Below are 112144 nucleotides of genomic sequence, written 5' to 3'. Positions count from 1 at the left end.
TCGCCCTCCAGGCGCTCCTCGTAAAGGTCGCTGGCCAGCACCACCTGGATCTTCTGGCTCATGTAGCCCGGCGACAGCGACAGCTCGGTCAGGTGCTCCAGCTGGCGCGCGCCAAAACCGGCCTCTTCCTTGAGCTCCCGGTCGGCTGCCGCCAGCACGTCCTCGCCCGGCTCGATCAGGCCCTTGGGCAACGACAGCTCATATTCGTCGGTGCCGCCGCAGTATTCCTCCACCAGCACCGCGTGCTCGGCATCGAGCATGGCCACGATCATCACCGCGCCGTAGCCATTACCCCGGCCCACCAGGCGCTCGTAGGTACGCTCGTTGCCATTGCTGAAGCGCAATTGCACGGCTTCGACGCGAAACAGGCGGCTGCTGGCGACGATTTCGCGGCTGAGGACGGTGGGTTTCTGGCGCATGGGGCGGCTCCTTGGCGTGAACGGGTTACTATACCGTGGCTTGCCGACTGATCGAGAGTTTCCCATGCCTGTTCTTCCCTGGTCTGCCATCGATACCGTCCTGCTGGACATGGATGGCACCCTGCTTGACCTGCATTACGACAACCGCTTCTGGCTGGACCACCTGCCCCAGCGCTATGCCGAGCTGCACGGGGTGAGCCGGGCCATGGCGGAAATGGAGCTGCAGCCGCTGTTCGAACGCAATGCCGGCACGCTGAACTGGTATTGCCTGGACTTCTGGAGCCGCGAACTGCGGCTGCCGATCCGCGAGCTGAAACAGGAAATCGCCGACCTGATCGCCCTGCGCCCGGATGCCGATACTTTCCTTGCCGCGATCCGCGACGCGGGCAAGCGCGTGGTGATGATCACCAATGCGCACCGGGATTCGCTGTCGCTGAAGCTGGAGCGGGTGGAGCTGGCGCCGTATTTCGAACGGCTGATCAGCTCACATGACTATGGCTACCCGAAGGAAAGCCCGCAGTTCTGGGACGCATTGCAGGCGGACATCGGCTTTGAACCGGAGCGCAGCCTGTTCATCGATGACACCCTGGCGATTCTGCGCAGTGCGCGACGGTTTGGCGTGGGGCATCTGCTGGCGGTGCGCCAGCCGGATAGCCAGGCAGGGCCGCGGGATACCGAGGAGTTTGCGGCGGTCGAGGATTACCGGGAATTGTTGGCAGGCTTGTGAGGGCCCTATCGCCGGCAAGCCAGCTCCCACATGTACCTCGCAGGCCCTCAGGCCTGTGATAATCCTGTGGGAGCTGGCTTGCCGGCGATAGGGCCGGTACAGGCTGCAGAGATCATTCAGGAATACGCAACACCTGCCCCGGATAGATCTTGTCCGGGTGCTTGAGCATCGGTTTGTTGGCCTCGAATATCTTCTGATACTTGTTGGGGTCGCCATACACCTTCTTCGAAATGGCGCTCAACGTATCACCCTTCTCCACCGTCACGAACCGCGCGGCCTGGGCCACCGGTCCGGTCACGGTGATCTGGTCATTGACACTGGCCACGCCAGCGACGTTGCCCGCCGCCAGGATGATCTTCTCCTTCTCCTCCTGGCTGGCCACCTCACCCTTGAGGATGATCGTGTCTCCCTCTACAGTGGCCGTGATATTCGGGTTGCCCAGGCCGACACTTTCCACGTGTTTCTTCAGCTGCTCTTCGGCATTGGCATTGCCGGGGGTCAGCAGGTCGATCAACTTCTCGCCCGCTTCCTTGACGAAACTGAACAAGCTCATAGCGCTCTCCTTGTTGACGAAACCTCGGACACAGCAGTCTAGGCCAGCTTTTCCCCTGGCGCCCCCATGCGACCAATCGACGCGGTCTATCAAGGCATAGACCCTAGCGATTAGACGCCGCCGGCCCGCACGCCTAGGCTTGTGCTATCTGAAAGCTGCCGATAGCCCCGATGAAAAGTCAGCCCCGATGAACAGCAAACCTCCGGTCTGCGCGGCCTCATCGCCCTTGACCATGCCCGCCGCCAGCAATACCTACGATTACGTCCAGCTCAATGACGCCAGACGCGACAGCACGCCCCTGGCCGAAGAAGTGGCCCTGGCCATTGTCTACAACGGCCTGAACCAGGCGGTGATGCTGGTCAGCCCCACCGACCTGGAAGACTTCGCCGTCGGCTTCAGTGTCGGCAGCGGCATAGTGGAAGGCACCACGGAAATCTACGACCTGAAACTCTCCGGCAGCGGCTCGGCAATGTATGCCGACCTGGAGATTTCCAGCCGTGCGTTCTGGAACCTGAAAAACCAGCGCCGCCAGCTGGCCGGCACCAGTGGTTGCGGCCTGTGCGGGGTCGAAGCGCTGGAGCAGGCACTGCCAGAGCTGGCCAAGTTGCCTGGCGCAGCCTTGCCACCGGCGCAATGGCTGGTCGGCCTGCGTGAGCGCATCGATGCCTTCCAGCCCCTCGGCCAGCACTGCGGCGCGGTGCATGCGGCGCTGTTCATGGACCGCCACGGCGAACTGCTGCTCGGCCGCGAAGACATCGGCCGGCACAACGCCCTCGACAAGCTGATCGGCGCCTTGCTGCGCCAAGGCATCGACAGCCAGGGTGGCCTGGCCATCGTCACCAGCCGCTGCAGCCTGGAGCTGATCCAGAAGGTGCTGCGGGCCGGTATCCAGACCCTGGTCAGCCTGTCGGCGCCCACCGGCCTTGCCCTGCAATGGGCGCGCAAGCACAACCTCAACCTTATCCATCTGCCCAAGCACAGCGCACCGCGGGTCTACAGCCCAGCGGCGGAGTCGTAACAGTCGTGACCTCGTACCAACACCTCCCGGACAACGCCCCAGCCTCCTCCCCTCGCTACAAGCCCTACCACGGCCCCGCCGGTGGCTGGGGCGCGCTGCGCAGCGTGGCCAAGGCCTGGGTTGGCAGCGATAACGCGCTGAAGAACATTCGCGCACTGCTCAAGACCAACCAGAACGGCGGCTTCGATTGCCCCGGCTGCGCCTGGGGCGACTCGCCGGAAAGCGGCATGGTCAAGTTCTGCGAGAACGGTGCCAAGGCAGTGAACTGGGAGGCGACCAAGCGCCGCGTCGATGCCGCCTTTTTCGCCCGCTACAGCGTCACGTCGCTACTGCAGCAGAGCGACTACTGGCTGGAGTACCAGGGGCGCCTGACCGAGCCGATGGTCTATGACGCGTCCAGCGACCGCTACCAGCCGATCAGCTGGGACGCCGCCTTCACCCTGATCGCCCGCGAGCTGAACAAGCTGGCCAGCCCTGACCAGGCCGAGTTCTACACTTCGGGGCGCGCCAGCAACGAAGCGGCGTACCTGTACCAGTTGTTCGTGCGTGCCTACGGCACCAACAACTTCCCCGACTGCTCGAACATGTGCCACGAGGCCAGCGGCGTGGCCCTGGGGCAAAGCGTCGGGGTCGGCAAGGGCACCGTCACCTTCGACGACTTCGAGCACGCCGACGCGATTTTCGTCTGGGGCCAGAACCCTGGTACCAACCACCCGCGCATGCTCGACCCGCTGCGCGATGCGGTAAAGCGCGGCGCCCAGGTGGTGTGCATCAACCCGCTCAAGGAGCGTGGCCTGGAGCGCTTCCAGCACCCGCAGAACCCGCTGGAAATGCTGACCAACAGCGACCGGCCGACCAACACCGCATTCTTCCGCCCGGCCCTGGGCGGCGACATGGCGCTGCTGCGCGGCATGGCCAAGTTCGTCCTGCAATGGGAACGCGAAGCCCAGGCCAACGGCGAACCGGCAGTCTTCGACCACGCCTTCATCGCCGAACATGGCCATGGCGTCGACGACTACCTGGCGGTAGTGGATGCCACCTCGTGGGAGCACATCCAGGCCCAGTCCGGCTTGGCGCTGGCCGACATCGAACTGGCCGCGCGCATGTACTGCCGTGGCAAGCGGGTGATCATGTGCTGGGCGATGGGCATTACCCAGCACCGCCACTCGGTGCCGACCATCCAGGAAATCGTCAACCTGCAGATGCTGCGCGGCAATATCGGCGTGCCAGGCGCAGGCCTGTGCCCGGTGCGTGGTCACAGCAACGTGCAGGGTGACCGAACCATGGGCATCAACGAGCGCCCGCCGGTGGCCCTGCTGGACGCCATCGAGCAGCGCTTCGGCTTCCCCGTGCCCCGGCACAACGGCCACAACACTGTCGAGGCGATCCACGCCATGCTCGACGGCCGGGCCAAGGTATTCATCGGCCTGGGCGGCAACTTCGCCCAAGCAACGCCGGACACCGAGCGCACCGCCCAGGCACTGCGCAACTGCGAGCTGACCGTGCACATCAGCACCAAGCTCAACCGCAGCCACCTGGTGCACGGCAAGCAGGCACTGATCCTGCCGTGCCTGGGGCGCACCGACATCGACCTGCAGGCAGAAGGGCCACAGGCGGTAACGGTAGAGGACTCGTTCAGCATGGTCCACGCCTCCAATGGCCAGCTCAAGCCGCTGTCGACGCAGATGCGCTCGGAGCCAGCGGTCATCGCCGGTATCGCCGCCGCCACCCTGGGCAAGAAGCCCGTGGACTGGCACTGGCTGGTGGCTGACTACGACCGTATCCGCGAGCTGATCGGCGACACCATCGCTGGCTTCAGCGGCTTCAACCAGCGTCTGCGCGAGCCGGGCGGTTTCTACCTGGGCAACAGCGCTACCAGCCGCGAATGGAATACCAGCACCGGCCGCGCCAACTTCAAGGCCAACCTGCTGCCCGACACGCTGCTCGACGAGCGTGTACGCGCCAGCGGCCAGGTGCCTGACCTGATCATGCAGTCAATGCGCTCGCACGATCAGTACAACACCACCATCTACGGCCTGGACGACCGCTACCGCGGCGTGCGTGGCCAGCGCGAGGTGCTGTTCGCCAACGAAGCCGACATCATCCGCCTGGGCTTCCAGCCGGGGCAGCAGGTCGACATCGTGTCGTTGTGGGGGGATGAGCATGTGCGCCGTGTGCATGGCTTCACCCTGCTGGCCTTCGACATCCCGGCCGGGCAGGCGGCGGCGTACTACCCGGAGGTGAACCCGCTGGTGCCGCTGGAAAGCATTGGCGATGGCAGCCATACGCCGACGTCGAAATTCATTGCCATCAAGCTGGAGCGGGCGCGGGACGACGGGCGCATCCTGTAGGAACGGTGTTGGCCTCTTCGCGGGCATGCCCGCTCCCACAGGAGTTCCACATGTTTCGATTCCTGTGCTGTACCTGTGGGAGCGGGCGTGCCCGCGAAGAGGCCGGAAGCCGTGCCGCCAAAAACGAAAAAAGCCCTGTTCCATAGCGGTTCAGGGCTTCGTCATAAAGGTCTCAGACAGCGAAAAAACGATAAAGTTTCACAGTAAATACAGTAAGTTAGAGAATTGTGTACAACTCGTGTTACTCGTCGGATTTCCGTTGCCAGGCGTGCCTGCAAGGCTCAAAAATCGCCTCGTCATCCTTATGAGGCTCTCTTGATGAAGAAGTACTCCTCGATACTGTTGTTGTCTTTCAGCTTGCTCAGCGGCGTTGCCATGGCAGGCGGCACCACCGAGGCCGGCATTGGCGGCGCATTGGGTGGGGTACTGGGCTCCGTGGTGGGCAACTCCATCGGTGGTAGCACCGGCGGCGCCATTGGTGCCGGCCTGGGCGGCGCGGCTGGCGGTGCCCTGGGTGCCGACAAGCGTCAACGTGGGGAAGCCGCTATCGGCGGCGCGCTGGGCGCAGCAGGCGGTAACGTGGTCGGTCGCTCCGTGGGCGGCACTACCGGTAGCTACATTGGCGCAGCAGCCGGCGGTGGTGCCGGTGGCGCACTGGGTAACTACATGGGTAAAGAGGCCGACAGAGACGATTACCACGAAGGCCGCCGCTACCGTCGTGGTTATGACGACGACCGCCGCCACTGGGACCGTGGCCACCACTACGGCCATCGCAAGCACAAGCGCCACTGGCGCGACTAACGCCTGAGGGCCTTGCCCCGGCAACAAAAGCCCCGCCCCTGCCAGCGGGGCTTTTTTATGCCTGCTGTTCCAGCAGCAAACCAGACAGGATCACCTGCAGCGCTTCTGGCAATGCCGCTGGCCGGCCACTGGCGCGTTCGATGAACACCTGCACCACCGTGCCTGCCGCACACGCCTCCGGCTCGCCTGGGCGGAACAGGGCCAGGCGGTACTCCACCGTACTGCCCGCCAGGCGTGCCACCCCCAGCCCCACTTCCAGCACGTCCGGGAAGCCTGGCAGCGCGTAGAAATCCGCCGCCGCACTGACCACGAATGCCGCCAGCTCGCCGTCACGCAGGTCCAGCTCGGCCTGCTCGACGAGAAACGCCTGGATGGCGGTTTCGAAGAAGCCATGCACGGTGGCACCGGCGATGTGGCCGTTCAGGTCATTGTCCTGGGGGCGGGTGAGGATGGGGTGGAAGTGGGAGAAGGCAGTGCGCTGAGGGGATTCGGTCATCTGGCTGGCTCTTGTCTTCGCAATGGATGCTGACAGTGAAACAGAAAAACCGGATTTCTGCTGCCCGCTATCCCCTGTGGGAGCGGCCTTGTGTCGCGAAAGGGGTGCGAAGCGCCCCCGGGGAATTGGGCATCACGCTGATATTGCCGGGGCCGCTTTGCGACCCTTTCGCGACACAAGGCCGCTCCCTCAATGACCGCGCTAACTCACAGGAACAAAAAAGCCGCCCCAAGGGGCGGCTTTCTCGTTGCAGGCGGGTGCAGCTTACAGCTGCGGGCCAGCGGCCTTGATGGCGTCGGAAACTTCGAACTTCTTGAAGTTTTCGATGAACAGCTTGGCCAGGCCTTTGGCGGCCTCGTCGTAGGCAGCCTTGTCAGCCCAGTTGGTGCGCGGGTTGAGCAGCTCGGTATCAACGCCCGGAACGGCCTTCGGCACGTTCAGGTTGATGATGTCCAGGTGCTCGGTTTCGGCACCGATCAGCGCGCCGCTCTGGATCGCAGCGATCACGGCACGGGTGGTCGGGATGCTGAAGCGCTTGCCAACGCCGTAGCCACCGCCGGTCCAGCCGGTGTTGACCAGGTAGACCTTCGAGTCGAAGCCCTTGATACGCTTGATCAGCAGCTCGGCGTACTCGCCAGCCGGGCGCGGGAAGAACGGTGCGCCGAAGCAGGTGGAGAAGGTCGACTTGATGCCGCTGCCCGAACCCATTTCGGTGGAACCGACCAGCGCGGTGTAGCCGGACAGGAAGTGGTAGGCCGCCTGCTCGTTGTTCAGGATCGAAACCGGAGGCAGAACACCAGTCAGGTCGCAGGTCAGGAAGATGACTGCGTTCGGCTCGCCGCCCAGGTTCGCTTCGGAACGCTTGGCAACGTGCTCCAGCGGGTAGGCCGCACGGCTGTTCTGGGTCAGGCTGACATCGGTGTAGTCGGCGTGCTTGTTGGCGTCGAGTACGACGTTTTCCAGCACGGCGCCATGCTTGATGGCTTTCCAGATGACCGGCTCGTTCTTCTCGGACAAGTCGATGCACTTGGCGTAGCAACCGCCTTCGATGTTGAAGACCACGCCCTCGCCCCAGCCGTGCTCGTCGTCACCGATCAGGTAACGGCTTTCGTCGGCCGACAGGGTGGTCTTGCCGGTGCCGGACAGGCCGAAGAACAGGGTCACATCGCCCGCTTCGCCGATGTTGGCGGCGCAGTGCATTGGCAGCACGTCGGCAGCCGGCAGCAGGAAGTTCTGCACCGAGAACATGGCTTTCTTCATTTCGCCGGCGTAGCGCATGCCAGCGATCAGCACCTTCTTCTGGGCGAAGTTGATGATCACGCAACCATCGGAGTTGGTGCCGTCACGCTCAGGCTCGCACACGAAGTTGGCGACGTTGAGGACCTGCCACTCGCCACGGCCAGCCGGGTTGTACTGCTCCGGGTTGATGAACAGGCAACGACCGAACAGGTTCTGCCAGGCAGTCTGGGTGGTCATCTTCACCGGCAGGTAGTGCTCGGCGGCCGCCCCTACGTGAACGTAGGAAACGAAGTGATCCTGGGCGTTGTTGAACGCCTCGACGCGGTCCCACAGGGCATCGAACTTGTCGGCCGGGAACTTGCGGTTGATCGGGCCCCAGGAAATGGCGTCCTGGGTGGAAGGCTCTTCGACGATGAAACGGTCAGCCGGCGAACGGCCAGTACGGTGACCGGTCTCCACGACCAGTGCGCCAGTATCGGCTAGTACGCCTTCACCGCGTTGCAGCGCTTCTTTTACCAGCTCATCGACGCTCAGGTCGGTGTACACGGTGTTGTTGGCTTGCGTCATGAGATACCCCATCCGGCCCGAGGCCGAGTGCTCCAAACGTTTTGTAGTTGTCTTGAAAAAACTACTACAGCGAAAAAAGTGGCCGGATTATGCCAGAAACGCCCAAAAAAAGTAGGCCCCTCCTGTCAGAACTGCGCTTTTGCGCAATTCGACAGGAGATTGTCCTGTAGTTAAACGTTTCAGTGACGAGTTTCTGAGGCTACGTCAGTGCCGCCACCGGCAAACAGTTGCGCCACATCGCTGGCGTCGAAGAAATAGCGCTCGTTGCAGAACTGGCAATCGATCTCCACCTGCCCGCCGCATTCTTCCACCAGCGCCTTGGCATCGTGCTCGCCCAAACTGACCAGCGCATTGCCGGAACGTTCGCGCGAGCAACTGCAATTGAAGCGCAGCGGCTGGATATCGAACAGGCGCACGGCATCTTCGTGGTACAGGCGGTGCAGCAGGGTTTCGTTGTCCAGCGCCCACTCATCAGCCTTGAGCGTGGTGGCCAATGCCACAACGTGCTGCCAGCTTTCTTCACGCTCTTCATCGTCCGGCTGGCGATCGCGCGGCAGTTGCTGCAGCAGCAGGCCACGGGCCTTGCCGCCTTCGGCGTTGAGCCAGAAGCGCGTGTTGAGCTGTTGCGACTGGACGAAGTAGTTGGTGAAGCACTCCGACAGGGTGGCGCCGTCGAGGTCGACGGTGCCCTGGTAGCGCTGGCCCTTGACCGGATCGATGGTCAGGGTCAGGTGGCCGTCGGGCATCAGCTGCGACAGGGTCGCATCCGCCGGGATCTGGTCCGCTTCGTAGCGGGCCATGCCACGGATGTCCCGGTCACCGGAACATTCGACCATCAACAGCGGGATCGGCCCTGCGGAACGCGCCTGCAGAATCAGCAGGCCGTCGAACTTCAGCGCCCCCACCAGCAAGGCGGTGGCGGCCATCAGCTCGCCCAGCAGTGCCTGCACCGGCTGCGGGTACTCATGACGCGCCAGCACCGCGGCGTAGCTGTCATCGAGAGACACCCACTCGCCGCGCACATCGCGCTCGTCGAAGATGAAACGTTGGGTGAAATCGGTATCAGGCAAGTCGCTCATAGGTTTTGGCTATCTGAAAATGATGACAAAATGGTTACAAGGGTTGTCGGAAAACATCCGAGAACCCCGTGACAGAGCGCTCACAAGGCGCTCCGATTCCTGTTTGCAATAGAGGTATTTTATGGACAATCGACCACTGTTCCAAGCAAGGTGGTCCTGGGGGCCATTGGCAGCCTGTACGCTGCTTCCTATCGCTCTACTGTGTTTCTGGTTATGGCCCATTGGCCAGATCTTGTGCCTGACTTTCGACGAGTGGCTGTTCCACAGCCTGAATGCGCCGCTGGCCGACAACACCACCTGGCGCTACATCTGGACCGTCGGTAGCCTGCGCCCATTCGACATCGTCGTCGGCCTGATCCTTCTGGCAGTGCTTATCCGTGGCGACTGGGTGTTCAAGGCAACCCAGGTGCGCCAGGCCTTTTTCGGCTTCCTGGTCACGCTAATCCTCTTAGTGGTGATTCGCGCGCTGTTTTCCAAGTGGGTGGATGCAGCCGGCTGGCAGCACAAGAGCCCGTCGATGATGTTCGACGAGGTGGTGCACCTCAGCGACTACTATCCGAACCTGGAGGCGGCCTGGGAGCTCAAGGACCGTTCCAGCAAGAGTTTCCCGGGGGATCATGCCTCGGTGCTGCTGGTCTGGGCGCTGTTCATGAGCGTGTTCAGCCGCCGCCTGGTGCAGTACCTGGTGGTCTGGGGGTTGGCGGTATTGTTCATGTTGCCGCGCCTGGTGGCCGGTGCCCACTGGGGGCAGGATGACTACATCGGCGGGCTGCTGATGGCGGTGCTGGCGTTGGGCTGGAGCTGTTTCACGCCGCTGGCGGCCAAGGGGAGTGCGGTGCTGATGCGCTGGACGGCGCCGTTGTTCGCGATCGCGGCCAAGTTACCGTTGGTCGGGCGCTTGGCGGTGACCCGCTAGATCCTTGGGGCTACTGCGTAGCCCATCGCGACACAAGGCCGCTCCTACAGGGATTGCACAAGTTTCAGGGCTTGCGCAGTACCTGTGGGAGCTGGCTTGCCGGCGATGGGCCGCAAAGCGGCCCCGGCTATTCGAAGCTCCCATGCAACTGGTGAATCTGCCGCCGCTGCTTCTTGGTCGGCCGCCCATCGGTGGTCACGCCCATCGCCCCGGCCTTGCGCAGTTCCGCCGCCTGCTCACGCCGGCGCACGCTGTCCTCGGTCTCCTCGTACAACGTCTGCGCCTCTGGCGCCCCACGCCGCACCACCGACAGAGCCTTCACCACCACGGTGCGCTCGTCGAACCCGGTGCGCAGCACGAACTCGTCACCCACCCGCGGCTCCTTGCCCGGCTTGCAGCGCTCACCCCGGCAATGCACCTTGCCGCTCTCGATCGCCGCCTTGGCCAGCGCGCGGGTCTTGTAGAAGCGTGCCGCCCACAGCCATTTGTCCAGGCGGACCTTGTCGTCGTCTTCGGCTTTTTGTGCCATCCCGTTACCTCGAACGCTGTGTTTCATCGAACTGTACTACCGTAACGATCGGATGCAAAAAATCCCCGCCGTGCTTACAGTTCACCACCTCATCCGCAGGGTGCGTTCCGTGAAGACATTTGACCATTTGACTGTGATCGGCCTGCGCGAGTGGGTCGCCCTGCCCGACCTTGGCGTGGCCGGGCTGCGCGCCAAGATCGACACTGGCGCCAGCACCTCCAGCCTGCACGCCACCGAGGTGGAACCGTTCGAGCGCGACGGCCGGCCCTGGGTCCGCTTCACCGCACACCTGGGCTCGGTGGTGCAGTTGCGCCACCGCCGCTGCGAAGCACCGCTGGTGACCATGAAAACCATCAAGAGCTCCAACGGCCAGGCCCAGACCCGCTATGTCATCCGCACGTCACTGGCCCTGGGCGATGGTGTGTGGGAGGTGGAGTTCACCCTGGCCTGCCGCAAGAACATGCGTTATCGCCTGTTGCTGGGTTCCAAGGCCCTGATCCATGGCCAGCTGGTGGTCAACCCTGGCCTCAAATACGTACAAGACAAACCGGCCTTCCCGGCCACCCTTTCTCCTGTCACAGGTGCTGCATGAAGATCGCTGTGCTGTCGCGCAATCCGCGTCTGTATTCCACCCGCCGCCTGGTCGAAGCCGGTACCCAGCGGGGCCACGAAATGGTGGTGATCGATACCCTGCGGGCCTACATGAACATTGCCAGCCACAAGCCGCAGATCCACTACCGCGGCAAGCCGCTGGAAGGCTTCGACGCGGTGATCCCGCGCATCGGTGCCTCGGTGACCTTCTATGGCTGCGCGGTGCTGCGCCAGTTCGAGATGATGGGCGTGTATCCGCTCAACGAGTCGGTAGCGATAGCCCGCTCCCGCGACAAGCTGCGCTCGCTGCAACTGCTGTCGCGGCGCGGCATCGGCCTGCCGATTACCGGCTTCGCCCACTCGCCGGACGACATCCCCGACCTGATCCAGATGGTCAACGGCGCCCCGCTGGTGATCAAGGTGCTGGAAGGTACACAGGGCATCGGCGTGGTGCTGTGCGAAACCACCAAGGCCGCCGAATCGGTGATCGAGGCGTTCATGGGGTTGAAGCAGAACATCATGGTGCAGGAATACATCAAGGAAGCGGGTGGCGCGGATATCCGCTGCTTCGTGGTCGGCGACAAGGTCATCGCGTCGATGAAGCGCCAGGCCAAGCCGGGGGAATTCCGCTCCAACCTGCACCGCGGTGGGGTGGCCAGCCTGATCAAGATCACCCCGGAAGAACGCATGACCGCCATTCGCGCGGCCAAGGTGATGGGCTTGAGTGTGGCGGGTGTGGATATCCTGCGCTCCAACCATGGGCCGCTGGTGATGGAGGTGAACTCGTCGCCGGGGCTGGAGGGGATTGAAGTGACCACCGGCAAGAACGTGGCCGGCATGATTATCGAGCATCTCGAGAAGAATGGTGGGCCTAATCAGACTCGGACCAAGGGTAAGGGCTGATTCAAGCCTGTACCGGCCCTATCGCCGGCAAGCCAGCTCCCACAGGATTACCACGACCTTCAGGCTTGTGGATTACCTGTGGGAGCTGGCTTGCCGGCGATAGGGCCGATGCAGCCAACCAGATTCATACAGCATTACGCGGCAGCAACAGCCCCAAAGGCAACCGTACCCGCGCCTCGATCCCGCCACCAGAGCGGTTGCGCAGTTCCACATTCCCACCATGCTGCGCCGCAATCCGCTTGACGATCGCCAGCCCCAGCCCGGTGCCCTTGCCACCCCGGGCCCGGTCACCACGAATGAACGGGTTGAAGATGGTCTCCAGCTCCGACTCGTCGATCCCCGCCCCGCGGTCCAGCACGCTCAGCACCACATACGGCGCACTCTCGTCGCCCGACACATAGGCGGCCACCTCTACCCCCTTGCCGGCGTGGTGCAGGGCATTGCCGATCAGGTTGCCCAGCATGCGCTTGAGCGAAACCCGGCGCAGCGGGAACGGTGGGATCGGCTCCAGGCACAGCCGCACCCGTTCTTCCGGCTGGTTGTACGGCGCCACCACTTCGCGCACCAGGTCGGCCAGGTCGACCTCCTCAACCGGCTCGTCACGGCCATCGCGGATAAAGGCCAGGAACTGGTCGAGGATCGCGTCCATGTCCTCGATATCGCGGACCATGTCGTCACTCAGTTCGCTGTCGCTGTCCAGCAACGACAACGACAGGCGCAGGCGCGTCAGCGGTGTGCGCAGGTCGTGGGAAACCCCGGCCAGCATCAGCTCGCGCTCGCGCCCGGCTTGCTCGACATCCTCGGCCATCTGGTTGAAGGCCTTGTACACCTCGGTCATCTCGCTGGGCGTATCGCTGATCGGCAGGCGCACGCTGCGCCCCTGGCCCAACTGCCGGGCGGCGAACACCAGGCGTTTGAGCGGCTGGTTCAGCTGGCGCACGAAGATCCAGGCCGAAGCTGTGGACAACAGGCCGATGGCCAGGAACCAACCCAGCACGTTCCAGATCTTCTGCCCACGCAGCGGGTGCGGGTACAGCGGAACCTTCAACCAGCCCGGGCCCAGGCTCGGCGCATTGACCCACAACGCCGGCGGCGCATGAATGCGCAGCCGTACCTCGGTGTCTTCGCCCAACTCGGCCTGCATCTGCCGTTGGTAGATTTCGCTGTAGGGCCAGTGCTGCTCACCCTCGGGCACGCCCGAGCCGGTGACCCGGATAAGGCCTGCCGCTTCGGCGATCTTGTCGCGGTTTTCTTCGTCGGCCGCCCAATAGGCGCGCAGGGTCAGCGCAACACCGTGGCTGTACTGACGGTCGACCAGCACGTCCTCGTTCATCAACAGGTAGACTAGGGTCAAGGCCTTGGAGAACAGGACGACGATCAACACCAGCCACAGGGTGCGGGCGAAGAAACTTTGCGGAAACCAGAGCGGTGTTTTCATCGACGGCGCGGCATCATTTACCGGCGTTTCCGTCCGGCACGAACACGTAGCCCACGCCCCACACGGTCTGGATATAACGCGGCTTGGACGGGTCCGGCTCGATCATGCGGCGCAGACGCGAAATCTGCACGTCGATGGAGCGTTCCAGCGCATCCCATTCGCGGCCACGCGCCAGGTTCATCAGCTTGTCGCGGGTCAGCGGCTCGCGTGCGTGCATCACCAGCGCCTTGAGCACGGCGAACTCGCCGGTGGTGAGCATGTGCACTTCGTCGCCACGCTTGAGTTCGCGGGTGGCCAGCGACAGCTCGTAGTCGCCGAAGGTGACCGACTCGTCTTCGCTACCAGGCGCACCCGGCACGCTCGGCGCCTGGCGGCGCAGCACGGCCTTGACCCGGGCCATCAGCTCGTCCGGGTTGAACGGCTTGCCCAGGTAGTCGTCGGCGCCCAGCTCCAGGCCCTTGATACGGCTGAGCTCGTCGCCCTTGGCGGTGAGCATGATGATCGGGATCTGGTTGTTCTGCTGGCGCAGGCGCTTGCACGCCGACAGGCCATCCTCGCCGGGCAGCATCAGGTCGAGCACCACCAGGTTGAACACCTCACGCTGCAGCAGGCGGTCCATCTGCTCGGTGTTGGGCACCGCACGGGCACGGTAGCCCTTGCTGGTGAAGAAACGTTCCAGCAGGCTGCTCAGCCCCGGGTCGTCGTCGACGATGAGAATCTTGTCACCTTCAGCGGTGTTTGGCGTGCCGGTCATGAATAACTCCTCTGATATCGCCGCGCATTATGGCGTAGCCATTGCTGCACGTTGCGTGAGCATTGTTAGCAGATTTTTCCCCCGGCGCCAGTTTCGGCTGGCCGGGCGCCATCACCGCAAGCCGTTTGCGATGGGTATAATGCGCGGCTTTCATCCAGCGCCGCCGGGCGAAAGGCCCACAGGCGACCCCCGTATTCACAAATGTCAGGTGGTTTACATGGACAGCATCAACAGCCGTATCGCCGAGGAACTGGGCGTACGCCCCCAGCAGGTCGAGGCGGCCGTGGGCCTGTTGGACGAAGGCTCGACCGTGCCCTTCATCGCCCGCTACCGCAAGGAAGTGACCGGTAGCCTGGACGACACCCAGCTGCGCCATCTGGAAGAGCGCCTGCGCTACCTGCGCGAACTCGACGAGCGCCGCGCCAGCATCCTGGCCAGCATCGAGGAGCAGGGCAAGCTGACCCCGGAACTGGCCCGCGAGATCAAGCTGGCCGATACCAAGACCCGCCTCGAAGACCTGTACCTGCCGTACAAGCAAAAGCGCCGCACCAAGGGCCAGATCGCCCTGGAAGCCGGCCTCGGCGAGCTGGCCGACGGCCTGTTCAACAACCCAGACCTGGCCCCGGAAAGCGAAGCCGCACGCTTCGTCAACGCCGACAAGGGCGTGGCCGACGTCAAGGCCGCGCTGGAAGGCGCCAAGTACATCCTCATGGAGCGCTTCGCCGAAGACGCCGCCCTGCTCGACAAGCTGCGCAGCTTCCTCAAGCAGGAGTCGGTGCTCAGCGCCCGCGTCGTGCCTGGCAAGGAAGAAGAAGGCGCCAAGTTCCGCGACTACTTCGCCCATGACGAACTGCTGCGCAACGCTCCGTCGCACCGCGCCCTGGCAATTTTCCGCGGGCGTAACGAAGGCGTGCTGAGCGCCTCGCTGAAAGTCGGCGAAGAACTGCCCGGCACTCTGCACCCGTGCGAACTGATGATCGGCAACCACGTCGGCATCGAGAACCGCAACCGCCCGGCCGACAAGTGGCTGGGCGAAGTGGTGCGCTGGACCTGGAAGGTCAAGCTCTACACCCACCTGGAAACCGACCTGTTCGGCGAGCTGCGCGACAACGCCGAAGGCGAGGCGATCAATGTGTTCGCCCACAACCTGCACGACCTGCTGCTGGCCGCCCCGGCCGGCCCGCGTGCCACCCTGGGCTTCGACCCGGGCCTGCGCACCGGCTGCAAGATCGCCGTGGTCGATGCCACCGGCAAGCTGCTGGACCACACCACGGTCTACCCGCACGCGCCGAAGAACGACTGGGACCGCACCATTTCGATCATGGCTGCACTGTGCGCCAAGCACTCGGTGGAGCTGATCGCCATCGGCAACGGCACCGCCAGCCGCGAAAGCGACAAGCTGGTGGCGGAGCTGGTCAAGAAGTACCCGGCGCTGAAGATCACCAAGATCATGGTCTCCGAGGCTGGCGCTTCGGTGTATTCCGCATCGGAACTGGCCGCCCGCGAATTCCCGGACCTGGACGTGTCGATCCGTGGCGCCGTGTCGATTGCCCGCCGCCTGCAGGACCCGCTGGCCGAACTGGTGAAGATCGACCCGAAATCCATCGGTGTCGGCCAATATCAGCACGATGTGTCCCAGCTGAAACTGGCGCGCGGCCTGGACGCCGTGGTCGAGGACTGCGTGAACGCCGTGGGCGTGGACGTCAACACCGCCTCGGTGGCGCTGCTGACGCGCATCTCCGGCCTCAACGCCACCCTGGCGCAGAACATCGTCGCCCATCGCGATGCCAACGGCCCGTTCGCCACTCGTGCTGCGCTGAAAAAGGTCAGCCGCCTGGGTGAGAAAACCTTCGAACAGGCCGCCGGCTTCCTGCGCGTGATGAACGGCGACAACCCGCTGGACGCCTCCGCGGTTCACCCCGAGGCCTACCCGCTGGTGCAGCGCATTGCCGCCGACACCGACCGCGACATCCGCTCGCTGATCGGTGATAGCAGCTTCCTCAAGCGCCTGGACCCGAAGAAATTCACCGATGAAACCTTCGGTCTGCCGACCGTCACCGACATCCTGCAGGAACTGGACAAGCCTGGCCGCGACCCACGCCCCGAGTTCAAGACCGCCACCTTCCAGGACGGCGTCGAGGACCTCAAGGACCTGGAACCGGGCATGATCCTCGAAGGCGTGGTGACCAACGTCACCAACTTCGGTGCCTTCGTCGACATCGGCGTGCACCAGGACGGCCTGGTGCACATCTCGGCGCTGTCGGAGAAGTTCATCAAGGACCCACGTGAAGCGGTCAAGGCCGGCGACGTGGTCAAGGTCAAGGTCATGGAAGTGGACATCCCGCGCAAACGCGTCGGCCTGTCCATGCGCATGAGCGACACCCCGGGCGAGAAGGTAGACGGCAACCGCGGTGGTAACCGTGGCAATGGCGGCAACCGCCAGCAGCAGGCGCCGCGCCAGCGCGAAACCGCCACTGCGGCACCGGCCAACAACGCCATGGCCGCCCTGTTCGCCAACGCCAAGCAGCTGAAGAAGAAGTGATGGACGTTCCACGCGAATACGTCGAAAGCGCCTTCAGCCAGCTCCTCGGCTGCCGCCTGCAACGCCTGGAAACAGGTGTTGCCGAGGTAGCCCTGGCGCTCGAGCCACACTTGCGCAACCGTGGCCAGAAGCTGCACGGCGGGGCGATCTTCAGCCTGGTGGACATCGCCATGGGCCTGGCCTGCTCGGCCAGCCATGGCTTCGACCAGCAAAGCGTCACCATCGAGTGCAAGATCAACTACATGCGCGCCGTCAGTGACGGCGAGGTGCTGTGCACCGCCCGTGTGCTGCACGCCGGGCGGCGCACCCTGGTGGTCGACGCCGACGTAGTTCAGGGCGACAAGCTGGTGGCGAAAGCGCAAGGAACCTTCGCGGTTCTCTAGCTCACCAAGCGGTATCTGCGGTATTTTCGGCAACAGCCGGGGGCCGCTTCGCGCCCCATCGCCGGCAAGCCGGGCTCCCACAGGTAATCCACAAGCCTGAATATCGTGGTTTACCTGTGGAGCCCGGCTTGCCGGCGATGGGCTGCGAAGCGGCCCCCGAAGTCGGCGCTGCGCAATGCCGGAACCGCGTAAACCAGGCGACAACGCCAGTTCCTTTTCCCACTACCCTTGTAGACCGTCTTTTCTACCCCCATATTGGGGCGACTGACGCGTGAAGGAATACATCTTGAGCGACCTCCTCAACCGCCGCCTGAGCCTGCTCGGCGCCAATCTCCCCCTGCTCAAGCAGTGCCTGCACGGTATTGAGCGCGAATGCCTGCGCGTGACCGACGAAGGTCGCCTGGCCCAGACCCCGCATCCGCAAGCACTGGGATCGGCGCTGACCAACGAGCAGATCACCACCGATTATTCCGAGTCGCTGCTGGAGTTCATCACCCCGGCCCTTCCCGACCCGGCCAAGGTGCTGGAAAGCCTCGAAGAGACCCACCGTTTCGTCTACAGCAAGCTGAGCGACGAATACCTGTGGAGCCCGTCGATGCCCTGCACGCTGCCGGCCGAGGAGGACATCCCGATCGCCGAGTACGGCAGCTCGAACATCGGCAAGCTCAAGCACGTCTACCGCAAGGGCCTGGCCCTGCGCTACGGCCGCACCATGCAGTGCATCGCCGGTATCCATTACAACTTCTCGCTGCCCGAAGCGCTGTGGCCGTTGCTGCGCGCCGCAGAAGGCGGCAGCGAGAGCGACCGCGACTACCAGTCGTCGGCCTATATCGCGCTGATCCGCAATTTCCGCCGCTACAGCTGGCTGCTGATGTACCTGTTCGGCGCCTCGCCGGCCCTGGACAAAGGCTTCCTGCGTGGCCGCCCGCACCAGCTCGAAGAGCTGGACGCCGAAACCCTGTACCTGCCCTACGCCACCAGCCTGCGCATGAGCGACCTGGGCTACCAGAGCAACGCCCAGGCCGGCCTCACGCCGTGCTACAACAACCTGGCCAGCTACACCGACAGCCTGCGCAGGGCGGTGGGCACGCCCTACCCGCCTTACGTCGAAGTCGGCACGCACGTGGATGGCGAGTGGGTACAGCTGAACACCAACATCCTGCAGATCGAAAACGAGTACTACTCGAACATTCGCCCCAAGCGCGTCACCTACACCGGCGAGCGGCCGATCCAGGCCCTGACCTCGCGCGGCGTGCAGTACGTGGAAGTGCGTTGCCTGGACATCAACCCGTTCCTGCCGGTGGGCATCGACCTGACCGAGGCGCGCTTCCTCGACGCGTTCCTGCTGTTCTGCGCGCTGGAAGACAGCCCGCAACTGGACAACGGTGAATGCGGCCAGTGCACCAACAACTTCCTGACCGTGGTCAAGGAAGGCCGGCGCCCGGGCCTGGAACTGCGCCGCAATGGCCAGCCGATCGGCCTGAAGGCCTGGGCCAGCGAGCTGATCGAGCGTATTCGGCCACTGGCCGATCTGCTCGACCAGGCGCAAGGCGGTGCAGAACACGGCAAGGCCCTGGATGCCCAGCAGGCCAAGGTCGACGACGCCTCGCTGACCCCGTCGGCCCAGGTACTGGCGCGCATGACCGAGCATGACGAGAGCTTCGTCAAGTTCTCCCTGCGCCAGAGCCGCATCCACGCCGAAACCTTCCGCGAGCAGCCACTGCCAGTCGAGCGCCAGCAGGCCTTCGAAACCCTCGCCCGCGACTCGCTGGCCGAGCAGTCGCGCCTGGAACAGCAGGAAGTCGGCGACTTCGACCTGTTCGTCGGCGCCTACCAGGCCAGCATCCTGGCGATCAGCAACTGATGACCCGCACTGCCACCCCGCGCAAGCCGCGCGCCAGCAGCCAGGCCAGGATCGAGGCGATCCTGGCGGCTGCACGCGAGTTGCTGGCCGAGCTGGGGGTGGCGAGCCTGTCGATCTACAGCGTGGCCGAGCGTGCGCAGATTCCACCGTCGTCGGTGTACCACTTTTTCGCCAGCGTGCCGGCGCTGCTGGAGGCGTTGACGGCCGATGTACACCGGGCCTTCCGTGAAGCGCTGAGCGCGCCGATCGACAGCAGTGCGTTCAACACCTGGCACGAACTGTCACGGCTGATCGAGCAGCGCATGCTGGATATCTACAACGAGGACGCGGCGGCGCGGCAACTGATCCTGGCCCAGCATGGCCTGAGCGAAGTGGTGCAGGCCGACCGGCAGCACGACATGGAACTGGGCGACTTGATGCACAAGTTGTTCGACCAGCACTTTCATCTGCCAGTGATGCCGGCGGATGTGGACGTGTTTGCCCTGGCCATGGAATTGAGCGACCGGGTGTATGCGCGGTCGGTGCAGCTGCATGAGGCGATCACCCCGCGCATGGCCGAGGAAGGCAAGCGAGTGTTCGAGGCGTATCTGGGGTTGTATCTGCCGCCATTTCTGGCCAAGCGTTAAATTTGATGGCCTCATCGCCGGCAAGCCAGCTCCCACAGGTACAGCACAAGGCCTGAAGCTTGTGGGCACCTGTGGGAGCTGGCTTGCCGGCGATTGGGCTGCAAAGCAGCCCCATGGCCCACACCCATCACAGCTTGGCGATGGACACTTCAGTCGACTTCACGAAGGCAATCACTTCACTGCCCACCTGCAGCTCCAGCTCACGCACGGAGCGGGTGGTGATGACCGAAGTGACGATGCCCGAGGCGGTCTGCACGTCGATTTCCGACAGTACCGGGCCTTCCAGGATTTCCTTCACGGTGCCTTTGAACTGGTTGCGAACGTTGATGGCTTTGATGGTCATGATTTGATTCCTTCTCTATGGCTTCAGTCTGGTAAGTGAGTCAGTGCGCCCAACGCAGTTGCGTGGGCAAAGGGGCTACAGGATCCGGCTCGGGCGCAGCGCCCGGGGCCGACAGAACACGGTTGAGCACTTCGCTTTCCAGCGCGGCCAGGCGGTGCGAACCACGCGCCCGAGGCCGTGCCAGGTCGACAGTGAGGTCGAGCCCGACCTCGCCGTCCTCGATCAGGATCACCCGGTCAGCCACGGCGACTGCCTCGCTGACATCGTGGGTAACCAGCAACACGGTGAAGCCGTGCTGACGCCACAGGCGTTCGATCAGTTGCTGCATCTCGATACGGGTCAATGCATCCAGCGCACCGAGCGGTTCGTCCAGCAGCAGCAGGCGCGGCTGGTGAATCAGCGCCCGGGCCAGGGCCACGCGCTGCTTCTGGCCGCCCGACAGAGCCGCCGGCCATTCATTGGCGCGGTCGGCCAGGCCAACCGACTCCAACGCTTCCAGCGCACGCGGGCGCCAGTCGCCAGACAGGCCGAGGCCAACGTTGTCGATCACCTTCTTCCATGGCAGCAGGCGCGCGTCCTGGAACATCAGGCGGGTTTCTTCGCGGGCCTGTTCCAGCGGCGCGGCACCGGCCAGCAATTGGCCTGCAGTGGGCTGGTCGAGACCGGCCAGCAGGCGCAGCAAGGTGCTCTTGCCGCAGCCACTACGGCCAACGATGGCGACGAACTGGCCGGCAGGAATATGCAGCTCGATACCCTTCAGTACCTCGCGCTGACCAAAGGTCTTGCGCAGGCCGCTGGAAGCCAGCGGTATGCCACGCAGCAGGCGTGGCGGCTGTTCCTTGAGTACGGTCATGCGCCCTCCTTCTTCGCCACTTGATAGGCCGGGTGCCAGCGCAGCCACACACGCTCCAGGCCGCGGGCGGCGAGGTCGGCAAGCTTGCCGAGCACGGCATACAGGACGATGGCAAGCACTACCACGTCGGTCTGCAGGAACTCACGGGCGTTCATCGCCAGGTAACCGATGCCGGCATTGGCCGAAATGGTTTCGGCAACGATCAGGGTCAGCCACATGAAGCCCAGGGCAAAGCGCACGCCTACCAGGATCGAAGGCAATGCCCCGGGCAGGATCACCTGGCGGAACAGGCTGAAGCCGGACAAGCCATAGCTGCGCGCCATCTCCACCAGCGCCGGGTCGACGTTGCGGATGCCGTGGTAGGTGTTCAGGTAGATCGGGAACAGCGTGCCCAGCGCGACCAGGAAGATCTTTGCCGACTCGTCGATACCGAACCACAGGATCACCAGCGGGATCAGCGCCAGGTGCGGCACGTTGCGGATCATCTGCACCGAGCTGTCGAGCAGGCGTTCGCCCCAGTTCGACAGGCCGGTGATGAAGCCCAGCACCAGGCCGATGCTGCCACCGATGACGAAGCCCAGCCCGGCACGCCAGCCACTGATGGCCAGGTGGGTCCAGATCTCGCCGCTGCGCACCAGCTCGACGCCGGCGCTGACCACGGCGCTGGGCGCGGGCAAGATGCGCGTCGACAGCCAGCCGGCGCTGACCGCCAGCTGCCAGGCAGCCAGCAGCAGTACCGGCAGCGCCCATGGCGCCAGGCGCTGGCCAAGGTTGTTGGAAGTTGCACGACTCATGGCCTGGCCCTCAGCTCTGCGCAACGGACTTGGGCAGGATGTCGTTGGCCACCATTTCGCCAAACGGGCTCACATAACCACCGGTCTTGGCTTGCTCCGGGCGTTGCACATCCAGGTGCGGGAACAGCAGCTCGGCCACCCGGTACGACTCTTCCAGGTGCGGGTAGCCGGAGAAGATGAAGGTATCGATGCCCAGCTCGGCATATTCCTTGACCCGCGCCGCCACGGTCGGGCCATCCCCCACCAGCGCGGTACCGGCACCGCCACGCACCAGGCCGACACCGGCCCACAGGTTGGGGCTGACCTCCAGCTTGTCACGGTTGCCGTTGTGCAGGGCGGCCATGCGTTGCTGGCCGACCGAGTCGAAGCGCGCCAGCGAGGCCTGGGCGCGAGCGATGGTGTCGTCGTCCAGGTGCGAGATCAGCTTGTCGGCAGCGGCCCAGGCTTCTTCGTTGGTTTCCCGCACGATCACGTGCAGGCGGATGCCGAAGCGCACTTCGCGGCCCTGGGCGGCGGCTTTCTCACGCACCTGGGCAATTTTTTCAGCGACCGCACTCGGCGGCTCGCCCCAGGTCAGGTACAGCTCGACCTGCTCGGCGGCCAGGTCCTGTGCGGCTTCGGAGGAACCGCCGAAATACAGTGGCGGGCGTGGTTGCTGGATCGGCGGGTAGAGCAGCTTGGCGCCCTTCACCTGGATGTGCTTGCCGTCGTAGTCGACCACTTCGCCTTCCAGCACCTTGCGCCAGATACGGGTGAACTCTACAGAAGCTTCATAACGTTCCTGATGGTTCAGGTGCAGGCCGTCACCGGCCAACTCGTCCGGGTCGCCACCGGTCACCAGGTTGAACAGCGCGCGGCCGTTGGACAGGCGATCAAGGGTTGCTGCCTGGCGTGCCGCCACTGTCGGCGAAATGATCCCTGGGCGCAGGGCAACCAGGAACTTCAGGCGCTGGGTCACCGGGATCAGCGATGCCGCGACCAGCCAGGAGTCCTCGCAGGAGCGCCCGGTAGGTATCAGCACGCCACCAAAGCCGAGCCGGTCGGCCGCCTGGGCGATCTGCTGCAGGTAGCCATGGTCGACGGCGCGCGCGCCATCGGAGGTGCCCAGGTACTTGCCGTCACCGTGGGTAGGAAGGAACCAGAAGATGTTAAGGCTCATTGGAGTTGTCTCCTCAAGGGGGGCTCAGCCAGGGCGGCGCCCCGGCGCAGGCAAATCAATCAAGGCGCACTGGCGACCTTGGCCGGGGGTGTCCAGATCACGTCCTTGATGCTCAGCGGCTTGGGAATCAGCTTCAGTGCCTGGAACGTGTCGGCGATCTTCTGTTGCGCGGCCACCACTTCCGGGGTGAGCGGCGCGGCACCGTACCCTTGGCGCTTGACCGAGGTCAGGGTGATGTCGGCAGGCAGGCCGAGCAGCGGCGCGACCTGGTCGGTCACTTCCTGCGGGTTGGCCTGGGACCATTCACCCACGGCACGCACTTCTTCGATCAGGGTGTTGATCACCGCTGGGTGCTGGGTCGCGTAGTTGCGGGTGGCCAGGTAGAACTGATGGTTGTCGACCAGGCCCTTGCCGTCGCGCAGGGTATGAGCCTGCAGCTGTTTCTCGGCGGCAGCCTGGTACGGATCCCAGATCACCCAGGCGTCCACGCTGCCGCGCTCGAAGGCGGCGCGGGCGTCGGCCGGGGGCAGGTACACCGGCTGGATGTCGCTGTATTTCAGGCCTGCGTCTTCCAGGGCGCGAACCAGCAGGTAGTGAACGTTGGAGCCTTTGTTGAGGGCGACTTTCTTGCCCTTGAGGTCTTTGACCGACTGGATCGGCGAGCCCTTCGGCACCAGGATCGCCTCGCTGTGCGGCGCTGGCGGCTCGTAGGCGACGTACAGCAGGTCGGCACCGGCGGCCTGGGCGAACACCGGCGGGGTTTCACCGGTGACGCCAAAGTCGATGGAGCCGACGTTCAGCCCCTCAAGCAGCTGCGGGCCGCCGGGGAACTCGGTCCATTGCACCTGCACGCCCTGCTCGGCCAGGCGCTTTTCCAGCGTGCCCTTGGCCTTGAGCAGCACCAGGGTGCCGTATTTCTGGTAACCGATACGCAGGCTCTCGGCCTGGGCTTGGGTGATGGCGCCGAAGGACACAGCCGCCGCAAACAGGGCGACCAGACCGCGACGCAAGAAGACTGTGCGCATGGCGCTCTCCTGTGCGAGTGGGTTCGGGTTGCACCTGCTTGCCTCGTTGTCGGGCGAGTAAGGTGGTAAAGCGGGTTGGGCCGGTCAGATGCTCCAGCGAGCGCTGATCAGGCGTTCGTTCAATACGCCGGGGGCCACGGGGCGCGGCCGACGGGCCAGTGCAACGTGGAAGGTTTCCAGCGCGTCCTGCAGGCGCTCTTCCAGCGCCGCTACCAGCTGCGCGGGCCTGGAGCCTTCTGCGTAGGCGACCTGGCTGTCGTCGGCGAAGATCCCTTGCAGGGTCTCTTGCGCCTTGAGTGCCGACAGCACGGGTTTCAGTGCGTAATCCACCGCCAGCATGTGGGCGATGCTGCCGCCGGTGGCGATCGGCAACACGATCTTGTGTACCAGGGCGCGTTCGGGCAGCAGGTCGAGCAAGGTTTTCAGGGCACCGGCGAACGAGGCCTTGTACACCGGCGTGGCGACGATCAGGCCATCGGCCTGGGCCACCAGCTGCTGGAAGTGCTGCACCTGCGGGCTGTCGAATCGGGCGTGCAGCAGGTCTTCGGCGGGAAAGTCACGCACCTGGAACGTCACCACCTCGACGCCACGGTCCTGCAGCCACTGGCGAGAACGCTCCAGCAGCACGCCGGAGCGTGAACGGGTACTGGGGCTACCACCGATTGAGACGACCAGCATTGCAGCGCTTCCTTGTGTTCTGTTGGAGGTGACATTAACAGTCGCCGCATATATCTAGAAATCATATTTTTTCATTTGTTTATTCCATTTTTGTTTTTATCTTCAAGGGCCTATTCGCGGGCACGCCCGCTCCCACAGGTTTTGTGGCAAAGCCAAGTCCTGCACTGTTCCTGTGGGAGCGGGCATGCCCGCGAAGAAGCCAACGCAGTTTCAGCAGGCATAAAAAAGGGCCGTCGAAACGGCCCGAATATCCCTGCTTTGGCTAAGAGCAATGCAACGAGGAATCCTTTAACGATTGGGCTGCGGGGTCAGCCGCAGATAGGGTTTGACCGCCCGGTAACCTTTGGGGAAGCGCTGCTTGATCTCTTCCTCGTCCTTCAGCGAGGGCACGATTACCACGTCGTCACCGTCCTGCCAGTTACCTGGTGTGGCGACCTTGTGGTTGTCGGTCAGCTGCAGCGAGTCGATCACCCGCAAGATTTCGTTGAAGTTGCGCCCGGTACTGGCCGGGTAGGTGATGGTCAGGCGCACCTTCTTGTTCGGGTCGATGACGAACAGCGAGCGCACGGTCAGGGTGTCGCTGGCGTTCGGGTGGATCAGGTCGTACAGGTCGGACACCTTGCGGTCGGCGTCGGCAATGATCGGGAAGTTGACCACGGTGTTCTGGGTTTCGTTGATGTCATCGATCCAGCGGTGGTGCGAATCGACCGGGTCCACCGACAGGGCGATGGCCTTGACCCCGCGTTTGGCGAAATCGTCCTTAAGCTTGGCGGTCAGGCCCAGCTCTGTGGTGCACACCGGGGTGAAGTCGGCCGGGTGAGAGAACAACACCCCCCAGCTGTTGCCCAGCCACTCGTGGAAGCGGATCTTGCCTTCGCTGGAATCCTGTTCGAAATCGGGGGCGATATCGCCGAGTTTTAGGCTCATGGGCTGCGGCTCCTGTGCTGGGTTCTGTACCGTGTGGGTTCAATGTGCCTGCATTCGATTAAAAACAAAAAGAATAAATACTGATTTGTTTATAACCATAATGCATACGAAATTGCAGACACAAAAAAGCCTCGCACTAGGCGAGGCTTCTTGTTCAGCTACGACTTACAGGAAGTTGTAAGTGTAGTTCACGATGAAGCGAGTCTGGTCTTTGTCACCGATGCTTTCGCCGCTACCACGGTAAACACCCTGACGCAGGCTGAAGCCCAGGCCTTTGAGGGAGCCTTGCTGAATGGTGTAGTCGACGCGTGCGTCACGTTCCCATTCGTTGTAGCTGCCGTCGCCCGACTTGTTGCGGATGTCGTCACCACGCAGGTAGGCCACCGAAGCCTTCAGGCCTGGAACGCCCAGGGACGCGAAGTCATAGGAGTACTGACCGAAGGTGGTGTTCTCACCGGCACGAGCGAACTGGTTGATCATGCTGTCGGTGAACAGGTAGAAGCTCGCGCCGCCATTGCCTTCCAGCGAGGAAGTGGCGCCGTCCTTGCGGACGCTACCTTGGTTCAGCCAGACGAAACCACCATCGTCACCCACTTGCTGGTGACCGAGCATCAGCGCGTGGCCACCCAGGGTGTAGGTGAACATGGCGCTCCAGGTCTTGTTGTCGACCTCGCCCGCGTTCTTCGCGTAGCCACCGTTGTTGTCGAAGGCGTAACCGGTCTCGCCATTCTTGCCGTCGCTGCGGCTATCGAAGTAGCGCAGGTCGGTCTTGAACGACTGGTTGTCGGCGATCTTGAAGACGTGGGTAGCACCCAGGAAGTGCTGCTTGTAGAAGTCTTCCAGGTTCGAGTAGTAGTACTGCAGGGTCAGGTCTGGAGTGAGCTTGTAGTCACCACCGGCGAACTGGAACTTGTTGCTGTCGCGGAAGGCGCCAGAAACGGAAAGACCGGTACGGTTGCTCGAAGCACGACCCATGGCGTGGGTCAGTTGACCTGCGTTGAAGGTCAGGTTGTCGATTTCCTTCGACTGCAGGGTGCCGCCCTCGAAGGTCTGCGGCAGCAGACGGCCATCGTTGGAGACCAGGATCGGCAGCATAGGCGCCAGGGCGCTACCGTAGTGGACCTCGGTCTTGGAGAAGCGAGCCTTGGCGTTACCACCAATGCGTGCCCAGTTGTGGACTGCCGAACCATCGGAGTCGCTTGGGAAGAAGGTGTTGTTGGCATCTGGGCGGCTACCACGGCCACCATCCAGGTGAATGCCCCACAGTGCCTGAACGTCGACACCAAAACCTACGGTGCCTTCGGTGAAGCCAGACAGGTAGTCGAGCTTGAAGCCCTGACCGCTTTCTTTCTGGTCGATACCGCTTTCGCGGTTGTCGTCGTTGAAGTACATGGTGCGCGAGCTGAGCGACAGTTTGCTGTCTTCAACGAAACCGGCAGCGCCTGCTTGTTGGGCGAGAACCCCCAGTGCCACGGCCAGGGCCAGGCTGGACTTGTACATGTTTTGCTCCTCTACGTTCTAATTCTTGTGTATCTCTGGCGGTGGGATCTGCTGCCCCGCTCACCGTGGATTGGCGATTTAGTCCCAAAGCGTGACCGTTTAGTCAATCGTTTCTAAACGTTTCGCGACTTTGGTCTAAGACGCCACCTGCGCTACAGGATAATGACAATCCTATAAATCCAAAATGACCGTTTTATGAATTGGTAAGATTTTTAAGGAATATGTTAGGAACTGTTACTGCGATTCGTTAGCAGCAGCTCAGTTTTCATAACCCATGGTTATTTGCAAACGTTTGCTCATAACCTAATTCCGTATCGTTCTATCGGGACGAAAAAGCCTAGCAGCCGTCTGTGATTTCGCCATTGCGCAGGATTACCGATGTTGCAGCCTTCGTGCGCTCGATGTAGGAGCGGGCATGCCCGCGAACACCGGCTACGCCGGTGCCATCCACGGCGTCGCTTGCTTCGCGGGCACGCCCGCTCCCACAGAGGATCGCGTAAGACAGCGTGGTTAAAGCAATTGGCTCCTAAGCTAATGCAAAAAAGTTATTTATTTTACTTTTCTTAGATCATTTAGCCTTCTCGTCATCCATCACATCGATTGCCTGACGAGAGGTTCACCATGATCCCGCACGCTCCGCTGCGCCTGTTCGCCGCCTTGACCCTCGCCAGCGCCAGCTGGTTCGCCCAGGCTGCCGACCTGACCGTGGCCTACCAGACCACCGTCGACCCGGCCAAGGTGGCGCAGGTCGATGGCAACTACGAAAAAGCCAGCAAGGCCAGCATCGACTGGCGCAAATTCGACAACGGTGCCGACGTGATCACCGCCGTAGCCAGCGGCGATGTGCAAATCGGCTACCTGGGCTCCAGCCCACTGGCCGCCGCAGCCACCCGCAAGCTGCCGGTCGAGACCTTCCTGATCGCCACGCAGATTGGCGCCGGTGAAGCACTGGTCGCCCGCGACAGCATCAAGACGCCGCAAGACCTGGTCGGCAAGAAAGTCGCCGTGCCGTTCGTCTCCACCGGCCACTACAGCCTGCTGGCTGCGCTGAAGAGCTGGAACATCGACCCGTCCAAGGTGCAGATCCTCAACCTGGCGCCGCCGGCGATCATTGCCGCCTGGAAGCGCGGCGACATCGACGCCACCTACGTCTGGGACCCGGCCCTGGGCGTGGCCAAGGAAAACGGCAAGGTGCTGATCACCTCCGGCGAGCTGGCCGAGAAAGGCGCACCGACCTTCGACGCATGGATCGTGCGCAAGGACTTCGCCGCCAAGCACCCCGATGTGGTCAAGGCCTTTGCCAAGGTCACCCTCGACGCCTACGCCGACTACCGCAAGAACCCGCAAGCCTGGCTGGCCAACCCCGACAACGTGAGCAAGCTGGCCAAACTGTCTGGCGCCAAGCCTGCTGACATCCCGGTGCTGCTGCAGGGCAACGTCTACCCGCTGGCCGCCGACCAGGCCAACGCACTGGGCGCGCCGACCACCCAGGCGCTGACCGACACGGCCACCTTCCTCAAGCAGCAAGGCAAGGTCGACGCGGTGCTGCCGGACTACTCGCCGTACGTTAGCGCCCAGTACCTCCCCAACTAAGCCTGTAGAAAACCGACCGGAGCCTGCCATGGCCTTGCTCGAACTGGAGCGCATCAGCGCACAGTACCCCGGTGCCGAAACCCCGGTACTGGCCGACATCAACCTGAGTCTGGGGCCACGCCAACTGCTGGTGGCCCTGGGGCCTTCCGGCAGCGGCAAGACCTCGCTGCTCAACCTGATCGCCGGCTTCGTCGCCCCCAGCGGCGGGCGCATCACCCTGGACGGCGTGCCCGTCCAGGGCCCCGGCGCCGAGCGCGGCGTGGTGTTCCAGGACGATGCGCTGCTGCCCTGGCAGAACGTGCTGGGCAACGTCGCCTTCGGCCTGGAACTGGCCGGCGTGCCCCGCGCCGAGCGTGAAGCCAAGGCCCGCGAGATGCTGGCCCTGGTCGACCTCGACGGCTTTGGCGAGCGGCGTATCTGGCAATTATCCGGTGGCCAGAAGCAGCGCGTGGGCCTGGCCCGGGCGTTGGCAGCCGACCCACGGGTGTTGCTGATGGACGAGCCGTTCGGCGCACTGGATGCCTTCACCCGCGAGCAGATGCAGGAGTTGTTGCTGCAGGTATGGCAACGCACCGCCAAGCCGGTGTTCCTGATTACCCACGACATCGAAGAAGCAGTGTTCCTCGCCAGCGAGCTGGTACTGCTGGCGCCCAACCCGGGGCGCGTGGTGGAACGCCTGCAACTGGACTTCGGCCAGCGCCATGCAGCCGGTGAACCGGCGCGGGCGATCAAGTCCGACCCGGCCTTCATCGAAACCCGCGAGCACGTACTGGCGCGGGTGTTCTCCCAACGTCAAAGCCTGCAGGAGCGCGCATGAGCAGCCTGGACCTGCCGGTTGCCGGCAAACGCAACACCCAACCCCGGCCAGCCACCAAGCTGCGCCGCCCCCTGCCCACCCGCTGGATCAGCACCCTGACCCTGGCCAGCCTGCTGTTGGCCTGGTGGCTGGTGACCGCGGCCGGCTGGATCGAGCCGCTGTTCCTGCCCTCGCCCGCCGACATCCTGGCCAAGGCCGGGACCTTGCTGACCCAAGGCTACATGGATGCCAGCCTGTGGCAGCACCTGGGTGCCAGCCTGGGGCGCATTGGCGTGGCCCTGCTTGCCGCCACCCTCACTGCCATCCCGGTGGGTATCGCCATCGGCTACAACCGCGTGGCCCGCGGCATTCTCGACCCGCTGATCGAGTTCTACCGGCCGATCCCGCCGCTGGCCTACCTGCCGCTGATCGTCATCTGGTGCGGCATCGGCGAGCTGTCCAAGGTGCTGCTGATCTACCTGGCAATCTTCGCCCCCATCGCCATTGCCACCGCCACCGGTGTGCGCACGGTCGACCCGGCCAAGCTGCGTGCCGCGCAGTCGCTGGGTGCGACCAAGGCCCAGCTGATCCGCCACGTGATCCTGCCCAGCGCCCTGCCCGACATCCTCACCGGCATCCGCATTGGCCTGGGGGTCGGCTGGTCGACCCTGGTGGCCGCCGAGCTGATCGCCGCCACCAGCGGCCTGGGCTTCATGGTGCAGTCGGCGGCGCAGTTCCTGGTTACCGATGTGGTGGTGCTGGGGATCCTGCTGATCGCGCTGATCGCCTTCGCCCTGGAAATGAGCCTGCGTGCCCTGCAACGCAAACTGGTGCCTTGGCACGGGCAGAGCCACTGAATCCTGTTGACCACGCCAGCAGCCTGGCGCCTGATTGAAGAGACCGACATGAGCCTGACCATCACCCCCCTCAGCCCGGCGCTTGGCGCCCAGATCAGCGGCGTGGACATCAGCCGCGATATCACCGTCGAAGAACGTGACGCCATCGAGCAGGCGCTGCTGCAACACCAGGTGCTGTTCTTCCGCGACCAGCCGATCAACCCGCAGCAGCAGGCACGTTTTGCCGCCCGCTTCGGCGACCTGCACATCCACCCGATCTACCCCAACGTGCCGGAAACCCCGCAGGTGCTGATCCTCGACACGGCGGTTACCGATGTGCGCGACAACGCCGTGTGGCACACCGACGTGACCTTCCTGCCGACCCCGGCCCTGGGCGCGGTGCTCAGCGCCAAGCAGTTGCCGGCCTACGGCGGCGACACCCTGTGGGCCAGCGGCATCGCTGCCTTCGAAGCCTTGTCGGCGCCGCTGCGCGAGCTGCTCGACGGGCTGACCGCTACCCATGACTTCACCAAGTCGTTCCCGCTGGAGCGCTTTGGTACCACGCCGGAAGACCTGGCGCGCTGGGAAGCAACCCGGCGCAACAACCCGCCGCTGTCGCACCCGGTGGTGCGCACGCATCCGGTGAGCGGGCGCAAGGCGTTGTTCGTCAATGAGGGGTTCACCACGCGCATCAATGAGCTGAGCGAACTGGAAAGCGAGGCACTGCTGAAGCTGCTGTTTGCCCATGCGACGCGGCCGGAGTTCAGCATTCGCTGGCGGTGGCAGGAGAATGACGTGGCGTTCTGGGACAACCGCGTGACCCAGCATTTTGCCGTGGATGACTACCGGCCGAACCGGCGGGTGATGCATCGGGCGACCATCCTCGGGGATGCGCCCTTCTGATAGAGATGCATCAGCAGTGCCGGCCTCTTCGCGGGTAAACCCGCTCCCACAGGTACCGCACCGGTATTGAAGCCAGTGTTATACCTGTGGGAGCGGGTTTACCCGCGAAGAGGCCGGTACAGGTTATTACCTGACCAAATGCAGGTACTGCATGTGCCGTTCGTACTGGTCGAGGATGTCGTTGATGATCTGCTCCTTGCTGTAGCCCACCAGGTCATAGTTCTGGCTGCCTTCGCTGAGGTGCACCTCCGCCCGGTAGTAACGGCGGTTCTTCAACTCTTGCGTACCCAGCCCACCCAGGGCGAACGATGGCGTGAAGTAGCCACGCATCTGCACCTGGTAAATGAACGGCTGTTCCTCGCCATGGCCAATCTTCAGGCTGACGTTGTCGTGGCTCGGGTCGTCCTGGGTAATCAGCACCAGGCCCTTCTGCTCGAACACTTCACGCACATCGGCAATTGCCGGGCGCACCACGTCGTCCATGAAGCGGTACACCTCATCACGCGACGGGAAGTGCACCGCCTGGCTCAGGCGCTGGCGCCAGCCACCACGGCCGCGGCGTGACTGGGCGAACGGGGCCAGCGAATGCATCTGCGCGATCTGCCGTTGCGACTCCAGGTAGAACGCCTTGTGCAGCCCCCACATCATGCACAGCAGGATCAGCGAGAACGGCAGCGAGGTCAGCACCACCGCCGATTTAAGCGAATCGATGCTGCCGGCGAACAACAGCGCACTGGTGATCAGCGCCGTCATCGCGCCCCAGAAGATGCGCAGCCAGTTCGGCCCATCCTCGTCGGCATCACCACCCTTGGCCGACAAGGTCGACAGCACCACGGTGCCCGAGTCGGCCGAGGTGACGAAGAACACGAAACTGATGAACACCGTCATGGCGATCACCGTCTTGCTCCAGGGGTAGGTCTCCAGCAGCAGGTACAGGCTCATCGACGGGTTATCCAGCGCCGACTGGCCCAGAGCGGTCATGCCGTGGTTGATGACCTGGTCCAGGGCGCTGTTGCCGAAGATCGACATCCACGCCAGGGTGAAGCCCAGCGGAATCAACAGCACACCAAAGACGAACTCGCGGATGGTGCGGCCACGGGAGATGCGGGCGATGAACAGGCCCACGAACGGCGCCCAGGCAATCCACCAGGCCCAGTAGAACACCGTCCAGCCGCCCAGCCAGTCACGGTTCTCGCCGTAGGCATAAACGTCGAAACTCTTGCGCGGCAAGGCCCCCAGGTAGTCGCCGAGGTTCTGGATCAGCGTGTTGAACAGGTGCTGGGTAGGCCCGGCGAACAACACGAACAGCAACAGCGCGCAGGCCAGGAACAGGTTGATGTCGCTCATCACCCGCACGCCCTTCTCCACCCCGGCCACGGCCACGGCCACCGCCGCGCCCATCATCAGGGTGATGAGCAGCACCTGCACCCACTGGCTGTGGTCGATGCCGAACAGGTAGTCGAGGCCGGCGTTCAGGTGCAGCACGCCAAAGCCCATGTCGGCGCCCAGGCCGAACACCGTGGCGATGATGCCGAAGCCGTCCACTGCATAACCGATCGGCCCGTTGATGCGCTTGCCGATCAGCGGGTACAGCGCCGAACGCAAGGCCAGCGGCAGGTTGTGCCGGTAGGCGAAGTAGGCCAGGGCCATGCCGACGAAGGCGAACACGCCCCAGCCATGCAGGCCCCAGTGCAGGAACAGGATCTGCATTGCCTGGCGCCCGGCCTCGGCCGTGCCCGCTTCGCCCTGGGGCGGCTGCAGCATGTGGGTCAGGGGTTCGGACACGCAGAAGAAGAACAAGGTGATGCTGATGCCGGCGGCAAACAGCATGCCGGCCCACGACAGGTAACTGAACTCGGGCTCGTCGTGGTCGGCACCGAGCTTGATCTTGCCGTAGCCGGACAAGGCGGTGACCACCACGAAGACCAGGTACAGCGTCATCGCCAGCATGTAGTACCAGCCGACCGTGTTGGCCGCCCAGTTCTGCGCCGCCAGCAACCAGTCGCCTGCTGCTTGCGGATAGGAAATGACCACCAGGCCGAAGATGAGGATGAAACTTGCCGCGAAATAGAACACCGGGGGGTTCATGCGGATCTTGCCATTGGCAAGGGAAGGGGTCGGTGCACTCATTGGGGGCGCACCTCGTCGAATGACGTAAGGCTCGGAATGAACGGGTTCAGCAAAGGAATCCTCCTGTTGAACACCGGCAGCGGACCAGCGTTTTTTCATTGAACAAGCGTTCAAGTTAAACATGGATCGGATTTCAATGCGAATTGGGGCGCTGATTGGTGCCCTCCTGTTCCGGCCCTTTCGCGGGTAAACCCGCTCCCACAGGTACTGCACAGGATTCAAAATCTGTGGGGGCCCTGTGGGAGCGGGTTTACCCGCGAAGAGGCCGGTACAGGCCAAGGAAATGCCAGATCAGTTCTTGTCCTGGCAATCCAGCTGCAGGTTGGCCTGGGTAATGTTGCTCTCGGCCGGCACACTGCGGGTCAGCCACACATTGCCGCCAATGGTCGAGCCTTTGCCGATGGTGATCCGCCCCAGCACAGTGGCCCCGGCATAGATCACCACATCGTCCTCGACGATCGGGTGGCGTGGCAGGCCCTTGTGCAGGGTGCCCGACTCATCGCTGGGGAAGCGCTTGGCGCCCAGGGTCACTGCCTGGTAGATCCGCACGCGCTCGCCGATGATCGCGGTTTCGCCGATCACCACGCCGGTACCGTGGTCGATGAAGAAGCTCGGGCCGATCTGCGCCCCGGGGTGAATGTCGATCCCCGTGGCCGAATGCGCCAGCTCCGAGCTGATCCGCGCCAGCAGCGGCAGGCCGGCCTGGTACAGATGGTGCGCCAGGCGGTGGTGGATGATCGCCAGGATGCCTGGGTAGCACAGCAGCACTTCATCGACACTGCGCGCCGCCGGGTCGCCGTGGTAGGCGGCCAGCACGTCGGTGTCGAGCAGCACGCGCAGGCCCGGCAGGGCGGCGGCGAAGCCCTGCACCAGGCTCAGCGCATGGGCATCGACGCCGGCCAGCTCGCCCTTGCTTTGCCGTGCGGCGTAGCGCAACTCCAGGCGGGCCTGGGCCAGCAAGGCGGTCAGCGCGGCATCCAGGGTATGCCCGACGTAGAAGTCTTCGCTTTCTTCGCGCAGGTCGACCGGGCCAAGGCGCATGGGGAACAGTGCGCCGCACAGTTGCTCCAGGATGTGCCGCATCGCTTCGCGCGAAGGCAGCTCACGCCCGCCCTGCTCGCCGCTGCTGCGGCCATTGCGGGTACGCCATTGTTCACGGGCACCGCGCAGGCCGTTGACGATGCTCTGCAACTGCCAGTGCCCGGATGAAGGTTGTTCGCTCACGGTTTTCTCCTGCCTGAGTAGGCCAAACTCATTTTTATTTGCAGGTCCGGCCTCTTCGCGGGCTCGCCCGCTCCCACAGGGACTGCACAGGTTTCGATGCCTGTGCGGTCTCTGTGGGAGCGGGTTTACCCGCGAAAGGGCCGAACCTGCCTACATGCAATCCACTCTACGGCAAATCCATCCCTTGGAAAAAACAACGCTTTATTCCATCCTGCGCTAAGTCAGGCATAAGCCGCGATGACGGAGCAGGCAACCTCGCCTACCCTCAAAGCAGCCAGCACCTGGCAAAAACTAAAAAGGAAATAACAAAATAATTTTTTAGTATTTCCTGGCCTAAGCAGCCGACCCTATAGTCGCCACCCACCACTTACACAACAAGCGCGGGGCTCTGAAATGTCGAAATTCGCCAAACCGCTACTCAACGCCAGCCTGGCACTCCTGCTGGGTGCCGGCCTGCTCGGCCAGTCCTTCGCCGGCGAGCAGCTGAAGACCATCCAGGAAAAAGGCGTGATCAACGTCGGCCTCGAAGGCACCTATCCACCGTTCAGCTTCCAGGACGAAAACGGCAAGCTGACCGGCTTCGAAGTGGAACTGTCCGAACTGCTGGCCAAGGAGCTGGGGGTAAAGGCCAAGGTGCAGCCGACCAAGTGGGACGGCATCCTCGCCGCACTGGAGTCCAAGCGCCTGGACGTGGTGATCAACCAGGTGACCATTTCCGAAGAGCGCAAGAAGAAGTATGACTTCTCCGAGCCTTACACCATCTCCGGCATCCAGGCGCTGATCCTGAAGAAGAAGGCCGAGCAGCTGAACATCCACAAGGCCGCAGACCTGGCCGGCAAGAAGGTCGGCGTGGGCCTGGGCACCAACTACGAGCAATGGGTCAAGAAGGACGTGCCGCAAGCCGATGTGCGCACCTATGAAGACGACCCGAGCAAGTTCGCCGACCTGCGCAACGGCCGCATCGACGCCATCCTGATCGACCGCCTGGCCGCGCTGGAATACGCGCAAAAAGCCAAGGACACCGAACTGGCCGGCGATGCCTTCTCGCGCCTGGAAAGCGGCGTGGCCCTGCGCAAGGGTGAGCCGGAACTGCTGGCAGCGATCAACAAGGCGCTGGACAAGCTCAAGGCTGACGGCACGCTGGCCAAGCTGTCCGAGAAATACTTCGGTGCCGATGTCACCAAATGATTGCTGAAAGCCTGCAACTCGTTGTCGACTCCGCGCCCTTCCTGCTGAAGGGCGCGGGTTATACAGTGCTGCTCAGTGTTGGCGGCATGTTCTTCGGCCTGCTGCTGGGCTTTGCCCTGGCACTGATGCGGTTGTCGAAGATCTTGCCGCTGAACTGGCTGGCGCGGGTCTACGTGTCGTTCTTCCGCGGCACGCCGCTGCTGGTGCAGCTGTTCGTCATCTACTTCGGCATGCCGCAGATCGGCATCGAGCTCGACCCGATCCCGGCCTCGCTGATCGGCCTGTCGCTGAACATGGCCGCCTACATCTGCGAAATCCTGCGCGCGGCGATTTCCTCGATCGACCGTGGCCAGTGGGAAGCCGCCGCCAGTATCGGCATGACCCGCGTCCAGGCCATGCGCCGGGCGATCCTGCCCCAGGCCTTGCGCACCGCACTGCCGCCGTTGGGCAACAGCTTCATCTCGCTGGTCAAGGACACCGCCCTGGCGGCGACCATCCAGGTGCCCGAGCTGTTCCGCCAGGCCCAGCTGATTACCGCGCGCACCTTCGAAGTGTTCACCATGTACGTGGCGGTGGCGGTCATCTACTGGGTGCTGTGCAGCATCCTCGCGCACTTCCAGAACCGCATGGAAGCGCGAGTCAACCAGCATGACCAGGAGCATTGAGCATGATTGAAGTCAAAGGCCTGACCAAGCGGTTCAAGGGCCAGACCGTGCTCAACGGTATCGACCTGACCGTGCAGCCCGGCGAAGTGGTGGCCATCATCGGCCCCAGCGGCTCGGGCAAGACCACCTTCCTGCGTTGCCTCAACCTGCTGGAAACACCCGATGCCGGGCAGATCCAGATTGGCGACATCAGCATCGACGCCAACCGCCCGCTGGGTGGGCAGCAAAGTGCGATTCGCCGCTTGCGCCAGCAGGCCGGGTTCGTGTTCCAGAACTTCAACCTGTTCCCTCATCGCACCGCCCTGGAAAACGTGATCGAGGGGCCGGTGATCGTCAAGAAGACGCCCCGCGAGCAGGCCATCGAACTGGGCCGGCGCCTGCTGGCCAAGGTTGGCCTGGCGGGCAAGGAAGATGCCTACCCGCGGCGCCTTTCCGGTGGCCAGCAGCAACGGGTGGCCATCGCCCGCGCCCTGGCCATGGAGCCGGAGGTGATCCTGTTCGACGAGCCGACCTCGGCGCTGGACCCCGAACTGGTGGGTGAAGTGCTGGCGACCATCCGCGGCCTGGCCGAGGAGAAGCGCACCATGATCATCGTTACCCACGAGATGAGCTTTGCCCGCGATGTGGCGAACCGGGTGATCTTCTTCGACAAGGGCGTGATCGTGGAACAGGGCGAGGCCAAGGCGCTGTTTGCGGCGCCGAAGGAAGAGCGTACCCGGCAGTTCTTGCGCAAGTTCCTGGGGACTGCTGCCTCCGAGTAAACCTGCACTGGCCCTATCGCCGGCAAGCCAGCTCCCACAGATACCCCACAGTAATCAAGACCTGTGGCGTCCTGTGGGAGCTGGCTTGCCGGCGATAGGGCCAGTACATCCACAGCAAATCCCTCCTTCTATACATATTCCAAAGAGTTAGTTCATAAACTTTTTATAAAGCATTAGGGTATATAAACCGGACCACCGGACCAGCACACATCTGTCGCGATCAGCTGTAGCGGCATTACTTTTTTGTGAGGTCAGGAATGGTCAGGATCACAATCACCCCAGTGCGTAACGCCAGGGCATTGAGTGCAGCCAAGGAGCGGTACTGATGTCCAGCCAACCCAATACCCAATTCCACAGCGATCTCGACAGCTCGCCCCTGCTGCTGCCGGCCAAGGTACTGCGCAACGACGCCGAAGCCCTGCAAGCGGCCCGCGAACTGGCCGAGGTCGCCCGCGAGCAGGCCGCCCGCCGCGACCAGCAACGCAAACTGCCATGGGCCGAGATCGAACTGTTCACCCGCAGCGGCCTGGGCAGCATCAGCGTACCCAAGGCCCATGGCGGCCCCGATGTGTCATTCGAGACCGTGGCCGAAGTGTTTCGCCTGATCAGCGCCGCCGACCCGGCCCTGGGGCAGATCCCGCAGAACCAGTTCGGCATGCTGCAACTGCTGCGCCTGACTGCCACCGAGGCGCAACAGGCGGTGATCTTCCGCAGCGTGCTCGATGGCTGGCGCATCGGCAATGCCGGCCCCGAACGCAGCACCAAGGACACCCTGACCCTCAAGGCCAGGATCACCCGCGTCGGCGACAGCTATCACATCAGCGGTGAGAAGTTCTATTCCACCGGCGCCCTGTTCGCCCACTGGGTGGCGGTCAAGGCACTGGACGACGAAGGCCGCCAGCGCCTGGCATTCGTGCGCCGAGGCAGCCCGGGGCTGCGCATCGTCGATGACTGGTCCGGGTTCGGCCAGCGCACCACTGCCAGCGGCACCGTGCTGCTCGACCAGGTACCGCTGGATGCCGACCTGGTGATCGACAACTGGCGCCAGCGCGACATTCCCAACATCCAGGGCGCTGCCTCGCAGCTGATCCAGGCGGCGATCGATGCCGGCATTGCCGAAGCGGCGATCGAAGACGCCATCAGCTTCGTGCGCGAAAAGGCCCGGCCATGGATCGAGGCCAAGGTCGACCGCGCCAGCGACGACCCTTATGTAATCGCCGACATCGGCCGCCTGAAGCTCGAGCTGCACGCCGCCGAAGCGCTGCTGCGCAAGGCCGCGCGGGTCCTCGACGAGGTCAACGCCGCGCCGATCGATGCAGCAAGCGCGGCGCGGGCCTCAATCGCGGTGGCCGAGGCCAAGGTGCTGACTACCGAGATTGCCCTGCAGGCCAGCGAAAAACTGTTCGAGCTGGCCGGCAGCCGCGCCACCCTCGCCGAGTTCAACCTCGACCGCCACTGGCGCAATGCCCGGGTGCACACCCTGCATGACCCGGTGCGCTGGAAGTACCACGCGGTTGGCGCTTACCACCTCAACGGCACCTTGCCCGCGCGGCATTCCTGGATCTGACTTGCTGCCTTTGGGGCTGCTACGCAGCCCTTCGCGGGCTCGCCCGCTCCCACAGGATTACCAGCGCCTGAACAGGCATCACTTTACCTGTGGGAGCGGGCGAGCCCGCGAAGGGCCGCGCAGCGGCCCCCGGAGAAACACCATGACTACAAACATCATCACCAGCGACACCCAAGCCCTGAACGTCGCCGAAGAAGTCGCCCGACACCTGCGCCGCGACAGCGCCCTACGCGACCGCGAGCGCCGCCTGCCGCACGCCGAACTGGAACTGTTCACCCGCTCCGGCCTGTGGGCCATCAGCGTGCCCAAGGCCTTCGGCGGCGCCGGCGTGTCCAACGTCATCCTGGCCAAGGTCATCGCCCGCATCGCCCAGGCTGACGGCTCGCTCGGGCAAATCCCGCAAAACCATTTCTACGGCCTGGAAGTGCTGCGGGTAAACGGCACACCCGAACAGCAACAGCGCCTGTACGCCGAAGTACTGGCCGGCAGCCGCTTCGGCAACGCCCTGGCCGAACTGGGCACCAAGACCGCCAACGAGCGCACCACTCGCCTGACCCGCGACGGCGATGGCTTTCGCATCAACGGCCGCAAGTTCTACTCCACCGGCGCCATCTACGCCCAGCGCATTCCCACCTCGGTGGTCGATGAGCAGGGCGTACAGCACCTGGCCTTCGTCCCGGCCGACAGCCAGGGCCTGCAGGTGATCGACGACTGGAGCGGCTTCGGCCAGCGCACCACCGGCAGCGGCTCGGTGGTGTTCGACAACGTGTACGTCAGCGCCGCCGACGTGGTGCCGTTCCAGAGCGCCTTCGAACGCCCCACCCCGGTCGGCCCGCTGGCGCAGATCCTTCATGCCGCCATCGACACCGGCATCGCCCGCGCCGCATACGAAGATGCCCTGCACTTCGTGCGTACCCGCAGCCGCCCCTGGGTCGACTCCGGCCTGGACAAGGCCAGCGATGACCCGCTGACGCTGAAAAGCTTCGGCCACCTGGCGATCCGCCTGCACGCCGCAGAAGCCTTGCTGGAGCGCGCCGGCGAATACCTGGACCGCGCCCGCGACGACAGCACTGCCGACAACGTGGCCGCCGCTTCCATCGCGGTGGCCGAGGCCCGTGCCATCAGCACCGAGATTTCCCTCGCGGCCGGCACCACTCTGTTCGAACTGGGCGGTAGCCAGGCCACCCTGGCCGAACACAACCTCGACCGCCACTGGCGCAACGCCCGCGTGCACACCCTGCACGACCCGGTGCGCTGGAAGTACCACGCCATCGGCAACTACTACCTCAACGATGCCAACCCACCACGCCGGGGGACCATCTGATGGCCAAGCAGATCCTGCTCAATGCCTTCAACATGAACTGCATCGGGCACATCAACCACGGCCTGTGGACCCACCCACGGGATACCTCGACCCAGTACAAGACCCTGGATTACTGGACCAGCCTGGCGCGCCTGCTGGAGCGCGGCTTGTTCGACGGGCTGTTCATCGCCGACATCGTCGGCACCTACGACATCTACGGCCAGTCGCTGGACGTCACCCTCAAGGAGTCGATCCAGCTGCCGGTCAACGACCCGCTGCTGCTGGTCTCGGCCATGGCCGCCGTCACCCGTCACCTGGGCTTCGGCCTTACCGCCAACCTCACCTACGAAGCGCCGTACCTGTTCGCCCGGCGCCTTTCCACCCTGGACCACCTGAGCAATGGCCGGGTGGGCTGGAACATCGTCACCGGCTACCTCGACAGCGCCGCCCGGGCCATGGGCCTGACGCAGCAACCCGAGCATGACCGCCGCTACGACCAGGCCGACGAGTACCTGCAGGTGCTGTACAAGCTGCTGGAAGGCAGCTGGGCCGACGATGCCGTGGTCGCCGACCGCCAGCAGCGCGTCTATGCCAGGCCCGACAAGGTGCGCAAGGTCAACCACCAGGGCGAGTTCTACAAGGTCGACGGCTACCACCTGTGCGAGCCCTCGCCGCAACGTACACCGGTACTGTTCCAGGCCGGCAGCTCGCAGCGTGGCCTGGCCTTCGCCGGCAACCATGCCGAATGCGTGTTCATCAGTGGCCAGGACAAGGCCGCCACCCGCGCCCAGGTCGACAAGGTGCGCGCCGCCGCCCAGGCCGCTGGCCGCGACCCGCAAGCGGTCAAGGTGTTCATGGGCATCACGGTGATCGTCGCCGCCACCGAGCAGCAGGCCCAGGCCAAGCATGCCGAGTACCTGCGCCATGCAAGCGCCGAGGCCGGGGTCGCGCACTTCGCAGCGTCCACCGGCATCGACTTCGCCGCCTACGCCCTGGACGAGCCGATTGCCTTCAGCCAGGGCAACGCCATCCAGTCGGCCACGCGCCAGTTGCAGGACAACGCCTGGACCCGCCGGCGCCTGCTGCAGCAGCACGCCCTGGGTGGCCGTTACGTGACCCTGGTCGGCGCGCCCGAGCAGGTGGCCGAACAGCTGATCGCCTGGATCGATGAAACCGGCCTGGACGGTTTCAACCTGACCCGCACCGTAACCCCGGAAAGCTTCGAGGACTTCATCGACCTGGTCATCCCGCAGTTGCAACAGCGTGGCCGCTACAAGACCGCCTACGCCGAAGGCACCCTGCGCGAAAAACTGTTCCAGGCCGACCACCCGCACCTGCCCACCGACCACCCTGGCGCGGCTTACCGCTTTACCTCTACCCCTGCCCCGACTGGAGCCCTGCACCATGCTTGATAAACTGTTCCGGCCCGTCGCGGCCATTGCCCTCACCCTCGGCCTGTCCGCCAGCACGCTGGCTGCCGAACCGCTGAAAATCGGCACCACCTCGGCCTTTGCCATCCCGCTGGAAGCCGCAGTGGAAGAAGCGCACAAGCAAGGCCTGGAAGTGAAGCTGGTCGAGTTCAGCGACTGGATCGCACCCAATGTCAGCCTCAACAGCGGCGACATCGACGTGAACTACTTCCAGCACATCCCGTTCCTGGAAAACGCCAAGGCGGCCGCGGGCTTCAACCTGGTGCCCTACGCCCCGGGCATCATCAACAACGTCGGCCTGTACTCGAAAAAGTACAAGAGCTTCGCCGACCTGCCCGAAGGTGCCAGCGTGGCCATCGCCAACGACCCGATCAACAGCGGCCGTGGCCTGCAGCTGCTGGCCAAGGCCGGGCTGATCACCCTCAAGCCGGGGGTCGGCTACAAGGCCACCGAGGACGACATCGTCGCCAACCCGAAGAAACTGAAGATCCTTCAGGTCGAGGCCGTGCAGCTGGTTCGCGCCTATGACGACGCCGACCTGGTGCAGGGCTACCCGGCCTACATCCGCCTGGCCAACAGCTTCGACGCTGGCTCCGCTCTGCTGTTCGACGGCCTGGAGAACAAGGAGTACGTGATCCAGTTCGTCATTCGCCCGCAAAGCAAGGACGACCCACGCCTGGCCAAGTTCGTCGACATCTACCAGCACTCGCCAGTGGTGCGCGCAGCCTTGGACAAAGCCCACGGCAAGCTCTACCAGGCCGGTTGGGAGGGCTGACATGAGCCAGGCCAGCGCGCTCCGGGCGCCCACCGCACAACCACTGCCGCCAACGGCCAGGGAGCAGGCCTTGCGCCCGGAGGTCAATGAAGCCCATGTGCGCTTCATCGGCCTGGGCAAGACCTACCCGGGCCAGGCGCAACCGGCCTTGCAAGGCATCGACCTGAATATCCGCCATGGCGAGATCTTCGGCATCATCGGCCGCAGCGGCGCCGGCAAGTCATCGCTGCTGCGTACCATCAACCGCCTGGAGCAACCCAGCCAGGGCCGGGTGCTGATCGACCAGGTAGACATCGCGCCCTTCGACGAGGACCACCTGGTAGCCCTGCGCCGGCGTATCGGCATGATCTTCCAGCACTTCAACCTGATGTCAGCCAAGACCGTGTGGCAGAACGTCGAGCTGCCCCTGAAGGTGGCCGGCGTGGCCAAGGCCGAACGACAGCGCAAGGTGCGCGAACTGCTGGAGCTGGTCGGCCTGCAGGAAAAGCACCACGTGTACCCGGCGCAGCTGTCCGGCGGGCAGAAACAGCGCGTGGGCATTGCCCGGGCGCTGGTGCATGACCCCGAGATCCTGCTGTGCGACGAGGCCACCTCGGCGCTGGACCCGGAGACCACCGCTTCCATTCTCGAACTGTTGCGCGACATCAACCAGCGCCTGGGCCTGACCATCGTGCTGATCACCCACGAGATGGCGGTAATCCGCGATATCTGCCACCGGGTGGTGGTGCTGGAACGTGGAGAAGTGGTCGAGCAGGGTGAGGTCTGGCGGGTGTTTGGCTCACCTCGCCACGAGGTCACCCGTACCCTGCTGGCGCCGTTGCAAGCCCGGTTGCCAGCCGCGCTGCAAGCCAGCCTGCGGGCCAGCCCGGCAAGCCGCGACAGTGCCGTGGTGCTGAGGCTGACCCTGCTCGGCGAGCCCGAACTGTCTGCCCTGTTCAACGAACTTGGCGGCCGCGTGCGCCTGCTGCAAGGCGGTGTGGAAACCATTGGCGAGCATGCCCTGGGGCAGCTGATCCTGTCGGTGCAGCACTCGCCGCACGACACCCATCAATTGCTGGAACGCGCCCGCCGCTGGGTCGAGGACGTGGAGGTACTGGGCCATGTGGTTTGATCGCCTGCTGGAAGGCTTGCTCGATACCCTGCTGATGGTTGGCGTGTCGTCGCTGATCGCCCTGCTGGTGGGGGTACCGATGGCGGTGCTGCTGGTCACCAGCGACAAGGGCGGGATCTTCGAGGCGCCGCTGCTGAACCGGGTGCTGGGTGCCTTCGTCAACCTGTTCCGCTCGATCCCGTTCCTGATCCTGATGGTCGCGCTGATCCCCTTCACCCGCCTGGTGGTGGGTACCACCTATGGCGTGTGGGCGGCGGTGGTGCCGCTGACCATTGCCGCCACGCCGTTCTTCGCGCGGATTGCCGAGGTCAGCCTGCGCGAAGTCGACCACGGCCTGGTGGAGGCTGCGCAGGCCATGGGCTGCCGACGCTGGCACATTGTCTGGCACGTGCTGCTGCCAGAGGCGCTGCCGGGGATTGTCGGGGGCTTCACCATTACCCTGGTGACCCTGATCAACTCCTCGGCCATGGCCGGAGCGATCGGTGCCGGGGGACTGGGGGACATCGCCTACCGCTATGGCTACCAGCGCTTCGACAGCCAGATCATGCTGACCGTGATTGCCATGCTGGTGGCGTTGGTGGCGTTGATCCAGCTGGGTGGAGACCGGTTGGCGAAAGGCTTGAACAAACGATAGTTCGGGGGCCGCTGCGCGCCCCATCGCCGGCAAGCCAGCTCCCACAGGGCCAGCGCTGCCCTCCAGCCTTGTGAGTACTTGTGGGAGCTGGCTTGCCGGCGAAAGGGCCGCAAAGCGGCCCCGGCGATCTCAACCCCAGCGCAAATCCCCGGCAGGCACCGGCCGCCCGAACCAGTACCCCTGCCCCAGCTGACACAGCTCATGCAGCAGGAAACTGGCCTGTTCTGCCTGCTCGATGCCCTCGGCATGCACCTGCATGCCCATGCTGCGGGCCAGGGCGATGATCACCCGGACGATCGCGATGTCGTCCTCATCCAGCGGCAACCCGGCAACGAAGCCCTGGTCGATCTTCAGCTTCTGCACCGGCAAGCGCTTTAGCCGCAGCAGCGATGAATAACCGGTGCCGAAGTCGTCGATGGCCAGGGTCACCCCCAGCTCGCGCAGGCGATGCAACTGCTCCAGGGCCACCTCCGGGTCCTCCATCACCGCGCTCTCGGTCACCTCCAGCTCCAGCAAGGCCGGGTCCAGACCGGTGTCGTGCAGCACCTCGGCCACCTGCTGGTACAGCTCGTGCTGGCCAAACAGGCGGCTGGAGATGTTCACCGCCACGAACGCCAGCTGCCGCCCTTCACCCTGCCATCGCACCATCTGCCGACACGCCTGGCGCAGTACCCAGGCGTCGATCTCGGCAATCAGCCCGGTACGCTCGGCAATCGGGATGAACTCGCCCGGCGGCACCAGGCCGCGCTGGGGGTGCTGCCAGCGCACCAGGGCCTCGACGCCGACCTGGCGGCCGCTCGCCAGGTCGTGCACCGGCTGGTAGAACACTCGCAGCTCGTCCTGCTCCAGGGCCCGGCGCAGCTCGCCGGCGGTTTCGACCCGCTGCTGGGCGTGGGCGGTCAGCTCTTCGGTGTACAGCGCATAGCAGGCCCGCCCGTTGCTCTTGGCCTTGTACAACGCCGAGTCGGCATTGCGCAGCAACTGCTCGGCACTCAAGGCATCGCTGGGGAACAGGCTGATGCCCACGCTGACACTGATGAACAGGCGGTGACCGTCGAACAGGAACGGCTCGCGCATGCGCTCGATGATGCCCTGCGCCAGCTTGCCCGCCTGGCCGACCTCATGGCAGTTTTCCGCCAGCACGCCAAATTCGTCGCCCCCAAGGCGCGCCAGGGTCACGCCGCTGCCCAGCACCTCACCCAGGCGCTCGCCCACCAGTTTCAGCAACTGATCGCCAATGGTGTGACCAAGGCCGTCGTTGATGCTCTGGAAGTGGTCCAGGTCCAGCAACAGCAGGGCACAACCACGCTTGTTGGCCTGGGCTGCCGCCAGGGCCTGCTCGACCCGGTCGTTGAACAGCAGGCGGTTGGGCAGGTCGGTCAGCGGGTCGTGGTGGGCCAGGTAGGCCAGTTCCTGTTCCGAATGCTTGATCGCGCTGATGTCGCTGAACACCGCCACGTAATGGCTGAGCTCGCCTTCATCGTCGCGGATGGCGCAAATGGTCTGCCACTGCGGGTAGATTTCACCGCTCTTGCGCCGGTTCCAGATTTCGCCGCTCCACTCGCCCTTTTCCGCCAGGGTGGCGAATATCTGCTGGTAGAACGCCAGGCCATGGCGGCCCGACTTGAACTTGTTCGGGCGCTGGCCGATGACCTCGCCCTGCTGGTAGCCGGTGATGCGCATGAAGGCACGGTTGACGTGCACGATCAGGCCATGGCGGTCGGTCACCAGCACGCCTTCGAGGGTGCTGTCGAACACTGCCGCAGCCATGCGCAGGCGTTCACGGTCTTCACCACGCATACGCGCGCCAACACCGATGAAGTCGAGCAGCCGCACCCGCGACACATAGATCAGCAAGGCGCTCAGCAGCACCCAGACCACCACGTTGATCTGCCGGCCCACGGTCAGTGCCAGGGGATCCTCGGTCATGCTGTGCAACACCACCTCGGCCAGCGTCAGCCAGAGGATCGAGAGCACCACATACAGCGCAGCCATGCGCAAGGCGTCGCGAACGGAAACAGACATGTCGGGTGCAATTGCCCATAAAAAATGATGGGGCATTATAAAGGCTGAAACATGTCGTGACTTCCTATCTGAACGGGTGACTGTATTTATTTCCTGCCCAAGGGATAATCAGCCCCTCCTCCTGCATTCCGAGGGTATTTACACCTATGTGGTACAACGGCCTGCTCGACTTGTCGGCCTGGCAACTGGTCGGCATCACCCTGCTGATGACCCACGTGACCATCGTCAGCGTCACGGTCTACCTGCACCGCTATTCCGCGCACCGGGCCCTGGAGCTCAATGGCGCGCTCAAGCACTTCTTCCGTTTCTGGCTGTGGCTGACCACGGCGCAGAACACCCGCGAATGGACTGCCGTCCACCGCAAGCACCACGCAAAATGCGAAACCCCCGACGACCCGCACAGCCCGCTGTACAAGGGCCTGGGCACGGTGCTGCGCAAGGGTGCCGAGCTTTACCGGGAAGAGGCGCGCAACCCCGAAACCCTGCGCATCTACGGCAAGAACTGCCCGGACGACTGGATCGAGCGCAACCTCTACTCGCGCTACAAGCTGGGCGGCATCGCGCTGATGGCGGTAATCGACCTGCTGCTGTTCGGCACCATCGGCATCACCATCTGGGCAGTGCAGATGATGTGGATTCCGTTCTGGGCCGCCGGCGTGGTCAACGGCCTGGGCCACGCTCTCGGCTACCGCAACTTCGAGTGCCGCGACGCCGCCACCAACCTGGTGCCGTGGGGCATCGTCATCGGTGGCGAAGAGCTGCACAACAACCACCACACCTACCCCAACTCGGCCAAGCTGTCGGTCAAGCGCTGGGAGTTCGACATGGGTTGGGCGTGGATCCGCCTGTTCTGCCTGCTGCGCCTGGCCAAGGTACAGCGCGTGGCGCCCATCGCCCACCGGGTGGCCGGCAAGGCCAGCCTGGACATGGACACCGCCATGGCCATCCTCAACAACCGTTTCCAGATCATGGCCCAGTACCGCAAGCTGGTGATCGGCCCGCTGGTCAAGCAGGAACTGGCCCGCGTCGATGCCTCGCTGCGCCACCACTTCCGCCGCGCCAAGCGCCTGCTGTCGCGCGAGACCAGCCTGCTGGAAGACCGCCACCATGTGCGCATCGAGTCGATGCTCGCCCACAGCCAGGCGCTGAAGACCATCTACGAAAAACGCCTGGCCCTGCAGCAGATCTGGGCGCGCACCAGCGCCAACGGCCACGACATGCTGGCCGCCATGAAAGACTGGGTACACGAGGCGGAAACCAGCGGCATCCATGCCCTGCGCGACTTCGCGGCACAGCTCAAGACCTACTCCCTGCGCCCGACCGGCGCCTGACCGGCGCCTGACCGCCGTTGATCGGCACGCCCCTTTGGCGGGGCGTGCCGCCCGGAACTTCGCCCTCTCGTTTACACTCATATCTGGCACATCGCCCGCGTGGCGGGCCAGATGCTGGCCGCACGCTTTCACGCCGAGATCTGCTCCGTGCACATGGCCAAGAACATTCCAACGACACTGCCCGGCACCCCGCCTCCCGAAGCCGCCCAGACCTTGCTTGCGCTGCTCCACGCCCAGGGCGAGGTTGCCCGCCTGAGCGAGCGCGAGCAGCTGTTCAGCTCGCTGCTCGACAGCGTCAACGCGGTGCTATGGGCCTTCGACTGGGAAACCCGTCAGGTGCTGTACGTCAGCCCCGCCTACGAGCGCATCTTCGGCCGCCCGGCCAGCCTGGTGCTGGCCGACTACAACGAGTGGCGCGACAGCATCTACCCCGACGACCTGGAGTTCGCCGAGCGCAGCCTGGCCCAGGTACTGCTCAAGGGCTCGGTGGAAGACCGCGAGTACCGCATCCTCAATGCCGACGGCCAGCTACGCTGGCTGAGCGACAAGTGCTACATCAACCAGCAACGCGATGGCGACCGGGTGATCATCGTCGGCATCGCCGAAGACATCACCGAGAAGAAGCAGCTCGAAGGTGAACTGCAGCGCCTGGCCACCACCGACGTGCTGACCCAGAGCAGCAACCGCCGGCACTTTTTCGAATGCGCCCAGCAAGCCTTCGACAGCGCCCGCGAAGACGGTACGCCACTGGCCTTCCTGCTGCTGGACATCGACGACTTCAAGCGCATCAACGACAGCTACGGTCACCAGGAAGGCGACCAGGTATTGCAGCAGATCGCCGATAGCGGCAAGGCCGTGCTACGCCGAGGTGACCTGTTCGGGCGCATTGGTGGCGAGGAGTTCGCGGCAGTGTTCCCCGGCTGTAGTGCCCAGGTCGCGGAGCAGATTGCCGAGCGCTTGCAGCGGCAGATCCAGCGGCTGAGCTTCAGCCATGGTGAGCAGACCTACGGGGTGACGGTGAGCCAGGGGGTGACCGGGCTGACTGACGAGGATGTGGCGCTGGACAGCCTGTATGCCCGTGCCGATGCGGCGATGTACCAGGCCAAGCGCCAGGGCAAGAACCAGATCGTCCGCGGCTGAGCCCTGGGGGTGCTCTGCACCCCAATCGCCGGCAAGCCAGCTCCCACAGGTACGGCGCAATCCTCCAGCCTTGTGCAGTACCTGTGGGAGCTGGCTTGCCGGCGATGGGCCGCAAAGCGGCCCCAAAATCTCAGCTGGAAACCTCGGCCTCAGCCACCGGCGGCTCTTCCTGCGGCTTCACCTCCGGGTTCTCCACCTTACGCAACCGCCTCAGTTCCAGCAGGCCAAGCTTGAGCAGGCGCGCAGTCTTGCTGCTGGCCACCTTCTCCAGCCCCTGCTCGGCCGGCAGCCGCGACAACTGCCCGGCCAGGTTCATGGCCAGGATCTCCCGCGAATACACACCGCCGCCCAGCTGGTAGATCGCCGCGATCAATTCGCGCAACCCCAGCGGCAACCGCCAGCGCGTACGCAGTGCCGAGCCGAACGCCGCCCCGAACTCATTGAGCGACAACTGCACCTGGTCCTCATCCAGCTCGCCCCCGGCCAGCCGCCATTCCTGCAGGCAGCGCAGCACCGCCAGGTCGCCCAGGCAATGCAGCAACCCCGCGCAATAACAACGCCCTTCGTCCAGCTCGAGCATGCGTGCCAAGGTGCGGCCATATTCGGCAGCGTGCAGCGACAACTCCCAGTAACGGGCCGCATGCTCCGCCAGCAGCGGGTCACTGAGGCGTGCACTGCGCTTGAGGGTCATGCCCAGGATCAGGTTCATGCTCTGGGTGCTGCCAAGCTTGTTCAAGGCCTGCAGCAACGTCTGCACCGGTGCTTCGCGGTGCAGCGCTGCGCTGTTGGCCGCAGCGATCAGCACGGCGGTGATCTGCGGGTCGCCCTGCACTTCCTCTTCGAGCACTCTCAGGTTCAGGCCCTGGGGGTTGAGCGCGCGCTTGATCGCCACCTGCACATCGGCCAGCAGCGGCCCGCCATCGGCGGTAGCGCGACGCTGTTCGAGGTAGGCCGGCAGGCTGGCACCTGCCTGCAAGGCCGGCACCGGGCAGGCGATCTCTTCGCCAACCGCCAGCAGCAACTCTTCCAGGCGCTTGCGCAGGGTGTCCAGGTTCAGCGGCTTGCTCAGGTAGGCCGTGGGGTGCAAGGGCAGTGCTTCGCGCACACTGGCACTGTCGCTGCGGTTGCTCATGAGAATGAACGGCAACCCCGGACCTTTGGCGCGCACCTTGCGCAACAGGTCGAGGCCATCGACACCGGCCAGTTCGCGCGCGGCGATGATCAGGTCGGGTTTGCTGGACAGCGCACTCAAGGCCTGCGAGCCGTCGGCGCAGACCTGCAGCCGGGCATCACAGCGCACGCTCAACAGCATTTCGCTGAGCATGTCGCGTACCCAGGGGTCGCCCTCGACAATCAGTACGCTTGGTGGGGTGGGGTCTGCAGCGTTCATCGCCAACTCCTGAATAGCCCTGACACACAGTCCGTCGCAGCTTCCTGAGCAAATCCTCCGACAACGATAGCGCCCCACGGCTTTCCTGGGCACAAAAAAAACCCGCCGAAGCGGGTTTTTTCTGAAGCACGTCACATCAGGCGATTTCAGCGAAGCACTCTTCGATGATAGCCAGGCCTTTGTCCAGCAGAGCGTCTTCGGCGGTCAGCGGAACCAGGATACGCAGGACGTTGCCGTAGGTGCCGCAGGACAGCAGGATCAGGCCCTTCTCGCGCGCCTTGGCGACAACCTGGCCAACGGCAGCAGCGTTCGGGGTGTGAGTGCCTTTCTCGAAGACTTCGACAGCGATCATCGAGCCCAGACCACGGACGTCACCGATGATCGGGTACTTCTTCTGGATTTCGCGCAGGCCAGCGGTCAGGCGCTCACCCACAGCTTTGCTGCGATCCAGCAGTTTCTCTTCTTCGAACACTTCGATCACGGCCAGGGCCGCGGCGCAAGCGATCGGCGAACCGGCGTAGGTGCCGCCCAGGCCGCCAGGAGCGATGGCGTCCATGTACTCGGCCTTGCCGCACACACCGGCCAGCGGGAAGCCGCCAGCGATGGATTTGGCGAAGGTGGTCAGGTCAGGCGCAACGCCCATCTGTTCCATGGCGAAGAAGGTGCCGGTACGGCCAGCGCCGGTCTGTACTTCGTCGGCGATCAGCAGGATGCCGTGCTGGTCGCACAGGGCGCGCAGGCGCTTCATCAGCTCTTTCGGCGCTGGCAGGAAGCCGCCTTCGCCTTGTACCGGCTCGAGGATGATCGCGGCGATGTCGCGCGGCTCGGCGTCGTTCTTGAAGATGCGCTCGACCGAGGCGATGGCGTCGTCAACGCTGATGCCGTGCAGTTCGCTCGGGAACAGGGCGCGGAAGATGCCACCTGGCATCAGGCCCATGCCAGCGGAGTACGGCACGACCTTGCCGGTCAGGCCCAGGGTCATCATGGTACGGCCGTGGTAGCCGCCGGTGAAGGCGATGACGCCAGCCCGGCCAGTGGCGGCACGGGCGATCTTGACGGCGTTTTCAACGGCTTCGGAGCCGGTGGTGACCAGCAGGGTCTTCTTGTCGAAGTCGCCTGGGACCAGCTTGTTGATCTTTTCGCACAGCTCTACATAAGGTTCGTAGGCCAGCACCTGGAAGCAGGTGTGGCTGACCTTGGTCAGCTGCTCTTGCACGGCCGCAACCACTTTCGGGTGCAGGTGGCCGGTGTTCAGTACTGCGATGCCGCCGGCGAAGTCGATCAGTTCGCGGCCTTCAACGTCGATCACGGTCGAGTTCTTCGCGGTATCGACGAAGATCGGGTGGATCTGGCCAACGCCACGTGGGACGGCGGCGACACGACGTTGCATCAAGGATTCGTTGGTCTTGCTCATAATGCCCTCATTGCGCCGGTCTGGAGTGGCGCTTTTATTCGGGGGTGGCTGGGAGTGCTCGCGAACAGTATTCGTTGATCGACTGCCGTGAACGCCCTGGCCACCAGGTACTGCGATGTAAAAAAGGCCAGCGAGACGTCGCTCTCGCGCCCCGCTGGCAGAGGTAAAGCCGTTACCGTGCTATCAGACGCTGATGCACAGGTATTTGATTTCGAGGTAGTCCTCGATACCGTACTTGGAACCTTCGCGGCCCAGGCCCGAAGCCTTGATGCCACCGAACGGTGCCACTTCGTTGGAGATCAGGCCGGTGTTGATACCTACCATGCCGTATTCCAGGGCTTCGGCAACACGGAACACACGGCTCATGTCGCGGGCGTAGAAGTACGAGGCCAGGCCGAACTCGGTGTCGTTGGACATGGCGATGACTTCGGCCTCGTCCTTGAAGCGGAACAGCGGCGCCAGCGGGCCGAAGGTCTCTTCCTTGGCGACGGCAGCGGTCTTCGGTACGTCGACCAGAATGGTCGGCTCGAAGAAGTTGCCTTCGATGATCTTGCCACCGGACAGCACCTTGGCGCCTTTGCCAACGGCGTCTTCGATGTGTTCCTGGACCTTGGCGACAGCCTTGCCGTCGATCAGCGGGCCAGTGGTGGTGCCTTCTTCCAGGCCGTTACCGATCTTCAGCTTGGCAACCGCGGCGGCCAGCTTCTGGGCGAACGCGTCGTAGACGCCGTCCTGCACGTAGATACGGTTGGCGCAGACGCAGGTCTGGCCGTTGTTGCGGTACTTGGAGATGATCGCGCCCTCGACCGCCTTGTCCAGGTCGGCGTCGTCGAACACGATGAACGGGGCGTTGCCACCCAGCTCCAGGGAAACCTTCTTGATGTCCTTGGCGCATTCTTCCATCAGCTGGCGACCGATTTCGGTCGAGCCGGTGAAGGACAGCTTGCGGACCAGGGAGTTGCCGGTCAGTTCACCGCCAACTTCGCCAGCGCTGCCGGTAACCACGCTCAGCACGCCAGCCGGGATGCCAGCACGGTGGGCCAGCTCGACCAGGGCCAGGGCGGAGTACGGGGTCTGCGAGGCAGGCTTGAGCACCATGGTGCAGCCAGCGGCCAGGGCCGGGCCGGCTTTGCGGGTGATCATGGCGGCCGGGAAGTTCCACGGGGTGATGGCCGCGGTAACGCCGATTGGCTGCTTGATGACGATCAGGCGCTTGTCTGGCTGGTGGCCCGGGATGGTGTCACCGTAGACGCGCTTGGCTTCTTCGGCGAACCACTCGATGAACGAGGCAGCGTAGGCGATTTCGCCCTTGGCTTCGGCCAGCGGCTTGCCTTGTTCGGTGGTCATCAGGCGAGCCAGGTCGTCCTGGTTCTCGATCATCAGTTCGAACCAGCGACGCAGCTTGGCCGAACGCTCCTTGGCGGTCAGGGCACGCCAGGCCGGCAGAGCCTTGTCGGCGGCTTCGATGGCGCGGCGGGTTTCCGCGGTGCCCATCTTCGGCACGGTACCGATGACTTCACCAGTGGCCGGGTTGGTGACCTTGATGGTCTGGCCGTTGTCCGCATCCAGCCACTCACCATTGATGTAGGCTTGCTGGCGGAACAACTGAGCGTCTTTGAGCTGCATGTCGGCTTCCCGAATTGTTGATTGTTGAAAAGCGCCCAAGGCAGGGCATCGAGCGTTTGAAATCTCAAACGAATGCTAAGCGGCTGCTGGGGTGTTGGACAATAGGCTGTTCGAAAAAAAGAACGAATGGTTGAACACCCTGGCGGAAATTTCATCATTTGCATAATGGCAATGGGCCTCTTCGCGGGCACGCCCGCTCCCACAGGTACCCCACCGGTTTCGAACTCGGTGCAGTACCTGTGGGAGCGGGCGTGCCCGCGAAGGGGCCAGTACAGGTTAGACGAACGAGCTGACGGAAATGTGATGGGAGGACCGACGGCCCTCCCGGAAGGGATGGGTCAGAAGGCCTTGGCCAGGTCGATCACCAGGGCCCGGTAACCCACGCTGCCCGGCTGCCGGCTGTGCACCTTCAGCTCCACCAGCACCTCCTGGGTCCCGCGCCGCACCTCGTTGAGCACGGTGGTGGTCAGTTTCTCCGCGGTCAGGAAGTTCACCGACGCCGAGTAGATGAACTGGGTGTCGGTCTCCGGCCGGTAGGCCACCACCGAGGTCACCGGGCTGTACCACTCGTCACCGCGCTCCTTGCCATATTCCCACACCTGTTCGACCGTGCCCTTGGCCTCGTCGATGCGGTACTCCACCGCCCGGCTGTAGTTGCCGGTCAGCCTGGTCGGCGCAAAGTCGCGGCCCCAGCCGTTGTCGAACACGGTCAGTGTGCCTTTGCCGGTCAGCCAGGCGGTGTGCTGGGTCCAGGACCAGTCGAAGCCTTCGCTCGCCACTGGCTTCAACACTTTCTCGCGCAGACGCTCAGGCCAGCCTTGGGGCGAGGCGAGAATCCACTTCACCTGCTTGTCGCGGCCGATCTTCACCACGCCCTGGTGCCGTGCTGAAACGATGATGCTGTCGTCATCTGCGTCGTAGTCGATGGCATTGACGTGCGCCCAGTTACGCCCGGTGCCCACCCCCGGGGTGTCACCAAAGGGCAGGTCACCCTCGGCCAGTTCGTTGGCCAGCCGCTCGTCCTGTTTCTGCACCCCGGCCGGCAACTGGATGGCTGCCTTGCCCAGGGTTTCCAGCAGGTCGCCACGGTACGGGTCGAGGATCTGGTTGAGGTCCCAGAAGTCCAGCACATCACCGGCCTCGTTGACCTCGATGATGTGGTCGCGGATCGAGCGCACGCGCTTGCCGTCAGGCCGGCGATAGTCGCTGGTACCCACCCGCAGCAGGTAGGTGCCATTGGCGGTCTCGCGGATTTCATGGGAGAAGTCGGCGAACTTGTCGGGCAGGCTGCGCTGCCAGATGCGCCGGCCCAGCAGGTCGTACTTGGAGTAGGTCTGGCCCTGGCCCCAGATCAGCTTGCCGTCGCGGGTCTGCTGGAAGCCCATGGTGCCGCCCAGGCCATCGCGGCGGTTGGAGTCGTGGATCTGCTCGATGTCCAGGTACCAGCGCACGTCGCCATTGCTGTCGGCGATCCAGTTGTTGCCCACCTGGTCCCATTCCGCCGCGCCGCCCAGGGCATTCCACTTGAAGGCACGCCCGCCCGGGATGTCCCCCTGCAGATGGTTGAACAGGTACAGGCGCTGTTCAAAACCTGGCGCTACCTTGACAGGCTGCACTTCAGGCAAGGCAGCGGTCTGCCTGGCCACCACCGGCAGGCGCACGGCCGGGGCGTAGATCTGGTACTGCTCGCGGATGCGCTCGCCGTCGAGCTTGTAGGTCACTTCCACCTGGTTGACGTGATCCGGGTACAGGCCGAATACCGGGATGCCGCCATAGGTCCACAACGAACGGTCGGATACCTCGTAGGCGATGTCCACACCGCGCTCGCCCCGCCCCAGCACGCGCACGTGCGCGGCACTCAGGCTGCGCCCACCGTCGCGAATGATCGCGGTCAGCGGCGCCAGGCGATACGGGTTGACCACCACGTCGCCGAGCAGCGCCTCGTCACGTTCGGGAACCTTGGCGGTCAGGCAGGCGCCTTCAGGCAATGCAGGGGTTTCGGTCTTGGCATTCATGGCATAGCTCCTTGTGCTCAGAAGTCGTAACGGGCGGTGGCGCCGAAAGTGCGCGGGGTGCCGAGCACGCCGGCATAGCCACCGTTGGCGGAGTTCCACAGGCTGGTGAAGTAGGTCTTGTCACCGGCGTTCTTCACCCACAGCGACAGGTCGACCACGCCATCGCTCTGGTCCAGGCGCACACCGGCGGAAAGGTTGACCAGCGCGTAGCTGGGGATCTGGCCGAAATCGGAGTCGTCGATGGTGCCCACCGCCTTGGAGCGGAAGGCGTAGCTGGCGGTGACGTAGGGTTCGATGTGCTCGCTGGCCTGCCACTTGTACTGGGTGTTGAGGTTGGCGATGTACTTGGAGGCGCCGACCACCTGGTGGCCGGACAAATCGCAGGTGGCAGTGGCATTGGCCAGGCTCACCTCCGGCGGGCATGGGGCGTCCTTGTACTCGGTGTAGCGCACGTCGTTCCACGAGCCGTTGAAGTTGACCGTGAGGCCGCGCAGCGGCAGCGCCGTGGCTTCGAACTCCAGGCCACGCGAGCGCACGCGGCCGGCGTTGGCCAGGTACTGCACGCGGTTGATCTGGTCGTAGACGTTGGCCTGATAGCCATGCACTTCGGCCCAGAACAGGTTGGTATTGAGTTGCAGGCGGTCGTCGAACAGCGAGCTTTTCAAGCCGAGTTCGGCGTTGTTGACCCGCTCGGTGCCGACCAGCAGCGAGTCGGTGCCCAGCCGTGGCGCAGCGCCAACGGTAAGGTTGATGCCGCCAGACTTCTCGCCGTGGGTCAGGGTGGCGTAGCCCAGCAATTGCTCGTTGAAGCGGTAGCTCAGGCCCAGCAGGCCAGAGGGGCTGAAGCTGTACTGGTTGAGGTCGCCTGAATCGTAGGCGCCTACCCGGCCCTGGCGTGCTGCTGCGGCGGCCCCGGTTACTGCCGCACCGCCGGTTGGTGCATCGCGGGTCACCCAGGCGCTCTTTTCTTCATAGGTGCCGCGAACGCCGGCGGTGAAGTCCAGGCGGTCGGTGATGTGCCAGGTGCCCTGGGCGAACAGCGCGTAGCTGTCCGTGTCGATGTGCCCGTTGCCAATGGTGTCGACGTTGGCCAGGGCGCCGGCCGGGGTGAGGTTCCAGATGTCCGCCTGCGGCCCGTAGAAAGTGAAGGATTTGTTGTCCAGGTCCTGCTTGAAGTAGTACGCACCCAGCACGTAGTCGAAGGCACCACCGGTGGGCGAAGCCAGGCGGATTTCCTGCGAGTACTGCTTGTCGCGCACCGACACCCCGGCGCTGTAGAACACCGGCACGTTGAGGCCGTCGTCGTTGCGCGGGGTGAAGTCCCACCAGCGGTAGGCGGTGATCGAGGTCAGGGTGAAGTCGTTGGGCAGGGTCCAGTTGGCCTCCACCGAGGTACCGCCCTGGAACACCGTCACCTGCTGGTCGGCGTCGAAGTTGACCTTGCGGTGCTTGCCCGACACCAACGTCGCGCCGGCCTGGGCGGCCAGGCTTTCGTAGCGGTTGACGCCATTGATGGTAGGGCCGGTGCTGTACAGGCTGAGGATGCCGTTGTCTGAGTCTTCTTCGTTGTATTCGCCGATCCAGCGCAGGTTGAAGGTTTCGCTCGGTTTGAACAGCAGCTGGGTACGAAAACCTTGGCGCTTGCCGCCGTTGAGGTCGTCGCCGTTGTGGATGTTCTTCACATAGCCGTCGTCTTCGGTGCGATAGGCGCTGATGCGCCCGGCCAGTGTGTCGCTGATCGGCCCCGAGAAGCTGCCTTGGGTTTGCAGGTAGCCGTCTTCACCAATCGACTGCTGGATGCTGCCCTCGCGGTGGAAGGTGGGCTTGCGCGTGGTGATGTTGAGCACGCCGGCGGTGGTGTTCTTGCCGAACAGCGTACCTTGCGGGCCGCGCAACACCTCCAGCTGCTCCACGTCCAGCAGGTCGAACACCGCCATGCCGGGGCGGCCGAGGTAGACGTTGTCCAGGTAGATGCCGACGCTGCCTTCCAGGCCATCGCTGGCGGGGTTGTTGCCCAGGCCACGGATCGAAATGCTCGACTGACGGGCATGAACGTAGGCGACGTTGGTGCTGGGTACCAGTTGCTGCAGGTCCTGCACACGGTAGATGCGTTGGCTTTCCAAGGTTTCGCTGTCGAGCACGCTGATCGGCGTGGGCACGCTTTGCGCGGTTTCTTCGCGGCGGCGGGCATTGACCGTGACGGTGCCGAGCTTGGCTTCCTGCTCCACCGCCGGGGTGGCGCTGACCGGCTCTTCGGCGAAGCTGGCAGAGGATGCCGCCAGCAGCACGCCGGCAGCCAAGGGTTGCAAGGTGAAACGCGACGCGCGCGCAGGCCAACGGGAAACTCCGGACATGCAAATGCTCCTTGAGGCATGGGCCCTGGCGAGCATTTCCGTTGGCGGAACCGAATCGCGGTCAGTCGGGCTTATATTCTTTTAGGCGATATAAATATTTGTAATTCATATTTTGTGGAATAAGTGACTCCCTTTATAAGGGGGCTAACCCTTGTCAGCAATTGCATTCGACCGAAAGTTTCAATGTAAAAAATGCATATCGATCTCCGTCAGCTGCGCCACTACATTGCCCTTGTCGAGCACCGCAGCTTCGTTGCTGCGGCGGCTGCGGTGAACCTGTCGCAATCAGCGTTCAGCCGCAGCATCCAGACCCTCGAGCACAACATCGGCTGCCGCCTGGTGGACCGCGCCAGCAAGGAGCTGGCGCCGACTCGCCAGGGCCTGCTGGTGCTGGAGCATTCGCGGCGGCTGGTGCATGGGGCGCACAACCTGGTCAACGAGATCCACCAGTTCAACGGTGCCACTACCGGCGTGGTGCGCTTCGGCTCCGGCCCGGCGCCGGCAGGGGGTTTGGTACCGCGGGCGGTGGCACGCTTCGTCGCCGAATACCCCGCGGCACGTACCTGCTTCCAGGTGGATAACTGGCAGGCGCTGAACCGCAAACTGGTTGCCGAGGAGATCGAGTTCTTCGTCGCCGACACCCGCCAGTTCGAGTCCGACCCGGACTACCAGGTGCACAAGCTGACGCCGCAGCGCTGGCATTTCTGCTGCCGCGTCGGGCACCCGTTGACCGAGCGCGAGAGCGTGCGGGCGCGCGACCTGTTCGACTACCCACTGGCTACCACCTTCCGCCCGCCGAACATCCGCAAGATCCTCAGCGACCTCAGCGGGCGGCAGGATTTTCTGCCGACGGTGGAGTGCGAGCATGGCTATGCACTGCTGAATGTGGTGATGCATTCGGACACCATCGGCATTGCCTGCAATGCCAACTTGCGGCCGTATCAGCGTGACGGGGGATTGGTTGCATTGCAACTGGCCGACCTGACGGTGGAGCAGGAAGAAGCGTTCTATACCCGTTATGGGGTGGTGAGCCGGGTGGGGTATGGGCTATCGCCGTTGGCTCAGGGGCTGGTCAGGCAGTTGATTGCCTGCGATACCGAGTTGTAGCTGGCAGGGGCTTCGCCCCCGAATCGCCGGCAAGCCAGCTCCCACAAGATCACCGCAGCCTTCTGGCCTGTGATGTACCTGTAGGAGCTGGCTTGCCGGCGATAGGGCCGCAAAGCGGCCCCGGCAATATCAGCCTTTACGCGTAGTGCGGCTGAGTTGCCCATCCACCCCGACCGGCACCTCACCCGCCAGGGTCACCCGCCGCACCACCCGCGGCTGGGTCCCGTAATCATCCACCGCATAATGCTGCGTCGCGCGGTTATCCCAGATCGCCACGTCCCCCGCCTGCCAGCGCCAGCGAACGGTGTTCTCCAGGCGCGTCACATGCCCTTGCAGCACCGCGAACAGGTGTTGCGAATCCGCCAGCGAATAACCTTTGATGCGCTTCACGAAATGCCCCAGCTGCAGCACCCGCTCGCCACTGATCGGGTGCACGCGCACCACCGGGTGCTCGGTCTCGTACACCGTGGAGGTGAACACTTTGCGATAGCGCTCCAGCTTGGCCGGGTCCACATCGGGCTTCACGCTGGCGTAGTCGTATTCGTTGCTGTGCACCGCCCACAGTTTGTCGGCCAGCTCGCGCAGCGGCTCGGGCAGCTCCTGGTAGGCCGTGGCGGTGTTGGCCCACACGGTGTCGCCACCGGATGCCGGCGCCACCACGCTGCGCAGGATCGAGGCCTTGGGGTAGGCGTCGACGAAGGTCACGTCGGTGTGCCAGGAGTTGGCCCGCTGGCCTTCGGCACCATCGAGCTGCAACAGGTAGCTTGTGCCATCCACCACCGGCACGGTGGGGTGGGCGACCGGCTCACCGAGCAACTTGGCGAAGGCTTCCTGGCTTTGGTCATCCAGGTGGGTCTGGCCACGGAAGAAGATCACCTTGTGCTTCACCAGCGCGGCCTGGATGGCGTCGAGGGTGGCGGCATCAAGGTCGGCGGACAATTGCACCCCGCGAATTTCGGCACCGATGCGGCCGGCAACCGGGTGGATGTCGAGTTCGAGGGTTTGTGGCGCGGTGGCCAGGGCGGCGTTGCTCATGGTCGTGTCCTTGCGGTCATTGTCGGGTTATCGGGGTTCAGCGGGCGGCCTGCACGGCCTGCTTCTGTTGCAGGGCGGCATCGAGGAAGCGTGGTTCGATCCAGTCGGCCACCTGGAAGCCACGACGGATCAGGCGCTCCTTGGCGGCCAGGTCCACGCCCTGTTGCAGCTGGCCGACGAATTCGGCGTCCAGCCGTGGATCGAAGTAATGGGCCAGGTCTTCCTTGGCCAGGTCGTCGCTGAGGATGCTGCGCGGCCAGTTGGCATTGCTGGCCACCAGCTCGACATAGGCCTCGCGGTTGTGTTCGTCGCGCAGCCAGGCGCTGGCCTGTTGCTGGGCATTGACCAGGCGCTGCACCAGCTCGGGGTATTTGCGGATGAAATCGCCAGTGCCCAGCAGCACCGCCTGGGTACTGCCGGCACCTTCCAGGTCACGCGAGTTGACCGGTAGCTCTACCAGCCCGCGCTCGCGCAGCGACAGCAGGTTGGACAGGCCCCAGGTGGCGTCGATCTGCTTGGCGGCCAGTGCGGCATTGGCGGCGTTGAAGTCCAGGTTGATCACCTTCAGGTCGCGCTCGCTAAGCCCCTGGCTGGCCAGGGCGCTGGCGAACGACAGCTGGTTGGCGGTGCCACGGAACACCGCCACGCGCTTGCCTTTGAGGTCGTGCAGGGTCTTGATGCCGGAACCGGGCACCACGCCCAGGTAGCTCTTCACCCCACGTACCCCCGCCGACAGCACGCGGGTGTCCAGGCCATTGGCCTTGCCGACGATGGCGGCCAGGTCGCCGAGGTAGGCGAAATCGGCCTGGCCGTTGGCCAGCGCTTCGTTCACCACCGGCCCGGCGCCCTTGAAGAAGTGCCAGTCGATGCGAATGCCGTCCTTGGCGAATTCCTTCTCCAGCAGTTGCTGGTCACGCAGCACGTCGACCACGCCACCGGCGCTGGGCTTGCTGCCCGCGCTGAGGTCGGGCACGGCGATGCGGATGCTTGCTGGCTTGGCCGGTTCAGCTGCGTGGGCGCTGAGGGTGAGGGCCAGCCCAAGGGCGGTGATCAGATGGCGCAGCGGGGTTTTCATGGCAAGGCTCCTTGGCAGGCTGCCACCGGCGATGGCCGGCGCTTTGGCCAGAAGCTAGGCAGGTCTGGTTAGAACCTACAAAGATCAAAACTTCATTCTTCAGTAACTGGAAGGCATAAATCAGGCGGCACGCGGGCCTGCGGCTGGCTTGCGGAAAACGCATGGAAAATATGAGGAAAACGCAACGGCGAGGGGCTTCCGTATGCATGAAGCGCATGCTCTTATCTCTTGAAAGTCATTTTTTAGAATTTTTAATTCCATAAATGAATAATCTAACAACGCTTCGAGAGATGGCCGATGAATGGAATTCTGAGCAGAGGTCGGGGATTGTTCCGGGGGTCGCTGCGCGACCCTTTCGCGACGCAAGGCCGCTCCCACAAGGATCGCGCCCGCTTGTTGCCCTGGGTCTTGCCTGTGCTGGTTGCACTGCTGTGGGTGGTGGCCAGCCGGGAGCACTGGATGAGCGAGCAGATTCTGCCGGCGCCAGCATTGGTGTGGCAGAGCGCGGTGGAGTTTGGCTCCGGCGAGCTGTGGGGGCACCTGTGGATAAGCTTGCAGCGGTTGTTCTGGGGGCTGGCGGTCGGCATCGGCAGCGGGTTGCTGCTGGGGGTCTGGCTGGGTGCTTCGCAGCGGGCGCAGGCGCTGGTGCTGCCGACCTTCGTGGCGCTGGCACAGATTCCTACCCTGGCCTGGATCCCGTTGTTCATGCTGTTCTTCGGGATCGGCGAGTTGCTCAAGCTGGTGGTGCTGGTGAAAGCCGTGGTGGTCCCCGTTACCTTGCACACGCTGGTCGGTGTACGCGATGCCCAGCCCAAGCTGCGAGAGGCCGCTGCGGTGCTGCGCCTGCCTCGCCATCTACTGTTCCTGCGCCTGCTGCTACCGGCTGCCCTGCCCGCCTTCCTCACCGGCGTACGCCTGGCCCTGGCCACCGGCTGGACCTCGCTGCTGGCGGTCGAACTGCTGGCCTCCAGCGAAGGGATTGGCTACCTGATGGTGTGGGGACGGCAGCTGTTCATGCTCGACCTGGTGCTGCTGTGCATCCTGGTGATCGGCCTGGTCGGCGCACTGCTGGAGCGCGGCTTCTCGGCCCTGGAAAAGCGCCTGCTGTACTGGCCGCAAGCGGCCACAGGGGAGCAGCACCGTGGCCCCGTGCCGCGGGGTTGGCAAAGCCTGCTGCTGCCACTGGCACTGTTGGCACTGTGGCAGGCCAGCAGCAGCTTTGGCTGGGTCGACAGCAACATCCTGACCTCGCCACTTGAAGTGTTGCGCACCCTGCTGACCGGCCTGGCCGATGGTTCGCTGCCGCAAGCCTTGCTGCTGAGCCTGCAGCGCGCTTTGGCCGGCTTGCTGCTGGGCGGTAGCGCTGGCCTGCTGGTCGGTTTGCTGTTGGGGCTTTCGGCCAATGCCGAACGTATCTTCGGGCCCAGCCTGTCGGCCTTGCGTCAGGTGGCGCTGTTTGCCTGGGTGCCGCTGCTCACAGCCTGGTTCGGCCTGGGTGAAGGGGCCAAGCAGGTATTCGTCGGCATGGCTGCGTTCTTCCCGTTGCTGATCGCCACCCAGCGCGGTATCGCCAGCCTCTCGCCGCAGCTGGGTGAAGCCGCGCGCACCCTGCGCCTGAACCTGTGGCAACGCCTGCGCCTGCTGGTGCTGCCCGGCGCAGCCCCGGCCATTTTTGCCGGCCTGCGCCTGTCGCTGATCTACGCCTGGCTGGGCACCATCGGTGCCGAATACTTCATGCCCTCGGACGGTGGCATCGCCAGCCTGATGATCGGCGCCCAGCAACTGTTCCGCATGGACCAGGTAATGGCCGCCATGCTGCTGATCGGCTTGGTCGGCGCCCTGCTCGGCACCCTTGGACAACGCCTCGAATCGCGCGCCACGCGCTGGAGAACCGCATGAACGCCTTCAATACCTCGCACCTGCACGCGGCCAACCAGCCCGACGTCACCCCGCCCCTGGTCAGCTTCGAGGGGGTCGGCAAAGTGTTCAGCGTCGATGGCCAGCCGCTGGAAGCCATCCGCAACTTCAACCTGTCGATCAACCAGGGTGAGTTCATCGCCATCGTTGGTGCTTCCGGCTGTGGCAAATCCACCCTGCTGCGCCTGCTGGTAGGGCTGGATACCGACTACAGCGGCAACATCCGTGTGGACGGCCACACTGTCAGCGGCATTGGTAGCGAACGCGGCATCGTGTTTCAGGAACACCGGCTGTTCCCCTGGCTGAGCGTGGAACAGAACATTGCCCTGGGCCTGGTCAACGAACCGCTCACCCAGGGTGAGCGCGCGCGGCGGGTACATGAGTTCGTGCAACTGGTGGGGCTGGTCGGCTTCGAGTCGGCCTACCCTCACCAGCTGTCCGGCGGTATGGCCCAGCGCGTGGCGATCGCCCGAGGCCTGGTAGCCAGCCCGCGTATCCTGCTGCTCGACGAGCCGTTCGGCGCGCTGGATGCGCTGACCCGCCAGCAACTGCAGGACGAGCTGCTGGCCATTCGCGAACGTGCCGGCATCACCACGCTGCTGGTCACCCATGACGCCGAGGAGGCCACCTACCTGGCCGACCGGGTGGTGGTTCTGGAGCCGCGCCCGGGGCGGATCAAGTCGGTGGTGGAGATCGACCTGCCACACCCACGGTTGCGTACGGGCGTGGCACTTCACGAGCTGCGGGAGAAGGTGCTGCACCAGATCACCGGGGATGGCGGCTACCTGACGCCGCCGGTGCGACGGGTCGAAGGGCTGAGGCCGGAGCTGATTGCGCTCTGAGCCTGTGGGAACGGGCCCGTACTCATAGAACTGCCCATGACTCACTGAATTAGCAGGGCCCCTGCGGGAGCGGCTTTAGCCGCGAACACCGGCGCAGCCGGTGCCATGCACCGAGTTGGATTCTTCGCGGCTAAAGCCGCTCCCACAGGGTACGCGGACCACTTGCGAATTCAGGTCTAACCGGGCACTGAGGTCACGCAGGTAAGCCCAAGGGTAGATACCCCGCTCATGCCCATCGCTGAACACCAGCTGCACGCCATATCCTTGCGGCTCGATTTGCACCACGCGCACATCATCGCGAACCAGGCTGATGCTCCCCTGCAGCCGTGCCGCTCGGCATTGTGAACAGGGGCAAGCACCGCGCAGGCGGGCATGGCTGAGGCTGTGTTCGCCGTCTTGCCATTGCAGCACCAATTGCCCGGGCCCGCGCATGTTGCGAATAGCTTGCGGGGCGTTCATCAGGAGGCCCCGCGCAGTTGCGCCATGGCGATCCGCACAGCCTTGCGCACCTCGGGGTCGCTATCGGCCTCGGCGGCCTGCAGCACCGGCAAGGCACGCGCCTGGCCCAGCTCACCCAGGGCCAGAGCCGCCTCCTTGCGCAGGTTGGCAATGCCGTGGCCGAGCAACTCGCCAAGCGCGTCCAGGGCCGCAGCATGACGCAGCCGTCCCAGGGACCGCGCCGCACGCAGACGTACTTGCCAGAAGTCATCGGCAAGAGCATTTACCAGTGCCGGGCCTGCTGGGGCCAGGCCCACCTTGCCTAGCGTGGTGGCGGCTTCTTCGCGCACTTGCCAGGCCTTGTCAGCCAATGCAGCCACCAATGCTGGCACCACCGCGCTGTCGCGGGCGAGGCCCAGCGCACCAATGGCCGCGCGGCGCACCTCGGTGTCCGGCTCGTCTGCGGCAAGCTTTGCCAATGCTGGCAATGCCGGCTGGTGCTTGAGCCAGCCAAGAATACCCACTGCCTCACGCCGGACCGCGGCGTCGCCATCGGCCAGGGCCAGCAGTGCAGGCTCTGCAGCATCTTCCAGGCGCAGCTCGCGCAAGGCACGCAGGGCGCTGGCACGGACGAAGGCATCTGCATGCTTGACCCATGGCAGGATCAGCTGACCGGTTTCAAGGCTCTTGAGTTCGCTGAGGCTCTGGGCGGCAGCCAGCCGTACCGGCTCGCCAGCATCGGCCAGCGCAGCGCACAGGGCCTGCACAACTTCGGGTTCTTCCCAGGCCTCGAGCAGGCGCGCGGCCTCGGCACGCACCTCGTCGGCGGCATCCACCAGCAGTGCATCGGTGAGCCATGGCAAGCCATCCGGGTCTTCCAGGTCGGCCAGTTCGATCAGGGCGATACGGCGCACACCTGCATCAGCGGCACCAAGGCGAGGCAGAAGAGCAAGGATGTCGGGGTTGTCAGTCGTTCGTTCAGTCATAGCGCGATCCGTAGCGGTGGGTGCTCAGTGTCCGGCAGGCCCAGCGGGGTCAGGCGCGGGAGTTCGCGGCCTTCCTCGTGACGGAGCAAGGCCAGACAGTGACGCTTGAGGTGAGTGAATTCAGGGCTGGTCAGCAGGCTGGCGCGGCGTGGGCGCGGAAACTCCAGGTGCAGGTCTTCGATAAAGCGGCCAGGTCGCGGGCTCATCACCAGGATACGGTCGGCCAGGAACAGCGCCTCGTCGATATCGTGGGTGACGAACACCACGGTGGTGCGGATGCTTGCCCAGATATCCAGCAACAGCTCTTGCATGCGTGCACGGGTTTGCGCATCCAGGGCACCGAAGGGTTCGTCCATCAGCAAAAGGCGCGGCCGGTTGATCAGCACCCGGGCAATCTCGGCCCGTTGCTGCATGCCGCCGGACAACTGACTGGGCCAGCGCCCGGCAAAGTCGGCCAGCCCCACCAGTTGCAGCATTTCACGAGCCTGCCGGCGACGTTCGGCGCGGCTCTGGCCCTGCATCTTCAGACCAAAGGCCACGTTGTCGAGCACGCTACACCAAGGCAGCAAGGTGTGGTGCTGAAACACCATGCCACGCTGCGGTGACGGCCCGGCAACGGTCTGGCCATCCACGCTCAACTGGCCGCTGCTGGGCACCAGGTGCCCGGCCAGGGCGCCAAGCAACGTCGACTTGCCACAACCGGAGGGGCCAAGGATGCAGACGAACTCGCCAGGCTCTACGGCAAAGTCCAGACGCTGCACCGCCTCGAATGCTTCGCTGCCGTGCCCCAGTCGAATCGACAGGCCACGCCCGTCGATACGCCCTGGCGCTGGTTGATAACTGTTCATCAGCTGGCCCTCCGCGTGCGGTACCAAGGCGTGGCCAATTCCCCAAGGCGCTTGACCAAGGCGCTGCTGCCCATGCCCAGCACGCCGATCAGCAGCATGCCGACGATGATGTCCGGGTAGTTTTGCAAGGTGTACGACTCCCAGGTGTAGTAGCCGATACCGAACTGTCCGGAAATCATCTCGGCGGTGACCAGGCAGAACCATGAAGTCCCCATGCCGATGGCCAGGCCAGTGACGATGCTTGGCAGCGCTCCAGGCAACACCACTTCGCGCAGGATTGACCAACGCTCTGCACCGAGGCTGCGCGCCGACGCCACCAGGCGCGGGTCGATGGCCTCGACGCCGTGCACGGTGTTCAGCAGGATCGGGAACAGCGCGCCAGTGAAGGTTATGAACACCATCGACAGTTCCGACGACGGGAACATCAGGATCGCCAGCGGGATCCACGCCACCGCCGGAATCGGCCGCAGCACTTCGAGTGGTGGCAGCAGGGTGTCCTCGGCCCATTTCGAGCGGCCGATCAACAACCCCAGGGCCACGCCAATCAGCGCCGCGGCGCCATAACCGGCAAACACCCGTGACAGGCTGCTGCCCAGGTGCGCCAGCAGGGTGCTGGAAGTCAGCAACTGCCAGGCAGCTTCCAGCACCGCCTTCGGTGTGGGGACATAGGTGAACGTCAGCAGCCCGAGGTCCAGCTTCACGCTCGCCGCGACCTGCCAGAACAGCAGGCAGGCCAGCAGCGAAGCCAGGCGCACCGGCCAGCGCTTGAGGTTGCAGGTCATGTCGGTGCCTCCCGGTCAGCGCTGGGCGACCAGCTTCTGGTTGGCGCTGACGAAGTCCAGCGCTTCACCGCCATGGGCCTTGGCATACTGCTCGGCCTGGTCCTTGAGCAGGAACGCCGCCAGTTCACCCTTGGCGTTACGCACGAACCAGGCCTGGTTCGCCAGCAACTTGATTCCGCTGTCGGCGGCCTGGGCGTAGATGGCGCGGATGTCCTTGCCCTCCTGCTCCAGCTGGGCCAAGGCGCCAAGCGCGGCCTCCGGCGAAGCGTAGTGGCGGACCTTGCCTTCACCGCGCACCCAGATCTGTGCCAGGCGGCTGAAGTCAGTAATCGGTTTGCCTGTCAGCGCGTCATTGGCCTTGAGTGGCTGCGGATCGTAGTCTTTCAGCGCCTTGTCGTAGTCCAGGCCAGCCTCCTTGAAGGCCGCACGGATGTACTGGTCGTCGATGAACTTGTCAGTGTCGAGGCCGCGGTCGGTCTTTTTAAGCAGCTTGAGCGTATCGATGGAGGTTGCGACTGCCTGACGGTATTCAGGCTTCCATGTCAGGTCGCGGGTCTGCAGGCCGAGCGGGCCGTGGAACAGGTAATTGACCTCGGCCTCGATGCCGGTGACTTTCTCGATCAACTCGCTGTACTTCTCAGGTTCCGCAGCGATCAGCCGATCGGCTTCGAGGCTGGCGCGCAGGTAGGCGGTGACCACTTCGGGGTACTTCTTCGCATAATCGGCATCGACCAAAGCGCCATGGAAGGTCGGTGCGTTGGCCTGGGCGCCGTCATAGATCTTGCGGGCGAAGCCGCGGTTGGGGAACAGTTCGGCGAACGGCACGAAGTCGGCATGGGCCTCGATGCGGTTGCTACGCAGGGCGGAACCGGCGATTTCCGGCGCCTGGGCGATGATTCGCACATCCTTCTGCGGGTCCCAGCCCTGGGCTGCTAGGGCACGCAGCAGCATGCCGTGGGCGGTGGAGGCGAACGGCACGGAAATGGTCCTGCCCTTGAGTTCAGCCAGCGACTGCACGCTGGACGCCGCCGGTACGACGATGCCATTGCCGCTGCCGTGCACGCTGCCCGACAGCACGCTTATGAACAGGCTGCGCTTGCCGGCATCCAGGTGAGCAACACCGTTGAACGACCCGGGGAAGTCGGCCATTGCACCGAAGTCGAGTTTGCCAGCGACCATTTCATTGGTCAGTGGCGCACCGCTGGTGAAGTTCTTCCACTCCACCTGATACTTGGCATCTTTGTATTTGCCGTCATGCGGCAGGTACTTGTCCAGCAGGCCAAGCTCGCGTATCAGCAGGCCACCAGTGGCGCAGTTGATGGTGGTGTCCTGGGTGCCAATGGCGATGCGGACGGTTTCGGCGCTGGCATTCAGGCCAGTGAGCGCCAGCGCGAGGCCGGCCACGGTTGCAACAAGGCGCATGGGTGTTTCCCCTCGAGTCGTTATAAGAGTTGGGCCGTCTCCGCCGCCCGGCTTGGGTGGTGGGAAACGAGGGGCACAGCAGGAGGGCGTCCGGTGGTGCGCCGGATGGCGGGATGAATCAGCGCAGCAGGTACGGGATGTCGACCTTCACCGCACCCGTGGGGCAGTCCTTTTCGCAGGGCATGCAGTACCAGCATTCGTCGAAGGCCATGTAGGCCTTCTGCGTGGCCGGGTTGATCGCCAGCAGGTCCATGGGGCAAACCTCCACGCAGACGGTGCAGCCTTTTTCGGCGATGCACTTGTCTTCGTCGATGGTGACGGGGGCGCTGCTGCGGAAGAAGATTTCTTGCGGCTGGTAGGCCATTTCACGGAGTCCTCGGGGCCTGCGGCCCTCGTTCTTCGAAGTGTTCACAGGACACAGCGTCGCCTAGGCTGCATCGGCCTTTACCCGCAGCTGGTCGTAGGCGGTCTGCTCTTCTGCGTCCAACGCAATCAGATAAGGCTCGACCGCTTTCCTGAAACTGGTCATTTCACCGTTCTCGCCCTTTTTCAGATGGCAATGGCAGAACCACTCGCCATCATTGCGCTCAGGGAAGTCCACCCGGTGGTGGTACAGCCCCCAGCGGCTTTCCTCGCGGAACAGCGAGGCCCGCGCCGCCATCTCGGCGCAATCGCGAATCACCGAAACCTCCATCGCACGCATCAGTTCATGGGGGTTGCTGGCCTTCATCTGGTCCAGGTCACGTTCGATCTCGGCAAAGCGCGCCAGGCCGATTTCCATCTTTTTGGTCACCTTCGGCGGCTGCAGGTAATCGTTGACCATGCGTCGGAGCTTGTACTCGACCTGCGCTGGCGGCAGGCCATGCTGACGCTGCAGCGGGGCAAACACCCGCGCGCGCTCGCGCTCGACCTGTTCGGCATCGACCTCGGCGAATTCGCGCCCGGTCACGTAATGCGCAGCGTTCACACCGGCAAACCAGCCATAGGTGAAGGCCCCGAGCATGTAGTTGTGCGGCACCGCTGCCATATCGCCCGCGGCATACAGCCCTTTGACGCTGGTCTCGGCCTTTTCATTGACCCACACCCCCGACGCCGAATGCCCCGAGCAGAAACCGATCTCCGAGATATGCATCTCGACCATGTGCTGGCGATAATCGGTGCCACGCCCGGCGTGGAACTGGCCACGACTGGGGCGCTCGTTGCTGTGCAAGATCTCTTCGATGTTCTGGATGGTTTCCTCGGCCAAATGATCGAGCTTGAGGAACACCGGGCCATTGCCGCCCTCGAGTTCCTGATGGAACTCCCACATCATCTGGCCGCTCCAGTAGTCGCACTCGATAAAGCGCTCACCCTTGCTGTTGGCGGTATATCCACCCAGTGGGCCGGTGACGTAGGCACAGGCCGGGCCGTTGTAGTCCTTGATCAGCGGGTTGATCTGGAAGCACTCGAGGTTGGCCAGTTCGGCACCTGCATGGTAGGCCATGGCGTAGCCATCACCGGCATTGGTCGGGTTCTCGTAGGTGCCCATCAGATAGCCCGACGACGGCAGGCCCAGGCGCCCGGCCGCGCCGCAGGCAAGGATCACCGCCTTGGCCCGCACCACGCGAAACTCACCGCTACGGCAATCGAAACCCAGCACGCCAGCGGCCGCGCCTTCACCATCGAGCAGCACACGGGTGCAGACCATACGATTGCTGATTTCGACCCGGGCACGCTTGAGCTGACGGTACAGCACCTTCTTGATGTCGTGGCCTTCGGGCATGGGCAGCACGTAGGCGCCCATGTGGTGAACCTTTTTCACCGCGTAGTCGCCGGTCTCGTCCTTCTCGAACTTCACCCCCCAGCGGTCGAGTTGCTCGATGGTTTCAAAGCTGTGGGTAGCGTAGGCATGCACCGTGGCCTGGTTGACGATACCGTCATTGGCCACGGTGATTTCCTTGGTGTACTGCTCGGGGGTGGCATGGCCTGGGATGATCGCGTTGTTCAGGCCATCCATGCCCATGCTGATGGCACCGCTGCGCTTGACGTTGGCCTTGTCCAGCAGCAGCACGCGCAGGCTTTTGTCCTGCTCCTTGGCCTTGATCGCCGCCATCGGCCCGGCGGTACCGCCACCGATGACGATGATGTCGTAGTCCTGGGTCTGGATGCTCATGCCTTGCTCCCCTTCTGGCGGTCGATGCGCAGGCGGTACTGGAAAGCATCGCCGCGGTAGTAAAGGTGTTCGAAGTCCAGTGGCGTACCGTCGGCGGCATGGGTCAGGCGCTCGATGCGCATGATTGGCGAGCCTTCTTCAACATCCAGGGCCTGGGTCAGGTCGCTGTCGGCCAGCACGGCATCGATGGCCAGGTCGGCGTGGCCAAGGGCAATGCCGCAGTCGTTTTCCAGGAGCAGGAAAATGTCGCGGGTGACAAGGTCGGCCTTTTCCAGCTTTTCGCCGACGGCCTTGGGCAACCAGGTCAGCTCCAGCGACACCGGCTCGCGGTTGATCAACCGCACCCGGCGGATCTCGGTGACCAGGCTGCCCTCCTCGACCTGCAGCCGCGCGGCCACCAATGCATTGGCTGGCACATGGCGGAAGCTGCGCAGGCGGTTGATCACCTCGTAACCCATTTGCGTCATCGACTCGCCCAACCCCTGCAGGGTACTGACGTTCTGGAAAGCCTTGGGCTTGGCTACGAAGGTACCCTTGCCATGAATCTTGAAAATCAGCCCTTCCTTCTGCAAGTCGCCCAGTGCCTGGCGCACAGTGATGCGGCTGACGTCGAAAGCCTTGCCCAGTTCGCTTTCCGAGGGCATGCGGCTATGCGATGGATAAGTGCCGTCGAGGATGCGCTCGCGCAGCAATTCCTTGAGCTGGGTGTAAAGCGGTACCGGGGACAGGGGGAGCAGTTCGGCCATGGGGTCTCTTCGCTGATCGAATACTTGTTATAACAAGTTGTGACCAGAGAATAGAGGGCATAATAACTGCTGTGGAAATATCGATATCGCATATGGATAGATGCGTTTGTGATTGCTGCTGTCGGCAGCTCTCGGCGAAAGGTAAAAACGGCTACAGATCAAGGCGATGGACGCCATCGGATCAGATGGGTATCATGCGTGCGCGTTGCACTCGTAGCTCAGCTGGATAGAGTACTGCCCTCCGAAGGCAGGGGTCGTGGGTTCGAATCCCGCCGAGTGCGCCATATCAAAAAGCCCTGGGCCTGTGCCCGGGGCTTTTTCGTTTGTGCGACATGTCGCGTTTCTGGCACTCCCGTGCCACGGGTCATTGGTGTTAGCGTGGGCGTCTTCCCGTTTCCCGACGGGCAACCCACAACAATGATTGGCGAAGGAATGCGCACAACCATGCACCTGAAAAAACTTACCGCCACCACCCTGCTGCTGGCCAGCATCGGCCTGTTCACCCAACCGGCACAGGCCAACCTTACCCAGCAGCAGTCCGCGGCCATCGTCAAAGCCTTCGACGGCAGCGACCCAAGCGACTTCAAGCAGTTCCTCGGCAAGCTCAAAGGCAGCGACCTGGCCAAGGCCGACAACCTCGCGGCAACCCTGGATGCCTACCTGGCCGGCAAGCCACTGGCCGCCGAGCAGCAGAACGAGATCAACCGCCTGCTCGGCCTGTATACCCGCATCAAGTACGGCAAGGCTGCCAGCGAAACCCTGCGTGAACTGGTGGCCATCCCCACCTTCAACGTCGAAGGCACGCCGCAGCACGAGAACCCCGAGTTCCTCAGGATCGCCGACAAGATCAAGGCCCTGGCCGATAGCTTCGGCCTGGCTTTCCGCAATATCGACAACCGGGTGTACGAGATTTCGCTGGGCAGCGGCAAGGAAGTGGTCGGCATCCATGCCCACGCCGACGTAGTGCCGGTCAACCCGGACAACTGGAAGCTGGCCGATGGCACGCGCCTGGACCCGTTCAAGGTCACCCTGGTCGGTGACCGCATGTACGGCCGCGGCACCGAAGACGACAAGAACGGCATTGTCGTGGCGATGTACGCGCTTAAAGTGGCCAAGGACGAGAACCTGCCGCTGGCTCGCCAGTTCAAGCTGCTGATCGACACCACTGAAGAAACCAGCGGTGATGCCATCCCCTACTACTTCGAGCGCAACCCCACGCCCGACTACAACCTGGCACTCGATGGCGGCTACCCTGTGGTCATCGCCGAGAAAGGCTACGGCACGATCATGGCCAGCTTCAGCAAGCGCCAGGCCAGTGGCAAGGGTGCCGAGATCGTCAACCTGACCGGCGGCCTGGCCACCAACCAGATCCCGACAACCTCCGTCGCGACCCTGGTCACCGACAACCCGGCGAAGCTGGCCAGCCAGCTGGAAAAAGCCGGCGCCGATTACGTGAAGCGCAATGGCGGCGACTTCAGCATCGCTGCCAAGGCCGATGGCAAGCAGGTATTGCTCACCGTGACCGGCGTTTCCGCCCACTCTTCGGAGCCGGAGTCCGGGGTCAACCCGGTGGCGCGCATGCTTGGGTTCATCAACGGCTTGGGCAAGGATGTGCCGCTCAAGCACAACCACTTCACCGATGCCGCCCGCTACGCCGCCGACAACTGGGGCCTGGACTACCTGGGCAACAAGCTCGGCGTGGCCTTCAAGGATTCGTTCATGGGCCCGCTGACCGCCTCGCTGACCTTTGTCGGGGTGGATGAAAAAGGCCTGAAACTGGCGGTGAACCTGCGCATTCCGAAAGGCAAGCCAATTGCCACGATCAAGGACGAACTGGCTGACAAGCTGGGCAAATGGACCCGGCAGAGCCATACCTCGGTGGCCTTCGACTACAGCCTGGACGAGCCGATGTACCGCAACCCCGAGGGCGAATGGGTCAAGGCCTTGCTTGATGTGGCCACCGAGAACCTGGGCATGAAGCACGAGTTCGGTACCTCGGCGGGTGCCACCTCGGTACACGACTTGCCTAACGGCGTGCAGTTCGGCCTGGCCATGCCGGATGTGAAGTACACCGGGCACAACGACAACGAGTTCAAGACCGTTGAGCAGTTCATGCTGGACTTGCAGGTGGTGAGCGAGATGGTGGCGCGGATCGGGCAGATGCCGAAGCTCTGAGCCAACTTTACCGGCCTCTTCGCGGCTAAAGCCGCTCCCACCTCGACCGCATCGGCCTCGAGCCAGGCGCTATCCCTGTGGGAGCTGGCTTGCCGGCGATGAGGCCAGTACAGGCAACACAAGACAGTTGCTCCCACCCTGTGGGAGCGGCTTTAGCCGCGAAGAGGCCGGCACAGGCGACCGCTCATGACGTTTTTCAATCGACTCGATGCCGTTTCCTGCATTGCCGTGCAGAGCGCCGTGCCGGATGCTTTATTTACTCCGAGACATCGCTTTTTTCACCCGCAGAGGCCCGTATGAAGACCGTCGAACAAATCCTCAAGACCAAGTCCCAGCACCAGACCGTGTACACCATCGGCCCGGATGACTCGGTACTCGACGCCCTGAAGCTGCTGGCGGAGAAAAACGTCGGTGCGCTACCGGTGGTCGAGGCCAACCAGGTAGTGGGTATCGTCAGTGAACGGGACTATGCGCGCAAACTGGTGCTAAAGGGCCGCTCGTCCGCCGCTACCCCCGTGCGCGAGATCATGAGTGCGCCGGTGGTCACCGTGGAACCGAAGCAGAACCTCGAGTACTGCATGAACCTGATGACCAACCGCCACCTGCGCCACCTGCCGGTGGTCAGCAATGGCGAGCTGCTCGGCCTGCTGTCGATCGGTGACCTGGTCAAGGAAACCATCGCCGAACAGGCAAACCTGATCCTCAAACTGGAGCAATACATCCGCGGCGAATGAAGCACCTCAGTGGTAGGCGCGCTCCAGCTCGTCCAGCTGATGGTCGAAACTGCGCAGGCGCGCCGACCAGGTGTACACCAGCACTTCCAAGTCCCGGTTGAGCACGGCGGTGTTGCCATGGCCGCTGCGGGTCGGCTCGCCCACATCCAGCTGGTAGCGTTCACGGGCCATGGCCTGGGCCACGCTGGACAGGTCGCGGGCATTGGCCAGCCAGTGGTGATGGTGGTCATGAATTTCGCGATCGAGCAAGCGGCACTGGCGTTTCAGGGCATCCAGGCTCTGCTCCAGCGGCGTGCCCTTGAGCTCGCCCATGACCTCTTCGAAAGTGCGCCCCGAATGCCAGTAGCTGCCCCAGAAGTAGCGGTCGAACACCGTCTCGACGCGGCGTAGCGCGACCTTGGTGTTCCAGATGGTCAGCAACGTTCGCCCCTGCACCACCTCACGCTTGTTCAGGTGCAATTGCTGCCAGGCGATCCAGGTCAGCGCCACCAGTGCAACCGCCACGGTGACGGCGGCAGCGGCATACAGAAAGTGCACTGCCTGGTTCATCTGTTGCGTTTGCCGTATGCCGTAGAAATAACTGGCCGTCAATGTGCCCAGGATCGTCACGGAGCACCAGAAGCCCGGTGCGTAGGGATCTTTCATCGCGCTATCCCCTTGTTGTTTTCCTGAGCATAGCAACGGCCAATCACTCGTCAGGCACCACTCGGCGCTTTATTTTTTGCGCAGGTGCAGCGCCTCGTTCAGTTGGTCGATCATCGGAATCCAGTCGTCATCAGCGATGTACTTCTCTTTCAGGAAATCGCGCTGGGAATCGCTCCAGAAAGGCGCATCAACCAGCTTTATATCGTCGTCGAGCGGCGAATGGGTGGTGATGAAACGGTCGATATCGACCGGATCGTCAGACAGCCCCAGCTGTTTGAAAATCTCGGACAAAGGATGAATCGGCTTATCCATGGTTCCTCCTCGTCGCCAGACCGGTCGTCGACGATGCCGGCCCGGCATGGGTTGAGAGCATCAGCTGAGCTCACGCACTTCGGCGCGCGGCACCAGCTTCAGATATTGCTCCATGCTCATGTGGATCAGGTGATCGTGATCACCCGCCTCCAGATAGACATCGCCTTGGCGGGTAAGACTCGAATCAAGCAGCATCTTTATCTGGTAGGCATCGCCAAGCGCCGGTACGGCACCGCGCTCGCAGTCGCCGAACAGGCTCGGCAGGCCGCTTTCACGGGTCAGTTGCCAGGCCCCGGACATGCGCACCTTGGTCATGTCCAGATGCCGGTTGGCCGGTAGCACGGCCATGATGTAGTTGCCATGACGGTCATCGAGCATCACCGACTTGGCGACCCGCTCGGCGGGCACGCCGGCCGTACGGGCCGACTCCAGGCTGGTGGCCGAATGTGGATGGGGAATGATGTCGTAATCGCAGTTGGCCTTGTCCAGGCGATCCTGCAGGGTCTTTGCCATACGCATGATGCACCTCCGGTTTCGCCCCCCAATTTCCAATTTTAGGTCGGGTACCAGCAGGCAGGGCTAAACTTGTGCAATAGAGGCAAACGAGGTGACGACAGGTGATCACCCGCTGCTGGCGCTGGCTGTTGCTGCTGTTGCTGCTTGGTATCACGCCAGGCAGCTTGGCAGCGCCCGGTGCAGTCTGGGTGCTGGGCATCGATGACGCCATCGGCCCGGCCAGCGCCGACTACCTGGTGCGCAGCCTCGACCAGGCCAAGGCGCAGGGTGCGCAACTGGTGGTTATCCGCATGGACACCCCGGGCGGGCTCGACAGCGCCATGCGCCAGATGATCAAGGCGATTCTCGCCAGCCCCGTGCCGGTCGCAACCTTCGTCGCCCCCAGTGGTGCCCGCGCCGCCAGCGCTGGCACTTATATCCTCTATGCCAGCCATGTCGCGGCCATGGCGCCCGGTACCAACCTGGGCGCCGCAACCCCCGTGCAGATAGGCGCCCCGCCAGGCACGCCCAAGGACGACAAGGCCAAAGGCAGCGATGACGAAACCCTCGCGCGCAAGCAGGTCAACGATGCGGCAGCCTACATTCGTGGCCTGGCGCAGCTGCGCGGGCGCAATGCCGACTGGGCGGAGAAGGCTGTGCGCGAGGCGGTCAGCCTGTCCGCCAGCGAGGCCTTGCGGCTCGACGTGATCGACCTGGTGGCCGATGACCTGCCCGACCTGCTGCGCAAGCTCGATGGCAAAACGCTCACTGTCGCTGGCCAGCCCCAGCAACTGCAGACTGCCGGCGCCAGCCTGGTCGAGCACCTGCCGGACTGGCGCACACGGGTGCTCGCAGTCATCACCAACCCCAGCGTGGCGCTGATCCTGATCATGATCGGTGTGTACGGCCTGCTGTTCGAGTTCATGAACCCCGGCTCGACGGTAGGCGGCGTGGTCGGCGGCATCTGCCTGCTGCTGGCGCTGTATGCCCTGCAGCTGTTGCCCGTGAGCTTCGCCGGGGTGGCGCTGATATTGCTCGGTATCGCCTTCATGATCGCCGAAGCCTTCCTGCCCAGTTTCGGCGTGGTCGGCTTTGGCGGCATCGTCGCCTTCGTGGTCGGCGCGCTGATCCTGATCGACACCGATGCCCCTGGTTTCGGTATCCCGCTGGCCCTGATCGGCACCCTGGCGGGGCTCTCGGCGCTGCTGATCGGCGGTGTGCTGGGCATGGCGCTCAAGGCCCGCCGACGGGCGCTGGTCAGCGGTGACGCCGGCCTGGTCGGCAGCCTGGTCACCGTCACCCAAGTGATGGCGGGCAACCCGTTCTGTGGCTTTGTGCTGGCCCAGGGCGAGCAATGGCAGGCGCAGTGTGCAACGCCACTGCAAGCGGGCCAGAACGTGCGGGTGACCGCGCGCCATGGCGTCATGCTGGAAGTGAGCGCCGCCGCGCCCGCGGCGCAAGGAGAATGACCATGTTCATGCAATTGGGCTTCGGCGCGGTGCTGATCGTGCTGGCGATGCTGTTGCTGTCGGCATTCCGCATCTTGCGCGAGTACGAGCGCGGCGTGGTGTTCCAGCTGGGGCGCTTCTGGCAGGTGAAGGGGCCGGGGCTGATCCTGTTGATCCCGGTGATCCAGCAAATGGTGCGGGTCGACCTGCGCACCGTGGTGCTGGATGTACCACCGCAAGATGTGATCACCCGTGACAACGTCTCGGTCAAGGTCAACGCCGTGGTCTACTTCCGCGTGCTCGATCCGCAGAAGGCGATCATCCAGGTCGAGGATTTCCTCGTGGCGACCAGCCAGCTGGCCCAGACCACGCTGCGCGCGGTGCTCGGCAAGCACGAACTGGATGAACTGTTGGCCGAACGCGAGCAGCTGAACTCGGACATTCGCCAGGTGCTGGATGCACAGACCGATGCCTGGGGCATCAAGGTGGCCAACGTCGAGATCAAGCACGTCGACCTCAACGAATCGATGGTGCGTGCCATTGCCCGCCAGGCCGAGGCCGAGCGTGAACGACGGGCCAAGGTGATCCATGCCGAGGGTGAGTTGCAGGCGTCGGAGAAATTGATGCAGGCGGCGCAGATGCTGAGCAAGGAGCCTGGGGCGATGCAGTTGCGTTACATGCAGACGCTGGGGACGATTGCGGGGGACAAGAGCTCGACCATCGTCTTTCCGCTGCCGGTGGATTTGCTCAAGGGGTTGGTGGACAAGCAGAAATAGAGGTGGCCCATTCGCGGGCTTGCCCGCTCCCACCGGTACTGCGCTGCCCTCAGGGCTGCAGTAATACCTGTGGGAGCGGGCAAGCCCGCGAATGGCCTACATACGGTCTGTCAGACTGGCGCGCGACGCAAAGTCGCCAGGAAGGTGGCCGCGCCAATGAACAACCCGGCGAACGTCCGGTTCAAACGCTTCTGCTGCTTGGGCGTACGCAGCAAGCGCAAAACCCGCGCAGCCAACCCGGTGTACCCCGCCATCACCAGCATATCCACGGTGACCATGGTCACCGTGATCGCCACATACTGCGGCAACAGCGGCTCATGCGGGTTGATGAACTGCGGCAGCACCGCCAGCATGAACACCAGTGCCTTGGGGTTGCTGACGTTGACCAGGAAGCCACGGAACACCAGGCTCAGCGGTTTACCGATAGGGCGCACGGCGGATTCATCGCTCATGTCCATCGGCAAGGCTCGCCATTGCTTGTAGGCCAGGTAGACAAGGTAGGCGACGCCGAACCATTTGATGATCTGGAAGGCCGTGGCCGAGGCGGCCAGGATGGCGCCGACGCCGGCGGCGATGATGGCGATCTGCACGATCAGGCCCAGTTGCAGGCCCAGGGCGTTCCAGTAACCGCGCCAGAAGCCGTATTGCAGGCCGCTGGACATCGAGGCAATCGCCCCGGCACCGGGTGAAAGGCTGATCACCCAACAGGCGGCAAAGAAGCCCAACCACACTTCCATCGACATCACACACCTCGCTCGAACATATGTTGCAAAACGTTAAGCTAAGGTGTTGGTGAAAAAATAACCAGCGATTTCTGAAGGATTTGTATTGTCTGTGCTGGCCTCTTCGCGGGTGAACCCGCTCCCACAGGTATCGCGCTGTCCCCAAGGGCTGCGGAATTCCTGTGGGAGCGGGTTTACCCGCGAAGAGGCCGGTGCAGGTTCAGTCAGCCTCGACAGGCGACTCTTTGTGCATAACCTGCACCTCAGCCCCGCGCCAGCGCCGTACCGACTTCTGGAAGAACTGGCTATTGGGCACCTGCACCAGCGCCCCGCCCGCCTCGGGCATTTCCATCAGGGTGGTGAACAGCAGGTTGATGGCAATCACCCGGCCCTTGACGCCCGGCTTGTCCAGGGTGTCGACCAGTTCGACCACGTCACCAATACGAAACGGCCCGACGGTGAAGATCAGCACCGCGCACAGCAGGTTGGAAAGCACGCTCCACATGGCGAAGAAGGCCACTGCCGCCACCGCGACGAAGCCGGACAGTGCTGTCCACAGCACAGTCGCCGATACACCCAGGCGCTCCAGCACAAACAGCAACGCGCTGCCCATGATCAGCCAGCGCAGGCCGCCACGCACCGGCACCAGCAGTTCCGGCGGCAACGGGTAACGCTGGCTCAGGCGGCTCAGCCCGCGTGCAACGATGCGCTGCAGGACGAAGGCCGCTACCAGGATCAACAGGATCTGCAAGCCCAGCCAGAAGGTGTCCATCCATTGCCCTGGCAGCAGCGAACGCAGTTCCTCCATCAGGACAGCGCCTCGAGCTCGGCCTGCATGCTTTCGAGGGTTTCCAGCGCTTCCATCCAGGCCTCTTCCAGTTCGCCTTCGCGCTGCTTCAGCTTGGTCTGGCGCGCCAGCAGGTCACGCAACTCGTCCTTGCGCGACGCGTCGTAGAGGCCACCATCACCCAGCGCGGTCTCGATCTCGGCCAGTTGCGCGTGCACCTGGTTGAGCTCGGCTTCCAGCTTGTCGGCAGCCTTCTTGTGCGGGGCCAGTTGCTGGCGCAAGGCTGCGGCAGCCTGGCGTTGGGCCTTCTTGTCGGTCTTGTCCGGGTTGACCGGGGCGGTACTGGCCGGCGCGCTGCGCTGGCGGTACTCGACCAGCCAGCGGCTGTAGTCGTCCAGGTCACCATCGAAGATGTCGACCTTGCCGTCAGCCACCAACAGGAAGTCGTCGGTAGTGCTCTTGAGCAGATGACGGTCGTGCGACACCACCACCACGGCACCGGCAAACTCCTGCAGGGCCATGGTCAGCGCCAGGCGCATTTCCAGGTCGAGGTGGTTGGTCGGTTCGTCGAGCAGCAGCAGGTTCGGTCGCTCCCAGGCGATCAGGGCCAACGCCAGGCGGGCCTTCTCACCACCGGAGAAGTTCACCACCGGCTCGTCGACGCGATCGCCATGGAAGTCGAAGCCACCCAGGAAGTCGCGCAGGGTCTGCTCACGCTCGGTGGGGGCAATGCGTTGCAGGTGCAGCAGCGGGCTGGCCTTGTCGTCCAGCGAATCCAGCTGGTGCTGGGCAAAGTAGCCCACAGCCAGGTTCTCACCCCGCACCAGGCGGCCCGACAATGGCTCGAGCTCGCCTGCGAGGTTTTTGATCAGGGTCGACTTGCCAGCGCCGTTGGGGCCGAGCAGGCCAATGCGCGCACCGGGGGTGAGCTGCAGCTTGACCTTGTCGAGGATCGCCTTGTCACCGTAGCCCAGACGGCCTTCGGACAGGCTGAGCAGCGGGCTGGAGATTTTATGTGACTCGCGGAAAACGAAGTCGAACGGCGAATCGACATGCGCCGCCGACAGCTCCTCCATGCGCTCCAGGGCCTTGATCCGGCTCTGTGCCTGGCGGGCCTTGGTGGCCTGGGCCTTGAAGCGGGCAATGTACTTTTCCATGTGCGCACGCTGGGCCTGCTGTTTCTCGTAGGCCTGCTGCTGTTGCGCCAGGCGCTCGGCCCGGGTGCGCTCGAAGGCGGTGTAGCCGCCTTTGTACAGGTTCAGCTTGCGCTGCTCGACGTGCAGCACATGGTCGACCACGGCATCGAGGAAGTCGCGGTCGTGGGAGATCAGCAACAACGTGCCGGGGTAGCCCTTGAGCCAGTCCTCCAGCCACAGGATAGCGTCCAGGTCCAGGTGGTTGGTGGGCTCGTCGAGCAGCAGCAGGTCGGACGGGCACATCAGGGCCTGGGCCAGGTTCAGGCGCATCCGCCAGCCACCGGAGAAGTCGCCGACGCGGCGGTCCATCTGTTCGTTGGTGAAACCAAGGCCGGCCAGCAACTTGCGTGCGCGGGCGTCGGCGGTATAGCCGTCGGCGCTATCCAGCTCAATGTGCAGGCGCGCCAGGGCGGTACCGTCGTGGGCCTGCTCGGCCGCGGCCAGTTCGGCCTGGACCTTGCGCAGGCGCACGTCACCGTCGAGCACATAGTCCACGGCTAGGCGGTCGAGGGTATCGACTTCCTGGCGCATGTGGGCGATGCGCCAGTCACCGGGCAGCTGGCAATCGCCGGCATCAGGCGACAGCTCACCGCGCAGCAAGGCGAACAGGCTGGATTTTCCGGCGCCGTTGGCGCCGATCAGGCCGGCCTTGTGACCGGTGTGCAGGGTCATCTCGGCGCCTTCTAGCAAGCGCTGCGGACCACGCTGTAAAGTGAGGTTGGATAGTCTGATCATGATGGTCGCGGAGTCTACCAGCTTCCTCGGCCCATAGCGCGAGTGGAACCATGCACACCGACCTGTGGAATCACGCCCTGGCCCTGTACGCCAGGCCCGGCGTGGAAGCCGCCTGCCTAGACCTGCAGGCGCTGGGTGGCGATGTCTGTCTGCTGCTGTGCGCAACCTGGTTGCAGGCACGTGGCGTGGCCGTGCGGGACGATCGCGTACAGGCATTGCGCGAGGTTACCGAGCCCTGGCAGCGCGAAGTGGTCAACCCGTTACGTAGCTTGCGCCAACAGTGGCGAGCAGCGGCGCAAGGTGATGCGCAGCTGGCGGCGTTGCGGGAGCAGGTGAAAGGATTGGAGTTACAAGCCGAGAAAGCCTTGCTGGAACGCTTGCAGGACCGTTCGCGACAGTGGCCGGTGGGTGCCCATGAGCCCATGGAAAACTGGCTGGACCAGCTGGCGCCGGCCCAGGCCCGCCACCACGACGCGCTGGTTCGGTTGCGCGTCGCGGCGGCAGCGCTTCAGGACGCCGAAGACGGTGCCTGAGCCGGGGTGCTGGCAGGTGCCGATGGCGCTACCGAAGCTGCCGGGGTGGCCGAGTTGGTCGCGGCGGCCGGAGTGCTGGCGGCTGGCGTAGCCGGTTTGGCTTCGGCTGGCTTGCTGGCAACAGGCTTGGCAGCTGCTGGCTTGGCGGCGGGTTTGGCGGCCGTACGTGCTGGGGCCTTGGCGGCAGCTGGTTTCGCGGCCGGCTTGGCAGCAGCGGCTTTGGCTGGCGTTTTGGCTGCCGCTGGCTTGGCTGCAGGTTTAGCGGCTGCGGTGGCTTTGGCTGCTGGCTTGGCTGCAGGTTTGGCAGCAGCAGTGGCCTTGGCAGCCGGCTTGGCTGCAGGTTTGGCAGCAGCAGTGGCCTTGGCGGCTGGCTTGGCCGCAGGTTTGGCCGCAGCAGTGGCCTTGGCGGCTGGCTTGGCCGCAGGTTTGGCAGCAGCAGTGGCCTTGGCGGCTGGCTTGGCTGCAGGTTTGACAGCAGCAGTGGCCTTGGCGGCTGGTTTGGCTGCAGGTTTGGCAGCAGCAGTCGCCTTGGCTGCCGGCTTGGCCGCAGGTTTGGCAGCAGCGACGGCCTTGGCGGCTGGCTTGGCCGCAGGTTTGCCAGCAGTGGCCTTGGCGGCAGGCTTGGCGGCAGGCTTGGCTGCAGGCTTGGCTGCAGGTTTGGCCGCAGCAGCCTTGGTGACGGGTTTGGCGGCTGCGGGTTTGGAGGTCTTGGCAGCACGCTGGTCAAGCGCCTTGGCTGCAGCTTCGCGAACCTTGCCTACACCTTGGGCCAGCTTGAGGCTGTCCTGGGCATCGCGCTTGAGTTGCTGGATATAAGAACGGGTCTGGGTTTGACGCTCCTTGAGGGAGTCGAGCAGTTCTTCAAGTTCGCCAATGGCTTTTTGTGCCTTGGTCTGCGCCTTGGCTTTACCTGCCTTGGCCGCGTCTTGCAGTTTCAGGCGACCGTTGTGCAGTTTTTCCTGGGCCTTGCCACGCTGCTTTTCCAACTTGGCCAGCAGTTTTTCCGCATCAGCCAGCGCTTGCGAGCAGGCATCTTCCAAGTGTTCGAGCAAGCTGCCCGAAAGTTGCTGGAGCAGGTGTAACGGCGTGCTTACTGGCTTCTTTTTAGCCGACATGGTTTACCTCCTGGCTGACGAGATTGCGGCTCATACTATGCTTCTGCTGCTACCGCCGCTAGGGCATGTTGACAGTATTATTTACGCCGCGTTGCATGCCTGGGCAAAGTTGTTATCTTGCAGCTCCGAGCAAGTGTAGTTGCTGAATAAATCATTGCTGATATTTGGCAATTATCTGTACTGCACAGCCCCCTGTAGGAGCGGCCTTGTGTCGCGATGGGGCGCAGAGCGGCCCCCGGTGTCAGCGCCAGGGCAAATATCGCCGGGGCTGCTCCGCAGCCCTTTCGCGACACAAGGCCGCTCCTACAGCGGGCGTAAAAAGGCAAATACAAATAACGAACACTGGCATACTTCCCCGCTCATTGGCGCAGGAACTCACCATGCCTCGATATCTTGTTTTAGGTTTATGCCTGCTGGCACCCATCGCCTTGGCCGACAGCGAAGAACATGACCTCGCCTACAGCATCGGCGCCAGCCTGGGTGAGCGGCTGCGCCAGGATATGCCGGGCCTGCAACTGGATGCGCTGGTAGAAGGCCTGCGCCAGTCCTACCAGGGGCAACCGCTGAAACTCGACAAGGCACGCATGCAGGCCTTGCTCCAGCAGCAGGAAGCCCAGGAAGGCGATGCCGCCATGCAGAAACTTCAAGCTGCCGAAACACGCTTCATGGCCAACGAGCGTGGTCGTTATGGCGTGCACGAACTACCGGAGGGCTTGCTCTACAGCGAACTGCAAGCAGGTACGGGCGCGCAGCCCAAAGCCGGTGGCAAGGTGCAGGTGCGCTACGTGGGCAGGCTGCCAGACGGCTCGGTGTTCGACCAGAACCAGACGCCCCAGTGGTTCAGCCTGGACTCGGTAATCGAAGGGTGGCAGGTGGCCTTGCCAAAGATGCACACCGGCGCCAAATGGCGCCTGGTGATTCCCTCAGCGCAAGCTTATGGCGCCGAGGGCGCGGGCGACCTGATCGCCCCCTATACACCCCTGGTGTTCGAGATCGAACTGCTGGCGGTTGGCGACTGACGCCAACCCTCAAGCCTGGACCGCGCCTTCTTCCTTGTGCGCGTTGTGCAACACTTCGATCAGGCAGTCTTCCAGTTCGAAGCGCTCGTGCAGCAGGCCACCCAGCTTGCCCAGCTTTTCGGCAAAGCGTTCGGTGTCCTTGCATTCACCCTTGGCGCAATGGTCATTGAAGGCCAGTGCGATCTGAGTACTGTCGTTGATCCGTGGGTTGATATCTTCGGCCAACTTCAGCGCCTTCTCGTCGCCGAAGGCCTTGGCCTCACTGACCAGCTGCTCGCAGACTTCGAAATGCCACGCCGAAACGTAGTCGACAAGGAGCGCGCAAAACTCCCCGTTCGTGTCCTTGTCGGCGAAGGCCGGCTTGGCATCGCGCAGCGCGCGGAAAGCCTGCACCAGTTCCTGGCGCTCCTCCAGCCAGCGGTCGATCAGTTTGTGAACCCCACCCCAGCGTTCCTGAGCGTTCTGACAACTATCGAGCATGGCGATCTCTTCCCTTCTGGGTAGATGCCGCTGCACCTCGCACCACGACCGTGCAGCACAAAGGTGACATCAGCAGGCGGCATCGAGCAGTTGTGTTTTCGGTATGCGTGCTGGGAGATTATTCCCGCGCGTGCTGCCCTTCAAGGTACGCAGCGGACAAAGTTCATACAAGTGTTTAATACCCTGTTACACGGCCATTGGTCGTGCCAATGGCGCAACCTTGCGCCAGGTCATGTTCTCGCCAGGGTGCGGAAACGATACGCCAGCAGGCAACTCAAGGGCAGCACCGCCAGCAGCAGGAAGGCCAGCAGGCTCCACTCGGGCAGGGTCAGGTCGAGAAAGCTCCAGGTCAGCGAGTTGCAATCCGGGCCGCCGAACAACAATTGCCGTGCCGCCTCGCCCCAGGATTGCTCGAACAGCCGCCCGAGCGGCACCGGGCAGACCGGGATGGCCCCGTCATCCCCTTGCAACCAGACATGTCGCGCTGCCAGCAACGCCCCGGCCAGCGAACAGCCCAGCGTCGCCCGCGCGTAACAGCGAATGCCCGCCGTACCCGGTGCCTGCAGCACTGCCGCCAGGCACAGCAGCGCGTACACGCCAAGCAGCAGCCGCTGGCTGAAACACAACGGGCAGGGCACCAGCCCGAGGACGCTTTCCAGGTGGAAGGACGCGGCCAGTACCGCCAGTGCAGCAAGGCAGGCAGGTAGGAAAAAGGTGCGCAAACGGGCCGGCAGCATGGGCGGTGAAGGTCCCGGGATAATGAAGTGGCCTGAAACGGTAGAGGAAAGACGCGCTTTGTTTCAAGGCGCGACAGCAACGACAAGTCGCTGAATCGCGAAGGAAATTTCCAACTATGCAGTAGGAAACGTCTGAAGAAATGGATTGCAGATCTAACTTACATCGAGAGAAAGGTTACCCGCCCCCAAGGCCCGCACCTTTGCGCGGGCCCTGGGGTAGGTCAGGCGCGTACGCCTTCGGGCAAAGGCAGGGCCAGCAGGCGCTCGTCCAGCAGGCCGAGGCCCTCCTGGAACAGCTGGTTGCTGCGCTCGGTCTCGCCCAGGCCAGCGAGCAGGCGCGCCAGCTCGGCACAGGCCTCGGGGTTGCGCTCCATGCGCAGGCTGCTTTCCAGGTAGTCGCGCGCCTTGCCCCACAGGCGGTTCTGCAGGCTCAGACGGCCCAGGGTAAGCAGCAGGCTGGCATCTTGCGGGTGGGCCTTGAGCCAACCTTCGGCTGTTTGCAGCTGGCGCGCCGGGTCATCGCCGCGCACCAGGCCGTACAGGCGGGCCAGGTGGCTTTCGTATTCACGCTTGAGGGCGGTACGCAGCACTTGTTCGGCTTCGCTCTGGGCACCCACCTGGCGCAATTGCTCGGCATAGGCCAGCACCAGCTGTGGCTCCTGGCGCTGGGCTGCGGTCAGTTGCTGCCAGGCGCGCTCCAAGGCCTGACGGGCACTTTGCGCGTCCTCGCCACGGGTGGTGGCCAGGCTCAGGTTCTGGCCCCAGGCACGTTGTTCCAGGGCTGCCAGCTCGGCGGCCGGCAGCACCTTGCCCTTGCGCAGGTCGGGCAGCAGGCGGATCAGTGCCGACCAGTCGCCGCGCTCCAGGTGCAGGCGCTGCAGCAGGCGCAGCACCTGGCCGTTGTGCGGGTGGCGCTCCTGCATGGCCAGCAGGGTTTCGAGGGCGCCGTCGCTTTCGCCACGGTCCATCTGCAACTGTGCATGGGTCAGGGCGATAGCCAGTTCCGCTTGCGGCTGGCGCTCCAGGGCGCGTTCCAGCAGGTTGTCGCTGTCTTCGGTTCGGCCTTGCTCGTTGGCGGCACGCGCGGCACCGAGGTAGTACAGCAACGGCTGGCGCTCGGCCTCGGCGGCACGGTGCAGGTGGCGCTGGGCACTGGCCCAACGGCCCTCCGCGAGGTCCAACTGGCCCTGCTCGATGGCCAGACGAACGCGCCGGCTGCGATTACGCCGCGACCACGGGTTGACCACGCCGCTGGAAGTCAGCACCAGGCCGACCAGGTAGCGCACCAACCACAGCAGCAGCACTACAGCCAGCAAGCCGGCCAGGGCCGCCCACAGCCCCGACTGGTAGCGGAAGCTGCCATAGGAGATCAGCACGTAGCCGCTGTGCTTGGCGACCGCAATACCCAGCGCCGCGGCGACCACGATCGCCAGCACGGCCAGCAGGTAGACACGCTTCATGGCTTGCCCCCTTCAGCCTCGGCCGGCAGGTGGCGGCGCTGTATATAGGCCTGCACTGCGGCCAGGCTTTCGCTGAGGTCGGGGGTAACCACCGATACCGGCTGTTCGGCCAGGGCGTTGAGGCTGTCAAGCATGGCCTTGCTTTGCGGGTTGTCGGCGTTGAAGTTGGCCAGCAGCACGCTGCGGGCGTCGTCCAGCGCCTGGGTGTACACCTTGCTATCGCCATTGAGCGCTGCCCACTGGGCCTGCTCGATGGTCAGGCTCAGGGCCAGGCGCAGCTGGTTCAGTTGCTGCCCGGCCAGCAGCGGACGCACGTTGTCATCGGCGTTGAAGTCGATCTGGAAGTACTTGGAGATCTCGGCCCACCACTGGGACAGGCGACTGGCGCCGTCACCATCGGCGGTGAGCGCGCCCAAGGCATCGGCATTGGTGTCGAACTCCGGCGACTGGGCGCTGAGTTGCTGCACCAGCTCACGCTGAGCGGCCAGTTTCAGGAACAGGCCGGTACGGTCCGGTTGCTGAGTGCTGTTGAGCGTGGCCAGGCTGCGCGCCAGTTGCTCACGGGCGGCGAAGGCACCCGGATCGCTCTGCTCGCGCAGGATCTCGTCCGCCCCCTCGACCAAGGCCTTGGCACTGGTGATGTCCTGCAGCGCAGACAGGCGCAGGGTGGCCAGGCGCAGCAGGTGCTCGGCCTCGGCCAGGCGCCATTCCTTGCGGCTTTCGCCCAGTACGGTTTCCAGGCGCTGGCTGAGGCGTTGCTGGTCGCCTTGCAACTGTGCGACCAGGCGGCGGCGGTCTTCCAGCTCGCTGGCCGCTGGCAGGCTGGCCAGTTGCGCGCTGATCTGCTGCTCACGCTGCTGCAGGGCCTCGGCGCGCTGGTTCAGCGCCTCGATGTGCTGGCCCTGGTTGAATTCGCTGCCTTGCAGTTGACGCACCTGCCAGACACCCCAGCCACCTACCGCCACCCCGGCCGCGCCCAACAGCAGGGCCAGCGTTGCCAGGCCACTGCCGGAGCGCTTGGCAGGTGGGGTGGTGACGGGTTCCGCCGGCGCTTGTGCCGACGGCTGATCGTTATTGGACAAGACAGTCTCGCTCACGTATCCATCCTTTGCATGGGGGCGCATCGCGTTCAGCTTAGCGCCTTAAGAGGCAGGTGCAGCGCTGCGCTGCACGGCTGCCAGCAAGGCCGTGGCACTGGCGCCACGGCAATCCACAACCTGTTGGGCCCCGGCGGCCCTGGCCTGCTCGGCAACCCGAGGGCTGGGCACGAACAGCGGCAGACGCGCCAGCTGCGGCCAATCGGCGCCGGCCATCTGCTGCAAGTGTTCAAAACCCTGCCCACTGCTGACCACCAGCCCATTGAGGCGTTCCGCTTCGATGCGGCGCATCAGGGTACCTGGTGGGTAAGCCGGCAGGCAGCGACGATACAGTTCCAGATAATCGACACTAGCACCTTGCTCTGCAAGACGCTCTGCCAGCAGTTCGCGACCTCCGACGCCACGAACGATCAAGATCCGCGGTGCCGGCACGGCAACTGCCTGGCGCAGGGCTGGCAGCGCCAGCAACGCTTCGCTGTCATCGCCACGTGGGGGGAAGCTCACCGCCAGGCCCGCGCCCTGCAGCACGGCGGCGGTTGCCTCGCCCACAGTGAACCAGCCTTGCACGGGTGGCTGCAGGCCGGCATCGGCCAGTTGCTCAAGCAACAACCGGGCTGCCGGCTTGCTGACCACGATGATCGCCTGAAAGCCCTGCAGGCCTTCCAGCAACAGGCGTTGCTGGTTATCCATAGCGACGGGCTCGATTGCCAGCAGCGGCAGGCAGCTGCTGGCTACCCCCGCCGCTGCCAGGCTTTGCGCCAGTGCCGCACAGTCCTCGGCAGGCCGGGTCAGCAACAGGCGCCACGAACTCACGGGTGGCCGGCCTCGCCGTAGACTTCCTTGAGAATGGCCTCGGCGCCCTGCCCCAGCAGGTCCTCGGCCACCTGCACGCCCAGGGTTTCGGCGGCAGTACGTGGTGCGCGGGCATCGGCCACCAGCAGGGTACCGCCGCTGGGCTGGCCGACCAGGCCACGCAGCCACAGCTGGTCACCTTCCAGTACCGCATAGCAGGCAATCGGTACCTGGCAGCCGCCATTCAGGCGTTTGTTCAGGGCGCGCTCGGCCACCACCCGGTCGGCGGTATCGGCATGATGTAGCGGCGCCAGCAGCGCGTGGATTTGCTGGTCGGCGCTGCGGCATTCGATGCCCACCGCGCCCTGGCCGCCAGCCGGCAGGCTGTCATCGACGCTGATGGTGGAGGTGATGCGGTTTTCGAAGCCCAGGCGGATCAAGCCGGCGGCGGCGAGGATGATGGCGTCGTACTCACCGGCATCCAGCTTGGCCAGGCGGGTGTTGACGTTGCCGCGCAGGAAGCGGATCTGCAGGTCCGGGCGCCGCGCCAGCAACTGGGCCTGACGACGCAGGCTGGAGGTACCGACGATGCTGCCGGCAGGCAGCGCGTCAAGGCTGTCAAAGGTATTGGAAACGAAAGCATCGCGCGGGTCTTCGCGCTCGCAGATGCAATACAGGCCCAGGCCTTCGGGGAAGTCCATGGGCACGTCCTTCATCGAATGCACGGCGATGTCGGCTTCGTTGTCCAGCAGGGCGGTTTCCAGTTCCTTGACGAACAGGCCCTTGCCACCGATCTTTGCCAGCGGCGCGTCGAGCAGCTTGTCGCCACGGCTGACCATGGGCACCAGGGTCACCAGCAGACCGGGGTGGGCCTGCTCGAGGCGGGCCTTGACGTATTCGGCCTGCCACAGGGCCAAGGCACTTTTACGGGTGGCAATGCGGATTTCGCGAGTGGACATGGAACGCCCCGATCCAGAGAAATGCTGTCGATGATAACAGCATCGCCGGTATCGCTAGCAGATGTGGATCAGGATCCTGTGCTTACCTGTACCGCCCAATCGCCGGCAAGCCAGCTCCCACAGAAGCCCTGCAAGGCTCAAGGCTGACGCTATACCTGTGGGAGCTGGCTTGCCGGCGATTGGGCCGGTACAGGCTCAGAGGGTTTGCATCATCTTGCGCACACCGGCCACATGGCGCCGGCTGACGGTCAGGGCGTCACCGTCCAGGCCTTTCAGGTATAGCTGGAAATGCCCCAGCGGCGTGCGCTGCAGGCGTTCGATACGCTCACGGGCGACCAGCGCATTGCGGTGGATACGCACGAAGCGTTCGCCAAACTCGTCTTCCAGGGCCTTGAGCGGCTCGTCGAGCAGTACTTCCCCGGCCTCGTGGCGCAAGGTCACGTACTTGTGATCGGCAATGAAATAGATCACCTGGGGCAAAGGGATCAGCTCGATGCCTTTGCGCGTGCGGGCACTGATGTGGCTACGCGGGCCGCCGCCTTCATTGGCCGGCCTGGTGAGCGCTGCCAATTGGGCGCGGTTGGGCTTTTCAGCCTTGCGCAAGGCATCACGCAAGGCCTGGGCCTGGAAAGGTTTGGTCACATGGCTGAGGGTACTGTCCTTGAAAGCCTCGGCACCGTATTCATCGTCCCCGGTGCAAAACACCACCGCCGGCGGCGCCTCGCGCTCGCACAGGCGAGCAGCAACCTGCAGGCCGTCCAGGCCTGGCATGCCGATGTCCAGCAGGACCACATCGGGCTTGAGGCTTTCGATCAGCGCCAAGGCCTCCTCGCCGTTGGTGGCGCTAGGCTCCAGCACGGTGTAACCCTCCAGTTCGCCGAGCAGCCGGCTAAGGCGCTCACGGCCTTGGGGTTCGTCATCAACGATCAGGACATTCATAATTGCGCTGGATTCCTGAATGAGTCTCGCACAGGTATAGCGTAGACAGGTATGGTTCGAGCGACACTAAGGTCACGCTCTAGACCGGTGCGATGGCCAAAGATTCACTCGGCCGGCAGATTCACTGCCAGTCCTCTGTCCAACTGTAGACGGTCCGTGGAACACTGCCGTTCATTCCTGCAAATCCTTCTCTATCGTTTTCCGCGCATTTCTGTCGACCAGCGCCCTGCGGCGGCCAGCCCAAACCCTGCTATCATCGGCGCCACTTTTTCGTTCACGCCTGCAATGAGTGAATCCATGAGCACCGACAAGACCAATCAGTCCTGGGGCGGCCGCTTCAGTGAGCCCGTCGACGCCTTCGTCGCCCGTTTCACCGCCTCGGTCGATTTCGACAAGCGCCTGTACCGCCACGACATCATGGGTTCGATCGCCCATGCCACCATGCTGGCGCAGGTCGGCGTGCTCAGCGATGCCGAGCGCGACACCATCATCGATGGCCTGAAGACCATCCAGGGCGAGATCGAGGCTGGCACCTTCGACTGGCGTGTCGACCTCGAAGACGTGCACATGAACATCGAGGCACGCCTGACCGACCGTATCGGCATCACTGGCAAGAAGCTGCACACCGGCCGTAGCCGCAACGACCAGGTGGCCACCGACATTCGCCTTTGGCTGCGCGACGAAATCGACCTGATCCTGGCCGAAATCACCCGCCTGCAGCAGGGCCTGCTGGAGCAGGCCGAGCGTGAAGCCGAAACCATCATGCCCGGCTTCACCCACCTGCAGACGGCCCAGCCGGTCACCTTCGGCCACCACCTGCTGGCCTGGTTCGAAATGCTCAGCCGCGACTACGAGCGCCTGGTCGACTGCCGCAAGCGTGCCAACCGCATGCCCCTGGGCAGCGCCGCGCTGGCAGGCACCACCTACCCGATCGACCGTGAACTCACCTGCAAGCTGCTGGGCTTCGAAGCCGTGGCCGGCAATTCGCTGGACGGCGTGTCGGACCGCGACTTCGCCATCGAATTCTGCGCCGCCGCCAGCGTGGCGATGATGCACCTGTCGCGCTTTTCCGAAGAGCTGGTGCTGTGGACCAGCGCGCAGTTCCAGTTCATCGACCTGCCAGACCGCTTCTGCACCGGCAGCTCCATCATGCCGCAGAAAAAGAACCCGGACGTGCCGGAACTGGTACGTGGCAAGAGCGGCCGTGTGTTCGGCGCCCTGACCGGCCTGCTGACCCTGATGAAAGGCCAGCCGCTGGCCTACAACAAGGACAACCAGGAAGACAAGGAACCGCTGTTCGACGCCGCCGACACCCTGCGCGACTCGCTGCGTGCCTTTGCCGACATGATCCCGGCAATCAAGCCCAAGCACGCCATCATGCGTGAAGCGGCCCTGCGCGGTTTCTCCACTGCCACCGACCTGGCCGACTACCTGGTACGCCGTGGCCTGCCGTTCCGTGACTGCCACGAGATCGTGGGTCACGCGGTGAAGTATGGCGTGGACACCGGCAAGGACCTGGCCGAAATGAGCCTGGACGAACTGCGCCAGTTCAGCGACCAGATCGAGCAGGACGTGTTTGCCGTGCTGACCCTGGAAGGCTCGGTGAATGCCCGTAACCACATTGGTGGTACCGCACCGGCGCAGGTGCGTGCGGCCGTCGCCCGCGGCAAGGCGCTGCTGGCTTCGCGTTAAGGCCCATTGCGAGGGCTTCGCCCTCGTTCGCGGGCACGCCCGCTCCCACAGGTATAGCGTGGCTGTAACTGTGGGAGCTGGCTTGCCGGCGATGGGCTGCGAAGCAGCCCCAGCTTTTAGCGCTTGCCGCTGCGAATCATCTCCATGAAGGCCGGCATCGCCGCCTCCTTGTCCGCCACGATCCGCGCCATGTGCGGGTTGTCGCCCATCAGCTGCAGCAACGCCTTGGCCTGCGGGAAGTCCGCCAGGAAGTCGATGTTCAGCACCTTCTTGCCCACCGCGCAGGCCAGGTCGACCGAGAAGCAGAACATCAGGTCTGCCAGGGTCAGTTGCTCACCCGCCACATAGGGTGCGAAGCGGCCGTTGCGCTTGAGCGTGGCAAAACCGGCCAGCAGGTCGGCGCGGGCTTTTTCCTTTATCAGCGGCTCGACCTGCATACCAAAGAAAGACTCGGCATAGCAGGTACGCGCCGGCAGTTCGATGTACAGCTCGATTTCCTTGAGCAGCTCACGCACCTTGGCCTGCCCGAACGGGTCGGCCGGCAGCAGCGCCTTGCCGCCCTGGGTCTGCTCGATATAGTCGAGGATCACGCTGGTTTCGCTGAGGAAGCCGTGTTCGGTCTGCAGCACCGGCACCTTGCCTCGCGGGCTCACTTCCAGCGCCTGTGGCGCCTGGCCGCCATAGAAGGTGACTTCCTCGAAGGGCAGGCCTTTTTCCAGCAGGGCCAGCTTGACCATGTTGTAGTAGTTGCTGACCGAAAATCCATGAAGCTTGAGCATGAGGTAACAGCCTCCAGGCCGTAAGGGGTTGGCCCGGCTTTTATAGACCGTACGCCCGCCCCTGACCAGCGTCATGCGCCCCGTCAATGCCCGGGCATTGCCGCCACAGGCGTGGCACACTGTGCATCCCATCCTAGGAGTACCGCCATGAGCGAGCCCACCGACATCGACAATGACGACGACGAAGCCTTCGCCGAGGCAACGCTGACCCAGGCTATCGAGAACCAGATCGAAAGCGGCGACCCGGCGGCGGCGAAAGCCACGTTCAACAAGCTGACCCTGGTCGGTTACGAGCGCGAAGACATTCTCAACCTGATGGCCCATGTACTGGCCTTCGAAATTGACAACATGCTGGTGGAAGACCGCGAGTTCGACCGCGAGTGGTACGAGAATGCCCTGCGCGCGCTGCCGGAACTGCCGCCTGAGATGGATCAAGGCGAGGACGAATAACCCGGCTACACTCGAAGATCAGGCACCGTAGAACGGTGCCGTCATCCTTGTCTGGAAGTCAGGAGTCGCCATGCCTTTTACCCCCGATCTGATCGCTGAACTGGAAGTCCTTTCGCTGTTCAAGCACGACAGCAGCCAGGAAGGCATCAAGATTCACAAGAACGCTTCCCCCGCCCTGGTAGCCGCCGCGCAACGCCTGCATGAAAAGGGGCTGACCGATCAACCTGATGGCGGCTACCTGACCAGCCTGGGTCATGACGCTGTCGAAAGTGTCCAGTTGCTGCAGAACATTCTCAAGGCGCCACAGCCGGCCTGAACTGATAATGCCAGGGGCTGCCTTGCAGCCCATCGCCGGCAAGCCGGCTCCCACAGGTACTGCAAATGGCTTGAAGCCGATGCGGTCGGGGTGGGAGCTGGCTTGCCGGCGATGGGCCGCAGCGCGGCCCCAATCAGTTGGCCGCTGCCCTGCGCTTCTCCGCCAGGCGCGAGCGCCCGTACAGGAACACGATGGCCAGCAAGGCCAGCGCCTGCGCCGAAAGCGAGTAGGCGTCAGCGTGAATCCCCAGCCAGTCGAACTCGAAGAACGCCACCGGCCGTGTTCCAAGTACCCCGGCCTCTTGCAACGCCTTCACGCCATGCCCGGCGAACACCACCGACAAGGCACATAGCAGCGCGGCGTTGATGCTGAAGAACAGCGACAGCGGCAGCTTGGCCGAGCCACGCAGGATCACCCAGGCCAACCCCACCAGCAGCACCAGCGCCGTGGCACCACCCGCCAGCACCGCCTGGTGCCCGGCTGGGCCGGCCTGCAGCCACAGGGTTTCGTAGAACAGGATCACTTCGAACAGTTCGCGGTAAACCGAGAAGAACGCCAGCACGGCAAAACCGAAACGTCCACCACCACTGACCAGGCTGCTCTTGATGTAGTCCTGCCAGGCGGCGGCATGGCGGCGGTCGTGCATCCACACGCCAAGCCACAGCACCATCACCGCGGCGAAAAGCGCCGTGCAGCCTTCCAGCAGTTCGCGCTGGGCGCCACCGACGTCGATCACGTAGGCTGCCAACGCCCAGGTTGCGAAACCAGCCACCAGCGCCAGGCCCCAGCCGATGTTGACGCTGCGCACCGCCGACTGCTGGCCGGTATTGCGCAGGAAGGCCAGGATCGCCGCCAGCACCAGAATCGCCTCCAGGCCTTCGCGCAGCAGGATCAGCAAGCCGGATACAAAGCTCAGCGACCAGCTCAGGCCATCGCTGCCCAGCAGTTTGGAAGCCTGCTCGAGCTTGGCCTTGGCTTCGCTCAGGCGTTGCTCGGCCTGGGCCACGGGCAAGCCGTCCTGCAGCGACTGACGGTACGCCATCAGCGATTTTTCGGTGTCCTTGCGCGCCTGGGTGTCGATGTTGTCCAGCGAGCTTTCCACCAGCTCGAAGCCTTCCAGGTAGGCCGCCACTGACAGGTCATAGGCCTGGTCGTGATCACCTGCGCGGTAGGCCGCCAGGCTCTTGTCCAAGGTGCTCGCGGTGTATTCGAGCAATTGCGCAGGGCCACGCTTGACCTGCGGCGGCTGGGCGCGCTGGGCGCGGAACGCCTCCACGGCCGTGGCACCTTCGCTGGCGGCGACTTCGGCCGGGGTCTGGCGGGCCAGGTCGGCGATGTTCCAGGTCTTGTCGCCTTTGCCGGCTTCTGGCTTGGCGGTGAAGCTGGCGATGTAGGCAGCCACATCCCAACGCTGGCGGTCGTCCAGCTGGTCGGCAAACGAAGGCATCTCGGTGCCATCGATGCCCAGGGCCAGGGTGTTGTAGAGGTCGAACAGGCTCAACTGGTCGAGGCGCGAAACATCGCGCAGGTTGGCGGGTGCAGGCTCCAGGCCCACGCCGGCCGGGCCGTCGCCAGCGCCAGTGTCGCCGTGGCAGATCGAGCAGTTTTGCGCATACAGCGAAGCGCCGCGGGCTGGGTCCGGGGTAATCACTGGAGCCTGGCTGACCTCGTAGGCCACCGCCAGGCGTGCGCCCAGCTGGCGGGCCTGCCTGGCAACAGCCGGGCCGTCCTGGCGCTGGTCGATGGCCTGGCGCAGCGCCTGGACGCCCTGCTCCAGGGCTGCTTGTTCAGCATGCGCAGGCAGGCCTTTGACCAAGTCGGCCAATACCGCGCTGAACTCCTGCTGCTCGCGGTATTCACCATCGTCGATCACCTTGCCGCCTTGCACGGTGGGCGGGTAGTCGGCGCCAATGTAGTCCAGCAGGTGCAGGGCCTTGGTGGCCTCGGCGGGGGCTTCGGCCAACGCCAGGGTGCTGCACAGCGCCAGCACCGGGCCGAGCAATATAACCGGCAGCCAGGCAAGCAGACGGGAACGGGTTTTCATGGCCAGTCTCGAAGGGAATGCGAAAGAGAACATTGTTCACTTCCACTTTGCTTCGCTCAAGGGTGCCGGGCGGATTTCATGAAAAATCTTGCTACAAATCAGATGAAGAGGGGGGGATGCGCTGAACCTGTGGGAGATCCTGTCTTGTGTTGCCTGCCCACAGGTATTGCACATGGCTTGAGGGAGATGCGGTCGAGGTGGGAGCTGGCTTGCCGGCGATAAAGGTTGCGCCGATGTCACTGGAAACACCGGGTACCAATTGATTGGTTATTCGCAGATCCATAGCCACTAGCCTGAGGAGCAAACCATCAGGAGACAGGGAACATGGATCGTCCCCACTCAGACCAGTTACGGCTTGGCCGTTTTTCGGAAACCAGTCGATTGTATCTGCTTACCAGCACAACCCTCGACAGGGCCCCAATATTCAATGACTTTCACTCGGCCCGCTTGCTGGTTGCCGAGTTGCGCCAGGCTGAAGAGGAAGGTGCCGTCAGATCGCTGGCCTGGGTGGTGATGCCAGATCATTTTCATTGGCTGGTCGAGCTTGGACCGGGCAGCCTGAAGCGCTTGATGCGCAGGGTGAAATCTCGCAGCACCATGATGATCAACAGGTATCAAGGGCGAAGCGGCCAGCTCTGGCAGAAGGGATTTCATGACCGGGCATTGCGCCGGGAGGAGGATGTGCAGGCAATGGCGCGGTACATCGTCATGAATCCGAAGCGGGCAGGATTGGTCGCGAGGGTTGGGGATTATCCGCATTGGGATGCAATTTGGCTTTGATGGGGCTTTGCCTGTCAGGGCCCTATCGCCGGCAAGCCAGCTCCCACAGGGTACTCATCAGGCCTGTGGCAGGCGCTGACCTGCCTGGGCCTCATCGCCGGCAAGCCAGCTCCCACATGGTCCGGACCAACTTCAAGGCATGCACAAGCCGGCTATCACAGGTGAACCACAGGTCTCAAAGGCGGTGGAGTACCTGTGGGAGCTGGCTTGCCGGCGATTGGGCCTCAAGGCTTGGCGGTGTCCTTCCACCCCCCACCCAACGCCAGGAACACTCCAATCTGCCCCTGAGCCACTTGGCTATTGGCCGCTGCCAGCTGCGCGCGCATGTCGGTATAGGTGCGCGTCGCCTGCAGGTCGGCCAGGAACGACTCACGCCCAGCCTGGTAATAGCGGTGCGTCTGGTCCGCCGCTTCCTTGGCCGACTTCTCCGCCTCGGCCAGCGCGTCACGCCGGTCCAGCAGGGCGCTGTACTGCGCCAGGCGGGTCTGGGTCTCGCGAATGGCGTTCAGCACTACCCCATCAAAATTCGCCAGGGCTGCCTGGGTCGAGGCTTCGGCCATGCGAATGCGGGCGCGGGTGCCATTGGTGGGGATGGTCCAGCTGATCTGCGGGCCGAAGCCCCAGCGGTTGGTCGCCGGCTCGCCAAGGTTCTCGAGGATACCGATGGTGCCAACCTGGGCGCCGATGCTGATGTCGGGGTACAGGGCGCCGGTGGCCACGCCGATGTAGGCAGTGGCAGCGGCCAGCTGCCGTTCGGCCTGGCGCACGTCTGGACGGCGCTTGAGCAACGCCGCGCCATCGCCCACCGGGACCAGCTGGTTAAGGTGCGGCAGCTCGGCACAATCGGCAGTGCCGGCAGGCAGCTGGTCGACCGGTTTTGCCAACAAGGCAGCCAGGGTATAGATGCCCGTCTCGCGCTCCGCCTTGAAGCGTGGCAGTTCGGCGCGCAAGGATTTGAACTGGGTCTGCGAGCGGGTGACCTGGGTTTCGTCGCCACGCCCGGCATCACGCAGGCGCTGGTTGAGCTTCACGCTCTGCTCCTGCAGATCGAGCGACTCGCGGGCAATGTGGTATTCCTCGTTGGCCGAGCACACTTGGGTGTAGGCCTTGACCACATCCGCCACCAAGGTGATGCGGGCGGTATCGGCGGCGGCCTGCACTGCGTCGGCATTGGCCTTGGCCGCCTCGGTGCCACGCTTGAAAGTACCCCACAGGTCGAACTGGTACGAAGCACTGATGATGGCTTCGCCGATGTTGGCCACCGGCACTTTCTCTGGCAGCAGGAAGGCCTCGCCCGATTCCTGCAGGCGCTGGGCGCCAAGTTTGACGCCGCCGTTGAAGCCACCTTGCGACTCAGCCACTTCGACCTGGGCGCGCGCCTTGGCAATGTTGGCGGCAGCCACGCGCAGGTCGGTGTTGGCACTCAGGGCCTGGCGCACCAGCTCGTTCAGCCGTTGATCCTGATACAGCTGCCACCAGTCCTCAGGCACCGGTGCCGATACCACGCTGTCGGCATCCTGGCGCAGCGGGCCGTTGAGGTCGCTGCGTTGCACCGCCGCGTCCTTCGGCACCTCATAGTCGGGGCCGACCATCATGCAGGCCCCCAACGACAGGCACAGCCCCGCCAGGATCAGCTGTTTCATGGGCGCTGGCCCTCGATGATCGACACCGTGGCGGTTCGCCCGGCAATCATGCGGAAGTCTTGCGGCACTTCATCAAAGGCGATGCGCACCGGAATACGCTGGGCCAGGCGCACCCAGCTGAATGCGGGGTTGACGTTGGGCAACAGGTTGGCGCCACTGCTGCGGTCACGGTCTTCGATGCCGGCGGCGAAGCTTTGCACATGGCCACGCAGGCGGGTGTTGTCGCCCATGACGCGAATGTCCACGGCATCGCCGATGTGGATACCGCCAAGCTTGGTTTCCTCGAAGTAGCCATCGACGTGGTACGAGGCGCTGTCGACCACCGACAGCACCGGGCGGCCGGCGGTGACGAATTCGTGATTACGCGGTGCTCGGTCGTTCAGGTAACCGTCCACCGGGCTGCGCACCACCGAGCGGTCGAGGTTGAGCTGGGCGGTATCGACGGCCACCTGCGCTTCGCTGACGGCGGAACGGGCACGGGCCTCGCGGGACTGGCTTTCTTCCAGCTGTTCGGCGGCCACCAGGTTGCCCAGCTTGCGGTTGCGCTGCGCTTCGCGGGAGGCCTGGGCCAGGGTTTCCTGGCGCTCACCCAAGGTCGCCTTGGCCTGGCGCAGGGCCAGGGTGAAGCGGTCCTGGTCGATGGTAAACAGCACATCGCCGCGCTTGACGGTCTGGTTGTCACGCACCTCGACCTTCTGGATCAACCCGGACACGTCCGGGGCAATCTGGATCACGTCGGCGCGGATGTGGCCGTCGCGGGTCCAGGGGGCGAACATGTAGTACACCACCATCTGCCACACGAGCACGGCGGCGAAGGTCACTACCAGCAAGGTCAGGACCACACGGCCCAGGGTCAGCAAAGGTTTTTTCATGGCAGCATCAGGTTTCGGCAAAAGTGGTCCACCGCACCAAGCAGCACGGCATACAGAGCAACGTTGAACAACGCCCGGTGCCAGACCAGGCGGTAGAAATGCAGGCGCACCAGCACCGCGTGCACCCCGAGGAACAGCAGGTAGGTGCCAAACATCATCACCAGCAGCGTGGGCAGGAATACCCCGCTGATATCCAGTTCACCAATCACAGGGGCGCTCCGTCGAGGCCGGGGGGCAGTTGCGGTTGTTCGGCTGGCTCGAGCATCACCTCCACGCCCGGCAGCAGCGCCAGGCGCAGGCCGCTCAGCGCGTGCAGCAGGTGGGTACGGGCATCGCCGCGCTCGTACAGTTCATCCAGGTTCAGCGCCAGGCGCGCGCGCTCCATGTTGCGCAGCAGCGCGGCCGGGGCGTGCAGGCGCTCGCCGGCGCGCAGGCAGGCGGCGTAGTGCGCGCCGACTTCCTCGACTACCGTGTTCAGGCGCTCGCGAGCCTGCTGCCCGGCACGCGGCATATAGGCCAGCAGGTCGAGCAGGTTCAACCCCACGCGCAGGTCGCGCAGTGCCACGCCGCTGTCCTGCCCGGTTTGCGACAAGCGCGGCAGGTGCTGCATCAGGCGGTCGAGCATCTGCACACCGACCTGGCGGTGCTCGGCCAGGGTGGCCGGCTCGGTCATTTCGACGATGTCGCGCCAGGCGAAGCGGGTCATGCGCTTGGCTGCCAGCTCCACGCCGAACGGGCGCATCACCAAGGTCCAGATGAAGGCGAACAGCAGCCCCACGGGACCGGCCAGGTTGGAATTGAGGAAGGTGAAGAAGTCAGCATCGTAGGCACCCTGGATGCTGATGAAGGTCGAGGTGTTGACGATGGTCAGCAAGGTACCCAGGTAGAAGCGCGGCTGCACGGTCAGGGTGCCAACGCAGATGAATGGCACGGCGAAGGCCAGCACCAGCATCGGGAAGTCGTGCAGGTTGGGCAGCACCAGGAACAGGTACAGGCTGGAGAAGATGACCGACATCAGCGTCCAGAAGAAGAACCTGTAGATCTGCGGCGCCGGGTCGTCCATGGCGGCGAAGAAGCTGCACGACACGGCGGCGAGGATCACTGCGCTGGCGCCATCGTTCCAGCCCAGGCCGATCCACAGGCCGCAGGCGACAACGATCGCCAGCACGGTTGAGGCCACCGAATACAGCATCAGGCCACGGTCGAAGAACGCCGTCAGGCGGCCCAGGCGCCAGTGGCGGTACACCGCGCGCCAGGGTTTGGAATCGTCGCTGCGCAGGGCATGTTGCAGGCTGCAGCAGTCCTGCCACAGGTCGGCCCATTCGGTCAGGCGATACAGGGCGTTGGACAGTAGCAGTTCGGCGCGCTGGTCGAGGGCAGCGGCGCCGGGCTGCAGGCGTTCGATCTGTTCGTGCAGGGCGGTCCAGCGGGCGACGGAGGCGCTGTCGACGGTGCCCTTGAGCCATTCGCGGGCGGCATCGAGCAACGGTTGCAACTGGGCGAACTGTGCCGGGGCGCGGCCTTCGAGGGCGACCAGAGCGTCGTCGAGGGCATCGATCACGGGCAGCAGATGGATCATGCGCCCGCGCAACTCGCGGGCATTCTTCAGGGTGTGCGGACCAGCGCCTTCATGGCCGAGCTGGCCGATCATCAGCTCCAGCGAGTTGAAGGTGGCAACCATCGCCCCGCGCATGCCGCCAACCTGGTCTGCACTGGCCTGGCGGGCCAGGTAGGTGTCGCTGTAGCGGATCGCTTCGGCGAACCAGCTACCAGTGGCACCGACTACAACCGGCGCCAGCCGGCGTGGCCAGAAGATCGCCCCGACCACCGCCGCGCAGACGATCCCCAGGCAGATTTCCTGGGCGCGGGAAGACGCCACGTCGAACACAGCAAGCGGGTTGTCGACCACCGCCAGGGCAATCATCGGCAAGGTGTAGCCGGCCAGCATCAGCACGTAGTTGTTGGCGGTGCGCAGGTTCAGCGAAAGGAACAGCAAGGTGCCGGTCCACAGGGCGATGGCGATGCTCAGCAGCAACGGCGACTGCACCAGCGGTGGTACCAGGAAAATCGCCCCGCCGGCACCGAGCAGCGTGCCCACGGCACGGTACAGGGCCTTGGAGCTGGTGGGGCCAAGGAACGGGCTGGAGACGATGTACACCGTGGCCATGGCCCAATAGGGGCGCGGCAACTGCATGAGCAGGGCGATGTACAGGGCGATCATGGAGGCGGCAAAGGTACGCACGCCATAGAACCAGTCGCGGGCTGGGGGCACCGAGCTGAAGAAACCGTTCATGCTGCCCCGCCTGTGTTGCCCAGGCCGGCGGCTTCGAAGGCACGCAGCACGCGCAAGGCGGCTTCCAGGTCGGCCTGGTCGATGCCATGGAGCACCTCGCGGCGCAGGCGCACCAGCTCGGCTTCGATGGACTCGGCCAGGGTGCGGCCTTCGGCGGTCAGGCTCAGGGCCTTGGCGCGGCGGTCCAACGGGTCCTCGCTGCGGCATACCAGGCCAGCCTTGCACAGCTGGTCGAGCAGGCGCACCAGCGACGGGCTTTCCAGGCCGGCGGCCTGGGCCACGGCCACCTGATGCACGCCGTCACCCAGGCGCACGATCATCAGCAACGGCGCGGCGCAGGCCTCGGAAATGCCGTAACCGGTCAGGGCGGTATGGCAGATGCGCCGCCAATGGCGGGCGGCAACCACCATGCCACTGCTGACTTGCAGGCGCAGGAGATCAAGGGACATGACAGGAACCAAGGATATTCATAGTTTGCTAACTATCAATATACGCCTGTGCCTCCCCCTGTCGTCAACCGGGGGTGACGGATAGCCTGGGTGAAATGTTGTTCATGCTTTTGTCTTACTGGCCCTTTCGCGGGCTTGCCCGCTCCCACAGGGACCTCACAGGACCTGAAATTTGTGCAATTCCTGTGGGAGCGGGCGAGCCCGCGAAAGGGCCCGGACAAGCAGCAGCAAATTCAGGGCTGTATCTGGTCTTCCAGCTTCATGGTCAAGGCCAATGTACTGCCCATCTGCACCGCCCGGTCACGCCACTCCTGGTAGCGGCCCTCGTCACGGCTGCTGAAGTGCACCGCCAGCTCTTCGGCCGCCTGTACCACCCCCGCAGCAGCTGCCAGCTCCAGCCAGTACAGCGCGGCCTTGAGATCAGCCTCCACGTACAGCCCATGCATCAGCCGGTAGCCCACCTCGAAACGGCAGCGTGCCTCGCCCTGCTCGGCCCCGCGCAGGAACCACTGGTAGGCCTGCACCAGGTCGACCTGCCACTTCAGGCCGCCATCACACACCTCTTCCTCGTACAGGTCACCCAGCGCGGCAGCGGCATGCAGCATGCCCCGCTCGAAAGCCTGCCGGTAGCACTCCGCCGCCTGCATGTAAGAGGGCTCGATGCCTTTGCCGAAGTAATGTTGCTGCCCAAGGTTGAACCATGCCGCGGCATTGCCTTGCAGGGCCGCCATGCGCAACAGGTGGCCGGCCAACACGGTGTCAGCACGCCAGTATTTGCCGTTGAGCCAGATCCAGCCAAGGTCGTTGAGCGCCGCCACGCTGCCTTGCAAGGCCTGGCGGCGCAGGTCGACGTACACCGCCTGCAAGTCGCTGGCTTCGTCCAGGCGGCTGACCAGCAGCGAGCGCTGGCTGGGCAACCCTATCCCGGCAAACAGTCGCTGTCGCCTCCCGACAGCGGCCGGTGGGGCAATGACCCGCTCGGGCAAAAGGCGGGCAAGCAGCGAATGGATATTGCTGGCAGCAGACATGTTCATCCTCATTGAACGACACACAACCCCAACCTTCGGCTGTGATGAGGCGTGATTCTGCGTGACGTAACGTCAAAACCTGTCGCGAACGATTCGGCGCCAGGCAACCAAATGCGACTTCCTTGATCTGAGCAGGCTGTGGCCAATTGCCATGACCCACGCCTGCCGCCATCCTATTGCGGCAAGCCTAGACAAGGACGTTATCTTTTGCCGTTCGCCACAACTCGCGCCACCCTCAGCCGACAGTGGGCGCTGCTGCGCCAGTTGCCCAGCCGCTCCCCAGGCATTACCAGCGCCGAATTGGTCTGGCGCCTGCGTGACGTGGGCTTCACTGTCAGCAAACGCACTGTCGAGCGTGATCTCAATGAGCTGTCGCTGATATTTCCGCTGGAGCGCAATGACAAGAGCATCCCGTTTGGCTGGCATTGGTCGGCGAGCGCAGTGGGCGACTTGCGCGGCAATTTCGACTTGTTGACGCACCTGCGCGGTGATGCGCTGCAACCGGCTCGGGGTGAGGGGGTGGAGTTGGTGGCGCGGATCAGCGATACGCTGGCGCGGCAGTTGCGGGTTGCGCCGTTGAGTAGCGACATGCAGCTGACGGCCTTGGAGCACGGGCATCGGTTGCAGGCCACGGTGAGTGACGGCTGGCCACTGCGCTGGTGGCTGTTGAGCCATGGCGATGGGGTGGTGGTGGAACAGCCGGGCGGCTTGCGGGAGGAGATTGGCAAGATCCTGAGCAATGCGGCGGCGCAGTACCAGAATTTTTAGCCTGTGCTGGCCTCTTCGCGGGCTTGCCCGCTCCCACAGGTACTCTACAGATTCTGAAGTGTGTGGTTTTCCTGTGGGAGCGGGCAAGCCCGCGAAGAGGCCGGCACAGGCATACCAGTTAGCGCTGCATCCCCCAACGCCGCACCGTCAGCCGCTCGAGGGTATTGAACACCAGCCCTTCCACCAGCAAGCCGATCAGGATCACCACCGCCAACCCGGCAAACACCTTGTCGGTGTACAGCTCGTTGCGGTTCTGGAAGATGTACCAGCCCAACCCGCCTTTGCCACTGCTGGCCCCGAACACCAGCTCGGCAGCGATCAGTGTACGCCAGGCGAACGCCCAGCCGATCTTCAGCCCCGAGAGGATTGATGGCAGCGCCGCCGGGACAAGGATATGCAGCACCAGCCGCAGCCCCTTCAGGCCGTAATTGCGCCCGGCCATGCGCAGGGTTTCCGACACGCCGAGAAAACCCGCATAGGTATTCAGCGCCAGCGCCCAGAGCACCGAGTGCACCAGCACGAAGATCAGGCTGTTGTCGCCCAGCCCGAACCACAGCAAAGCCAGCGGCAACAGGGCAATCGCCGGCAACGGGTTGAACATCGAGGTCAGGGTGCCCAGCAGATCGCGCCCAAGCTGGGTCGACACCGCCAAGCTGGTGAGGCCGAAGGCCAGGATGATCCCCAGCAGGTAACCCTTGAGCAGAATCACCAGCGACACGCCAACCTTGGCCGGCAACTCACCGCTGACCATGCCGTCCCACAGCGCCGTGGCCGTCTGCAGGAAGGTTGGTAGCAGCAGATCGTTGCCCTGGTAGCGGGCAATGGCCTCCCACAGCACGGCGATCACCAGCAGGATGACCGCCTTGCGCAACCAGCCGTGCTGCCACAGGCGCTGAGCCAACGGCAGGTTGCGCTCCACAGGCACACTGAGCAAAGGCTCCAGCTGCACCTCGTATTCCTGGCGTACAGGTGTAGTGGTCATGGCTGAAGCTCCTGTCAGTAGGCGATACGGATATCGTTGAAACCAAGATCGTCGGGCTGTTCGGGGGCATCCGCCTCATCGAACAGCAAACGATGGATGCGCCGGGCACTGGCCTGGAAGTCGCTACCACCCAGGCTGCCCAAGTCGTACTGGTGGCTGTGCACTTCGGCTCGCACCCGCCCCGGGTGGGGCGACAGCAGCAGGATGCGGTTGCCAACCACCAGAGCCTCTTCGATGGAGTGGGTAACGAACAGCAGGGTAAAACGCACCTCCTCCCACAGCAGCAGCAGTTCTTCCTGCATCTTGCGCCGGGTCAGCGCATCAAGTGCCGCGAACGGTTCGTCCATCAGCAGGATCTTCGGCTGCGTGGCCAAGGCCCGGGCAATCGCCACGCGCGCTTTCATACCGCCCGACAGGGTGTGTGGGTAGGCATCGGCGAAGGCGGCCAGGCCGACTTTTTCCAGATAGTGCAGCGCCCGCTCCTCGGCCTCGGCGCGTTTCAGCTGGCCCGACACCAGCAGAGGGAACATGACGTTCTGTTTCACCGTCTTCCATGGCGGCAGCTGGTCGAACTCCTGGAACACCACGATGCGGTCGGGGCCTGGGCCGCTGACTGGCTGACCTTGCAGCAGAATCTGCCCTTCCTGGGGCGAGATGAACCCGGCCACGGCCTTGAGCAAGGTGGACTTGCCGCAGCCGGAGGGGCCGAGCAGCACGAAGCGGTCGGCACGGTCGACTTCGAAGCTGACCTGGTGGGTGGCCCGCACCACGCGTTGCGCGGTGCGGTATTCGAGGCTGAGGTTGTCCACCTTGAGCAAAGGCGGCGTTGCGACACGGCTCAGGTTGCTGGCCGTGTGGCCTGGCAATGGGGCGGTCATGATCGGTCAGCTCCCCTGCAGCGGGCGTTCATCCTGGAAGAAGTAGTCCTTCCACGATTCCGGCTTGTGCTTGATGGCGCCTACTCGATAGAGGAAGTCGGCCAGCTTGTAGGTGTTCTTTGGCGTGACGGTGAATTCGTACTGCGGGTTGTCGATCAGCTTGATCAACGTGTCGCGGTCGATCTTGGCCTTGGTCACGCGGATGTAGGTGTCGGCGGCGGCCGCCTTGTCCTTCTGGGCGAAGTCAGCGGCTTCGGCCAGCGCATCGACGAAGGCCTTGTAGGTCTTGGGGTTGTCCTTGCGGAATTTCTCGGTGGCGAACAGCAAGGTCGGCGAGTTGGGGCCGAGCAGGTCGTAGCTGTTGAGCACCACATGCACGTTCTTGTTGGCCAGCACCTGGTCCTGGAACGGCGGGTTGGAGAAGTGCCCGTTGAGTTCGGTGCCGCCGGCCAGCAGCGCGGCAGTGGCATCCGGGTGCGGCACGGCCAGGGTGTACTTGTCGAGGCGGTTGTATTCCTTGTCGCCCCATTGCTGGGCGGCGGCGTATTGCAGGAAGCGCGACTGCACCGAAACGCCTACCGCCGGCACGGCGATGCGGTCCTTGTCGGAGAGGTCGGCAATGGTCTTCACGTTGGGGTTGCTGCTGACCAGGTAGTACGGGAAGTTGCCCAGCGAGGCCACGGCCTTGACGTTCTGTCGGCCCTTGGTACGGTCCCACACGGTCAACAGTGGACCGACGCCGGCACCGGCGATGTCCACCGAACCGGACAGCAGTGCGTCGTTGATGGCCGAACCACCCGACAGCTGGGCCCAATCGACTTCGATGTCGATGCCCTGCTCCTTGCCATGTTTTTCGATCAGATGCTGGTCACGCACTACGTTCAGCAGCAGGTAGACAATACCGAACTGTTCGGCGATGCGAATCTTGCCTTCTGCTTGCGCCGCGGCGGGGGCCGCCAGGCTGCCTACGACCAGGCTTGCGCCCAGGCCGATGCTTGCCGCCAGGCGGCTGATGGATTTGCGCATGATGGGTTTCCTCAGTCGTCAGAACGGGGCATCGCCCTGGATGGTGGTGCGGTAAAGCTTGCGCCGCAGGTGTGCGGGGCAGCCGGTGGCCAGGTGGATCAGCGAGCGGTTGTCCCAGAACACCAGGTCGTGGGGCTGCCACTGGTGGCGGTAGATGTTCTGCTCCAGCACGCTCAGGGCATACAGCTGTTGCAGCACGTCGCGGCTTTCGTCACTTGGCAGGCCGACGATGCGGGTGGTGAAACCTTCGCTGACGAACAGCGCCTTGCGGCCGTTTTCCGGGTGGGTACGGACCACCGGGTGGATGACTTCCTGTACCTGCGCCAGTTGCTCGGCGGTCAGGGTCGGGCGCCAGTTGCCTTCGAATTTGGTCTCGGCGTAACGGGCGGTGTAGGAGTGCGCAGCATCACGGCCCTCGATGACCTTGCGCAGGGCCGCGGGTACGGCGTCCCAGGCCTTGTGCATGTCGGCGAACAGGGTATCGCCGCCCTCGTCGGGCAGTTCCTGGGCATGCAGCATGGAGCCGAGGCTGGGCAGCTCCTTGTACGACAGGTCCGAGTGCCAGAACTTGCCGGCATCACCCAGGCCGATGTTCTGGCCGTTTTCGACGATGTTGGAAACGATCAGGATCTCGGGGTGGCCGGCGAGCAGGAACTGCTTGAGCACATGGATCTGCAATGGGCCGAAGCGGCGGCTGAAGGCGATCTGCTGGTCGGGGCTGATGCGCTGGTCGCGGAACACCAGCACATGGTGGTCGAGGTGGGCGCGATGGATACGGGCGAAATCCTCGGCGTTGACCGGTTTGGCCAGGTCCAGGCCGATGATCTCGGCGCCCACGGCACCGGAGAACGGGCGGATTTCGAAGCGTTGCGGCTGGGCGCTGTCGATGATCGACAAGGCGTTCGAGGCGGCTGACATTTTTCACTCCCACGCAGTGCGCGACTTCAATGGCGCGCAACGATCAGAAACGCACGGGGATTTCCCGTGTGGGTTCAAGTCGTGCGGCGCATCGATTGGTCGACGGGTACGCAGTGGAAGTGACTATAAAGTCATAAGAGCTTTATTTTAAATACCGTTAAAGAATAACCATAGCACTGCTGCCAGGGGTGCTACGCAATCAGATCAAGCCGCCCTGCTCTTCTTCATCGATGAGGTTGTTCAGGCTGCTGAGCGCCTTGCGCGCTGTAGAACGGTTGAGCAGCTTGGCCTGCGCACCGGGGGGCAGGTCGGTGATCTTGAACACACCCTTGGCGGTCAGTACATCGATCAGGTCCTCGAGCACGCGGATCATGTCGAGGTCGCTTTGCTTGAGCTGGTTTAGGCTGTTTTCCACCACGTCATGGGCAAACCATTCCTGGATATCGGCATGGTCGGCGGGGAGCATTTCGGTGAACTCGTCAAAAGCGGCTGCTTCTACCCGCAGCAACTGGCCAGCGGCATCGCGTTGCACGTAGAACATGGCGGTGTCCCTCGTCACATTGGTTCCTTGGTGGTAGACAGCAGCATAGGCAAAGATCACCAGGCACGCCGGCCCGGCGCCAGAGTATGCGCTGTCATGGAGTTGCGGGAAAGGCCCAGGCACGCGCCCTGTAGGAGCGGCCTTGTGTCGCGATAGGGCCGCAAAGCGGCCCCACGGTTTCGGCAACAATGCCGGAGACCTGGGGGCTGCTCTGCAGCCCATCGCGACACAAGGCCGCTCCTACAGGGACAGCGCCAGCCTGAAGCCGGTGATGGCGATGGGCTGCAGGGCAGCCCATTGGCGCATCAGCTGTCCTTGTTGTGGACGATGATGGTCGGGTCAGCACCGCTGATCAACGAGTTGATCGTGGTGTTGGACCAGTTCACCCCTTCCAGCTTGATGGTCACATCGGCGTTGGCGATACCACCGGCGGCATTGAGCTTGCCTTCGCTGCTGACCTGCAGCGTCGTCGTGCCTTCCACCGTGGTGAGCTTCAGGTAGTTGTCGATGGTGCTGCCCTTCTCGCCCTGGAGCAGGTCCTTCAGGTCGATGCGGTCGCCTTCGGCCACCTTGAAGTCCTTGATCACGTCATTGCCGGTATCGCCAGCCTTCCATACGAAGGTGTCGGCACCGCTGCCACCGGTCATGGTGTCATCGCCCTTGCCGCCAAGCAGGATGTCATTGCCTTCACCACCGAGCAAAGTGTCCTTGCCCAGGCCACCGATCAGGATGTCATTGCCCTTGCCACCGTCGAGGGTGTCGTCGCCGCCCTGGCCGAACAGGAGGTCATTGCCCGCACCACCGTTGAGAATGTCATTGCCATCGTTGCTGCGCGAGACATCGAATTCGCTGACGTGCTCGACGATGTACTTGTGCAGCACGCGACCGTCGACATCACCCAGGGCCACACCCAGCTGGCCTGCGACATAGCCCTGTATGGCTTCGACACCGTTGCCGGCGACCGAACCGAAGCTCACCAGGTCACCGAAGATGATGTCGTTGCCATCACCACCGTTGACGGTGTCATTGCCCGGCACGGTGGCTTCGGTGTGGCCCAGGATCGCTTCCGCCAGTTTGCTCGGGTCGATGTTGGTCTGCGGCTTGCTATCGGTGTCGTAGGGCTTCAGGTCGTTGACATTGACCGCGCTGTTCAGGCCGATGGCTTCCACGCCAGACAGGTTGGACAGCAACAGGAAGCTTTGTTGCGAGTTGTAGTCCACATAGTAGTAACCGCTTTCAGCGTAGGAGAACTCAAAGGTGCCATCACCTTGGGCATGCAGCTGTCCAGACGCACCACTGTCGTTGGTCCAGCCCTTTTTGCCCCAGTACTCGGCGGTCATGTTGCCTTTGGCATCGATGCTGAAGCGGTTGTCGCTGCCCACCATCTTGTTGGTGACCACGTCGCCCAACTTGTAGCTGATCGACTTGAGCACGGAATCCACCGTGGTGCCGATGTTCTTGAAGGTGCCCTCACGTTCGCCAGCCTGGTACACGTTCGGCTGGCCGTCGGTAATGAAGAACGTCTGGCGGCTGCCGGTGTTGCCCGCGTCCATCAATTGCTTGAACCAGTTGGCGGTGGTCTTGAAGGCATCCTCGTAGTTGGTCGAGCCGCTGGAATAGAGCGTATTGAGCGCAGTGTAGAGCGTGCTCAACGCGTTCTTGTCGCCCAGGTTGACCGAAACCGTACTGTTCACCTGGGTGGAGAAGTCCACCAGCAGGATGTTCACTGTACCGGACTGCGCGCCCTTGACGCTGTTGGCCAGCGTATCGAACACCGACTTCAGCGAGTTGCGCGCGGCATCGACCGCGCTGCCCATGCTGCCTGAGGTATCGACGATGAACGCAATGTTGTAGTCCTGACCCGGCGTCACATGCAGGCCACTGATGTCGGCAACGATGATGTCGCTGGTGGCGGTGCCGGTGAAACTGTCGCTGTCGGTGGTCAGGTTGTTGGCGGTGTAGGTGTCCGGATAGACAGTTACCTTGATCGTGCCTTCGGTGGAGGCTTTGCTGCCGCCCACGCTCTCGGTGGCGGTCGAGGTGACCTTCACATCGAAACTGCCCTGGTAGTACGCCGGCGGTTTGATGCTCAGGCCGTTGAGGCTCCAGCCGGTGACGTCAACCGAAGTGGCGCCGACGGTTACGGTATGACCGGCGCCATCGCTGACCACCGAACCTGCCGGAATGCCGTCCAGCTTGACGCTCAGGCTCTCGGAGCCGTCGGTGTCGGTCAGGTTGGTGGAGATGCCAACCAGCTTGACGGTGCCGTTCTCCGGCCCTTCGTTGAGCTTGTAGCCGTCGTAGTAGCCCTGCCCGTCACTGCCATGGAAATCGGACACGGAAAGCCCGGCGTTACCCATCGCCGCAACGTTCGGGTACATCGGGATGGCCGAGCTGCTCAGGTCGGTCACCGGGCCGTTGCCGACCTTGACGTTGATATCCAGGCTACCCGGGCCGGACTGGTTGGCGTGGTAGATCTCCAGGGTGTAGTAGCCGCTGACAGGCGGCGAGAAGCTACCGGAGATCGTACCGCCCGCCCCCCAGGTGGCGCCGACCACGCTGGTTTTGCCGATGTAGACCTGCAGGCTGTCATCGGCGGTGCCGCTGAAGGTGTAGGTCTGGCCGGCTTCCAGGTAGATCAGGCCGGAGGTCTTGGAGCCAGTGCCGGCGGCAACGCTACCGCCCGAATCGGCGCTGGTAACCTGCTCGGTCTTGCTGGCACTGCCAGAGTTGGCGAACACGTTCTTCAGCGCAGTACCGCTGATGCCGTTGCCGTTGGTGCCCAGGCCCGTGAGGCTGTTCCAGGTTTCCTTGGTCAGGCCAAGCGAATCGGGGGTGTTGCTGCCGATGTTCAGGCCAGGCTTGTCGGCTACAGGTGCAATATCGACCTTCAGCGTGGCCTCGCCACCAGCAGCGGTACCGTCGGTAGGCTTGTACTTGATCTGGGCATAGTCGGCCTGCTTGTTGCCGACGCCCGTTCCGCCATATCCGTCGATACCCGACTCGTTGGGTTTCGGCACGAACCGCAGGTTGCCGGCAGCGATGTCGGCCTGGCTGACGGTCTGGTTCTGGGCGACGTTGACCCAGGCGGTGCCGTTGAAGAGCTGCAGGGAACCCGCTGGCAGCTGGGTGAAGGTCACACCCAGGCTCGACAGGGGGCTGTCGACGTCGGAAATGTTGAAGTCGTTCCAGGTCAGCACCAGCGGCGTGTCTTCGACGCCAGTGACGGCGCCGCCGGTGGCAACCGGTGCGTCGTTGACTGCGATCACATTCACCGTGGTCGTGGCGGTGTTCGAGGTATTAACGCCGTCGGTCACCGTCACGGTAATGATGCGAGGCGTGGTGCTCGGGTTCTCGCTGCTGTTGATGAAGGTGATGTTCTTGATCGCCTGGATATAGTCGGCCAGCGATGCAGCGCCGCTCAGGGTCAGGACTACCTTGCCGTCGGTGCTGTTGGCGTTGATCGAGATGCCGTTGACACTGTTGCCCAGGTTCAGCGCGTCACCCGGCTGGCGGTTGGTCAGGGTGACCGTCGCGCCAGTCAGCTTCGAGCTGTCGAAGTCGGTGATGGTGACGTCCACATCGCCGATCGACACACCACTGCCTGGCTGGTTCTCGGTGAAGGTGGTCTGGTAGTCGGCACCGGTCTTGCCGCTGGAGTCGTTGCCATCCAGGTCCAGAACCGGGGCTGGCTCGAAGATCTGGGTGGTCACGCTGCCGGCGCTGGAGCTGATGTCGAGCTTCTCGAAGTTGCCGCCAGTGGCCGAATCGATCTTGACGGTGAAATGCTCGGTGCCCTCGGTGAAGTTGTCCTTGAGGGTCGGGATGGTGAACGTTGCCTGCGTGCTGTTGGCCTTGATCACCACGGTGGCCACGCCGGTGTAGTCCGTGCCATCGGCCGCGGTGCCGGTGTAGGTCAGTTTGACGGTGACGTCGCTCTCGGCCTTGTTGGTCAGGTTCAGGACGTACGTGGCATCGCCACCTTCGGCGACCGCGGAGGTGCCGCTGATGCTGAGGGTGGTGGTCTGGATGGTATCCGTTACCGCAGTGACCGCCGCCGTATCGCTGACATTCAGTTTCTCGAAGTTGCCACCGCTGGTTTCGGTGATCTTCGCCGAAACGTTGCCTGCATCGATATAGACGTCATCGGTAGGCGCCGGAACGGTAACGCTACCGGAGAGCTTGCCCGCTTCGATGCTGATGACGGCGCCGTTGCTTAGCTTGATGGTCATGTCGGTGCCGGCCTTGTTGGTCAAGGTGGCGGTGTAGGTGATCTGGCCACCTTCCTGGACGGTAGGAGTGGCAGTCAGGGTCAGCCCGGTGTTATCGAGGGTGTCGGTGACTTTGGTCACAGCTGCAGAGTTGCTGATGTTCAGCTTCTCGAAGTCGCCACCGGTGGTGCCGGTGACAGTCACGCTCAGGTCTTCGGCATCGAGGTACACGTCGTCGCTCGGCGCATCGATGGTGATCGAGGCTTCTTTCGAGCCCGCAGCGATGGTGATGCTTTCACCGTTGCTCAGCTTGATCACCAAGTCGGTACCGGCCTTGTTGGTCAAGGTAGCGGTGTAGGTGATCTTGCCACCTTCGGCCACGGTGTCCGTTGCGGTCAGGGTGAGCGTGGTGATGTCCGGAGTGGCCGGATTGTCAGTGACAGTGGTCACCGGCTCGCCTACGGCCACGGCCTTCTCGTAATTGCCGCCCGAGATATTGGTGATCTTGTTGGTGAGATCCGGGTTGGTGCTGTGGACGTTGTCTGGTGCAGTGAACGGCACCGATGCCGACGACTCGCCCACTGGAATGGTGATGGTCTGGCCGTTGGCCAACTTCACCACCAGGTCCGAACCGGTGACCTTGTGGTTGACCGAAGCGGTATAAGTCACCACGCCACCTTCA

At 63.8% G+C, this 112144-nt stretch carries 102 protein-coding genes and 1 tRNA gene (1 of these 103 cut by a window edge); 41 read left to right on the top strand and 62 right to left on the bottom strand.

Translation table 11 applies throughout. The features are described from left to right. A protein-coding gene (nudE, locus tag CAG44_RS09110; protein WP_015268611.1) for an ADP compounds hydrolase NudE crosses the window boundary here: on the bottom strand, nt 1-419 show its 5' portion. Its footprint begins 148 nt before the window's first position; 419 of the gene's 567 nt are visible here — the first part of the coding sequence; it begins with the start codon at nt 417-419; the stop codon falls past the left edge of the window. A 64-nt stretch (nt 420-483) separates the two neighbouring features. On the opposite strand from nudE, the gene yrfG reads away from it, so the two are divergent. Further along, entirely contained in the window at nt 484-1146 is a 663-nt protein-coding gene (gene yrfG / locus CAG44_RS09105; RefSeq protein WP_063914468.1) for a GMP/IMP nucleotidase, read from the top strand. A 112-nt stretch (nt 1147-1258) separates the two neighbouring features. Here the strand turns inward: yrfG and lysM are convergent, their stop codons facing one another. Then, the gene (gene lysM, locus CAG44_RS09100; protein WP_085691968.1) at nt 1259-1699 is read right to left on the bottom strand and encodes a peptidoglycan-binding protein LysM; all 441 of its coding nucleotides are present in this window, start codon (nt 1697-1699) and stop codon (nt 1259-1261) included. Between the two features lie 187 nt (nt 1700-1886). Between lysM and fdhD the strand changes: the two genes are divergently transcribed. From fdhD to CAG44_RS09085, 3 genes are all read left to right on the top strand, one after another. Next, entirely contained in the window at nt 1887-2717 is an 831-nt protein-coding gene (gene fdhD / locus CAG44_RS09095; protein WP_085691967.1) for a formate dehydrogenase accessory sulfurtransferase FdhD, read from the top strand. A 5-nt stretch (nt 2718-2722) separates the two neighbouring features. Continuing rightward, nucleotides 2723-5068 carry an FdhF/YdeP family oxidoreductase gene (locus CAG44_RS09090; RefSeq protein ID WP_085691966.1) on the top strand — a complete coding sequence of 782 codons (2346 nt, stop codon included), beginning with the start codon at nt 2723-2725 and terminating at the stop codon, nt 5066-5068. A gap of 318 nt (nt 5069-5386) precedes the next feature. Next, nucleotides 5387-5869, top strand: coding sequence for a glycine zipper domain-containing protein (locus CAG44_RS09085; RefSeq protein ID WP_025337335.1), 483 nt, complete (start codon nt 5387-5389; stop codon nt 5867-5869). Between the two features lie 55 nt (nt 5870-5924). Here the strand turns inward: CAG44_RS09085 and CAG44_RS09080 are convergent, their stop codons facing one another. The 3 genes from CAG44_RS09080 to hslO form a co-directional block, all read right to left on the bottom strand. After that, on the bottom strand, nt 5925-6365 hold the full coding sequence (locus CAG44_RS09080; protein WP_085691965.1) for a thioesterase family protein: 441 nt from the start codon (nt 6363-6365) through the stop codon (nt 5925-5927). A gap of 264 nt (nt 6366-6629) precedes the next feature. Further along, complete coding sequence (locus tag CAG44_RS09075; protein WP_085691964.1) at nt 6630-8171, bottom strand: phosphoenolpyruvate carboxykinase; 1542 nt, start codon at nt 8169-8171, stop codon at nt 6630-6632. Between the two features lie 179 nt (nt 8172-8350). Continuing rightward, on the bottom strand, nt 8351-9250 hold the full coding sequence (gene hslO, locus CAG44_RS09070; protein ID WP_015268604.1) for an Hsp33 family molecular chaperone HslO: 900 nt from the start codon (nt 9248-9250) through the stop codon (nt 8351-8353). Nucleotides 9251-9371: 121 nt separating this feature from the next. Here hslO and CAG44_RS09065 point away from each other — a divergent pair, with 121 nt between their 5' ends. Continuing rightward, the gene (locus tag CAG44_RS09065) at nt 9372-10166 is read left to right on the top strand and encodes a phosphatase PAP2 family protein (protein WP_085591834.1); all 795 of its coding nucleotides are present in this window, start codon (nt 9372-9374) and stop codon (nt 10164-10166) included. A 127-nt stretch (nt 10167-10293) separates the two neighbouring features. Here CAG44_RS09065 and CAG44_RS09060 read toward each other — a convergent pair whose 3' ends face one another. After that, nucleotides 10294-10695: an RNA-binding S4 domain-containing protein gene (locus tag CAG44_RS09060; RefSeq protein WP_013970457.1), complete on the bottom strand. Its 402-nt coding sequence runs from the start codon at nt 10693-10695 to the stop codon at nt 10294-10296. A 109-nt stretch (nt 10696-10804) separates the two neighbouring features. Between CAG44_RS09060 and CAG44_RS09055 the strand changes: the two genes are divergently transcribed. Further along, entirely contained in the window at nt 10805-11287 is a 483-nt protein-coding gene (locus tag CAG44_RS09055) for an ATP-dependent zinc protease (protein WP_085691963.1), read from the top strand. Beyond that, nucleotides 11284-12189, top strand: coding sequence for a 30S ribosomal protein S6--L-glutamate ligase (gene rimK, locus CAG44_RS09050; protein ID WP_015268602.1), 906 nt, complete (start codon nt 11284-11286; stop codon nt 12187-12189). The genes CAG44_RS09055 and rimK overlap by 4 nt, the downstream gene beginning before the upstream one ends. Before the next feature lie 124 nt (nt 12190-12313). On the opposite strand, the gene CAG44_RS09045 is transcribed toward rimK, so the two are convergent. Together CAG44_RS09045 and ompR are read right to left on the bottom strand one after the other, a co-directional pair. Further along, nucleotides 12314-13627 (bottom strand): ATP-binding protein, encoded by a 1314-nt coding sequence (locus CAG44_RS09045; RefSeq protein WP_085691962.1) that lies wholly within the window; start codon nt 13625-13627, stop codon nt 12314-12316. A gap of 13 nt (nt 13628-13640) precedes the next feature. Next, complete coding sequence (gene ompR / locus CAG44_RS09040; protein WP_012270052.1) at nt 13641-14381, bottom strand: two-component system response regulator OmpR; 741 nt, start codon at nt 14379-14381, stop codon at nt 13641-13643. Nucleotides 14382-14598: 217 nt separating this feature from the next. Between ompR and CAG44_RS09035 the strand changes: the two genes are divergently transcribed. The 4 genes from CAG44_RS09035 (at nt 14599) to CAG44_RS09020 (ending at nt 19796) form a co-directional block, all read left to right on the top strand. After that, nucleotides 14599-16923 (top strand): Tex family protein, encoded by a 2325-nt coding sequence (locus tag CAG44_RS09035; protein ID WP_025337330.1) that lies wholly within the window; start codon nt 14599-14601, stop codon nt 16921-16923. Beyond that, on the top strand, nt 16923-17306 hold the full coding sequence (locus CAG44_RS09030; protein WP_003257433.1) for a PaaI family thioesterase: 384 nt from the start codon (nt 16923-16925) through the stop codon (nt 17304-17306). The genes CAG44_RS09035 and CAG44_RS09030 overlap by 1 nt, the downstream gene beginning before the upstream one ends. Before the next feature lie 286 nt (nt 17307-17592). Further along, nucleotides 17593-19170 (top strand): glutamate--cysteine ligase, encoded by a 1578-nt coding sequence (gshA, locus tag CAG44_RS09025; protein ID WP_178076918.1) that lies wholly within the window; start codon nt 17593-17595, stop codon nt 19168-19170. Beyond that, a complete protein-coding gene (locus tag CAG44_RS09020) occupies nt 19170-19796 on the top strand; it encodes a TetR/AcrR family transcriptional regulator (RefSeq protein ID WP_075044318.1) in 627 nt (208 codons plus the stop codon). The genes gshA and CAG44_RS09020 overlap by 1 nt, the downstream gene beginning before the upstream one ends. Before the next feature lie 127 nt (nt 19797-19923). Here CAG44_RS09020 and CAG44_RS09015 read toward each other — a convergent pair whose 3' ends face one another. From CAG44_RS09015 to CAG44_RS08980, 8 genes are all read right to left on the bottom strand, one after another. Then, the gene (locus CAG44_RS09015) at nt 19924-20139 is read right to left on the bottom strand and encodes a molybdopterin-binding protein (RefSeq protein ID WP_003255829.1); all 216 of its coding nucleotides are present in this window, start codon (nt 20137-20139) and stop codon (nt 19924-19926) included. 40 nt (nt 20140-20179) lie between these two features. Then, nucleotides 20180-20992, bottom strand: a complete 813-nt coding sequence (gene ssuB, locus CAG44_RS09010) for an aliphatic sulfonates ABC transporter ATP-binding protein (RefSeq protein ID WP_013970450.1) — start codon at nt 20990-20992, stop codon at nt 20180-20182. After that, nucleotides 20989-21786, bottom strand: a complete 798-nt coding sequence (gene ssuC / locus CAG44_RS09005; protein ID WP_039614250.1) for an aliphatic sulfonate ABC transporter permease SsuC — start codon at nt 21784-21786, stop codon at nt 20989-20991. The genes ssuB and ssuC overlap by 4 nt, the downstream gene beginning before the upstream one ends. A gap of 10 nt (nt 21787-21796) precedes the next feature. After that, nucleotides 21797-22945 carry an FMNH2-dependent alkanesulfonate monooxygenase gene (ssuD, locus tag CAG44_RS09000; protein ID WP_025337326.1) on the bottom strand — a complete coding sequence of 383 codons (1149 nt, stop codon included), beginning with the start codon at nt 22943-22945 and terminating at the stop codon, nt 21797-21799. A gap of 59 nt (nt 22946-23004) precedes the next feature. Next, on the bottom strand, nt 23005-23970 hold the full coding sequence (locus tag CAG44_RS08995; RefSeq protein WP_085591829.1) for a sulfonate ABC transporter substrate-binding protein: 966 nt from the start codon (nt 23968-23970) through the stop codon (nt 23005-23007). Nucleotides 23971-24054: 84 nt separating this feature from the next. Then, nucleotides 24055-24648 carry an NADPH-dependent FMN reductase gene (gene ssuE, locus CAG44_RS08990; protein ID WP_085591827.1) on the bottom strand — a complete coding sequence of 198 codons (594 nt, stop codon included), beginning with the start codon at nt 24646-24648 and terminating at the stop codon, nt 24055-24057. 288 nt (nt 24649-24936) lie between these two features. Further along, nucleotides 24937-25575, bottom strand: coding sequence for a peroxiredoxin (locus CAG44_RS08985; RefSeq protein WP_013970445.1), 639 nt, complete (start codon nt 25573-25575; stop codon nt 24937-24939). A 165-nt stretch (nt 25576-25740) separates the two neighbouring features. Beyond that, nucleotides 25741-27075 (bottom strand): OprD family porin, encoded by a 1335-nt coding sequence (locus CAG44_RS08980; RefSeq protein ID WP_085591825.1) that lies wholly within the window; start codon nt 27073-27075, stop codon nt 25741-25743. Nucleotides 27076-27696: 621 nt separating this feature from the next. Here CAG44_RS08980 and tauA point away from each other — a divergent pair. The 4 genes from tauA to tauD are packed head-to-tail and all read left to right on the top strand — an operon-like array spanning nt 27697 to nt 31203. Beyond that, complete coding sequence (gene tauA, locus CAG44_RS08975) at nt 27697-28668, top strand: taurine ABC transporter substrate-binding protein (RefSeq protein WP_085691960.1); 972 nt, start codon at nt 27697-27699, stop codon at nt 28666-28668. A 28-nt stretch (nt 28669-28696) separates the two neighbouring features. Then, a complete protein-coding gene (tauB, locus tag CAG44_RS08970; protein WP_085691959.1) occupies nt 28697-29485 on the top strand; it encodes a taurine ABC transporter ATP-binding subunit in 789 nt (262 codons plus the stop codon). Beyond that, nucleotides 29482-30321 carry a taurine ABC transporter permease TauC gene (gene tauC / locus CAG44_RS08965; RefSeq protein WP_075044313.1) on the top strand — a complete coding sequence of 280 codons (840 nt, stop codon included), beginning with the start codon at nt 29482-29484 and terminating at the stop codon, nt 30319-30321. Before tauB ends, tauC begins: the two co-directional genes overlap by 4 nt. Before the next feature lie 48 nt (nt 30322-30369). Further along, nucleotides 30370-31203, top strand: a complete 834-nt coding sequence (tauD, locus tag CAG44_RS08960) for a taurine dioxygenase (protein ID WP_075046922.1) — start codon at nt 30370-30372, stop codon at nt 31201-31203. 126 nt (nt 31204-31329) lie between these two features. Here tauD and betT read toward each other — a convergent pair whose 3' ends face one another. Further along, entirely contained in the window at nt 31330-33291 is a 1962-nt protein-coding gene (betT, locus tag CAG44_RS08955) for a choline transporter BetT (RefSeq protein WP_170929293.1), read from the bottom strand. Between the two features lie 333 nt (nt 33292-33624). Next, complete coding sequence (gene epsC / locus CAG44_RS08950) at nt 33625-34557, bottom strand: serine O-acetyltransferase EpsC (RefSeq protein WP_025337318.1); 933 nt, start codon at nt 34555-34557, stop codon at nt 33625-33627. Nucleotides 34558-34950: 393 nt separating this feature from the next. On the opposite strand from epsC, the gene tcyJ reads away from it, so the two are divergent. From tcyJ to CAG44_RS08905, 9 genes are all read left to right on the top strand, one after another. After that, nucleotides 34951-35745, top strand: a complete 795-nt coding sequence (gene tcyJ / locus CAG44_RS08945) for a cystine ABC transporter substrate-binding protein (protein ID WP_085691958.1) — start codon at nt 34951-34953, stop codon at nt 35743-35745. Next, nucleotides 35742-36410, top strand: a complete 669-nt coding sequence (tcyL, locus tag CAG44_RS08940) for a cystine ABC transporter permease (RefSeq protein ID WP_025337317.1) — start codon at nt 35742-35744, stop codon at nt 36408-36410. The genes tcyJ and tcyL overlap by 4 nt, the downstream gene beginning before the upstream one ends. A gap of 2 nt (nt 36411-36412) precedes the next feature. Continuing rightward, the gene (tcyN, locus tag CAG44_RS08935; RefSeq protein ID WP_013970435.1) at nt 36413-37171 is read left to right on the top strand and encodes an L-cystine ABC transporter ATP-binding protein TcyN; all 759 of its coding nucleotides are present in this window, start codon (nt 36413-36415) and stop codon (nt 37169-37171) included. A 325-nt stretch (nt 37172-37496) separates the two neighbouring features. Then, complete coding sequence (locus tag CAG44_RS08930) at nt 37497-38738, top strand: SfnB family sulfur acquisition oxidoreductase (protein WP_085691957.1); 1242 nt, start codon at nt 37497-37499, stop codon at nt 38736-38738. A 142-nt stretch (nt 38739-38880) separates the two neighbouring features. Further along, the gene (locus CAG44_RS08925) at nt 38881-40062 is read left to right on the top strand and encodes an SfnB family sulfur acquisition oxidoreductase (protein ID WP_085691956.1); all 1182 of its coding nucleotides are present in this window, start codon (nt 38881-38883) and stop codon (nt 40060-40062) included. Further along, on the top strand, nt 40062-41453 hold the full coding sequence (locus CAG44_RS08920; protein WP_085691955.1) for an LLM class flavin-dependent oxidoreductase: 1392 nt from the start codon (nt 40062-40064) through the stop codon (nt 41451-41453). The genes CAG44_RS08925 and CAG44_RS08920 overlap by 1 nt, the downstream gene beginning before the upstream one ends. Continuing rightward, nucleotides 41446-42246: a MetQ/NlpA family ABC transporter substrate-binding protein gene (locus CAG44_RS08915; RefSeq protein ID WP_085691954.1), complete on the top strand. Its 801-nt coding sequence runs from the start codon at nt 41446-41448 to the stop codon at nt 42244-42246. Before CAG44_RS08920 ends, CAG44_RS08915 begins: the two co-directional genes overlap by 8 nt. Before the next feature lies 1 nt (nt 42247). Then, on the top strand, nt 42248-43357 hold the full coding sequence (locus CAG44_RS08910; protein WP_085691953.1) for a methionine ABC transporter ATP-binding protein: 1110 nt from the start codon (nt 42248-42250) through the stop codon (nt 43355-43357). After that, the gene (locus CAG44_RS08905) at nt 43347-43991 is read left to right on the top strand and encodes a methionine ABC transporter permease (protein WP_008096606.1); all 645 of its coding nucleotides are present in this window, start codon (nt 43347-43349) and stop codon (nt 43989-43991) included. Before CAG44_RS08910 ends, CAG44_RS08905 begins: the two co-directional genes overlap by 11 nt. Before the next feature lie 129 nt (nt 43992-44120). Here the strand turns inward: CAG44_RS08905 and dibA are convergent, their stop codons facing one another. Continuing rightward, complete coding sequence (gene dibA / locus CAG44_RS08900) at nt 44121-46016, bottom strand: phosphodiesterase DibA (RefSeq protein WP_085691952.1); 1896 nt, start codon at nt 46014-46016, stop codon at nt 44121-44123. 146 nt (nt 46017-46162) lie between these two features. On the opposite strand from dibA, the gene desA reads away from it, so the two are divergent. Both desA and CAG44_RS08890 read left to right on the top strand, forming a co-directional pair. After that, nucleotides 46163-47347: a delta-9 fatty acid desaturase DesA gene (gene desA, locus CAG44_RS08895; RefSeq protein ID WP_039614263.1), complete on the top strand. Its 1185-nt coding sequence runs from the start codon at nt 46163-46165 to the stop codon at nt 47345-47347. A gap of 111 nt (nt 47348-47458) precedes the next feature. After that, a complete protein-coding gene (locus CAG44_RS08890) occupies nt 47459-48487 on the top strand; it encodes a sensor domain-containing diguanylate cyclase (protein ID WP_039614264.1) in 1029 nt (342 codons plus the stop codon). A gap of 130 nt (nt 48488-48617) precedes the next feature. Here the strand turns inward: CAG44_RS08890 and CAG44_RS08885 are convergent, their stop codons facing one another. From CAG44_RS08885 to CAG44_RS08865, 5 genes are all read right to left on the bottom strand, one after another. Further along, nucleotides 48618-49877: a response regulator gene (locus tag CAG44_RS08885; RefSeq protein WP_085691951.1), complete on the bottom strand. Its 1260-nt coding sequence runs from the start codon at nt 49875-49877 to the stop codon at nt 48618-48620. Between the two features lie 136 nt (nt 49878-50013). Further along, on the bottom strand, nt 50014-51291 hold the full coding sequence (gene gabT, locus CAG44_RS08880; protein ID WP_003255866.1) for a 4-aminobutyrate--2-oxoglutarate transaminase: 1278 nt from the start codon (nt 51289-51291) through the stop codon (nt 50014-50016). A 183-nt stretch (nt 51292-51474) separates the two neighbouring features. Further along, a complete protein-coding gene (gene gabD, locus CAG44_RS08875; RefSeq protein ID WP_015268576.1) occupies nt 51475-52917 on the bottom strand; it encodes an NADP-dependent succinate-semialdehyde dehydrogenase in 1443 nt (480 codons plus the stop codon). 338 nt (nt 52918-53255) lie between these two features. Then, complete coding sequence (locus CAG44_RS08870) at nt 53256-54932, bottom strand: aryl-sulfate sulfotransferase (protein WP_085691950.1); 1677 nt, start codon at nt 54930-54932, stop codon at nt 53256-53258. A 17-nt stretch (nt 54933-54949) separates the two neighbouring features. Further along, nucleotides 54950-57322, bottom strand: a complete 2373-nt coding sequence (locus CAG44_RS08865) for a TonB-dependent receptor (protein WP_371858540.1) — start codon at nt 57320-57322, stop codon at nt 54950-54952. 156 nt (nt 57323-57478) lie between these two features. Here CAG44_RS08865 and CAG44_RS08860 point away from each other — a divergent pair, with 156 nt between their 5' ends. Beyond that, the gene (locus CAG44_RS08860; RefSeq protein ID WP_075044302.1) at nt 57479-58393 is read left to right on the top strand and encodes a LysR family transcriptional regulator; all 915 of its coding nucleotides are present in this window, start codon (nt 57479-57481) and stop codon (nt 58391-58393) included. Nucleotides 58394-58522: 129 nt separating this feature from the next. On the opposite strand, the gene CAG44_RS08855 is transcribed toward CAG44_RS08860, so the two are convergent. After that, the gene (locus tag CAG44_RS08855) at nt 58523-59428 is read right to left on the bottom strand and encodes a TauD/TfdA family dioxygenase (RefSeq protein WP_025337303.1); all 906 of its coding nucleotides are present in this window, start codon (nt 59426-59428) and stop codon (nt 58523-58525) included. A 37-nt stretch (nt 59429-59465) separates the two neighbouring features. Further along, nucleotides 59466-60503 carry an ABC transporter substrate-binding protein gene (locus CAG44_RS08850; protein WP_085691948.1) on the bottom strand — a complete coding sequence of 346 codons (1038 nt, stop codon included), beginning with the start codon at nt 60501-60503 and terminating at the stop codon, nt 59466-59468. 297 nt (nt 60504-60800) lie between these two features. Here CAG44_RS08850 and CAG44_RS08845 point away from each other — a divergent pair, with 297 nt between their 5' ends. Further along, nucleotides 60801-62402, top strand: coding sequence for an ABC transporter permease (locus tag CAG44_RS08845; protein WP_256575245.1), 1602 nt, complete (start codon nt 60801-60803; stop codon nt 62400-62402). Beyond that, nucleotides 62399-63262, top strand: a complete 864-nt coding sequence (locus tag CAG44_RS08840; protein WP_025337300.1) for an ABC transporter ATP-binding protein — start codon at nt 62399-62401, stop codon at nt 63260-63262. The genes CAG44_RS08845 and CAG44_RS08840 overlap by 4 nt, the downstream gene beginning before the upstream one ends. 75 nt (nt 63263-63337) lie before the next feature. On the opposite strand, the gene CAG44_RS08835 is transcribed toward CAG44_RS08840, so the two are convergent. The 8 genes from CAG44_RS08835 to CAG44_RS08800 form a co-directional block, all read right to left on the bottom strand. After that, on the bottom strand, nt 63338-63721 hold the full coding sequence (locus CAG44_RS08835) for a DUF971 domain-containing protein (RefSeq protein WP_371858541.1): 384 nt from the start codon (nt 63719-63721) through the stop codon (nt 63338-63340). Continuing rightward, nucleotides 63721-64686 (bottom strand): HEAT repeat domain-containing protein, encoded by a 966-nt coding sequence (locus CAG44_RS08830; protein ID WP_085691947.1) that lies wholly within the window; start codon nt 64684-64686, stop codon nt 63721-63723. Before CAG44_RS08830 ends, CAG44_RS08835 begins: the two co-directional genes overlap by 1 nt. Continuing rightward, entirely contained in the window at nt 64683-65534 is an 852-nt protein-coding gene (locus tag CAG44_RS08825; protein ID WP_085691946.1) for an ABC transporter ATP-binding protein, read from the bottom strand. The genes CAG44_RS08830 and CAG44_RS08825 overlap by 4 nt, the downstream gene beginning before the upstream one ends. Next, nucleotides 65534-66316, bottom strand: a complete 783-nt coding sequence (locus CAG44_RS08820; RefSeq protein ID WP_015268565.1) for an ABC transporter permease — start codon at nt 66314-66316, stop codon at nt 65534-65536. Before CAG44_RS08820 ends, CAG44_RS08825 begins: the two co-directional genes overlap by 1 nt. 15 nt (nt 66317-66331) lie before the next feature. After that, entirely contained in the window at nt 66332-67738 is a 1407-nt protein-coding gene (locus tag CAG44_RS08815) for an ABC transporter substrate-binding protein (RefSeq protein WP_085691945.1), read from the bottom strand. A 118-nt stretch (nt 67739-67856) separates the two neighbouring features. Continuing rightward, entirely contained in the window at nt 67857-68102 is a 246-nt protein-coding gene (locus tag CAG44_RS08810; RefSeq protein ID WP_008096634.1) for a ferredoxin family protein, read from the bottom strand. Between the two features lie 63 nt (nt 68103-68165). After that, a complete protein-coding gene (locus tag CAG44_RS08805; protein ID WP_085591790.1) occupies nt 68166-69890 on the bottom strand; it encodes a fumarate reductase/succinate dehydrogenase flavoprotein subunit in 1725 nt (574 codons plus the stop codon). Beyond that, nucleotides 69887-70636, bottom strand: a complete 750-nt coding sequence (locus tag CAG44_RS08800; RefSeq protein WP_015268562.1) for a GntR family transcriptional regulator — start codon at nt 70634-70636, stop codon at nt 69887-69889. Before CAG44_RS08800 ends, CAG44_RS08805 begins: the two co-directional genes overlap by 4 nt. Before the next feature lie 207 nt (nt 70637-70843). On the opposite strand from CAG44_RS08800, the gene CAG44_RS08795 reads away from it, so the two are divergent. The 3 genes from CAG44_RS08795 to CAG44_RS08785 all read left to right on the top strand — a co-directional run bounded on the left by CAG44_RS08795 (nt 70844) and on the right by CAG44_RS08785 (nt 73545). After that, nucleotides 70844-70920 (top strand) — tRNA-Arg (locus tag CAG44_RS08795). A gap of 160 nt (nt 70921-71080) precedes the next feature. Beyond that, entirely contained in the window at nt 71081-72811 is a 1731-nt protein-coding gene (locus tag CAG44_RS08790) for a dipeptidase (RefSeq protein WP_158091103.1), read from the top strand. 296 nt (nt 72812-73107) lie between these two features. Beyond that, nucleotides 73108-73545, top strand: coding sequence for a CBS domain-containing protein (locus CAG44_RS08785; RefSeq protein ID WP_025337291.1), 438 nt, complete (start codon nt 73108-73110; stop codon nt 73543-73545). 6 nt (nt 73546-73551) lie between these two features. Here the strand turns inward: CAG44_RS08785 and CAG44_RS08780 are convergent, their stop codons facing one another. The 3 genes from CAG44_RS08780 to CAG44_RS08770 form a co-directional block, all read right to left on the bottom strand. Further along, complete coding sequence (locus CAG44_RS08780; protein WP_085591786.1) at nt 73552-74190, bottom strand: NADH:ubiquinone oxidoreductase subunit N; 639 nt, start codon at nt 74188-74190, stop codon at nt 73552-73554. Nucleotides 74191-74259: 69 nt separating this feature from the next. Beyond that, entirely contained in the window at nt 74260-74502 is a 243-nt protein-coding gene (locus CAG44_RS08775; protein WP_085691944.1) for a DUF2789 domain-containing protein, read from the bottom strand. Nucleotides 74503-74562: 60 nt separating this feature from the next. After that, the gene (locus CAG44_RS08770) at nt 74563-75021 is read right to left on the bottom strand and encodes an aminoacyl-tRNA deacylase (RefSeq protein ID WP_003260230.1); all 459 of its coding nucleotides are present in this window, start codon (nt 75019-75021) and stop codon (nt 74563-74565) included. A 98-nt stretch (nt 75022-75119) separates the two neighbouring features. Here CAG44_RS08770 and CAG44_RS08765 point away from each other — a divergent pair, with 98 nt between their 5' ends. Together CAG44_RS08765 and CAG44_RS08760 are read left to right on the top strand one after the other, a co-directional pair. Beyond that, entirely contained in the window at nt 75120-76466 is a 1347-nt protein-coding gene (locus CAG44_RS08765; protein WP_085691943.1) for a nodulation protein NfeD, read from the top strand. Between the two features lie 2 nt (nt 76467-76468). After that, entirely contained in the window at nt 76469-77221 is a 753-nt protein-coding gene (locus tag CAG44_RS08760) for a slipin family protein (protein WP_025337287.1), read from the top strand. A gap of 110 nt (nt 77222-77331) precedes the next feature. Here CAG44_RS08760 and CAG44_RS08755 read toward each other — a convergent pair whose 3' ends face one another. The 3 genes from CAG44_RS08755 to CAG44_RS08745 form a co-directional block, all read right to left on the bottom strand. Next, nucleotides 77332-77964, bottom strand: a complete 633-nt coding sequence (locus CAG44_RS08755; protein ID WP_046616418.1) for a LysE family transporter — start codon at nt 77962-77964, stop codon at nt 77332-77334. Nucleotides 77965-78163: 199 nt separating this feature from the next. Next, complete coding sequence (locus CAG44_RS08750; RefSeq protein WP_075044289.1) at nt 78164-78751, bottom strand: mechanosensitive ion channel family protein; 588 nt, start codon at nt 78749-78751, stop codon at nt 78164-78166. Further along, the gene (locus tag CAG44_RS08745) at nt 78751-80661 is read right to left on the bottom strand and encodes an ATP-binding cassette domain-containing protein (RefSeq protein ID WP_085691942.1); all 1911 of its coding nucleotides are present in this window, start codon (nt 80659-80661) and stop codon (nt 78751-78753) included. The genes CAG44_RS08750 and CAG44_RS08745 overlap by 1 nt, the downstream gene beginning before the upstream one ends. A 50-nt stretch (nt 80662-80711) precedes the next feature. Here CAG44_RS08745 and CAG44_RS08740 point away from each other — a divergent pair, with 50 nt between their 5' ends. After that, nucleotides 80712-81194: a TIGR02444 family protein gene (locus CAG44_RS08740; protein ID WP_085691941.1), complete on the top strand. Its 483-nt coding sequence runs from the start codon at nt 80712-80714 to the stop codon at nt 81192-81194. On the opposite strand, the gene CAG44_RS08735 is transcribed toward CAG44_RS08740, so the two are convergent. Continuing rightward, nucleotides 81170-82309 (bottom strand): AlgP family protein, encoded by a 1140-nt coding sequence (locus CAG44_RS08735; RefSeq protein ID WP_085691940.1) that lies wholly within the window; start codon nt 82307-82309, stop codon nt 81170-81172. The genes CAG44_RS08740 and CAG44_RS08735 overlap by 25 nt on opposite strands. A 380-nt stretch (nt 82310-82689) precedes the next feature. Between CAG44_RS08735 and CAG44_RS08730 the strand changes: the two genes are divergently transcribed. Then, entirely contained in the window at nt 82690-83328 is a 639-nt protein-coding gene (locus CAG44_RS08730; RefSeq protein ID WP_085691939.1) for an FKBP-type peptidyl-prolyl cis-trans isomerase, read from the top strand. A 9-nt stretch (nt 83329-83337) separates the two neighbouring features. On the opposite strand, the gene rsd is transcribed toward CAG44_RS08730, so the two are convergent. The 7 genes from rsd to CAG44_RS08695 form a co-directional block, all read right to left on the bottom strand. Next, nucleotides 83338-83808 carry a sigma D regulator gene (gene rsd, locus CAG44_RS08725; RefSeq protein ID WP_085691938.1) on the bottom strand — a complete coding sequence of 157 codons (471 nt, stop codon included), beginning with the start codon at nt 83806-83808 and terminating at the stop codon, nt 83338-83340. Between the two features lie 230 nt (nt 83809-84038). Further along, nucleotides 84039-84545, bottom strand: coding sequence for a disulfide bond formation protein B (locus CAG44_RS08720; RefSeq protein WP_085664199.1), 507 nt, complete (start codon nt 84543-84545; stop codon nt 84039-84041). A gap of 221 nt (nt 84546-84766) precedes the next feature. Next, nucleotides 84767-86005, bottom strand: coding sequence for a heme biosynthesis protein HemY (locus CAG44_RS08715; RefSeq protein ID WP_075044282.1), 1239 nt, complete (start codon nt 86003-86005; stop codon nt 84767-84769). Continuing rightward, on the bottom strand, nt 86002-87102 hold the full coding sequence (locus tag CAG44_RS08710; protein WP_084785108.1) for a uroporphyrinogen-III C-methyltransferase: 1101 nt from the start codon (nt 87100-87102) through the stop codon (nt 86002-86004). Before CAG44_RS08710 ends, CAG44_RS08715 begins: the two co-directional genes overlap by 4 nt. A gap of 45 nt (nt 87103-87147) precedes the next feature. Then, entirely contained in the window at nt 87148-87915 is a 768-nt protein-coding gene (locus tag CAG44_RS08705; RefSeq protein ID WP_085691937.1) for a uroporphyrinogen-III synthase, read from the bottom strand. Continuing rightward, nucleotides 87912-88853, bottom strand: a complete 942-nt coding sequence (hemC, locus tag CAG44_RS08700) for a hydroxymethylbilane synthase (protein WP_085691936.1) — start codon at nt 88851-88853, stop codon at nt 87912-87914. Before hemC ends, CAG44_RS08705 begins: the two co-directional genes overlap by 4 nt. Before the next feature lie 195 nt (nt 88854-89048). After that, complete coding sequence (locus CAG44_RS08695) at nt 89049-89792, bottom strand: LytTR family DNA-binding domain-containing protein (RefSeq protein WP_015268539.1); 744 nt, start codon at nt 89790-89792, stop codon at nt 89049-89051. Between the two features lie 297 nt (nt 89793-90089). On the opposite strand from CAG44_RS08695, the gene argH reads away from it, so the two are divergent. Continuing rightward, on the top strand, nt 90090-91484 hold the full coding sequence (gene argH, locus CAG44_RS08690; protein WP_025337274.1) for an argininosuccinate lyase: 1395 nt from the start codon (nt 90090-90092) through the stop codon (nt 91482-91484). Between the two features lie 116 nt (nt 91485-91600). Here the strand turns inward: argH and CAG44_RS08685 are convergent, their stop codons facing one another. Then, nucleotides 91601-92263 (bottom strand): glutathione S-transferase, encoded by a 663-nt coding sequence (locus tag CAG44_RS08685; RefSeq protein ID WP_025337273.1) that lies wholly within the window; start codon nt 92261-92263, stop codon nt 91601-91603. A 147-nt stretch (nt 92264-92410) separates the two neighbouring features. Between CAG44_RS08685 and CAG44_RS08680 the strand changes: the two genes are divergently transcribed. After that, complete coding sequence (locus tag CAG44_RS08680; protein WP_085591763.1) at nt 92411-92713, top strand: hypothetical protein; 303 nt, start codon at nt 92411-92413, stop codon at nt 92711-92713. Nucleotides 92714-92783: 70 nt separating this feature from the next. Further along, nucleotides 92784-93029 (top strand): TIGR02647 family protein, encoded by a 246-nt coding sequence (locus CAG44_RS08675; RefSeq protein ID WP_015268535.1) that lies wholly within the window; start codon nt 92784-92786, stop codon nt 93027-93029. Nucleotides 93030-93162: 133 nt separating this feature from the next. Here the strand turns inward: CAG44_RS08675 and CAG44_RS08670 are convergent, their stop codons facing one another. After that, the gene (locus CAG44_RS08670) at nt 93163-95106 is read right to left on the bottom strand and encodes an FTR1 family protein (protein WP_085691935.1); all 1944 of its coding nucleotides are present in this window, start codon (nt 95104-95106) and stop codon (nt 93163-93165) included. Between the two features lie 291 nt (nt 95107-95397). On the opposite strand from CAG44_RS08670, the gene CAG44_RS08665 reads away from it, so the two are divergent. After that, nucleotides 95398-95853, top strand: coding sequence for a transposase (locus CAG44_RS08665; protein WP_085664204.1), 456 nt, complete (start codon nt 95398-95400; stop codon nt 95851-95853). 224 nt (nt 95854-96077) lie between these two features. Here the strand turns inward: CAG44_RS08665 and CAG44_RS08660 are convergent, their stop codons facing one another. The 6 genes from CAG44_RS08660 to CAG44_RS08635 all read right to left on the bottom strand — a co-directional run bounded on the left by CAG44_RS08660 (nt 96078) and on the right by CAG44_RS08635 (nt 102138). Then, complete coding sequence (locus CAG44_RS08660) at nt 96078-97496, bottom strand: efflux transporter outer membrane subunit (RefSeq protein ID WP_085591756.1); 1419 nt, start codon at nt 97494-97496, stop codon at nt 96078-96080. Continuing rightward, entirely contained in the window at nt 97493-98368 is an 876-nt protein-coding gene (locus CAG44_RS08655; RefSeq protein WP_010951565.1) for an HlyD family secretion protein, read from the bottom strand. Before CAG44_RS08655 ends, CAG44_RS08660 begins: the two co-directional genes overlap by 4 nt. Next, on the bottom strand, nt 98365-98577 hold the full coding sequence (locus CAG44_RS08650) for a DUF1656 domain-containing protein (protein ID WP_003255905.1): 213 nt from the start codon (nt 98575-98577) through the stop codon (nt 98365-98367). The genes CAG44_RS08655 and CAG44_RS08650 overlap by 4 nt, the downstream gene beginning before the upstream one ends. Beyond that, a complete protein-coding gene (locus CAG44_RS08645; RefSeq protein ID WP_085691934.1) occupies nt 98574-100661 on the bottom strand; it encodes an FUSC family protein in 2088 nt (695 codons plus the stop codon). Before CAG44_RS08645 ends, CAG44_RS08650 begins: the two co-directional genes overlap by 4 nt. Next, nucleotides 100658-101110, bottom strand: a complete 453-nt coding sequence (locus CAG44_RS08640; RefSeq protein WP_025337266.1) for a MarR family winged helix-turn-helix transcriptional regulator — start codon at nt 101108-101110, stop codon at nt 100658-100660. The genes CAG44_RS08645 and CAG44_RS08640 overlap by 4 nt, the downstream gene beginning before the upstream one ends. A 233-nt stretch (nt 101111-101343) precedes the next feature. Continuing rightward, nucleotides 101344-102138 (bottom strand): tetratricopeptide repeat protein, encoded by a 795-nt coding sequence (locus tag CAG44_RS08635; RefSeq protein ID WP_085691933.1) that lies wholly within the window; start codon nt 102136-102138, stop codon nt 101344-101346. A gap of 207 nt (nt 102139-102345) precedes the next feature. Here CAG44_RS08635 and CAG44_RS08630 point away from each other — a divergent pair, with 207 nt between their 5' ends. Further along, nucleotides 102346-102906, top strand: a complete 561-nt coding sequence (locus tag CAG44_RS08630) for a WYL domain-containing protein (protein ID WP_025337264.1) — start codon at nt 102346-102348, stop codon at nt 102904-102906. Between the two features lie 118 nt (nt 102907-103024). Here CAG44_RS08630 and CAG44_RS08620 read toward each other — a convergent pair whose 3' ends face one another. The 6 genes from CAG44_RS08620 to CAG44_RS08595 all read right to left on the bottom strand — a co-directional run. After that, complete coding sequence (locus tag CAG44_RS08620) at nt 103025-103888, bottom strand: ABC transporter permease (RefSeq protein WP_015268522.1); 864 nt, start codon at nt 103886-103888, stop codon at nt 103025-103027. Nucleotides 103889-103902: 14 nt separating this feature from the next. After that, nucleotides 103903-104766, bottom strand: coding sequence for an ABC transporter ATP-binding protein (locus CAG44_RS08615; protein ID WP_085591750.1), 864 nt, complete (start codon nt 104764-104766; stop codon nt 103903-103905). A 6-nt stretch (nt 104767-104772) separates the two neighbouring features. Next, entirely contained in the window at nt 104773-105792 is a 1020-nt protein-coding gene (locus CAG44_RS08610) for an ABC transporter substrate-binding protein (RefSeq protein ID WP_025337262.1), read from the bottom strand. Nucleotides 105793-105810: 18 nt separating this feature from the next. Beyond that, a complete protein-coding gene (locus CAG44_RS08605) occupies nt 105811-106710 on the bottom strand; it encodes a TauD/TfdA family dioxygenase (RefSeq protein WP_085691932.1) in 900 nt (299 codons plus the stop codon). 199 nt (nt 106711-106909) lie between these two features. Then, nucleotides 106910-107251 carry a hypothetical protein gene (locus CAG44_RS08600; RefSeq protein WP_025337260.1) on the bottom strand — a complete coding sequence of 114 codons (342 nt, stop codon included), beginning with the start codon at nt 107249-107251 and terminating at the stop codon, nt 106910-106912. 305 nt (nt 107252-107556) lie between these two features. Then, nucleotides 107557-112144 (bottom strand): immunoglobulin-like domain-containing protein (locus CAG44_RS08595; RefSeq protein ID WP_143493844.1); only part of this gene is annotated, 4588 nt, incomplete at its 5' end.

The organism is Pseudomonas sp. B13(2017), assembly GCF_002113245.1.
Classification (GTDB): domain Bacteria; phylum Pseudomonadota; class Gammaproteobacteria; order Pseudomonadales; family Pseudomonadaceae; genus Aquipseudomonas; species Aquipseudomonas putida_Z.
This window is presented reverse-complemented; position numbering and strand designations above follow the sequence as displayed.

Excerpts from the sequence above, each read along its gene's own strand:
- CAG44_RS08995 (WP_085591829.1), bottom strand. The coding sequence starts at position 23,970 with ATGCGCACAGTCTTCTTGCGTCGCGGTCTGGTCGCCCTGTTTGCGGCG.
- CAG44_RS08750 (WP_075044289.1), bottom strand. The coding sequence starts at position 78,751 with ATGGAGGAACTGCGTTCGCTGCTGCCAGGGCAATGGATGGACACCTTC.
- CAG44_RS08620 (WP_015268522.1), bottom strand. The coding sequence starts at position 103,888 with ATGACCACTACACCTGTACGCCAGGAATACGAGGTGCAGCTGGAGCCT.
- CAG44_RS08890 (WP_039614264.1), top strand. The coding sequence starts at position 47,459 with ATGCTGGCCGCACGCTTTCACGCCGAGATCTGCTCCGTGCACATGGCC.
- CAG44_RS08835 (WP_371858541.1), bottom strand. The coding sequence starts at position 63,721 with ATGAACGCCCCGCAAGCTATTCGCAACATGCGCGGGCCCGGGCAATTG.
- CAG44_RS09060 (WP_013970457.1), bottom strand. The coding sequence starts at position 10,695 with ATGGCACAAAAAGCCGAAGACGACGACAAGGTCCGCCTGGACAAATGG.
- CAG44_RS09020 (WP_075044318.1), top strand. The coding sequence starts at position 19,170 with ATGACCCGCACTGCCACCCCGCGCAAGCCGCGCGCCAGCAGCCAGGCC.
- CAG44_RS08610 (WP_025337262.1), bottom strand. The coding sequence starts at position 105,792 with ATGCGCAAATCCATCAGCCGCCTGGCGGCAAGCATCGGCCTGGGCGCA.
- CAG44_RS08980 (WP_085591825.1), bottom strand. The coding sequence starts at position 27,075 with ATGTACAAGTCCAGCCTGGCCCTGGCCGTGGCACTGGGGGTTCTCGCC.
- CAG44_RS08740 (WP_085691941.1), top strand. The coding sequence starts at position 80,712 with ATGCACACCGACCTGTGGAATCACGCCCTGGCCCTGTACGCCAGGCCC.
- CAG44_RS09080 (WP_085691965.1), bottom strand. The coding sequence starts at position 6,365 with ATGACCGAATCCCCTCAGCGCACTGCCTTCTCCCACTTCCACCCCATC.
- CAG44_RS09075 (WP_085691964.1), bottom strand. The coding sequence starts at position 8,171 with ATGACGCAAGCCAACAACACCGTGTACACCGACCTGAGCGTCGATGAG.
- ssuC (WP_039614250.1), bottom strand. The coding sequence starts at position 21,786 with ATGAGTCGTGCAACTTCCAACAACCTTGGCCAGCGCCTGGCGCCATGG.
- rsd (WP_085691938.1), bottom strand. The coding sequence starts at position 83,808 with ATGCTCGATAGTTGTCAGAACGCTCAGGAACGCTGGGGTGGGGTTCAC.
- CAG44_RS08720 (WP_085664199.1), bottom strand. The coding sequence starts at position 84,545 with ATGCTGCCGGCCCGTTTGCGCACCTTTTTCCTACCTGCCTGCCTTGCT.
- CAG44_RS08675 (WP_015268535.1), top strand. The coding sequence starts at position 92,784 with ATGCCTTTTACCCCCGATCTGATCGCTGAACTGGAAGTCCTTTCGCTG.
- CAG44_RS08865 (WP_371858540.1), bottom strand. The coding sequence starts at position 57,322 with ATGCTCGCCAGGGCCCATGCCTCAAGGAGCATTTGCATGTCCGGAGTT.
- CAG44_RS08670 (WP_085691935.1), bottom strand. The coding sequence starts at position 95,106 with ATGTTCTCTTTCGCATTCCCTTCGAGACTGGCCATGAAAACCCGTTCC.
- yrfG (WP_063914468.1), top strand. The coding sequence starts at position 484 with ATGCCTGTTCTTCCCTGGTCTGCCATCGATACCGTCCTGCTGGACATG.
- CAG44_RS08905 (WP_008096606.1), top strand. The coding sequence starts at position 43,347 with ATGTGGTTTGATCGCCTGCTGGAAGGCTTGCTCGATACCCTGCTGATG.
- betT (WP_170929293.1), bottom strand. The coding sequence starts at position 33,291 with ATGAACCCCCCGGTGTTCTATTTCGCGGCAAGTTTCATCCTCATCTTC.
- CAG44_RS08660 (WP_085591756.1), bottom strand. The coding sequence starts at position 97,496 with ATGAAACAGCTGATCCTGGCGGGGCTGTGCCTGTCGTTGGGGGCCTGC.
- ssuD (WP_025337326.1), bottom strand. The coding sequence starts at position 22,945 with ATGAGCCTTAACATCTTCTGGTTCCTTCCTACCCACGGTGACGGCAAG.
- CAG44_RS08870 (WP_085691950.1), bottom strand. The coding sequence starts at position 54,932 with ATGAATGCCAAGACCGAAACCCCTGCATTGCCTGAAGGCGCCTGCCTG.
- CAG44_RS08755 (WP_046616418.1), bottom strand. The coding sequence starts at position 77,964 with ATGTCGATGGAAGTGTGGTTGGGCTTCTTTGCCGCCTGTTGGGTGATC.
- CAG44_RS08855 (WP_025337303.1), bottom strand. The coding sequence starts at position 59,428 with ATGAGCAACGCCGCCCTGGCCACCGCGCCACAAACCCTCGAACTCGAC.
- tcyL (WP_025337317.1), top strand. The coding sequence starts at position 35,742 with ATGATTGCTGAAAGCCTGCAACTCGTTGTCGACTCCGCGCCCTTCCTG.
- lysM (WP_085691968.1), bottom strand. The coding sequence starts at position 1,699 with ATGAGCTTGTTCAGTTTCGTCAAGGAAGCGGGCGAGAAGTTGATCGAC.
- CAG44_RS08645 (WP_085691934.1), bottom strand. The coding sequence starts at position 100,661 with ATGAACGGTTTCTTCAGCTCGGTGCCCCCAGCCCGCGACTGGTTCTAT.
- CAG44_RS08680 (WP_085591763.1), top strand. The coding sequence starts at position 92,411 with ATGAGCGAGCCCACCGACATCGACAATGACGACGACGAAGCCTTCGCC.
- tauB (WP_085691959.1), top strand. The coding sequence starts at position 28,697 with ATGGCCTTGCTCGAACTGGAGCGCATCAGCGCACAGTACCCCGGTGCC.
- CAG44_RS08730 (WP_085691939.1), top strand. The coding sequence starts at position 82,690 with ATGCCTCGATATCTTGTTTTAGGTTTATGCCTGCTGGCACCCATCGCC.
- ssuB (WP_013970450.1), bottom strand. The coding sequence starts at position 20,992 with ATGACCGTACTCAAGGAACAGCCGCCACGCCTGCTGCGTGGCATACCG.
- CAG44_RS08760 (WP_025337287.1), top strand. The coding sequence starts at position 76,469 with ATGTTCATGCAATTGGGCTTCGGCGCGGTGCTGATCGTGCTGGCGATG.
- tauC (WP_075044313.1), top strand. The coding sequence starts at position 29,482 with ATGAGCAGCCTGGACCTGCCGGTTGCCGGCAAACGCAACACCCAACCC.
- CAG44_RS08825 (WP_085691946.1), bottom strand. The coding sequence starts at position 65,534 with ATGAACAGTTATCAACCAGCGCCAGGGCGTATCGACGGGCGTGGCCTG.
- CAG44_RS09015 (WP_003255829.1), bottom strand. The coding sequence starts at position 20,139 with ATGACCATCAAAGCCATCAACGTTCGCAACCAGTTCAAAGGCACCGTG.
- CAG44_RS08770 (WP_003260230.1), bottom strand. The coding sequence starts at position 75,021 with ATGCGTATGGCAAAGACCCTGCAGGATCGCCTGGACAAGGCCAACTGC.
- fdhD (WP_085691967.1), top strand. The coding sequence starts at position 1,887 with ATGAACAGCAAACCTCCGGTCTGCGCGGCCTCATCGCCCTTGACCATG.
- hemC (WP_085691936.1), bottom strand. The coding sequence starts at position 88,853 with ATGTCCACTCGCGAAATCCGCATTGCCACCCGTAAAAGTGCCTTGGCC.
- ssuE (WP_085591827.1), bottom strand. The coding sequence starts at position 24,648 with ATGCTGGTCGTCTCAATCGGTGGTAGCCCCAGTACCCGTTCACGCTCC.
- tauD (WP_075046922.1), top strand. The coding sequence starts at position 30,370 with ATGAGCCTGACCATCACCCCCCTCAGCCCGGCGCTTGGCGCCCAGATC.
- CAG44_RS08860 (WP_075044302.1), top strand. The coding sequence starts at position 57,479 with ATGCATATCGATCTCCGTCAGCTGCGCCACTACATTGCCCTTGTCGAG.
- CAG44_RS08840 (WP_025337300.1), top strand. The coding sequence starts at position 62,399 with ATGAACGCCTTCAATACCTCGCACCTGCACGCGGCCAACCAGCCCGAC.
- CAG44_RS09045 (WP_085691962.1), bottom strand. The coding sequence starts at position 13,627 with ATGAAAACACCGCTCTGGTTTCCGCAAAGTTTCTTCGCCCGCACCCTG.
- CAG44_RS08925 (WP_085691956.1), top strand. The coding sequence starts at position 38,881 with ATGACTACAAACATCATCACCAGCGACACCCAAGCCCTGAACGTCGCC.
- hslO (WP_015268604.1), bottom strand. The coding sequence starts at position 9,250 with ATGAGCGACTTGCCTGATACCGATTTCACCCAACGTTTCATCTTCGAC.
- tcyJ (WP_085691958.1), top strand. The coding sequence starts at position 34,951 with ATGTCGAAATTCGCCAAACCGCTACTCAACGCCAGCCTGGCACTCCTG.
- CAG44_RS08885 (WP_085691951.1), bottom strand. The coding sequence starts at position 49,877 with ATGAACGCTGCAGACCCCACCCCACCAAGCGTACTGATTGTCGAGGGC.
- CAG44_RS08745 (WP_085691942.1), bottom strand. The coding sequence starts at position 80,661 with ATGATCAGACTATCCAACCTCACTTTACAGCGTGGTCCGCAGCGCTTG.
- CAG44_RS08805 (WP_085591790.1), bottom strand. The coding sequence starts at position 69,890 with ATGAGCATCCAGACCCAGGACTACGACATCATCGTCATCGGTGGCGGT.
- tcyN (WP_013970435.1), top strand. The coding sequence starts at position 36,413 with ATGATTGAAGTCAAAGGCCTGACCAAGCGGTTCAAGGGCCAGACCGTG.
- CAG44_RS08910 (WP_085691953.1), top strand. The coding sequence starts at position 42,248 with ATGAGCCAGGCCAGCGCGCTCCGGGCGCCCACCGCACAACCACTGCCG.
- ompR (WP_012270052.1), bottom strand. The coding sequence starts at position 14,381 with ATGACCGGCACGCCAAACACCGCTGAAGGTGACAAGATTCTCATCGTC.
- rimK (WP_015268602.1), top strand. The coding sequence starts at position 11,284 with ATGAAGATCGCTGTGCTGTCGCGCAATCCGCGTCTGTATTCCACCCGC.
- CAG44_RS08790 (WP_158091103.1), top strand. The coding sequence starts at position 71,081 with ATGCACCTGAAAAAACTTACCGCCACCACCCTGCTGCTGGCCAGCATC.
- CAG44_RS08635 (WP_085691933.1), bottom strand. The coding sequence starts at position 102,138 with ATGTCTGCTGCCAGCAATATCCATTCGCTGCTTGCCCGCCTTTTGCCC.
- CAG44_RS08985 (WP_013970445.1), bottom strand. The coding sequence starts at position 25,575 with ATGAGCCTAAAACTCGGCGATATCGCCCCCGATTTCGAACAGGATTCC.
- CAG44_RS08785 (WP_025337291.1), top strand. The coding sequence starts at position 73,108 with ATGAAGACCGTCGAACAAATCCTCAAGACCAAGTCCCAGCACCAGACC.
- CAG44_RS08780 (WP_085591786.1), bottom strand. The coding sequence starts at position 74,190 with ATGAAAGATCCCTACGCACCGGGCTTCTGGTGCTCCGTGACGATCCTG.
- CAG44_RS08930 (WP_085691957.1), top strand. The coding sequence starts at position 37,497 with ATGTCCAGCCAACCCAATACCCAATTCCACAGCGATCTCGACAGCTCG.
- CAG44_RS08810 (WP_008096634.1), bottom strand. The coding sequence starts at position 68,102 with ATGGCCTACCAGCCGCAAGAAATCTTCTTCCGCAGCAGCGCCCCCGTC.
- CAG44_RS08640 (WP_025337266.1), bottom strand. The coding sequence starts at position 101,110 with ATGTCCCTTGATCTCCTGCGCCTGCAAGTCAGCAGTGGCATGGTGGTT.
- CAG44_RS08600 (WP_025337260.1), bottom strand. The coding sequence starts at position 107,251 with ATGTTCTACGTGCAACGCGATGCCGCTGGCCAGTTGCTGCGGGTAGAA.
- CAG44_RS09035 (WP_025337330.1), top strand. The coding sequence starts at position 14,599 with ATGGACAGCATCAACAGCCGTATCGCCGAGGAACTGGGCGTACGCCCC.
- desA (WP_039614263.1), top strand. The coding sequence starts at position 46,163 with ATGTGGTACAACGGCCTGCTCGACTTGTCGGCCTGGCAACTGGTCGGC.
- CAG44_RS08615 (WP_085591750.1), bottom strand. The coding sequence starts at position 104,766 with ATGACCGCCCCATTGCCAGGCCACACGGCCAGCAACCTGAGCCGTGTC.
- gabT (WP_003255866.1), bottom strand. The coding sequence starts at position 51,291 with ATGAGCAAGACCAACGAATCCTTGATGCAACGTCGTGTCGCCGCCGTC.
- CAG44_RS08850 (WP_085691948.1), bottom strand. The coding sequence starts at position 60,503 with ATGAAAACCCCGCTGCGCCATCTGATCACCGCCCTTGGGCTGGCCCTC.
- CAG44_RS08920 (WP_085691955.1), top strand. The coding sequence starts at position 40,062 with ATGGCCAAGCAGATCCTGCTCAATGCCTTCAACATGAACTGCATCGGG.
- CAG44_RS09065 (WP_085591834.1), top strand. The coding sequence starts at position 9,372 with ATGGACAATCGACCACTGTTCCAAGCAAGGTGGTCCTGGGGGCCATTG.
- CAG44_RS08605 (WP_085691932.1), bottom strand. The coding sequence starts at position 106,710 with ATGTCAGCCGCCTCGAACGCCTTGTCGATCATCGACAGCGCCCAGCCG.
- dibA (WP_085691952.1), bottom strand. The coding sequence starts at position 46,016 with ATGTCTGTTTCCGTTCGCGACGCCTTGCGCATGGCTGCGCTGTATGTG.
- argH (WP_025337274.1), top strand. The coding sequence starts at position 90,090 with ATGAGCACCGACAAGACCAATCAGTCCTGGGGCGGCCGCTTCAGTGAG.
- gabD (WP_015268576.1), bottom strand. The coding sequence starts at position 52,917 with ATGCAGCTCAAAGACGCTCAGTTGTTCCGCCAGCAAGCCTACATCAAT.
- CAG44_RS08695 (WP_015268539.1), bottom strand. The coding sequence starts at position 89,792 with ATGAATGTCCTGATCGTTGATGACGAACCCCAAGGCCGTGAGCGCCTT.
- tauA (WP_085691960.1), top strand. The coding sequence starts at position 27,697 with ATGATCCCGCACGCTCCGCTGCGCCTGTTCGCCGCCTTGACCCTCGCC.
- CAG44_RS08655 (WP_010951565.1), bottom strand. The coding sequence starts at position 98,368 with ATGAAAAAACCTTTGCTGACCCTGGGCCGTGTGGTCCTGACCTTGCTG.
- CAG44_RS08685 (WP_025337273.1), bottom strand. The coding sequence starts at position 92,263 with ATGCTCAAGCTTCATGGATTTTCGGTCAGCAACTACTACAACATGGTC.
- CAG44_RS09085 (WP_025337335.1), top strand. The coding sequence starts at position 5,387 with ATGAAGAAGTACTCCTCGATACTGTTGTTGTCTTTCAGCTTGCTCAGC.
- CAG44_RS08735 (WP_085691940.1), bottom strand. The coding sequence starts at position 82,309 with ATGTCGGCTAAAAAGAAGCCAGTAAGCACGCCGTTACACCTGCTCCAG.
- CAG44_RS08845 (WP_256575245.1), top strand. The coding sequence starts at position 60,801 with ATGAATGGAATTCTGAGCAGAGGTCGGGGATTGTTCCGGGGGTCGCTG.
- CAG44_RS08775 (WP_085691944.1), bottom strand. The coding sequence starts at position 74,502 with ATGGATAAGCCGATTCATCCTTTGTCCGAGATTTTCAAACAGCTGGGG.
- CAG44_RS08800 (WP_015268562.1), bottom strand. The coding sequence starts at position 70,636 with ATGGCCGAACTGCTCCCCCTGTCCCCGGTACCGCTTTACACCCAGCTC.
- CAG44_RS08830 (WP_085691947.1), bottom strand. The coding sequence starts at position 64,686 with ATGACTGAACGAACGACTGACAACCCCGACATCCTTGCTCTTCTGCCT.
- CAG44_RS09030 (WP_003257433.1), top strand. The coding sequence starts at position 16,923 with ATGGACGTTCCACGCGAATACGTCGAAAGCGCCTTCAGCCAGCTCCTC.
- CAG44_RS08820 (WP_015268565.1), bottom strand. The coding sequence starts at position 66,316 with ATGACCTGCAACCTCAAGCGCTGGCCGGTGCGCCTGGCTTCGCTGCTG.
- CAG44_RS08915 (WP_085691954.1), top strand. The coding sequence starts at position 41,446 with ATGCTTGATAAACTGTTCCGGCCCGTCGCGGCCATTGCCCTCACCCTC.
- CAG44_RS08665 (WP_085664204.1), top strand. The coding sequence starts at position 95,398 with ATGGATCGTCCCCACTCAGACCAGTTACGGCTTGGCCGTTTTTCGGAA.
- CAG44_RS08715 (WP_075044282.1), bottom strand. The coding sequence starts at position 86,005 with ATGAAGCGTGTCTACCTGCTGGCCGTGCTGGCGATCGTGGTCGCCGCG.
- CAG44_RS08815 (WP_085691945.1), bottom strand. The coding sequence starts at position 67,738 with ATGCGCCTTGTTGCAACCGTGGCCGGCCTCGCGCTGGCGCTCACTGGC.